General features: G+C 59.5%; 99 protein-coding genes and 4 pseudogenes (1 of these 103 running past the window's edge). 46 read left to right on the forward strand and 57 right to left on the reverse strand.

Annotation, left to right across the window (positions count from 1 at the left end; genetic code table 11):
• Positions 1-515 carry the 3' portion of a DNA-processing protein DprA gene (gene dprA, locus ELQ88_RS02715; RefSeq protein ID WP_138963491.1) on the forward strand. Its footprint begins 592 nt before the window's first position, so the window shows 515 of its 1,107 coding nt (coding positions 593-1,107); the start codon falls outside the window, past its left edge; it ends in the stop codon at positions 513-515.
• A gap of 54 nt (positions 516-569) precedes the next feature.
• Entirely contained in the window at positions 570-1,127 is a 558-nt protein-coding gene (locus ELQ88_RS02720) for an L-threonylcarbamoyladenylate synthase (protein ID WP_128874620.1), read from the forward strand.
• Between the two features lie 111 nt (positions 1,128-1,238).
• On the opposite strand, the gene ELQ88_RS02725 is transcribed toward ELQ88_RS02720, so the two are convergent.
• Positions 1,239-2,216 (reverse strand): NADPH:quinone reductase, encoded by a 978-nt coding sequence (locus ELQ88_RS02725; protein ID WP_128874621.1) that lies wholly within the window; start codon positions 2,214-2,216, stop codon positions 1,239-1,241.
• A gap of 179 nt (positions 2,217-2,395) precedes the next feature.
• On the opposite strand from ELQ88_RS02725, the gene hemF reads away from it, so the two are divergent.
• Together hemF and aroE are read left to right on the forward strand one after the other, a co-directional pair.
• On the forward strand, positions 2,396-3,310 hold the full coding sequence (hemF, locus tag ELQ88_RS02730) for an oxygen-dependent coproporphyrinogen oxidase (RefSeq protein WP_128874622.1): 915 nt from the start codon (positions 2,396-2,398) through the stop codon (positions 3,308-3,310).
• A gap of 67 nt (positions 3,311-3,377) precedes the next feature.
• Positions 3,378-4,199, forward strand: a complete 822-nt coding sequence (gene aroE / locus ELQ88_RS02735; protein ID WP_128874623.1) for a shikimate dehydrogenase — start codon at positions 3,378-3,380, stop codon at positions 4,197-4,199.
• A gap of 170 nt (positions 4,200-4,369) precedes the next feature.
• Here the strand turns inward: aroE and ELQ88_RS02740 are convergent, their stop codons facing one another.
• The 3 genes from ELQ88_RS02740 to betC form a co-directional block, all read right to left on the reverse strand.
• Positions 4,370-5,938, reverse strand: coding sequence for a SulP family inorganic anion transporter (locus ELQ88_RS02740; protein ID WP_138963493.1), 1,569 nt, complete (start codon positions 5,936-5,938; stop codon positions 4,370-4,372).
• 170 nt (positions 5,939-6,108) lie between these two features.
• A complete protein-coding gene (gene choX, locus ELQ88_RS02750; protein ID WP_128874626.1) occupies positions 6,109-7,029 on the reverse strand; it encodes a choline ABC transporter substrate-binding protein in 921 nt (306 codons plus the stop codon).
• A 16-nt stretch (positions 7,030-7,045) separates the two neighbouring features.
• On the reverse strand, positions 7,046-8,560 hold the full coding sequence (gene betC, locus ELQ88_RS02755) for a choline-sulfatase (RefSeq protein WP_138963497.1): 1,515 nt from the start codon (positions 8,558-8,560) through the stop codon (positions 7,046-7,048).
• Positions 8,561-8,674: 114 nt separating this feature from the next.
• Between betC and ELQ88_RS02760 the strand changes: the two genes are divergently transcribed.
• Entirely contained in the window at positions 8,675-9,625 is a 951-nt protein-coding gene (locus ELQ88_RS02760; RefSeq protein WP_138963499.1) for a LysR family transcriptional regulator, read from the forward strand.
• A gap of 174 nt (positions 9,626-9,799) precedes the next feature.
• Here ELQ88_RS02760 and ELQ88_RS02765 read toward each other — a convergent pair whose 3' ends face one another.
• On the reverse strand, positions 9,800-10,465 hold the full coding sequence (locus ELQ88_RS02765; protein WP_138963501.1) for an NAD(P)H-binding protein: 666 nt from the start codon (positions 10,463-10,465) through the stop codon (positions 9,800-9,802).
• An 84-nt stretch (positions 10,466-10,549) separates the two neighbouring features.
• On the opposite strand from ELQ88_RS02765, the gene ELQ88_RS02770 reads away from it, so the two are divergent.
• Complete coding sequence (locus tag ELQ88_RS02770) at positions 10,550-10,876, forward strand: DOPA 4,5-dioxygenase family protein (RefSeq protein ID WP_138963503.1); 327 nt, start codon at positions 10,550-10,552, stop codon at positions 10,874-10,876.
• Between the two features lie 26 nt (positions 10,877-10,902).
• Here the strand turns inward: ELQ88_RS02770 and ELQ88_RS02775 are convergent.
• Positions 10,903-11,097 (reverse strand): annotated as a pseudogene (locus ELQ88_RS02775) (GFA family protein); the annotation flags it as partial.
• Here ELQ88_RS02775 and ELQ88_RS02780 point away from each other — a divergent pair.
• From ELQ88_RS02780 to ELQ88_RS02835, 12 genes and pseudogenes are all read left to right on the forward strand, one after another.
• The gene (locus tag ELQ88_RS02780) at positions 11,017-11,418 is read left to right on the forward strand and encodes a hypothetical protein (RefSeq protein WP_138963505.1); all 402 of its coding nucleotides are present in this window, start codon (positions 11,017-11,019) and stop codon (positions 11,416-11,418) included. The pseudogene ELQ88_RS02775 and the gene ELQ88_RS02780 sit on opposite strands and share 81 nt — an antisense overlap.
• 24 nt (positions 11,419-11,442) lie before the next feature.
• Complete coding sequence (locus ELQ88_RS02785) at positions 11,443-12,750, forward strand: CitMHS family transporter (RefSeq protein WP_138963507.1); 1,308 nt, start codon at positions 11,443-11,445, stop codon at positions 12,748-12,750.
• A gap of 85 nt (positions 12,751-12,835) precedes the next feature.
• Positions 12,836-13,603, forward strand: coding sequence for a TerC family protein (locus ELQ88_RS02790; RefSeq protein ID WP_128874632.1), 768 nt, complete (start codon positions 12,836-12,838; stop codon positions 13,601-13,603).
• A 309-nt stretch (positions 13,604-13,912) separates the two neighbouring features.
• Positions 13,913-15,571: a Na/Pi cotransporter family protein gene (locus tag ELQ88_RS02795; protein ID WP_138963509.1), complete on the forward strand. Its 1,659-nt coding sequence runs from the start codon at positions 13,913-13,915 to the stop codon at positions 15,569-15,571.
• Between the two features lie 191 nt (positions 15,572-15,762).
• On the forward strand, positions 15,763-17,139 hold the full coding sequence (locus tag ELQ88_RS02800) for an insulinase family protein (protein ID WP_128874633.1): 1,377 nt from the start codon (positions 15,763-15,765) through the stop codon (positions 17,137-17,139).
• Between the two features lie 117 nt (positions 17,140-17,256).
• Positions 17,257-18,285, forward strand: a complete 1,029-nt coding sequence (locus ELQ88_RS02805) for a DUF5924 family protein (RefSeq protein ID WP_138963511.1) — start codon at positions 17,257-17,259, stop codon at positions 18,283-18,285.
• Between the two features lie 55 nt (positions 18,286-18,340).
• Complete coding sequence (locus tag ELQ88_RS02810; RefSeq protein ID WP_128874635.1) at positions 18,341-19,489, forward strand: ABC transporter permease; 1,149 nt, start codon at positions 18,341-18,343, stop codon at positions 19,487-19,489.
• The gene (locus ELQ88_RS02815; RefSeq protein ID WP_138963513.1) at positions 19,486-20,289 is read left to right on the forward strand and encodes an ATP-binding cassette domain-containing protein; all 804 of its coding nucleotides are present in this window, start codon (positions 19,486-19,488) and stop codon (positions 20,287-20,289) included. The genes ELQ88_RS02810 and ELQ88_RS02815 overlap by 4 nt, the downstream gene beginning before the upstream one ends.
• Before the next feature lies 1 nt (position 20,290).
• A complete protein-coding gene (locus ELQ88_RS02820) occupies positions 20,291-21,229 on the forward strand; it encodes an MlaD family protein (RefSeq protein WP_138963515.1) in 939 nt (312 codons plus the stop codon).
• On the forward strand, positions 21,226-21,852 hold the full coding sequence (locus ELQ88_RS02825) for an ABC-type transport auxiliary lipoprotein family protein (protein ID WP_138963517.1): 627 nt from the start codon (positions 21,226-21,228) through the stop codon (positions 21,850-21,852). Before ELQ88_RS02820 ends, ELQ88_RS02825 begins: the two co-directional genes overlap by 4 nt.
• Positions 21,849-21,953: pseudogene (locus ELQ88_RS34490) on the forward strand (metal ABC transporter ATP-binding protein); the annotation flags it as partial. The gene ELQ88_RS02825 and the pseudogene ELQ88_RS34490, both read left to right, overlap by 4 nt.
• Before the next feature lie 197 nt (positions 21,954-22,150).
• Positions 22,151-23,113, forward strand: coding sequence for an IS110 family transposase (locus ELQ88_RS02835; RefSeq protein WP_138963519.1), 963 nt, complete (start codon positions 22,151-22,153; stop codon positions 23,111-23,113).
• A 23-nt stretch (positions 23,114-23,136) separates the two neighbouring features.
• Here ELQ88_RS02835 and ELQ88_RS02840 read toward each other — a convergent pair whose 3' ends face one another.
• The 6 genes from ELQ88_RS02840 to ELQ88_RS02860 form a co-directional block, all read right to left on the reverse strand.
• Complete coding sequence (locus ELQ88_RS02840; protein ID WP_138963521.1) at positions 23,137-24,366, reverse strand: spore maturation protein; 1,230 nt, start codon at positions 24,364-24,366, stop codon at positions 23,137-23,139.
• 221 nt (positions 24,367-24,587) lie between these two features.
• Positions 24,588-25,919 (reverse strand): glutamate/aspartate:proton symporter GltP, encoded by a 1,332-nt coding sequence (gene gltP, locus ELQ88_RS02845; RefSeq protein ID WP_128874639.1) that lies wholly within the window; start codon positions 25,917-25,919, stop codon positions 24,588-24,590.
• A gap of 309 nt (positions 25,920-26,228) precedes the next feature.
• Positions 26,229-26,624 (reverse strand): hypothetical protein, encoded by a 396-nt coding sequence (locus ELQ88_RS34275; RefSeq protein WP_178084666.1) that lies wholly within the window; start codon positions 26,622-26,624, stop codon positions 26,229-26,231.
• A gap of 9 nt (positions 26,625-26,633) precedes the next feature.
• Complete coding sequence (locus ELQ88_RS02850) at positions 26,634-27,098, reverse strand: inhibitor of vertebrate lysozyme family protein (RefSeq protein WP_138963523.1); 465 nt, start codon at positions 27,096-27,098, stop codon at positions 26,634-26,636.
• A 2-nt stretch (positions 27,099-27,100) separates the two neighbouring features.
• On the reverse strand, positions 27,101-27,265 hold the full coding sequence (locus ELQ88_RS02855) for a DUF1328 domain-containing protein (RefSeq protein WP_003177151.1): 165 nt from the start codon (positions 27,263-27,265) through the stop codon (positions 27,101-27,103).
• 98 nt (positions 27,266-27,363) lie between these two features.
• Entirely contained in the window at positions 27,364-27,651 is a 288-nt protein-coding gene (locus ELQ88_RS02860; RefSeq protein ID WP_138963525.1) for a hypothetical protein, read from the reverse strand.
• Positions 27,652-28,086: 435 nt separating this feature from the next.
• Here ELQ88_RS02860 and algB point away from each other — a divergent pair, with 435 nt between their 5' ends.
• Together algB and ELQ88_RS02870 are read left to right on the forward strand one after the other, a co-directional pair.
• Positions 28,087-29,433, forward strand: coding sequence for a sigma-54-dependent response regulator transcription factor AlgB (algB, locus tag ELQ88_RS02865; protein ID WP_128874642.1), 1,347 nt, complete (start codon positions 28,087-28,089; stop codon positions 29,431-29,433).
• Between the two features lie 10 nt (positions 29,434-29,443).
• Positions 29,444-31,234 (forward strand): ATP-binding protein, encoded by a 1,791-nt coding sequence (locus ELQ88_RS02870; RefSeq protein ID WP_138963527.1) that lies wholly within the window; start codon positions 29,444-29,446, stop codon positions 31,232-31,234.
• Positions 31,235-31,241: 7 nt separating this feature from the next.
• Here ELQ88_RS02870 and ELQ88_RS02875 read toward each other — a convergent pair whose 3' ends face one another.
• The 7 genes from ELQ88_RS02875 to ELQ88_RS02905 form a co-directional block, all read right to left on the reverse strand.
• Positions 31,242-32,855 carry an EAL domain-containing protein gene (locus tag ELQ88_RS02875; protein ID WP_128874644.1) on the reverse strand — a complete coding sequence of 538 codons (1,614 nt, stop codon included), beginning with the start codon at positions 32,853-32,855 and terminating at the stop codon, positions 31,242-31,244.
• Positions 32,856-32,930: 75 nt separating this feature from the next.
• Entirely contained in the window at positions 32,931-33,713 is a 783-nt protein-coding gene (locus tag ELQ88_RS02880) for an N-acetylmuramoyl-L-alanine amidase (RefSeq protein WP_138963529.1), read from the reverse strand.
• A 102-nt stretch (positions 33,714-33,815) separates the two neighbouring features.
• Entirely contained in the window at positions 33,816-35,864 is a 2,049-nt protein-coding gene (locus ELQ88_RS02885; protein WP_138963531.1) for a GGDEF domain-containing protein, read from the reverse strand.
• Positions 35,861-36,739, reverse strand: coding sequence for an endonuclease/exonuclease/phosphatase family protein (locus ELQ88_RS02890; RefSeq protein ID WP_128874647.1), 879 nt, complete (start codon positions 36,737-36,739; stop codon positions 35,861-35,863). Before ELQ88_RS02890 ends, ELQ88_RS02885 begins: the two co-directional genes overlap by 4 nt.
• A gap of 14 nt (positions 36,740-36,753) precedes the next feature.
• Positions 36,754-37,395 (reverse strand): thiol:disulfide interchange protein DsbA/DsbL, encoded by a 642-nt coding sequence (locus tag ELQ88_RS02895; protein ID WP_128874648.1) that lies wholly within the window; start codon positions 37,393-37,395, stop codon positions 36,754-36,756.
• A gap of 199 nt (positions 37,396-37,594) precedes the next feature.
• Positions 37,595-38,206: a cytochrome c4 gene (locus ELQ88_RS02900; protein ID WP_128874649.1), complete on the reverse strand. Its 612-nt coding sequence runs from the start codon at positions 38,204-38,206 to the stop codon at positions 37,595-37,597.
• A gap of 46 nt (positions 38,207-38,252) precedes the next feature.
• A complete protein-coding gene (locus ELQ88_RS02905) occupies positions 38,253-38,543 on the reverse strand; it encodes a c-type cytochrome (RefSeq protein WP_128874650.1) in 291 nt (96 codons plus the stop codon).
• Positions 38,544-38,734: 191 nt separating this feature from the next.
• On the opposite strand from ELQ88_RS02905, the gene yihA reads away from it, so the two are divergent.
• Complete coding sequence (yihA, locus tag ELQ88_RS02910) at positions 38,735-39,376, forward strand: ribosome biogenesis GTP-binding protein YihA/YsxC (RefSeq protein ID WP_138963533.1); 642 nt, start codon at positions 38,735-38,737, stop codon at positions 39,374-39,376.
• Between the two features lie 391 nt (positions 39,377-39,767).
• Here yihA and polA read toward each other — a convergent pair whose 3' ends face one another.
• Positions 39,768-42,536, reverse strand: coding sequence for a DNA polymerase I (gene polA, locus ELQ88_RS02920; protein ID WP_128874652.1), 2,769 nt, complete (start codon positions 42,534-42,536; stop codon positions 39,768-39,770).
• A 74-nt stretch (positions 42,537-42,610) separates the two neighbouring features.
• On the opposite strand from polA, the gene ELQ88_RS02925 reads away from it, so the two are divergent.
• Both ELQ88_RS02925 and ELQ88_RS02930 read left to right on the forward strand, forming a co-directional pair.
• Positions 42,611-42,901, forward strand: coding sequence for a DUF2782 domain-containing protein (locus ELQ88_RS02925; RefSeq protein ID WP_138963535.1), 291 nt, complete (start codon positions 42,611-42,613; stop codon positions 42,899-42,901).
• Positions 42,902-42,960: 59 nt separating this feature from the next.
• Positions 42,961-43,911, forward strand: a complete 951-nt coding sequence (locus ELQ88_RS02930; protein WP_138963537.1) for a homoserine kinase — start codon at positions 42,961-42,963, stop codon at positions 43,909-43,911.
• Between the two features lie 120 nt (positions 43,912-44,031).
• Here the strand turns inward: ELQ88_RS02930 and znuA are convergent, their stop codons facing one another.
• Positions 44,032-44,952, reverse strand: coding sequence for a zinc ABC transporter substrate-binding protein ZnuA (gene znuA, locus ELQ88_RS02935; RefSeq protein WP_138963539.1), 921 nt, complete (start codon positions 44,950-44,952; stop codon positions 44,032-44,034).
• A 66-nt stretch (positions 44,953-45,018) separates the two neighbouring features.
• Here znuA and ELQ88_RS02940 point away from each other — a divergent pair, with 66 nt between their 5' ends.
• Genes ELQ88_RS02940 through ELQ88_RS02955 form a run of 4 tightly spaced genes read left to right on the forward strand, consistent with a single transcriptional unit; the run spans position 45,019 to position 47,821 of the window.
• Positions 45,019-45,501: a Fur family transcriptional regulator gene (locus ELQ88_RS02940; RefSeq protein WP_138963541.1), complete on the forward strand. Its 483-nt coding sequence runs from the start codon at positions 45,019-45,021 to the stop codon at positions 45,499-45,501.
• Positions 45,501-46,286, forward strand: coding sequence for a zinc ABC transporter ATP-binding protein ZnuC (znuC, locus tag ELQ88_RS02945; protein ID WP_138963543.1), 786 nt, complete (start codon positions 45,501-45,503; stop codon positions 46,284-46,286). The genes ELQ88_RS02940 and znuC overlap by 1 nt, the downstream gene beginning before the upstream one ends.
• Positions 46,279-47,067: a zinc ABC transporter permease subunit ZnuB gene (gene znuB, locus ELQ88_RS02950; protein WP_128874658.1), complete on the forward strand. Its 789-nt coding sequence runs from the start codon at positions 46,279-46,281 to the stop codon at positions 47,065-47,067. The genes znuC and znuB overlap by 8 nt, the downstream gene beginning before the upstream one ends.
• A 37-nt stretch (positions 47,068-47,104) precedes the next feature.
• Positions 47,105-47,821 (forward strand): PA5502 family lipoprotein, encoded by a 717-nt coding sequence (locus ELQ88_RS02955; RefSeq protein ID WP_128874659.1) that lies wholly within the window; start codon positions 47,105-47,107, stop codon positions 47,819-47,821.
• Positions 47,822-47,941: 120 nt separating this feature from the next.
• Here the strand turns inward: ELQ88_RS02955 and katE are convergent, their stop codons facing one another.
• Positions 47,942-50,107 carry a catalase HPII gene (gene katE, locus ELQ88_RS02960; protein WP_224790916.1) on the reverse strand — a complete coding sequence of 722 codons (2,166 nt, stop codon included), beginning with the start codon at positions 50,105-50,107 and terminating at the stop codon, positions 47,942-47,944.
• Between the two features lie 243 nt (positions 50,108-50,350).
• Between katE and ELQ88_RS02965 the strand changes: the two genes are divergently transcribed.
• The 3 genes from ELQ88_RS02965 to ELQ88_RS02975 all read left to right on the forward strand — a co-directional run bounded on the left by ELQ88_RS02965 (position 50,351) and on the right by ELQ88_RS02975 (position 52,877).
• The gene (locus tag ELQ88_RS02965; protein WP_128874661.1) at positions 50,351-51,358 is read left to right on the forward strand and encodes a methionine ABC transporter ATP-binding protein; all 1,008 of its coding nucleotides are present in this window, start codon (positions 50,351-50,353) and stop codon (positions 51,356-51,358) included.
• Positions 51,358-52,032, forward strand: coding sequence for a methionine ABC transporter permease (locus tag ELQ88_RS02970; RefSeq protein ID WP_128874662.1), 675 nt, complete (start codon positions 51,358-51,360; stop codon positions 52,030-52,032). The genes ELQ88_RS02965 and ELQ88_RS02970 overlap by 1 nt, the downstream gene beginning before the upstream one ends.
• Before the next feature lie 71 nt (positions 52,033-52,103).
• Positions 52,104-52,877 (forward strand): MetQ/NlpA family ABC transporter substrate-binding protein, encoded by a 774-nt coding sequence (locus ELQ88_RS02975; RefSeq protein ID WP_128874663.1) that lies wholly within the window; start codon positions 52,104-52,106, stop codon positions 52,875-52,877.
• A 152-nt stretch (positions 52,878-53,029) separates the two neighbouring features.
• On the opposite strand, the gene ELQ88_RS02980 is transcribed toward ELQ88_RS02975, so the two are convergent.
• The 5 genes from ELQ88_RS02980 to ELQ88_RS03000 are packed head-to-tail and all read right to left on the reverse strand — an operon-like array spanning position 53,030 to position 56,938.
• Positions 53,030-53,665: an SCO family protein gene (locus ELQ88_RS02980; RefSeq protein WP_064675256.1), complete on the reverse strand. Its 636-nt coding sequence runs from the start codon at positions 53,663-53,665 to the stop codon at positions 53,030-53,032.
• Positions 53,662-54,561 (reverse strand): heme o synthase, encoded by a 900-nt coding sequence (cyoE, locus tag ELQ88_RS02985; RefSeq protein WP_138963545.1) that lies wholly within the window; start codon positions 54,559-54,561, stop codon positions 53,662-53,664. Before cyoE ends, ELQ88_RS02980 begins: the two co-directional genes overlap by 4 nt.
• On the reverse strand, positions 54,549-55,628 hold the full coding sequence (locus ELQ88_RS02990) for a COX15/CtaA family protein (protein WP_128874665.1): 1,080 nt from the start codon (positions 55,626-55,628) through the stop codon (positions 54,549-54,551). Before ELQ88_RS02990 ends, cyoE begins: the two co-directional genes overlap by 13 nt.
• Positions 55,629-55,638: 10 nt before the next feature.
• Positions 55,639-56,232: a hypothetical protein gene (locus tag ELQ88_RS02995; protein WP_138963547.1), complete on the reverse strand. Its 594-nt coding sequence runs from the start codon at positions 56,230-56,232 to the stop codon at positions 55,639-55,641.
• Positions 56,198-56,938: an SURF1 family protein gene (locus tag ELQ88_RS03000; RefSeq protein WP_138963549.1), complete on the reverse strand. Its 741-nt coding sequence runs from the start codon at positions 56,936-56,938 to the stop codon at positions 56,198-56,200. The genes ELQ88_RS02995 and ELQ88_RS03000 overlap by 35 nt, the downstream gene beginning before the upstream one ends.
• A gap of 70 nt (positions 56,939-57,008) precedes the next feature.
• Between ELQ88_RS03000 and ELQ88_RS03005 the strand changes: the two genes are divergently transcribed.
• A complete protein-coding gene (locus tag ELQ88_RS03005) occupies positions 57,009-57,212 on the forward strand; it encodes a twin transmembrane helix small protein (RefSeq protein WP_008152470.1) in 204 nt (67 codons plus the stop codon).
• A 20-nt stretch (positions 57,213-57,232) separates the two neighbouring features.
• Here ELQ88_RS03005 and ELQ88_RS03010 read toward each other — a convergent pair whose 3' ends face one another.
• The 4 genes from ELQ88_RS03010 to coxB all read right to left on the reverse strand — a co-directional run bounded on the left by ELQ88_RS03010 (position 57,233) and on the right by coxB (position 61,614).
• Positions 57,233-58,120, reverse strand: coding sequence for a cytochrome c oxidase subunit 3 (locus ELQ88_RS03010; protein WP_138963551.1), 888 nt, complete (start codon positions 58,118-58,120; stop codon positions 57,233-57,235).
• A gap of 25 nt (positions 58,121-58,145) precedes the next feature.
• Complete coding sequence (locus tag ELQ88_RS03015) at positions 58,146-58,697, reverse strand: cytochrome c oxidase assembly protein (RefSeq protein ID WP_128874669.1); 552 nt, start codon at positions 58,695-58,697, stop codon at positions 58,146-58,148.
• 117 nt (positions 58,698-58,814) lie between these two features.
• On the reverse strand, positions 58,815-60,404 hold the full coding sequence (ctaD, locus tag ELQ88_RS03020; protein WP_138963553.1) for a cytochrome c oxidase subunit I: 1,590 nt from the start codon (positions 60,402-60,404) through the stop codon (positions 58,815-58,817).
• 82 nt (positions 60,405-60,486) lie between these two features.
• Positions 60,487-61,614 (reverse strand): cytochrome c oxidase subunit II, encoded by a 1,128-nt coding sequence (coxB, locus tag ELQ88_RS03025; RefSeq protein WP_138963555.1) that lies wholly within the window; start codon positions 61,612-61,614, stop codon positions 60,487-60,489.
• A gap of 371 nt (positions 61,615-61,985) precedes the next feature.
• Between coxB and ELQ88_RS03030 the strand changes: the two genes are divergently transcribed.
• On the forward strand, positions 61,986-62,636 hold the full coding sequence (locus ELQ88_RS03030) for a hypothetical protein (RefSeq protein ID WP_128874672.1): 651 nt from the start codon (positions 61,986-61,988) through the stop codon (positions 62,634-62,636).
• A 129-nt stretch (positions 62,637-62,765) separates the two neighbouring features.
• On the opposite strand, the gene ELQ88_RS03035 is transcribed toward ELQ88_RS03030, so the two are convergent.
• The 3 genes and pseudogenes from ELQ88_RS03035 to ELQ88_RS03045 all read right to left on the reverse strand — a co-directional run.
• Positions 62,766-64,292 carry a SulP family inorganic anion transporter gene (locus tag ELQ88_RS03035; protein WP_128874673.1) on the reverse strand — a complete coding sequence of 509 codons (1,527 nt, stop codon included), beginning with the start codon at positions 64,290-64,292 and terminating at the stop codon, positions 62,766-62,768.
• Positions 64,293-64,376: 84 nt separating this feature from the next.
• Complete coding sequence (locus tag ELQ88_RS03040; RefSeq protein WP_138963557.1) at positions 64,377-65,108, reverse strand: carbonic anhydrase; 732 nt, start codon at positions 65,106-65,108, stop codon at positions 64,377-64,379.
• 247 nt (positions 65,109-65,355) lie between these two features.
• Positions 65,356-66,195, reverse strand: a pseudogene (locus ELQ88_RS03045) (PA0069 family radical SAM protein); the annotation flags it as partial.
• A 33-nt stretch (positions 66,196-66,228) separates the two neighbouring features.
• Here ELQ88_RS03045 and ELQ88_RS03050 point away from each other — a divergent pair.
• The 4 genes from ELQ88_RS03050 (at position 66,229) to ELQ88_RS03065 (ending at position 70,169) form a co-directional block, all read left to right on the forward strand.
• Complete coding sequence (locus ELQ88_RS03050; protein WP_161599947.1) at positions 66,229-67,938, forward strand: recombinase family protein; 1,710 nt, start codon at positions 66,229-66,231, stop codon at positions 67,936-67,938.
• A gap of 332 nt (positions 67,939-68,270) precedes the next feature.
• On the forward strand, positions 68,271-68,738 hold the full coding sequence (locus ELQ88_RS03055; protein WP_138963561.1) for a hypothetical protein: 468 nt from the start codon (positions 68,271-68,273) through the stop codon (positions 68,736-68,738).
• A gap of 17 nt (positions 68,739-68,755) precedes the next feature.
• Entirely contained in the window at positions 68,756-69,433 is a 678-nt protein-coding gene (locus tag ELQ88_RS03060; protein ID WP_138963563.1) for a hypothetical protein, read from the forward strand.
• Positions 69,434-69,629: 196 nt separating this feature from the next.
• A complete protein-coding gene (locus ELQ88_RS03065) occupies positions 69,630-70,169 on the forward strand; it encodes a recombinase family protein (RefSeq protein ID WP_138963565.1) in 540 nt (179 codons plus the stop codon).
• 435 nt (positions 70,170-70,604) lie between these two features.
• On the opposite strand, the gene ELQ88_RS03070 is transcribed toward ELQ88_RS03065, so the two are convergent.
• The 7 genes and pseudogenes from ELQ88_RS03070 to prlC all read right to left on the reverse strand — a co-directional run bounded on the left by ELQ88_RS03070 (position 70,605) and on the right by prlC (position 78,182).
• A complete protein-coding gene (locus ELQ88_RS03070) occupies positions 70,605-70,979 on the reverse strand; it encodes a Rap1a/Tai family immunity protein (RefSeq protein WP_138963567.1) in 375 nt (124 codons plus the stop codon).
• A 485-nt stretch (positions 70,980-71,464) separates the two neighbouring features.
• Positions 71,465-71,692 (reverse strand): annotated as a pseudogene (locus tag ELQ88_RS03075) (radical SAM protein); the annotation flags it as partial.
• 70 nt (positions 71,693-71,762) lie between these two features.
• Positions 71,763-73,067, reverse strand: coding sequence for a cytochrome c (locus ELQ88_RS03080; RefSeq protein ID WP_138963569.1), 1,305 nt, complete (start codon positions 73,065-73,067; stop codon positions 71,763-71,765).
• A 12-nt stretch (positions 73,068-73,079) separates the two neighbouring features.
• The gene (locus tag ELQ88_RS03085) at positions 73,080-74,864 is read right to left on the reverse strand and encodes a GMC family oxidoreductase (protein ID WP_128874687.1); all 1,785 of its coding nucleotides are present in this window, start codon (positions 74,862-74,864) and stop codon (positions 73,080-73,082) included.
• A gap of 2 nt (positions 74,865-74,866) precedes the next feature.
• A complete protein-coding gene (locus ELQ88_RS03090; protein ID WP_138963571.1) occupies positions 74,867-75,607 on the reverse strand; it encodes a gluconate 2-dehydrogenase subunit 3 family protein in 741 nt (246 codons plus the stop codon).
• A gap of 239 nt (positions 75,608-75,846) precedes the next feature.
• A complete protein-coding gene (locus tag ELQ88_RS03095; protein ID WP_128874689.1) occupies positions 75,847-76,134 on the reverse strand; it encodes a YheV family putative zinc ribbon protein in 288 nt (95 codons plus the stop codon).
• Complete coding sequence (prlC, locus tag ELQ88_RS03100) at positions 76,131-78,182, reverse strand: oligopeptidase A (protein WP_138963573.1); 2,052 nt, start codon at positions 78,180-78,182, stop codon at positions 76,131-76,133. Before prlC ends, ELQ88_RS03095 begins: the two co-directional genes overlap by 4 nt.
• Positions 78,183-78,283: 101 nt before the next feature.
• Between prlC and ELQ88_RS03105 the strand changes: the two genes are divergently transcribed.
• The gene (locus tag ELQ88_RS03105) at positions 78,284-78,829 is read left to right on the forward strand and encodes a gamma carbonic anhydrase family protein (protein ID WP_128874691.1); all 546 of its coding nucleotides are present in this window, start codon (positions 78,284-78,286) and stop codon (positions 78,827-78,829) included.
• Between the two features lie 44 nt (positions 78,830-78,873).
• Entirely contained in the window at positions 78,874-79,524 is a 651-nt protein-coding gene (locus tag ELQ88_RS03110) for an HAD family hydrolase (protein WP_138963575.1), read from the forward strand.
• A gap of 72 nt (positions 79,525-79,596) precedes the next feature.
• On the opposite strand, the gene ELQ88_RS03115 is transcribed toward ELQ88_RS03110, so the two are convergent.
• Positions 79,597-80,688, reverse strand: coding sequence for an aminopeptidase (locus ELQ88_RS03115; protein WP_138963577.1), 1,092 nt, complete (start codon positions 80,686-80,688; stop codon positions 79,597-79,599).
• 59 nt (positions 80,689-80,747) lie between these two features.
• Here ELQ88_RS03115 and ELQ88_RS03120 point away from each other — a divergent pair, with 59 nt between their 5' ends.
• Together ELQ88_RS03120 and ELQ88_RS03125 are read left to right on the forward strand one after the other, a co-directional pair.
• Positions 80,748-81,170 (forward strand): hypothetical protein, encoded by a 423-nt coding sequence (locus ELQ88_RS03120; RefSeq protein ID WP_138963579.1) that lies wholly within the window; start codon positions 80,748-80,750, stop codon positions 81,168-81,170.
• Between the two features lie 41 nt (positions 81,171-81,211).
• Positions 81,212-81,637: a hypothetical protein gene (locus ELQ88_RS03125; protein ID WP_128874695.1), complete on the forward strand. Its 426-nt coding sequence runs from the start codon at positions 81,212-81,214 to the stop codon at positions 81,635-81,637.
• A 6-nt stretch (positions 81,638-81,643) separates the two neighbouring features.
• On the opposite strand, the gene ELQ88_RS03130 is transcribed toward ELQ88_RS03125, so the two are convergent.
• Positions 81,644-81,877 carry a DUF1161 domain-containing protein gene (locus ELQ88_RS03130; protein ID WP_138963581.1) on the reverse strand — a complete coding sequence of 78 codons (234 nt, stop codon included), beginning with the start codon at positions 81,875-81,877 and terminating at the stop codon, positions 81,644-81,646.
• A gap of 190 nt (positions 81,878-82,067) precedes the next feature.
• Positions 82,068-82,499, reverse strand: coding sequence for an OsmC family protein (locus tag ELQ88_RS03135; protein WP_128874696.1), 432 nt, complete (start codon positions 82,497-82,499; stop codon positions 82,068-82,070).
• A 241-nt stretch (positions 82,500-82,740) separates the two neighbouring features.
• Between ELQ88_RS03135 and ELQ88_RS03140 the strand changes: the two genes are divergently transcribed.
• Positions 82,741-83,742, forward strand: coding sequence for an LLM class flavin-dependent oxidoreductase (locus ELQ88_RS03140; RefSeq protein WP_128874697.1), 1,002 nt, complete (start codon positions 82,741-82,743; stop codon positions 83,740-83,742).
• A gap of 68 nt (positions 83,743-83,810) precedes the next feature.
• Here the strand turns inward: ELQ88_RS03140 and ELQ88_RS03145 are convergent, their stop codons facing one another.
• Both ELQ88_RS03145 and ELQ88_RS03150 read right to left on the reverse strand, forming a co-directional pair.
• On the reverse strand, positions 83,811-84,032 hold the full coding sequence (locus ELQ88_RS03145; protein ID WP_138963583.1) for a DUF1161 domain-containing protein: 222 nt from the start codon (positions 84,030-84,032) through the stop codon (positions 83,811-83,813).
• Positions 84,033-84,154: 122 nt separating this feature from the next.
• Positions 84,155-84,370: a dodecin gene (locus ELQ88_RS03150; protein ID WP_064675281.1), complete on the reverse strand. Its 216-nt coding sequence runs from the start codon at positions 84,368-84,370 to the stop codon at positions 84,155-84,157.
• A 153-nt stretch (positions 84,371-84,523) separates the two neighbouring features.
• Here ELQ88_RS03150 and ELQ88_RS03155 point away from each other — a divergent pair, with 153 nt between their 5' ends.
• Positions 84,524-84,850, forward strand: coding sequence for a DUF883 family protein (locus ELQ88_RS03155; RefSeq protein WP_064675282.1), 327 nt, complete (start codon positions 84,524-84,526; stop codon positions 84,848-84,850).
• On the opposite strand, the gene ELQ88_RS03160 is transcribed toward ELQ88_RS03155, so the two are convergent.
• Positions 84,823-85,740, reverse strand: coding sequence for a LysR family transcriptional regulator (locus tag ELQ88_RS03160; protein ID WP_138963585.1), 918 nt, complete (start codon positions 85,738-85,740; stop codon positions 84,823-84,825). The genes ELQ88_RS03155 and ELQ88_RS03160 overlap by 28 nt on opposite strands.
• A 112-nt stretch (positions 85,741-85,852) precedes the next feature.
• Between ELQ88_RS03160 and trpB the strand changes: the two genes are divergently transcribed.
• Both trpB and trpA read left to right on the forward strand, forming a co-directional pair.
• Positions 85,853-87,088 carry a tryptophan synthase subunit beta gene (trpB, locus tag ELQ88_RS03165; RefSeq protein ID WP_138963587.1) on the forward strand — a complete coding sequence of 412 codons (1,236 nt, stop codon included), beginning with the start codon at positions 85,853-85,855 and terminating at the stop codon, positions 87,086-87,088.
• Positions 87,088-87,900: a tryptophan synthase subunit alpha gene (gene trpA, locus ELQ88_RS03170; RefSeq protein ID WP_128874701.1), complete on the forward strand. Its 813-nt coding sequence runs from the start codon at positions 87,088-87,090 to the stop codon at positions 87,898-87,900. Before trpB ends, trpA begins: the two co-directional genes overlap by 1 nt.
• A 21-nt stretch (positions 87,901-87,921) precedes the next feature.
• Here trpA and ELQ88_RS03175 read toward each other — a convergent pair whose 3' ends face one another.
• From ELQ88_RS03175 to ELQ88_RS03220, 10 genes are all read right to left on the reverse strand, one after another.
• The gene (locus ELQ88_RS03175) at positions 87,922-89,880 is read right to left on the reverse strand and encodes a DUF4105 domain-containing protein (protein ID WP_138963589.1); all 1,959 of its coding nucleotides are present in this window, start codon (positions 89,878-89,880) and stop codon (positions 87,922-87,924) included.
• Positions 89,880-90,200, reverse strand: a complete 321-nt coding sequence (locus ELQ88_RS03180; protein WP_138963591.1) for a DUF2388 domain-containing protein — start codon at positions 90,198-90,200, stop codon at positions 89,880-89,882. The genes ELQ88_RS03175 and ELQ88_RS03180 overlap by 1 nt, the downstream gene beginning before the upstream one ends.
• Positions 90,201-90,225: 25 nt before the next feature.
• Positions 90,226-90,543 carry a DUF2388 domain-containing protein gene (locus ELQ88_RS03185; RefSeq protein WP_138963594.1) on the reverse strand — a complete coding sequence of 106 codons (318 nt, stop codon included), beginning with the start codon at positions 90,541-90,543 and terminating at the stop codon, positions 90,226-90,228.
• Between the two features lie 107 nt (positions 90,544-90,650).
• The gene (locus ELQ88_RS03190) at positions 90,651-90,968 is read right to left on the reverse strand and encodes a DUF2388 domain-containing protein (protein ID WP_064675289.1); all 318 of its coding nucleotides are present in this window, start codon (positions 90,966-90,968) and stop codon (positions 90,651-90,653) included.
• 309 nt (positions 90,969-91,277) lie between these two features.
• Positions 91,278-91,493, reverse strand: coding sequence for a DUF1127 domain-containing protein (locus ELQ88_RS03195; RefSeq protein WP_128874705.1), 216 nt, complete (start codon positions 91,491-91,493; stop codon positions 91,278-91,280).
• A 320-nt stretch (positions 91,494-91,813) separates the two neighbouring features.
• Positions 91,814-93,307, reverse strand: a complete 1,494-nt coding sequence (locus tag ELQ88_RS03200) for an acetyl-CoA hydrolase/transferase family protein (protein ID WP_128874706.1) — start codon at positions 93,305-93,307, stop codon at positions 91,814-91,816.
• A 190-nt stretch (positions 93,308-93,497) separates the two neighbouring features.
• Positions 93,498-94,934, reverse strand: coding sequence for an NAD(P)(+) transhydrogenase (Re/Si-specific) subunit beta (locus ELQ88_RS03205; RefSeq protein ID WP_128874707.1), 1,437 nt, complete (start codon positions 94,932-94,934; stop codon positions 93,498-93,500).
• Positions 94,934-95,257: an NAD(P) transhydrogenase subunit alpha gene (locus ELQ88_RS03210; protein ID WP_017335806.1), complete on the reverse strand. Its 324-nt coding sequence runs from the start codon at positions 95,255-95,257 to the stop codon at positions 94,934-94,936. The genes ELQ88_RS03205 and ELQ88_RS03210 overlap by 1 nt, the downstream gene beginning before the upstream one ends.
• Positions 95,258-95,272: 15 nt before the next feature.
• Positions 95,273-96,394 carry a Re/Si-specific NAD(P)(+) transhydrogenase subunit alpha gene (locus tag ELQ88_RS03215; RefSeq protein WP_128874708.1) on the reverse strand — a complete coding sequence of 374 codons (1,122 nt, stop codon included), beginning with the start codon at positions 96,392-96,394 and terminating at the stop codon, positions 95,273-95,275.
• 434 nt (positions 96,395-96,828) lie between these two features.
• The gene (locus ELQ88_RS03220) at positions 96,829-97,728 is read right to left on the reverse strand and encodes a LysR family transcriptional regulator (RefSeq protein WP_138963596.1); all 900 of its coding nucleotides are present in this window, start codon (positions 97,726-97,728) and stop codon (positions 96,829-96,831) included.
• Positions 97,729-97,885: 157 nt separating this feature from the next.
• Here ELQ88_RS03220 and ELQ88_RS03225 point away from each other — a divergent pair, with 157 nt between their 5' ends.
• Positions 97,886-99,067 (forward strand): acyl-CoA dehydrogenase, encoded by a 1,182-nt coding sequence (locus tag ELQ88_RS03225; RefSeq protein ID WP_128874710.1) that lies wholly within the window; start codon positions 97,886-97,888, stop codon positions 99,065-99,067.
• Positions 99,068-99,080: 13 nt separating this feature from the next.
• The gene (locus ELQ88_RS03230) at positions 99,081-100,301 is read left to right on the forward strand and encodes a CaiB/BaiF CoA-transferase family protein (protein WP_138963598.1); all 1,221 of its coding nucleotides are present in this window, start codon (positions 99,081-99,083) and stop codon (positions 100,299-100,301) included.
• Positions 100,302-100,536: the final 235 nt, after the last annotated feature.

Here is a 100,536-nt window from a genome sequence, read left to right on the forward strand (position 1 = left end):
AGGCCATGATTGCGTCGGGCAGCGCGGTGGTTTCCGAGTTCCCGCTGGACGCCGGCCCCAGCGCCAGCAACTTCCCGCGGCGCAACCGGATCATCAGCGGTTTGTCTCTCGGCGTACTGGTAGTGGAGGCGAGTGTCGCCAGCGGTTCGTTGATCACCGCGAGGCTGGCGGCGGAACAAGGTCGTGAGGTTTATGCGATTCCCGGGTCGATTCATCATCCCGGCGCCCGCGGTTGCCACCAATTGATCCGCGACGGCGCGGTGTTGGTGGAAACCATCGAGCATATCCTCGAAGCCTTGCGCGGCTGGCAACGGTTGCCGTTATCCACCGAGTCGCCGTCGACTGCGGCCATCCATCCACTGCTTGTGCTGCTCCATGCGGCGTCCCATACCAGCGAGGCGCTGGCAGAGTCCAGCGGCTGGGTTTTGCCAAAAGTGCTGGCCGCGCTGACGGAACTGGAAATGGATGGCCGTGCGGTGTGCGAAAGCGGGCGCTGGTTTGCGCGGGGGAGCTAGGTTTTATAATGAAGAAAGGTAAACTGCGCAGAGCCTTATTCCGGAGAGTTTTTCATGGTCAACAGTTGGCGTGTGCAACAAGCCGCGCGAGCCATTCGCGCAGGCGCGGTGATTGCCTATCCAACCGAAGCGGTCTGGGGCCTGGGTTGCGACCCTTGGGACGAAGAAGCGGTGGAACGTCTGCTGCTGATCAAGGGACGGTCGGTGGAAAAGGGCCTGATTCTGGTCGCCGATAATATCCGCCAGTTCGATTTCCTCTTCGAAGACTTTCCCGAGTTGTGGATGGACCGCATGGCCAGCACCTGGCCGGGGCCGAATACCTGGCTGGTGCCACACCAGAATCAGTTGCCGCAGTGGATTACTGGCGTGCACGAGACTGTGGCGCTGCGGGTCAGCGATCACCCGCAGGTGCGGGATTTGTGCGCGTTGGTGGGGCCCCTGGTGTCGACTTCGGCCAACCCTCAGGGCCGGCCGGCGGCGCGGACACGGATCCGTGTCGAGCAGTATTTCCGCGGGCAGCTTGATCTGGTGCTGGGTGGGAACCTTGGGGGGCGCAAGAATCCGAGCGTTATTCGAGACGTGGCGACTGGAAACGTAATTCGCCCGGATTAAAACCGCGTCATCGTTCTTCGCTGGCAAGCCAGCTCCCACAGGTTCGAGTCGTATACAAATTATGTGATCGACCGCAATCCTGTGGGAGCTGGCTTGCCAGCGAAGAGGCCCTCAAGGCAACAATACTGTCGAGCCAGTCGTACGCCGCGCCGACAACTCGGTCTGCGCCTTCGCCGCCTCAGCCAACGGATACTTCTGGCTGATGTCCACCTTCAGCTTCCCGCTGATGATCATCTCAAACAGCTCATCGGCCATCCGCTGCAGGTTTTCCGCCGTGTTGGCATAGGTCGCCAGGGTCGGTCGGGTCACGTACAGCGAGCCCTTCGCCGACAAAATCCCCAGGTTCACCCCGTCCACCGCGCCTGAAGCATTACCAAAGCTCACGACCAGACCCCGAGGCTCCACGCTGTCGAGCGAAGTCAGCCAGGTGTCCTTGCCGACGCCGTCGTACACCACCGGGACTTTTTTACCGTCAGTCAATTCCAGCACGCGTTGTGCGACGTTTTCATGGCTGTAGTCGATGGTGGCCCAGGCGCCGTTGGCCTTGGCCAGCGCAGCTTTCTCTGGTGAACTCACCGTGCCGATCAACTTCACGCCCAAGGCCTTGGCCCATTGGCACGCCAGGGAACCGACACCGCCAGCCGCCGCGTGGAACAAAATGGTTTCGCCGCCCTTGAGTTCGTAGGTCTGGCGCAGCAGGTACTGCACGGTCAGCCCCTTGAGCATCACGCCGGCGGCCTGTTCAAAGCTGATCGCGTCTGGCAAGTGCACCAGATTGGCTTGTGGCAATACATGGACGTCGCTGTAGGCACCTAGCGGGCCGCTGCCGTAGGCCACGCGATCACCGACCTTGAACCGGGTGACTTCATTGCCCACCGCCTCGACCACCCCCGCGCCTTCGGAGCCCAGGCCCGATGGCAAGGACGGCGGCGGATAAAGACCGCTGCGATAATAAGTGTCGATGAAGTTCAGACCGATGGCCTTGTTGCTCACGCGAACCTGCTGCGGGCCGGGCTCGGCGGGTTGGTAATCGACATACTCGAGCACTTCGGGGCCGCCATGGGTGCGGAACTGGATACGCTTTGCCATCAGAACTCTCCTTGGGTCTTGGCTTCTGGAATTGTTGCGTCAAGCGCCCTATGCAACGCCCAAGCTTGATCTTCGTCAACTGCGGAGGGTGCTCCTGCGATGTTATGCTACGCGCCCATTTGCGCCGGCCCCCGCTCCGATGGAGCGCCGCGTAGCTTTGCCCGATTCAAGGTGATGACATGACGACCCGCACCGAGGCCGTAAAAGCCTACCTGCTCGACCTGCAAGACCGCATTTGCGCTGCTCTGGAAGCTGAAGACGGCGGTGCACATTTCGTCGAAGATGCCTGGGCCCGGCCTGCCGGCGGCGGCGGTCGCACCCGGGTGATCGAAAACGGCACGGTCATCGAAAAAGGCGGCGTCAACTTTTCCCACGTCTTCGGAAGCGGTCTGCCGCCGTCCGCCAGCGCCCATCGACCAGAACTGGCAGGCCGCGGCTTCGAAGCCCTGGGCGTGTCGCTGGTGATTCACCCGCACAACCCGCATGTGCCGACTTCCCACGCCAACGTACGCTTTTTCATCGCTGAAAAAGAAGGTGAAGAACCGGTCTGGTGGTTCGGTGGCGGTTTCGACCTGACGCCTTATTACGGCAATGAAGACGACTGCGTGCACTGGCACCGCGTCGCCGAGCAGGCGTGCGCGCCGTTCGGTCCCGACGTCTACTCGCGCTACAAGGCCTGGTGTGACAGCTACTTCCATATCAAGCATCGCCACGAGCCACGGGGCATCGGTGGGCTGTTCTTCGATGACCTGAACGAGTGGGACTTCGACACCAGCTTCGCCTTCATGCGCGCCATTGGTGATGCGTTCATCGACGCGTACCTGCCGATCGTGCAGCGCCGAAAACACGCAGCGTTCACCGCGAAACAGCGCGAATTCCAGGAGTTCCGGCGTGGCCGTTACGTCGAGTTCAACCTGGTCTACGACCGCGGTACGCTCTTCGGCCTGCAATCGGGCGGGCGTACCGAGTCGATCCTGATGTCCCTGCCGCCGCAGGTTCGCTGGGCTTATGACTGGAAAGCCGAGCCGGGCAGCGAAGAAGCGCGCCTGACCGAATACTTCCTGCAAGACCGCGATTGGTTGGCCAAGGGTTGAGTACTGTTTCGCCGGGGATGGCGCCAAGATCGCAGCCTGCGGCAGCTCCTACAGGTGAGGTGTGTTGATGGATCGTTATGTCGTATTTGGTAACCCGATCGGCCACAGCAAGTCGCCGCTGATCCACCGTCTGTTTGCCGGGCAAACGGCGCAAATACTCGACTACAGCACCTTGTTGGCGCCACTCGACGACTTTTGCGGCTGCGCCCGGGCGTTTTTCCGTGAAGGTCGCGGGGCGAACGTGACGGTGCCGTTCAAGGAAGACGCCTATCGCCTGGCGGACAGTCTGACGGAGCGGGCGCAACGGGCCGGCGCGGTGAACACCTTGAGCAAACTGGCCGATGGCAGTCTGTTGGGTGACAACACCGATGGCGCCGGGCTGGTGCGGGACCTGACGGTCAATGCCGGGTTCAGCCTCAAGGGCAAACGCATCTTGCTGCTGGGTGCGGGTGGCGCGGTGCGCGGTGCGCTGGAGCCGTTGCTGGCCGAACAGCCCGCGTCGGTGGTCATCGCCAACCGCACGGTGGAAAAAGCCGAGTTGCTGGCGAAGTTGTTCGCTGACCTGGGACCGGTGTCGGCCAGTGGTTTCGATTGGTTGCAAGAGCCGGTGGACCTGATTATCAACGCGACGTCCGCGAGCCTGTCAGGCGATGTACCACCGATTGCCAGCAGTTTGATCGAGCCGGGCAAGACGGTTTGCTATGACATGATGTATGGCAAGGACCCGACTTCGTTTTGTCGCTGGGCCAGTGAACATGGCGCGGCGGTGGCGATGGATGGCTTGGGGATGCTCGCCGAGCAGGCGGCGGAAGCGTTCTTCCTGTGGCGCGGTGTGCGGCCGGATACGGCGCCAGTACTGGCCGAACTCCGCCGCCAACTCGCCGCATAACCCTGTAGGAGCTGGCTTGCCAGCGAAGGCGATATGCCGGTCGACATCTGTATTGACTGATAGACCGCTTTCGCTGCGGTGCGGCGATCCAACAAGCCAGCTCCTACAGTTTGATCATCGTCGAGCACGCGATGTATGTCCGCCCCAATCCCGCAGGAGCGGACAGTGCTTCAGTCTTCAAACCGGATCGGGCATTTCTCCGCGCCTTCCAGCTTCCTCAACTCCTCCACCACCGGTGGTCGCGCCCCGCGCAGGGTCAGGCTGCGATTCTGTTGCAACAGCCGCCGCGCTTCCTGGTGCAGCATTTCCACGCCTGAATAGTCGATGAAGTTGATCTGCTGCGCCTCGATTACCACACGTGCGCCGTGCATCCGTTGCAGACGCACTTGCAGATAATGGCTGGCGCCGAAAAAGATCGACCCGCCGACTCGCAGAATGTCTTCATCCCCGTCGCGCCAATGCTGCACCCGCGGTTGCGAAGTGCGTTTGAGGTAGAAGAACAGTGAAGCCAACACGCCGGCGTAGATCGCCGTCTGCAGCTCCAGCAGCAGCGTGGCGATACAGGTCAGCGTCATGACCAGAAACTCGGCGCGGCTGACTCGCAACAGCGCACGGATCCCGCGATGGTCCACCAGGCCCCAGGCGATCAACAGAATGCTGCCGGCCATGGCCGGGATGGGGATGTGCGCAATCAGGCTCGCGCCGAAGAGGGCAAACAGCGCCACCCACAACGCTGAAAAAACCCCGGCCAGCGGCGAGCAGGCGCCGGCCTCGTAGCTCAGGCCTGAGCGGGTGAAGGAACCGGCTGACAGCGAGCCGGAAAAAAACGCACCTACCATGTTCGATAAACCCTGGGCGCGGACTTCCTGATTGGCGTCGAGCAGTTGCTGCGAACGGGCCGACAAGGAACGGGCAATCGACAGGCTTGTCACCAGCCCGAGCATCCCGACCGCTACGGCGCTGGGCAGCAGGCGCAGGATCAGGTCCAGGTCCAGCGGCAACGGACTGAAGGGCGGCAGTCGCCCGACGAATGCGCTGACCAGCTTCACATGAACGAACATCGAGGGCCAAAGCCATACCAGCAGTCCACTCAGGACCAGAGTGATCAACAGCGTGGGCCAGCGGGGCAACAGCCATTTCAGGATTACCCCCACGGCGACGGTGGCCAAGCCCAGTACGAGCGAAGGGCGATCTACTTCGCCGAGGTGTTTGAACACCATTAAAAAGCTGTCCAGCGCCGTCGCCTGGTTGGGCATGTCCAGCCCCAGCAGGTTCGGCAGTTGGCCGATGGCGATTACCACCGCCGCGCCGAGGGTGAAACCCAGCACCACCGAGTGCGAGACGAAATTCACCAAGGCGCCAAAACGCAGCAATCCCAGCAGCCACTGGAAAATGCCGGCGAGCAGCGTCAGCAACAGGATCAGGGTGACGTAGTCCTCTGACGCGGGAACGGCCAGAGGACTGACGCTGGCGTACAGGACGATGGAGATGGCCGCCGTAGGGCCGCAGATCAAGTGCCAGGACGAACCCCACAGGCAGGCAATCAGCACCGGGATGATCGCGGCGTACAAGCCGTACTCCGGCGGAAGGCCGGCAATCAGGGCGTAGGCGATGGATTGCGGCAAGGCGAGAATGGCACCGCTGAGGCCGACGATCAGGTCGCGGCCGACGCTGGCGCGGGTCTGCCGCGGCAGCCAGGTAAGGAAGGGGAAGAGTGAATGGCGGCTGGGGAAGGCCATGGGTCCTCTCGGGTGGGGGTTTACGCAAGGGTATCAGTACAAGCTGAACATTGTGGCGAGGGAGCTTGCTCCCGCTGGGCTGCGAAGCAGCCCTGAAAATCTGCGGGCGCTGCGCACTGGTGCGCCAGCCCGGCCGAGCGGGAGCAAGCTCCCTCGCCACAGGTCATTTTTTACAACTTGGCTTTTACTGCCGGCAACGCATCCTTCCCATCCACGGTCTTCACCCCGTCCAGCCATTTATCCAGCACCGCCGGGTTGGCCTTGATCCAGGCCTTGGCCGCCTGGGCATTGCTGATTTTCTTGTTCACCACCTCCGCCATGATGCTGTTCTCCATCTCCTGGGTGAAACTCAGGTTGGTGAGCAATTTGCCAACGTTCGGGCAAGCCTGTGCATAACCTTTGCGGGTCAGGGTATAAACGCTGCCCGTATCACCGAAGTATTTCTCGCCACCTTTGAGGTAATGCATTTTCAGCTGCACGTTCATCGGGTGCGGGGTCCAGCCGAGGAAGGTCACGAACTTCTGCTTTTTCACCGCCCTGGACACTTCGGCCAGCATCGCCTGCTCGCTGGACTCGACCAGCTTCCACTGGCCCATGTCGAAGTCGTTCTTCTTGATCATTTCCTGCAAGGAGATGTTGGCCGGAGCGCCCGAGCCGATGCCATAGATCTTCTTGTCGAACTTGTCAGCGTGTTTGTTCAAGTCGGCAAAGTCATGCACACCCGCATCCCAGACGTAATCCGGGACGGCGAGGGTGAATTCGGTGCCTTCGAGGTTCTTTGCCAGTTGAGTGACATCGCCGGTGGCCACGAACTTATCGTAGAAGCCTTGCTGTGCAGGCATCCAGTTACCCAAAAACACGTCCACCTGACCATCCTTGAGCCCGCCAAAGGTGATCGGCACCGCGAGGGTGTCGACCTTGGCCTTGTAGCCCATGCCGTCCAGCAGAAAACCGGTGATGGCGTTGGTCGCGGCAATGTCGCTCCAGCCGGGGTCCGCCATCTTCACGGTGTCGCAGCTTTGCTCGGCGAACGCCGATGCGCTGCCCAGAGCCAGGAGCCCTGCCGTCAGTACTGTGGATAACCTTTGCATGGACTTCCCCTTAACATTATTGGTTTTGGCAGGGTTGTGGATAACGTGCTTTGCGCTCCAGATCATCAAGGTCGATGTGGTTGCGCATGTATTGCTGACTGGCGTCCACCAGCGGCTGATGATCCCAGCTCTTCAGCTTGCCGATGGACAGCGCCTGGGCGACAAAACGCCGACGACGCTGGCTGGCGAGTACTTGTTGGTGAATCGCCGGGATGTTCCATTTGGCCCGCGCTTCGGCGAGAAATTCCTCGAACAGTTGCAAATGCTGGGGCGACCCGCTGAGTTCTTCCTGTTCGCGCGGGTCGTTGTGTACGTCGAAGAGTAGGCAAGGGTCGTCTTCGCTGTAGATGAATTTATAGGCGCCGCGGCGAATCATCATCAGCGGGCTGATGGTGCCCTCCGCCATGTATTCGCCAAAAACCTCATCGTGACCGCCCTGCCCTTGCAGGTGCGAAACCAGCGAGCGACCGTCCAGAGGCAACCCTGGCTCCAGTGAGCCGCCAGCCAATTCCACGAAGGTCGGCAGCAGGTCGGCGGTGGACACCGCTGCGCTGACCCGCCCGGCACCGAACTGCCCCGGCGCACTGATCAACAGGGGGACCCGCGCAGCCATCTCGAACCAGTGCATTTTGTACCAGAGCCCACGCTCGCCGAGCATGTCACCGTGGTCGCCGGAAAATACGATGATGGTGTCGTCGATCAGGCCGGTATCTTCCAGGGTTTGCAGGAGTTTGCCGACGTTACTGTCGATATAGCTGCAAGCACCGAAGTAGGCACGGCGCGCATCGCGGATTTTATCCACAGGCAGCGGTTTGTCCCACAGGTCGTAAACCTTGAGCAAGCGTTGGGAATGCGGATCGAGTTCGGTCTGGGCCGGGGTGTGCGGCAAAGGGATGTCGGCATCGTCGTACATATCCCAAAACGCCTTGGGGATGGTGTACGGATCGTGCGGATGGGTCATGGAAACGGTGAGGCAGAACGGCTGATCGCCCGCCTCTCGAATGTGGTCAAACAGGTATTGCTGGGCCTTGAACACGACCTCTTCATCAAAATCCAGCTGATTGGTGCGCACGCACGGCCCGGCTTGCAGTACCGAGGACATGTTGTGGAACCAGGTCGGACGCACGTCCGGTTCATCCCAGTTAACCGACCAGCCATAGTCCGCGGGATAAATATCGCTGGTCAGGCGTTCTTCATAACCGTGCAACTGATCGGGGCCGCAGAAGTGCATCTTGCCGGACAATGCGGTGCGGTAACCGAGGCGACGCAAGTAGTGGGCATAAGTCGGTACATCGGCGGGAAAATCGGCCGCGTTGTCGTAGGCGCCAATCTTGCTCGGCAACTGACCGCTGACCAGGGTAAACCGCGACGGCGCACACAGCGGGCTGTTGCAATATGCGGCGTCGAACACCACGCCTTCGGCGGCGAGGCGGCTCAGGTTGGGCAATTTGATGGGCGAAGGGCCGTAGAACGGCAACATTGGCGCGGCCATCTGATCGGCCATGATGAAAAGAATATTCTTGCGCTTCATGTGATCGCGGCATTCCATAGTGAATATTTATGCGAGAGTGCTGCGATCGAGCATGGAGTCCGCCTACTTTGTGGTAAAGCCCATGCTCGGCAATGACTAGGATAAGCACAGCTTATGTATGACGCCCTTGGTGATTTGTCTCTGGATCTGCTGCGTGCCTTTGAAGCCGCCGCCCGTCAGCATAGCTTCACCGCCGCGGCGGTTGAGCTCGGGACGACGCAACCGGCCATCAGCCAACAGATCAAACGGTTGGAAGAACAGCTCGGGACGCGGCTGTTCGATCGGATCTATCGCGGCATCGCGTTGACCGAGGCCGGGGCGATCCTTTTTCAGCAAGTTCAAGCAGGATTGCAGAACATAGACGCTGGATTGAGCGCGATCAGCGCACAGCATCAGCACGAAGTGTTGCAGGTCGCCACCGATTTTGCCTTTGCCGCCTATTGGCTGATGCCGCGGCTGCATCGATTTCACGCCGCCAACCCTCAGGTCGATGTCAGCCTGGTCACCAGCGAACGCAGCCTCAACATGCTGCGCACCGATATCGATGTGGCGGTGTTGTTCGGTGATGGCCGATTCAAACAAGGTGAAAGCCATTGGCTGTTCAGCGAGGAAGTGTTTCCCGTGTGCAGTCCACTGCTGTTGAAAGATCGCCCCCTGCCCTTGCCGGTCCAGACATTGCTGGAATTTCCACTGCTGCATTTGCGCGGCGAAAACAGCAGCAACTGGTTTGACTGGAGCGGCGTGTTTCGCGAACTGGGAATCTCGTCGGCGCCAGCACCGGGGCAATTGCGTTTCGACAATTACACCTTGTTGATTCAAGCGGCGATTGGCGGACAGGGCGTGGCGATCGGGTGGCGGCACCTTGTGGATAACTTGCTGGCGCAAGACTTGTTGTGTCGGCCGATTGCTGAAACGGTGATTTCCAGGTTGGGTTATTACGTGGTCCTGCCTCAGCGCAAACGGCGTGGGCCGTTGATTCAACAGTTCGTCGACTGGTTGATGGCCGAGCAGGCCAGCAGTGCGCAATCGCTTAATGGCCTGCCACTACCGTCGATTGCGGTGTGAAGCGAAACGATCACCGCCTGCTGAATTGTGGAAAACGCCGACCCCTGTAGGAGCCGGCTTGCTGGCGAAGGCGTCTTGATGGGCACTGCAGGACTCGAGGCCGCCTTCGCTGGCAAGCCAGCTCCTACAGGGGGAACGTATTTCAAGGTTGGAGCTGCCGCAGGCTGCGATTTTTCAGGGTTCTGAAGCTGCGATGAAGTTCACATGCTCGCCCAGGTGCAAATTCAGCTGCAACTCATCGGCGATCCCGACCGCTACACGGTTCAACCGGGCCAGCGGTTCGGCCAGACCCGGCTCCAGGCTGCTGCTGACGTGGCTGAAATGTTCAATGGTCAACCCCGGCACCCCGCGTGGCGCATTGACCAGGGTCCAGCGCAAGGAACTGCTTTGCACAGCCTCGCGGATTTCTTCGGCGGCGTGGTGTTCCAGTTGGTCCTCCAACTCTGGATCATCCAGCACTTCGAAATCGCCAACCAGAAACAGCCGGGCAATGCCCGCAGCCTGCATGCCCTCGATCAATGCATCCACGGCCAGCACCTGTTCGACCGGTCCCGGTACGATGGTTTTTTCCACATGCTCGCTGTTGAACGGCAGACCCGGTGCATCCAACAGGCAAATGACCGCGGAGCTCCCGGCCACGCTTTGCTTGACGCGTTCGGCATCGAACAAATCGCCGGTCTTGGCGCGCAAACCCGGACGCGGCGCGAGCGCTGTCAGGTCATCGAGAATGGCGATCACTTCATGCTGGCGCCGCAGCATTTCAGCCATCAGCGCACTGCCCAGGCTACTCATGGCACCATAGAGCACCACTTTCACTACGGGGGTTTCGGCATTTTTCATGACTGAGATTCCTTGTTTGCGACTTATATGGCGTGTGACCTGTAGGAAACGGTGAGGGTTCGACCGGGTTTAGAGGGATTCCAGATGCAACAGATCAAGGGCTATCACGCCCATGTGTATTTCGACGCCAGCAGCATCGATCAGGCCCGGGCCTTGTGTGAGCAAGCGGCCCGGTTATTTGCGGTGAAGATGGGGCGGGTGCATGAACGACCGGTGGGGCCGCACCCGGACTGGAGTTGCCAGTTGGCTTTCGAGCCGCAGTACCTTGGCGACGTGCTGCCGTGGTTGGCGCTCAACCGCAAAGGTCTGGTGGTGTTCCTGCACCCGGACACCGGTAACGATCTGCTCGACCATACGGAGCATGCGATCTGGATGGGCGCGATCCGTCCGCTGGACCTGTCTATTTTTTGATCAGAGCGTTTCTTCTGGCTCAGACGGCAAGTGCTCGTCCGCGCAGGCGCCCCGGTCAGCCATTGAAAGGCCGACGCGGGCACGGTGATCCAGGTGGTCACTATTGCACCGCTGACCCGCCGGCAGATCGAACAATGGCAATGGGCGATGTCGTGCAACGCCCCGCTGAATTGATAGCGCAGTTGCCCGCAGTGGCAGCCGCCCGTGTGAAGTTCGCTCATGACCTTCTCTCCTCATGCGTATTTACCGACGCCTTCGCCGGCAAGCCGGTCTCCCTCCCTTCCCCGGTCCGACGACCGGTTGCACATCCGGTCAATGCTTTCATCCGCGAAAGCTGGGTGAAAGCTTGCGCGATTAGGATCGCCTCACTGCCGGCAACAGACCGGTTGGCCAATGCCAGTGTTTTATCGCTCGCACAGCCCTTTAACAACAACAATGGTGATCCTGATGTCTTCTGCTACTCGCCGCTTCGCCGCCACTCCACCCGTACGTCTCGTGCTTCCCGTTCTGCGCTGACCCCAACCGGTTCGCCCATTCCCTAGCCGCGCTATGCCTGGAGTATCCCCATGCTGACTTTCCTTGGCTTCGCCATGGTCATCACGTTCATGTTCCTGATCATGACCAAGCGCCTGTCTGCGCTGATTGCGTTGATCATCATCCCGATCCTGTTTGCCCTGTTCGGCGGGTTCGCGCCGAAGATCGGCCCGATGATGCTCGACGGCATTACCAAGCTGGCGCCGACCGGCGTGATGCTGATGTTCGCCATTCTCTACTTTGCCCTGATGATCGACTCCGGCCTGTTCGACCCGGCCGTGCGCAAGATCCTCAAGCTGGTCAAGGGTGACCCGCTGAAAGTCTCGGTCGGCACCGCCGTGCTGGCGCTGGTGGTTTCCCTCGATGGTGACGGCGCGACCACTTACATGATCTGCGTGGCCGCCATGCTGCCGCTCTACAGCCGCATCGGCATGAGCCCGCGGATCATGGCCGGTCTGATCATCCTCGCCGGTGGCGTGATGAACATGACCCCTTGGGGCGGCCCGACCGCGCGTGCGGCCAGTGCGCTGCACGTCGATCCGTCCGACATCTTTGTGCCGATGGTGCCCGCGATGCTGGCCGGTGTCGTAGCGATCCTGGCGATTGCCTACTTCTACGGTAAACGTGAACGTGCCCGTCTGGGTGAATTGCACTTGGTGGGCGATGAAATCGACCACAGCGAAATCAGCGTTTCCCAGTTCCCGGATGCCCGGCGTCCAAAGCTGATCTGGTTCAACGGCGCCCTGACGCTGGGCCTGATGTGCACCCTGGTCGCCGGCCTGTTGCCGCTGCCTGTATTGTTCATGGTGGCCTTCAGTATCGCGATGATCGTCAATTACCCGTGCCTGCAACAGCAGAAGGACCGCATCTCGGCCCACGCCGGTAGCGTGCTGGCCGTGGTCGGGCTGATCTTTGCCGCGGGCATCTTCACCGGTATCCTCTCGGGCACCGGCATGGTCGACGCGATGTCGAAAAGCCTGTTATCGGTAATTCCGGACTTCCTCGGCCCGTACCTGGCCGTAATCACCGCGTTGGTGAGCATGCCGTTCACGTTCTTCATGTCCAACGACGCGTTTTATTATGGCGTGTTACCGGTGCTTGCCGAGGCCGCGAGTCACTACGGAATTACCGCAGTGGAAATGGCACGTGCCTCGATCGTCGGTCAGCCCGTCCACTTGTTGAGCCCGCTGGTACCGTCGACTTACCTGTTGGTGGCCCTGGCCGGTATCGATTTCGGTGATCACCAGCGGTTCACCTTGAAGTGGGCAGTGCTGGTTTGCCTGTGCATACTGGTCGCTGCATTGCTGATGGGGATTTTTCCGCTGTTCAGCACTCTATAAGCCCAAGACTCACCATGACGGGTCCGGCTTCGTGGTTTTGAAGTCCGGGCCCGGCCTGGTTTAACAATCGCTCAAAGGAATACACATGGAATGGCTGACCAACCCTGAAATCTGGGTTGCCTTCTTTACCCTGACCGCCCTGGAAATCGTCCTGGGTATCGATAACATCATCATGATTTCGATCCTGGTCAGCCGCATGCCCAAACACATGCAGCAGCGCACCCGGATTTTCGGCCTGGCCCTGGCCATGGTCACGCGGATTCTGTTGTTGCTGTCGATCACCTGGGTCATGCGCCTCACCGCCGACCTGTTCGAAGTGTTCGGCCAGGCTATCTCCGGGCGTGACCTGATCCTGTTCTTCGGTGGCCTGTTCCTGTTGTGGAAGAGCTCCCAAGAGATGTACCACGCGCTGGAAGGCGAGGACGAAAGCGGCGACGAGCCTTCGGGCAAGGGCGGCAACTTCCTCTACACCATCATCCAGATCGCGATCATCGACATCGTGTTCTCGCTGGACTCCGTGATCACCGCGGTGGGCATGGTTTCCCACGTACCGGTCATGGTTGCAGCGATCATCGTTGCGGTGCTGGTGATGATGGTTGCCTCGCGCACCATCAGCGAGTTCATCGACAAGCACCCTTCGCTGAAAATGCTGGCGCTGTCGTTCCTGTTGCTGGTCGGTACCGTGTTGATTGCCGAGTCTCTGGATGTGCATCTGCCAAAAGGCTATGTCTACTTCGCCATGGCGTTCTCGCTGGCGGTGGAGACGATCAACATCAAGCTGCGCACCGCGATGGCGAAAAAGCGCAAACAGCAGGATCCAGTGAAACTGCGCAAGGATGTTCCGGGTCAGTAACCGAGGGACTTGTAGGAGCGAGCTTGCTCGCGAAGGCCTCAAGGGCGACGCGTTCATTCAGACGATACGCGTAATCGTTGACGTCCATCGCGAGCAAGCTCGCTCCTACATGAACAGGGGGGCCTTCGGGCCCCTTTTTCTTGTCCGCATCAAACTGTTTTTGTGACAGTTTTGTTTCAATCGCTTCTTTAGCTATGCGATGCTGGCGCCCAGACCGTTAGCCAACTACAGCTTAAATACAGAACGTAGAAAAAAGCGCGGCACCGTCAACTTTGCCCCATTGGGGCGCTACCACCACAGGGGGCCTGCATGCTCACCCTGCTCAATTTGTTATCTGCCGTGGCCTTGTTGATCTGGGGCACGCACATCGTCCGAACCGGCATCCTGCGGGTCTACGGTTCCAACTTGCGCCACGTCATCGGGCAGAACATGTCCAGGCGCTGGCTGGCATTCATCTCGGGAATCGTGGTGACGGCCATGGTCCAGAGCAGCAACGCCACCGCCATGCTCGTCACCTCCTTTGTCGGTCAGGGCTTGATGGCGTTGACCCCTGCCCTGGCGACCATGCTCGGGGCCGACGTGGGTACCGCGTTGATGGCGCGAGTGCTGACCCTGGACCTGTCGTGGCTGTCGCCGCTGCTGATTTTCCTCGGGGTGATTTTCTTCCTGTCCCGCAAACAGACACGACTGGGGCAAATGGGCCGCGTCAGTATCGGCCTGGGGCTGATCATTCTGGCACTGCAACTGATCGTCGAATCCGCCGCGCCGATCACCCAGGCCCAAGGTGTGAAAGTGATCTTTGCCTCGCTGACCGGCGACATCCTGCTCGATGCCCTGGTCGGCGCGCTGTTCGCAATGATTTCCTATTCCAGCCTGGCCGCCGTCCTGCTGACGGCGACCCTGGCCGGTGCCGCGGTGATCAGTCTGCCAGTGGCCATCGGCCTGGTGATCGGCGCCAACATTGGCAGCGGCATCCTCGCCTTTCTCAGCACCAGCATGCAGAACGCGGCTGGCCGCCAGGTTGCGTTGGGTAGCCTGCTGTACAAGCTGATCGGCCTGCTGCTGATCATTCCGGTACTCGATCCCCTGGCGCATTGGATGGATGGCCTGGATTTCAGTCCCCAGGAAATGGTCATCGGCTTTCACCTGCTCTACAACACCGCCCGCTGCCTGATCCTGCTGCCCAGTGTCGGACCGATGGCCAGGTTCTGTGCGTGGGTGTTGCCGGAGCGTCCGCAAGTCAACGGTACCGCCAAACCGCGACATCTTGACCCGACGGCGTTGGTCACCCCCAGCCTGGCGCTGGCCAACGCCGCCCGCGAAACCCTGCGTATCGGCGATCTGATCGACAACATGCTTGAAGCCATGCTCGACGTGCTGCGCGGCAAGCAAACCGCCGTCACCCAGGAAATGCGCCGCCTGACCGATGATGTGGAAGCGCTCTACGGCGCCATCAAGCTCTACCTGGCGCAAATGCCCCGGGAAGACCTCAGCGACCAGGACAGTCGGCGCTGGGCGGAAATCATCGAGCTGGCGATCAATCTCAAACTCGCCAGCGACTTGATCGAGCGCATGTTGCGCAAGGTCCAGCAGCAGAAAACCTCGCAACGCCGGTCTTTTTCCGAGATCGGGCTGGAAGAATTGGCGGGGCTGCACCACCAGCTGATAGCCAACCTGCGCCTCGGGTTGTCGGTATTCCTCAGTGCCGATAAGGAAAGTGCCCGCCAGTTGCTGCGGGAAAAACGTCGCTTTCGCGCACAGGAGCGCCGTTTGGCCCATGCTCACGTCAGTCGATTGCAGCGTAAGATCGTGCAGAGTATCGAAACCAGTTCGCTGCACCTGGAGCTGATCGCGGACATGAAGCGTCTGAACTCGCTGTTCTGCAGCAGCGCATATGTGGTGCTGGAAACGACAGACACCGGCGCACTGGCTGTCGATGATTTGGCCGACACCACGCATTCGCCTTGAACGTCTGGCACAGTGGTCAGTCAGTAACATTGATTCAGCCTCAAGGCCGTCTTCGCGAGCAAGCCCGCTCCCACAGGTGATCTGAGTCGGACACAGTTCCGACACCGAAGATCCACTGTGGGAGCGGGCTTGCCCGCGATAGCGGCCTGAAGGACGACACGGATCTCCGATTGATTGCCTGGAAGCTCGCTATGCGTTACCTGTTGTTCGCCTGCCTGTTGCTTGGTTCATTTCCTTCGTTTGCCCTGGATCGCTTCCAGGTTGAAGGCTATCCCCTGCCCAACGGCCTGCAGTTGTTGCTCAAGCCCGGTACCGAGCGCGGGCATGTGGCGATTCGGCTGGTGGTCGGCGTCGGTATCGATGATTTCAGCTGTGCCGACAAAGAGCTGCCGCACCTGCTCGAGCATTTGCTGTTCACCGGCATCGATGCCACTGGCGAAGGCGGCCTGGAGGAACGCATGCAGGCCCTGGGCGGTGAATGGAACGCGTTCACCAGCAATGCCGACACGACATTCGTCATCGAGGCCCCGGCGAAAAACCAGCGTAAGGTCCTCGATCTGCTGTTGGCGCTACTGACCCAGACCCGAATCGACGACAACTCGATCAATGCCGCCAAACAAGTGGTCGAGCGCGAAGACGGTGGCCACTACACCCACTTGCAACGCTGGCTGGATCGCCAGGACCTGGGCCATACGGCAAGTAATCAGCTGGCCGTGGAACTGGGCCTGAAATGTCCCGAGCGAGCCGAGGTCGATTACCTGACCCGCGAACAATTGGAGTCAGTGCGCAAGGCCTGGTACGCGCCCAACAACATGACCCTGATCGTGGTCGGCGACCTCGACCGCTTGCTGCCGGCTTATCTGGAGCGGTCCTGGGGCGCGCTTGAGGCGGTCGACCCGACCGATCACCCGCCCCTGCCGGACATCAAGACCAGCGCCGACCATGAGCGCACGTTGAATCATGGTTTCGTCGGCGGAGCTGCCAAGTTGCACTGGCTGGTACCGGAGCCGGTGCAGGAGGAGCAGCACGATCAGACCTACGACTTACTCAAGGACTACCTGGACTGGGCGCTCTATCGCCAATTGCGCCTGACCCATGGTTTGTCCTACGGCCCCTCGGCCGAGCGTGAGGTGTTTGGCGGGGTGGGCTTCATGAGCCTGAACGCGGACCTCGACCGCGATGACGTGCCCGAGGCCAAACAGGTGCTGGACGAGTTGAAGGCCGGGTTGCTCAAGAACGGCCTGGATGGCGACACCTTCAACCGTCTCAAGCAGGCCGCCATCGCCCGCCAGGCCTGGGCCGTGCAAGGTAACAGCGCACTGGCCGATTATTATTGGAGCGCCCTTGGCAGCTACGGGGACGGCCGTTTCGTCGACCCGGCCAAGGAACTGCGAGGGGTGACGCTGGCAGAGGCGAACAAGGCCATGCGTGAATTGCTGCAGCAGCCGGGCTACCTGCGGATTGAAAAACCGTTGATGAGCGATGACCAGCTGGTGTGGGCGATGGCCGGAGTGATTGGGCTTATCGTCCTGGGGTTGCTGGGCTGGCGCTTCCATCGCAGAAAGTAACAACTCCCTCGCCACAGTGCTGTGTTGGTCGAATGGACGACCACCCTGCCCTCGCCACACCGCCCACCGGGCGGTACTCTGTCGAGGATTTTTCCCACGACTATTGCGAACCGCCGAATGCCTACCCTGACCCTTTTCGTACAGCGCATTTTGGAATTGATGAAGCGCTACCCTGGGGTCATTGCGCTCGGCGGTTTCATTTCCGGGGTCGGCAGCTTCATGCTGGTGGATCGTCAGCAAGGCCTGGCGACGTGGATCACCATCATCATGCTGATCAGCTGGATCTGGCTGATGCTGGAAAACAGCCTGACCAAGCTGTTCGCCAGGATCTTCAACCGCGAAATCCCCCGGCCATTGCTGCGTTACGCCACGCAGATGATTCACCAGGAAAGCCTGTTCTTCGTCCTGCCCTTCTTTTTCATCACCACCACCTGGAACAGCGGCCAGTTATTCTTTACCGGGATGCTGGGCATTGCCGCACTGATCTCCATCATCGACCCGCTCTACTACAAATGGCTGGCACCGCGACGCTGGGCGTTCCTGGCGCTGCATACCCTGACGCTGTTCGCGGCACTGCTGACCGCCCTGCCCGTCATCCTGCACCTGACCACCTCCCAAAGTTTCAAACTGGCCCTGGGCACTGCGGTCGTGCTGTCGTTCCCGAGCCTGGCGTCGATCTTCCCGATCAGAACCGTGCGCAACGCGTTGGCCATCCTGAGTATCACCGTGGGTATCGGTGGCGTGGGTTGGGTACTGCGCTCGTGGGTGCCGCCGGCAACGCTGTGGATGACCGATGTGGCGATCAGCACGCAGATGCAGGACCGCACCCCCGGCGCCAGCCTCGATGAAGTCAGCGCCGAGCAGATTCGCGGCGGCGGTCTGTACGCCTACACCGCGATCAATGCCCCGCGGGGGCTGAACGAGCGGATTTATCATGTCTGGCAGTTCAACGGCAAAGAGGTCGACCGCATCGCCCTGGATATTCGCGGCGGGCGCAAGGAAGGCTATCGGGCCTGGACCCACAAGCAGAACTTCCCCGGTAACCCCGCGGGCAAGTGGCAGGTTCGGGTGTTGACCGAGGACGGCCAACTGATCGGGGTGCTGCGTTTCGAGATCACGGACAGCACACCGGTCAAGGAAAAGTAAGACTGTTCATGCTATTAACGTAGGCCTGTGTAACAGCCGAACAAGCATGGAGCTTATGACCAGCAGCACAATGGCCGGCAATGCCCGACTGGATACCTCTGACACCCCTGCTCAATTGCAGATTACGGGTGACTGGACGCTCGCCCATTACGCCGATCTCAAGCGCCTGAGCGAACAGCTGCGCGGCCGCTACGACGACAGCACCCACATTGACCTTAACGGCCTCGGCGCGCTCGATACCGCCGGTGCATCGTTACTGGTGGAGCTGCTGGGGTCCGAGCGTCTTGGCAAGTCTGCCGAGCATCCCGATTGCACCCTGTCCTCTGCCGACCGCGCCTTGTTGCAAACCGTCTATTGCTCGCTGACCGACTTCTGCGTTCCGGTCAAGGAGCCGCAAACCAGCGTCGGCATTCAACTGCTGACCCGCATCGGTCGCGCGGTGGCAACGGTCTGGCAGGACACCCTGCAACTGCTGGGCTTCGTCGGCCTGATCCTGGAAACCATGGCCCGCGGCCTGTTTCGCCCCAAGCGCTGGCGCCTGACGCCGATGGTGGCGCACATCGAACAGACCGGCCTGGATGCTGCGCCCATCGTCGCCCTGTTGACCTTTCTGGTGGGGGCCGTGGTGGCATTTCTCGGGGCAACAGTGCTGGCGAGTTTTGGCGCGAGTATTTTTACCGTGGACCTGGTGGCATTCTCTTTCCTGCGCGAATTCGGTGTGTTGCTGACCGCGATCCTGATGGCCGGGCGCACCGCCAGTGCATTCACTGCGCAAATCGGCTCGATGAAGGCCAACGAAGAAATCGACGCCATCCGGACCCTGGGTCTGGACCCGATGGAACTGCTGGTGGTGCCGCGCGTCCTGGCGCTGCTGGTGGCGCTGCCGATGTTGACGTTCCTGGCGATGCTTTCGGGGATTATCGGTGGCGGCGTGGTCTGCGCGGTGTCGCTGGATATTTCACCGGCGATGTACCTGTCGCTGTTGCAAACCGATATCGGCGTTCAGCATTTTCTGGTGGGGATCGTCAAAGCGCCGATCTTCGCGTTTCTCATCGCCGCGATTGGTTGCCTTGAGGGCTTCAAGGTCAGCGGCAGCGCCGAATCTGTCGGCGCCCATACCACGTCGAGTGTGGTCCAGTCGATTTTCGTGGTCATCGTGCTCGACGCCGTGGCCGCACTGTTTTTCATGGAGATGGGCTGGTGAGTCGAATACCCCGAGCGCCCACCGAGGCGGTGATCGAAGTCCGTGGGCTGTGCAATCGTTTTGGCAGCCAGAGTGTGCACGAGGGCCTGGACCTGGACTTGTACAAGGGCGAGATCCTCGCCGTGGTGGGCGGCTCCGGTAGCGGTAAATCGGTGCTGCTGCGCAGTATTGTCGGTTTGCGTCAGCCCAGTGAAGGCGAGGTAAAAGTCTTCGGCAAGAACCTGCCGACGCTGGCCGAACATGAGCGCTCGCTGGTCGAACGCCGCTTTGGCGTGCTGTTTCAGAAAGGTGCCCTGTTCTCTTCGCTGACCGTGACCGAGAACGTGGCCTTGCCCCTGATCGAGCATGCTGGCCTGAGCCGCGTCGACGCCGAGCATCTGGCGGCGGTGAAGCTCGCCCTGTCGGGGCTGCCGCTGTCGGCGGCGGACAAATACCCTGCTTCGCTGTCCGGCGGCATGATCAAGCGTGCGGCGCTGGCCCGGGCGTTGGCGCTGGACCCGGACATCCTGTTTCTCGACGAACCCACCGCCGGCCTCGATCCGATCGGTGCGGCGGCGTTCGATCAATTGATCCTGACCCTGCGCGATGCCCTGGGCTTGAGCGTGTTTCTGGTGACCCACGACCTCGACACCCTCTACACCATCACCGACCGGGTCGCCGTGCTGGCGCAGAAGAAAGTGCTGGTGGCCGATGCCATCGATGTCGTTTCGGAAACAGACGATGCGTGGATTCACGAATACTTCCATGGCCCTCGCGGCCGCGCGGCGCTGACCGCCGCTAACCAGCTAAACGAGGCCTGACATGGAAACCCGAGCCCATCATGTATTGATCGGCCTGTTCACCGTGATTGTGGTGGCAGGCGCCCTGCTCTTCGGGCTGTGGCTGGCCAAGTCCAGCGTCGACACCGAGTTCAAGGACTACGAAATCGTCTTCAACGAAACGGTCAGCGGCTTGTCCAAGGGCAGCGCCGTGCAGTACAGCGGGATCAAGGTCGGCGACGTGGTGACGTTGCGCCTGGACCCGAAAGACCCGCGCCGGGTGCTGGCGCGCATCCGCCTGGGCGGTGATACGCCGATCAAGGAAGACACCGAGGCCAAACTGGCGCTGACCGGGATTACCGGGACCTCGATCATCCAACTCAGCGGTGGCACGCCACAGAGCCCGACGCTCAGGGGCAAGGCCGGTGATTTACCGACGATCGTTGCATCGCCCTCGCCTATCGCCCAACTGCTCAACGACAGCACCGACCTGATGGCCGGTGTGAACGTGCTGATGCGCAACGCCAATCAGATGTTTTCTTCGGAGAATGTCGAGCGCATCAGCAAGACCCTTGAGCATCTGGAGCAAACCACCGGCACCCTCGCCGATCAGCGCGGCGACATCCGCCAGGCCATGCAACAATTGGGTGCCATCGGCAAGCAGGCCACGGCCACGCTGGAGCAGACCGCCGCGTTGATGCGCAATGCCAACGGCTTGATCAGCGATCAGGGCAAACAGATGTTCGGCAGTGCCGAACAGGCCATGAAATCGCTGGAACAGAGCAGCGCCACGATCAACAAGCTGCTCACCAACAATCAGGATTCGCTGAACAGCGGGATGCAGGGCCTCAATGGCCTGGGGCCGGCTGTGCGTGAATTGCGCGATACCCTGACGTCGTTGCGGGCCATTTCCCAGCGCCTGGAAGCCAACCCCAGCGGTTATTTGCTGGGCAACGACAAGAACAAGGAATTCACGCCATGAAAGTGAGTCACCTCGCTATCCTCGCCGCTTTTGCGTTGACCGCTTCCTGCTCGATCCTGCCCAAGTCAGAGCCGTCCGATGTCTATCGGCTACCGACGTCCCAGAGCAGCGCCTCAGGCAATCCAGCCATGCCGCAACCCTGGTCGCTTCGCCTGACCAAGCCGCAGGCCAGCCAGGCGTTGAACAGCCCGAACATCGCGGTGATCCCGCAGGGTGACTTGATCAGCAGCTACAAGGCTTCACGCTGGAGCGACCCGGCGCCGGTGCTGCTGCGCAATCGTCTGCTCGATGGTTTCCAGCGTGACGGTCGGGTGTCGCTGCTGAGCACCGATGACAGTAATTTCCAGGCGGACCTGGAGCTGGGCGGCAATCTGCAGGCGTTCCAGACGGAATACCAGGACCGCACGGCGAGCGTGGTCGTGCGACTGGATGCGTTGCTGGTGCGCGGTCATGACCAGCGGATCCTCGCCAGCCGGCGCTTTGAAGTGCGTCAGCCGTTGAGCGATGTGAAGGTGCCGGCGGTAGTGGCCGGGTTTGGCCAGGCGAGTGATCAACTGACGGCACAGGTGGTGGCCTGGACGGTTGAGCAAGGGCGCAAAGCTGCGCCGCCACCAAAACCCTGAGCCCAACACTGAACCCTGTGGGAGCGGGCTTGCTCGCGAAGGCGTTGTTTCAATCGACATCAATACTGAATGACACACCGCTTTCGCGAGCAAGCCCGCTTGTATGTTTAGACTTGTAGGGGTGGTGGGACTAAAAGCCAGCATCTGACTCTAGCCAGTACAGACCGTGGGAGACTTCGCCCCACCCCTTCACCAAAGCGCCGATAAGGAATGCATCGGCCATGACCGACGATAGAAGCAAGCCAGCGCAATGGTGAAGCCCCGACAAGCCTTTAAACCCTAACCCGGAGCTTTCTTTGTGGCAATGAGTGTCTCGCGTTCTGTAGTCGGAGTGGATGTCGCCAAGGCCGAAGTGGTGGTCTATCAGGCCGACACGGATCTGCTGTTGGCCGTGTCAAACGATAAACCGTCTCTTACAAAGTGGCTGAAAACGTTACCTGCAAACAGCGCCATCGCTATTGAAGCCACCAATATCTATCACCTGGATACGGTTGAGCTGGCTCATGCAATGGGACATACCGTCTATGTCATCGACGGCTTCCGTTTGAGTAATTACCGCAAAGGAGTGGGTGGCCGCGCCAAAACAGATGCCAGCGACGCCCGTTTACTGGCGCGTTACTTGAAGAACGAAGAGGAAGAGCTACGTCCTTGGAGCCCGCCGCCGAAGGTCTATACCAAGCTTCAAAGCCTGCTTCGAAGACGAGCGACATTGGTCCAGGCGCGTGTCAGTTTGACTCAAAGCTGGAACGACGAACCGCTGCTGAAAGCGGCATTCAAACAACAGATCGCTGCCATGGGCCGATTGGATTTACTCATCCAGAAGAAGCTGTTGGACGTCGTAAAAGAGGCGGGTCTGCTCGAGCAAGTCAAACGCTGCCAGGCCGTAGAGGGGGTCGGTTTTCTTACCGCCACCGCACTGACGATGGCATTTCAACGCGGCGATTTCGCCAGTGGTGACGCCTATATCGCGTTTCTTGGAATGGATTTGAGAGTCTCTGATTCGGGGCAGATGAACGGACGTCGAAAGCTGACCAAGAAAGGTGACTCAGAGATACGGCGCCTGCTGCATAACGCGGCGATGGCTGCCAGTCGCTCAAAGACCTGGAAGCCGTTTTACGAACGCTATCTGGAGCGGGGATTAAAGACGACTCAAGTGCTGGTCATCCTGGCTCGCAAGCTGGCACGGGTGGCATTCGCCCTGATGAAGAACCAGAGCGAATATCAGCCAAATCCAGTTTTTGGGGCTTCCCCCCAAACATAGAATCTCCCACAAGGGGTTCGCGGTCAGCCGAAGAACCAGTAACAGACCCCGATGGCACCAAGCACCCCGGCCAGTTCCGCCAGCAACGCACACCCCACCGCATGCCGCGCGCGCTGGATGCCCACTGCACCGAAGTACACCGCCAGTACATAGAAAGTCGTTTCAGTACTGCCCTGTAACGTCGCCGCCACCAATGCCGGGAAGCTGTCTACCCCGGACGTCTGCATGGTTTCGATCAGCATCGCCCGGGCCGCACTGCCCGAAAACGGCTTGACCATGGCGGTCGGCAAGGCATCGACGAAGCGCGTGTCCCAACCGGCCCACTCCACCAGATGCCGAATTCCGTCCAGACCAAAATCCAGCGCCCCGGATGCCCGCAGCACGCCGACGGCGCAGAGCATCGCGACCAGATACGGCAGCAGGTTCTTCGCCACATCGAAGCCTTCTTTGGCGCCTTCGACGAACGCCTCGTAGACCTTCACCTTGCGCAACGCACCGATCACCAGGAACAGCATGATCAGCCCGAACAGCGTCAGGTTGCCGAGGATCGATGACAGGCCGGCCAGAGCGGTCGCCGAGAGCGTCGCCAGCAGCGCCATGAAGCCACCCAGTATCAGGGCTCCGGGAATCAGGTACGCGAGCACCACCGGGTCCCACAGGCGCAGGCGTTGCATCACCGCCACTGACAACAGACCAACCAGCGTCGAGCAACTGGTCGCCAGCAGGATCGGCAGGAACACCAGCGTCGGATCGGGCGCACCTTGCTGGGCGCGGTACATGAAGATCGTCACCGGCAACAGGGTCAGGGAAGAGGCGTTAAGCACCAGGAACAGGATCTGGGCATTGCTGGCAATGGTGGCGCTGGGGTTGAGCTCCTGCAGCGCCTTCATGGCCTTGAGGCCGATCGGCGTGGCGGCGTTATCCAGGCCCAGGCCATTGGCGGCGAAGTTGAGCGTGATCAGGCCGATGGCGGGGTGACCGGCCGGCACTTCCGGCATCAGCCGCAGGAACAATGGCCCCAACGCCTTGGCCAGCCACTCGACGATGCCGGCTTTCTCGGCGATCCGCAGAAAGCCCAGCCAGAGGGTGAGGGTGCCGAACAACAAGACCATGACCTCGACCGACAATTTGGCCATGGCGAAAATGCTTTCCACCATCGCCGCGAAGATCCCGGCGTTGCCACCGATCAACCACTGCGCCAGCGCCGATACGGCTGCCACGACGAAGAAGCCGAGCCACAGGCCATTGAGCATCAGTTAAATCCCCCAAAGAATGCGGCGAATGATAGCGGGGTAGCCAGAAACGACAAACCCCGGATTTCTCCGGGGTTTGTCTGCGGGGGTGCGTCCTGCACTTAATGTGCTTGCAACCCCTGACTGTAGGAGCCGGCTTGCTGGCGAACGGGGCGCCGCGGTGTATCAGTCACTGCGCGTTATCGTTCTTCGCCGACAAGCCGGCTCCTACAGGGGAGGCGTCAGTTGTTGGAAATCTCGCCAGCCGGCAATTTTTCCTTGCTGCGCCAGTGCGGCAGGGAGTTCCAGTAGCGCTGGCCCTTGGCGTCGTCGTACATGCCTTCCCAACGGGAGATGACCAATACGGCCAACGCGTTGCCGATCACGTTCAGTGCGGTACGGGCCATGTCCATGATGCGGTCGACACCGGCGATGAACGCCAGGCCTTCCAATGGAATACCCACGCTGCCCAATGTGGCCAGCAGCACCACGAAGGACACACCCGGCACGCCGGCGATGCCTTTGGAGGTGACCATCAACGTCAGCACCAGCAGCAATTGCTGGCTGATGGACAGGTCGATGCCGTACAGCTGGGCAATGAAAATCGCCGCAATGCTCTGGTACAGGGTCGAGCCGTCGAGGTTGAACGAGTAACCGGTCGGTACCACGAAGCTGCAGATGGCTTTCGGTGCGCCGTAGGCTTCCATCTTCTCGATGACACGTGGCAGCACGGTTTCGGAGCTGGCGGTGGAGTAAGCCAGCACCAGCTCATCCTTGAAGATTCGCATCAGCTTGATCACCGAGAAACCGAACAGGCGAGCGATCAAGCCCAGCACCATGAAGGCGAAGAAGGCGATGGCGAAGTAAACCAGGAGCACCAGTTTGGCCAGCGGCAGCAGGGAGGCGAAGCCAAAGTTGGCCACGGTCACCGCGATCAGTGCGAAAACGCCGATCGGGGCGTAGCTCATGATCATGTGGGTGACTTTGAACATGCTTTCCGACACGCCCTGGAACATCTTCACCAGCGGGTCGCGCAAGTCGGGTTTGAGGCTCGACAGGCCGAGGCCGAACAACACCGAGAAGAAGATGATCGGCAGCATCTCGCCACGGGCGATGGCCGCGAAGATGTTCGACGGGATCAGGTTGAGGATGGTTTCGATGAACGCGTGTTCATGCTGCACCTCGGCGGCTGTGGCCTGGTACTTGGAAATATCGACGGTACCCAGCGTACTCATGTCGATGCCGGTACCCGGTTGGAACACATTGGCCAGGACCAGGCCGACGACGATGGCAATCGTGGTCACGATTTCGAAGTAGAGGATGGTCTTCAGGCCGATGCTGCCGAGCTTCTTCGCATCGCCGACACCGGCGATACCGACGATCAACGAGGAGACCACGATCGGGATCACGATCATCTTGATCAGACGGATAAAGATATCGCCTGCCGGTTGCAGAACGTTACTGATCCACCAGGCTTTTTCGGCACTGAAATGGTTGAGCAGCGCACCGATTGCAATCCCCAATACCAGACCGATTAGGATCTGCCAGGCGAGGCTAAGCTTTGCCTTCTTCATATCTTTACCCTTACTTGCGTTTGACTCAGGCCGATGCAGGAACTGGCACGCTTGTGGCGTAAAAGTCTTGTGCATCTGCCCCCGTATAAGGTGCCCGGAGCGCTGGATGGTGGCTCTCTGGCAAGCGAAAAAAGGCGCAACTATTCCGATGCAAGGAAGCGACGTCTAATGCCGTAAACGCCTACCCTATGCCGAATCGGCATGAGCTTTTTATAGTGAAACTCGCGTCCCAACCGGTTCGAATACGACATTTCGGCAGGCATAAGTGCCGTGAACCGGCCATCTCAGGGAAGATCGGATGTTTTTTGATCAGTCGGGCGAGGGGTGTTTTTCAAGAAAATCCGCCATGGCGCAGCGAAAATTAAGCGCAAAAGGGCGGTAATATTTCTCGATGTACGGTCGTGCGCGGACCTCCCGAAAAACAGTTTCCAGGGAGCACGGCAACATTTTGAAGGTGAAACGACGAAATGGGGAGGATCGCTCTAATTCAACGCTTTGCACGTAGAAGCTCTTCGCAAGTCCGTCGAGCATCAGTGATCGGCGAACTTGCGTCGCAGCTTTTTGCCTGACCCGGCCCTTGCGCAGGCACCCCATGTACCCGTAGGTCACTCCGCCCCTGAAACAGGCAGAACATCCCGACCCCTTGGTCATGCGTCTACCTTTATCGGGTAGCGCATATGGAAAGAAGCAGTTGGCTTCTTTCATATCTTGAAATCAGTACCAGTTAGGATCTTTCTTCAGCTGTTCCATCAGCAGATCCTGCATACCCTGGTCTGGTTCTCCCAGAAAACGATAATTGGCGTGGCGCGTCGGCGACTTGTCAGCCGGTAATCCCGCAGGCACTTCAACCAGCATAGCGTAGGCATGCTTTTTGTCGAAGCTGACGGAGACTATCAATCGATTATTCAGGCATGTGGACTGCGACTCGCAAAGCGGCCCCACCAGATACTGGTCGCCGTCTTCTTCAACCGCGTTCATTTGCTCGGCAGCGCCGGACAGGTTCATTACCCATTCCGGCAGGCGTTCTTCTTTCTTCACAACGCCTTGCCAGGTCTCACGGTATTGCGGGTCGGCGCTCAAAAGCTCGTTGACCCGCGTCTGGCCATCATTGGCGGCCATGGTCATGGCACTACCGCCCAAGAGCAGGGCGGCTGCCAGTGTCTTGAAGGAAACGCTCATGTTCAGCCTCGACCGCGGCGGCCAAAGAAGAACGAAGCAATGAACATCACCAAGAACACGACAAAGAGAATCTTGGCGATACCCGTGGCGGTGCCCGCGATACCACCGAAGCCCAGTACTGCGGCGATGATGGCAATGATCAAGAATGTGATTGCCCAGCTCAACATGGTGATTCTCCTTACGCTTCTATTTTAGAGGTGATGCTTGTGGTGCTTTATCCCGGCGCAGCCAGCGCGCCAAGCTCTGTAGGTTCAAGCTCTGTCAGTTAGAACACCCAACGTTCCTGACGGGGCATCTCATCCACAGGCTGTGCCTGGTCGACGTCCATCATTCGCATCGGGGCGAGGTCAGCCTGGTTGCTGCTGGCGGCGCTGAAATGGGTCTGGACCGGATGCTCGATCGTCACGCGCGACGCTTCCTGCTGCGAACTCTGCTCCCAACGCTGAAACTGCTGGCCGCCGATCAACGTGATCAACAGCGCCAGAACAGCAAACAGACCTTGCTGGATATGCAGTGGCGAGATACGCATTTGGGCGGCATGTTGGCGACTCATCCTGAAGCTCCTCCCACAGTGTGGTGATCTTGTTTAGGGCGACGATTTGAATGCCCTGGATAAGAGAGTCATTGCAGCCTGCATGCCAGCTTTTCTTAAGAAAAAAAGCTAACAAAATCAATAAGTTAATACCTACGCCAAAATCGGGTCGGACGCATCCTGCACGATGGTCTTTCAGCGGTCGGGCGTAATGCACGATCGATGCATAAGTATTTTCAAGTTTTTTGAATTGCCTGAAGGGCATGGCTGTCAGAAAAATGATCAGTCGTGCGCGTGTAGACCGGCTATCTGATAAAAAAACAACAAAATCAGTCGATTAGCCGTAGGGTAAGCACAGAGCTACCCTGTTGTAGGCAGAATCGACCAGAATCAACCATGCAACTTGCCCGATTTTTCCGGGACTAACCAAGATCATTCACTAAGGAGCGTAGGAAAATGGAATCAGCCACTGAGCACCAAGGCCGCATTCTGCTGGTGGACGATGAGTCCGCCATCCTGCGTACTTTTCGCTACTGCCTTGAAGATGAAGGCTACAGCGTCGCTACGGCCAACAGCGCTGCACAAGCCGACGCGTTATTGCAACGTCAGGTCTTCGACTTGTGTTTCCTCGATTTGCGCCTGGGGGAAGACAATGGTCTCGATGTGTTGGCGCAAATGCGCATCCAGGCGCCGTGGATGCGTGTGGTCATCGTCACCGCGCACTCCGCGGTAGACACGGCAGTGGACGCGATCCAGGCCGGTGCCGCCGATTACCTGGTCAAACCGTGCAGCCCCGACCAACTGCGCCTGGCCACCGCCAAGCAACTGGAAGTGCGACAGCTGTCGGCCCGTCTGGAAGCCCTGGAAGGTGAAGTGCGCAAACCCAAGGATGGCCTGGACTCCCACAGCCCGGCGATGAAAGTGGTGCTCGAAACCGCCCGCCAGGTTGCCAGCACCGATGCCAACATTTTGATTCTTGGCGAGTCCGGTACCGGTAAAGGCGAGCTGTCCCAGGCCATACATGGCTGGAGCAAGCGCGCAAAGAAATCCTGCGTCACGATCAACTGTCCTTCCCTGACTGCCGAACTCATGGAAAGCGAGCTCTTCGGTCACAGCCGTGGTGCCTTCACCGGGGCCAGCGAAAGCACCTTGGGCCGTGTCAATCAGGCCGATGGCGGAACGCTGTTTCTTGACGAGATCGGCGACTTTCCCCTGACATTGCAGCCAAAGTTGCTGCGTTTTATCCAGGACAAGGAATACGAACGCGTCGGCGACCCGGTCACCCGCCGAGCCGATGTGCGAATTCTCGCGGCCACCAACCTCAATCTGGAGGACATGGTCCGTGACGGCCGTTTCCGTGAAGACCTCCTTTATCGCCTGAACGTGATCACCTTGCACCTGCCGCCCTTGCGGGAGCGCAGGGAAGACATCCTGAACCTGGCCGATCGTTTTCTGGCTCGTTTCGTCAAGGAATACGCGCGTCCGGCGCGGGGTTTCAGCGATGCGGCCCGAGAAGCACTGCTCAGCTACCGCTGGCCGGGCAACATCCGCGAGCTGCGGAACGTGGTGGAGCGGGCGAGCATTATCTGTCCGCAAGAGCGGGTAGAGATCAGCCACCTGGGCATGGCCGAAACCCCGGTCAACAACGCGCCTCGTATCGGTGCCGCGTTGAGTCTGGATGAGTTGGAGAAGGCTCATATCGGCGCCGTCCTGGCCACCGCCGACACGCTGGACCAAGCCGCCAAGACGTTGGGCATCGACGCTTCGACGCTGTACCGCAAACGCAAGCAGTACAACCTGTGAGCCCCGCCCGATGAAACTGGCGATGAAGTTGCGCACTCGGCTGTTTCTGAGCATTTCTGCACTGATCACCGTCGCGCTGCTCGGGCTCTTGCTCGGGCTGGTCAGCGTGATGCAAATGGCGGGCACTCAGGAAGCGCTGATCCGGAACAACTTCGTCACCCTCGACCTGGGGCTGAAATTGCGCCAGACCCTTGGCGACCAGTTGATCATCATGCTCAACGAGCATCCGGATCCTGCTGCATTCGAGCAGTCCAGGCAGCACTATTATCGGTTGCTGGATGAAGGCATTGCCCTTACCGATGCCGGCAATGACGTCCAATACGGTTTTGCACAGGCCAAGGCTGACTACCAGCGCTTCATGCAGGCGTACGACCAGACACCAGAAGCGTCGCGCGTGTTGACCGGTACCAGTGAACTCACCGAAAAATTCAATACGCTGCGCAATGGCTTGATCGTCGAGCACAAGCGCGCGCTGGAATACATCAATGTCATCGAGCGCCAGGCCCGGGAGCGGGCGCTGCTGGTGGCCGGTCTGCTTGGGCTGGTGGGGTTGGCGGTGCTGATCATCGGTTTCGTGACCGCGCACGCCATCGCCCGGCGTTTCGGCGAACCGATAGAGGCCTTGGCCCAGGCGGCGGATAACATCGGGCAAGGCAATTTCGAAGTGACCCTGCCTATTTCTTCGGCAGAGGAAATGAACCAGCTGACCAAACGCTTCGGGATCATGGCCGAGGCCCTGCGCGAGCATCAGGCGACCAATATCGACGAGCTGCTCGCCGGTCAGCAGCGTTTACAGGCGGTACTCGACAGCATCGACGACGGGTTGCTGATGATCGACCGCGAAGGGCAGTTGGAACACCTCAACCCCGTGGCACAGCGTCAATTGGGTTGGGACACCGATCGGCTCGGCCAGGGGCTGGGCACCGCGCTGGAGCGCCCCGAGCTTGATGGACAGCTGCAACTGGTGCTGCGCGGCGGGACCCTGGAGCGGGCCCCGGAAGACTTGAGCGTCGAGGTCGATGGTGAGTCGCGATTGTTGACGTATAGCCTGACCCCCGTCAGCCATACCCAGGGCCATATTCTCGGCGCCGTGATGGTGTTGCATGACGTCACCGAGCAGCGTGCATTTGAACGGGTACGCAGCGAGTTCGTGTTGCGCGCTTCCCATGAGTTGCGCACACCGGTCACCGGGATGCATATGGCGTTCGGCCTGTTCCGCGAGCGCGCGCATTTCGCCCAGGACTCCCGTGAAGCCGATCTGCTGGACACCGTGAATGAAGAGATGCAGCGCTTGATGCAGTTGATCAACGACCTGCTGAACTTCTCCCGCTATCAGAACGGATTGCAGAAACTCACCCTGGCGCCGTGTTCCATCGACGATTTGCTGGAGCAGGCTCGGGAACGTTATGCCGGCGTGGCGGTGGAGAAGGGCATCAGCCTGTTGGTGGAAGTGCAGGGCCCATTGCCCTGGCTGCAGGCCGATCAGCCTCAGCTGGACCGGGTGCTCGATAACCTGATCGACAATGCCTTGCGCCATACCGGCACCGACGGGCAGATACGCTTGCAGGCTCGGCGTCATGGGGAGCGGGTGATCATCAGCGTTGAAGACAACGGCGAAGGCATTGCCTACGGCCAGCAGGGGCGGATCTTCGAACCCTTTGTCCAGGTCGGCCGCAAAAAGGGCGGTGCCGGGCTCGGCCTCGCGCTGTGCAAGGAAATCGTGCAGTTGCATGGCGGTCGGATGGGTGTCTATTCGCGGCCGGGGCAGGGCACTCAGTTCTATATGGCGTTGGCGGTGTAAGCGGCTTTCACGCTTCGTCATCCAGGCGTCTGCCCGCCAGCCGGCGGCCACGGGTGATCAGTTCAATGAACTGCACAGCGCTCAACGCATGGGCGAACAGCCAGCCCTGACCATATTTCACCCCTTCGCTGCTCAGAAACGCCGCTTGCGCTTCATGTTCGATGCCCTCGGCAATCACTTTCAGTTGCAGGGCCTGGGCCATGTGAATGATGTGCGGTGCCACGCCACTGCTGGCGGCGTCATGGCCAAGCGCGTCGATAAACGCCTTGTCGATCTTCAGGCAATCCACCGGCAGGGTTTGCAGGTAGGCGAGGCTGCAATAGCCGGTGCCGAAGTCGTCGATCAGTACCTGATGCCCGACATCGCGCAAGGCCTGCAGGTTTTCCCGGGCCACCACCACATCGATCAAGCCCCGTTCGGTGACCTCGAACGCGATCTGCTTGGCCGCGACCCGATGCAACGTCAGCAAGCGCGCCATCACTTGGCCGATACGCGGCACCATGACGTCGCAGGCTGCGAGGTTGACCGAGATGTACAACTGCGGATTGGCCCGCAATAAATGACCAAGCTGCTCAAGCAGGCGCTGCAGGACGAAGTCGGTCATCTGGCGGATCTGGCCGGTGTTTTCGGCCATGGGGATGAACAGGTCGGGGCTGGTCAGGGTGCCATCCGGTCTGCGCCAGCGGAGCAAGGCTTCTGCCCCGACACAATTGCGGCTGTCGAGGTCGAAAATCGGTTGATACAACACCTGCAACTCGCCTCGCCGAATGGCGCCAGTCAGTTCGGCATCCATCGACTGTCGCTGCTTGACCAGCAGGAACACCAGAAAACCCACGCAGATGCCCAGCGCCAGGCTGGCTGGCAACAGCCACCACCAGACCGCAGGCACGTGCATGCCGGTACGCGGCGTTATAAGTACAAGCTGGTATTCCGGATTGTTGGTGGGCATGCGGTAAATCAAGCGTGTGTGCGTGACTTGCAGCGCATCGGGACTTTTCGGGGGCCAGGGTTCGGTCGGTGGCCAGGCCTGCGACACACCCAGTACCGGAATCGCCCGCGTGCCGTGGTCGAGTACCACCAACAGGCTGCTTCCGGGCGACAGGTCGACCATATCAGTCAAATGCCCGCGGGAGGTCGCGACGCGAAAATTACCGCGCCCGAGCATCAGCGCGGCACGGTTTTCATCAGGCTCGGTGGTGGTGTTCAGCCAATAGCTATAGGTGGGGCCCTTGATATCCGGCGGCCGTAGCAGCGACAGCCCTTCCTGGCGGGGTCGGTTGGAGCAGATCCGCGAGTCGTCCCGATAAGCCGCTTCGTAAACGAAACGGTAATTGAAACTGACTTGCTGCAAGGTCGCGATCATCTCGTCGTCGCAGCCCCGCAGCGGCTGCGCTTCGAGGTCGTCGAGGCTTTCACGCAACTGGCCGAACAGCTGCTCCAGACGGGCCAGGAAGCGTTCGCCCTGGGCGTTCATTTCCTCGCTTTCGCTTTGCTCGACTTGATGCATGGCCACAAACAGACTGCCTGTCATTAGCAGGGTTGCGCTCAAGGCAGCAGCCAACATCGCCAAAAACCAAGGGCGATAGAACCATCGACGTAATGTCTCTTTAGCAGCAGGCATTGGGTACATCCGAAGAATTACCAATGAGTTATAGCTGCTGATTGAGAAAAAGCTCTTACCGTCGGGCGGGCGTCATTATTTTGTCTGATTCAAAACGTGTAAAAGTGCCGCGGTTTGCGCATCCGGGGTGCCGTCGAAGCGGGTCGGTCGGAAGTGCATCTGGAAGGCCGCAATCACATGGCGCGTCGCGACATCCAGTTCGCCGGTTTGCGGCGTGGGGTAACCCAGGCGGGCCAGCTGCGCCTGATACCAACCAATGCTTGGCAACTGGACGCCGAACTGCACTTGCTGGCGCGCCACGGCCTGCTCGTTTGGCCAGACGCCCAAACCTTCGGCTGCCAGGCGTTTCCAGGGGAACAGCGGTCCCGGATCAAGCTTGCGCAACGGTGCGATGTCGCTATGACCGATGATGTTGCGCGGGCTGATGGCGTAGCGCTTGCTGATGTCCTTGAGCAACACAATCAGCGACTGCACCTGGGCTTCGCTGTAGGGATACCAGAGACGCTCCCCGTTTGGCGTGTCCTTGAAGCCGGGATTGACGATTTCGATGCCCAGGGAACTGGAGTTCAACCAGGTCCGACCTTGCCACTCGCTTTCGCCGGCGTGCCAGGCCCGCAGGTTTTCATCCATCAGCTTAAAGATGGTGGCGTTTTTGTCATCACCAATCAGGTAATGGCTGCTGACTTCGCCATGGGTCAGCAACTGCAGCGAGCGCTCCTGCGATGCGGAGGTGTAATGCACCACCACGAACTGGATGCGGCTGTCGTGATTGACCGAGGCATGACTGGTGTCGAGCCGGGGGCCGCTGGCACAACCGGCCAACAGAGCCAGCGAGGCGAGGAAAGCAAAAAATTTCATGGCAGGAGGCAATACACGCAAGACAATAATGCAACAGTGTAACGTACTGCTTTGCGCACAGACGGGCGGCACGCTGATTTAAACAAATTGGAACAATTGGTCCTAACCGATTTGCACCTGGTTCCGTCCAGCGTGTTTCGCCTTGTATAGCGCCTGATCGGCCCTTTTCAGCACCAGATCGCTGTGTTCGCCGGCTTTGAACTCGGTTAGCCCGATGGAAAGGGTGATAGTCACCGGCTCGCCCTTGAAGTGGAAAGGACAGGCTTCGATGGCGGTTCGCAGATTTTCCAGCAGTTTCACGCCGGTCCCCACACCCGTTGCGGGCATCAGCAAAACAAATTCTTCACCGCCGAAGCGCGCAATGAAATCTGTCCCGCGAAGGCGCTTGCGCAGCACGCCGGCGATGATTTTCAGCACTTTGTCGCCCGCCAGATGGCCATAGTTGTCGTTGATGCGTTTGAAATGGTCGAGGTCAAGCATGGCCAGCGACAAGGTATTGCCCTGTTGTTGCCACAGGCTGATTTCATGGTCGAGCCGTTCGCTCCAGGCCGCCCGATTGGGCAGACCGGTCAGCGGGTCGATCAAGGCTTTCTGGCGCTGCTCCTCGAGGTGTTCGCGAAAGCCCAGAGCTTCCTGTTCCATGTGGGCAACCCGTTCGGCCAGGCTGTGCAGGCGGCCGGCCATCTCTTGCTCACGCTCGTCGCGCTGCTTGCGGTGCTGTTCCATGGTATCGAGCAGGCCTTCGAGATGGTTTTCCAGGACGTGCTTGAGATCGCCCAGGTCGGCCGCTTCGTGCATGCTGCTCTGTAAGCCGTCGACCTGTTCGCGGATCTGCGTATCCATTACCTGCGCGGCAAAACGGCTGTCGGCATGCCCGGCGCTGGCGGCTTGCAGATTGCTCTGGAACGACTCCAGGCGCTCGTTCAAGCGCTGCAAGTACGTTTCGAATTCGTGTTGGCCGCTGTCGGAAATCGCCAACATCAAGGTTGCCAGATCGTCGAGGATCGGCAGCAGTTCGTACCAGTTCAGCCCGTTTTGCAGACGCTCACGCATCGATTCGGCTTGCGGGCGGTGACGCTCGGGCAACGTCAGGTCGTCGAGCAACCCCAGCAGCGTGTCTTCGATATGCCTGGCCACCGAGCTGTAGGACGGCTCCGGGGAGTCCGGCAGCGCATAAAGCATGTCGTGCTCGCTGAGGTGCGGATCGGCGACGGCCAGGGCAGAAGGGGGTGGCGGGGTATCGGGAGGTTCCGCGATAGTCGGCTCGTGGGGGTCGCAGGTCGCTTCAGCCTCAATTGCCGGGGCGACCAGGGGTGTTGCCGGCACTTCGGGTTGTTCGATATCCCCTTGAGTACGCACCTCGGCTTCCTGCTGCGGCTCAATGATAGGCAGGGCATGGGTCTGCGGGGTGGAGGGCTCCACTGTGTTGGCTGATGCCTGGATCTTTTGCGGTTCGATGACGGCCACGGCAGCGACGGGTCGCGCCACAGGCACCTCGGCGACGGCAGAAGCGAGACTGACAGTTGTAGCTGACCGTGTCGCGGCAATCGGCGCCGAGACGGCTTTGGCAGGCTGCACGGTGGGTGCCTGCGCTGTGAGAGCGACCACGGGCGCTGCGTCATCCGCTTCACGGTGACCGAACAGCCGCTGCAACAGGCCGGGGCGACCGGGCTCTGCCGGGCTTTCAAGCTGACTCAGGGCTTTGGCTTGCAGGCTGCTCAGTTCGCTGAGCAGTAACGGAATCTCACGCACCTGACTGACGCGTGCGTCCAAGCGTTTGGCGAACTCCTTGAGGGGGCGGCTGACTTCCCGGGGCAGCGGCAATGTTTGCAGTTGCGCGACTAATGCGGTCAGTGCGGCACTGGTCTGATTGACCCGGGTTTCGCGGCGTTGTTCAGAGTCGAGCACGGCTTTCTCCAGCCGTGGCAGCAGGGCCGCCAGGCCGGCGTCCATGTCATTGGTGCGTATGACTTCGCGCATTTGCTTCATGCACTCGTCAACCGAGCGGTCGGTGCCCTCGGCCGCCAACGTGCTGCGCACCAGGCCACGACACAACAAGTCGAGCCGGGCATCCCATCGACGCTCGAGCTTTTCCTGTTGTTCGATGCTTTTGAGGTACTTTTCTTTCCAGCGCTGTGTTTCGTCGCTCATTCATGGGGTCCGCGATGGGCAGAACTCAACGCGGGCAATGCATCGGCCGTGAGCGAACCCGGCAGACGAATCTCTACCGCGACCGGCAGGTGATCGGAAATGGGTTGTGCCAGCACCTCGACCTTTTCCAGGGTCAGGGTCGGGCTGAGCAGAATATGGTCCAGGCAGCGTTGCGGGCGCCAACTGGGGAAGGTCGCTTCCAGCTGTGGTGCGAGCAGGCCGAGGTCGCGCAACGGCGAATTTTGCAGCAAGTCACTGGCATGGGTATTCATGTCGCCCATCAGCACCTGGTGTTTATAACCCCCGATCAACTCGCGAATGTAAGCCAGTTGCATGCTGCGGGCGCGGGCACCCAGTGCCAGGTGCATCATGACCACCACCAGCGCTTCCGGACCTTCGCCGAAACGGACCAGGATCGCGCCGCGACCCTTGGGGCCCGGCAACGGATGGTCTTCAATCGCCCACGGGCGCAGGCGGCTGAGCACGCCATTGCTGTGCTGGCCGAGGCGACCGAGGTTGCGATTGAGTTGTTGATACCAGTAAGGGAACGCACCGAGCTGAGCCAGGTGCTCGACCTGATTGACGTAGCCGGATCGCAGGCTGCCGCCGTCGACTTCCTGCAGGGCGACCAGATCGAAGTCGCCCAGCAGATTGCCGATTTTTTGCAGATTGTTGGCACGCCCGGTGTGCGGCAACAGATGTTGCCAGCCGCGGGTCAGGTAATGCCGGTACCGCTCGGTACTGATGCCGACCTGGATATTGAAACTGAGCAAGCGCAGGCGACTGTCAGCGGGCAGCCCCGTCGATTCCAGGTGATGTTCGTTGACCCGCGGATCATGCAGGCCAACGACGCGTTCAGTACCCCAGCGGCGCATGGCAGGCCCCGCGCTTAGTTGGCGGCAGCCTTGTTAGCCGCTCGCTCTTTGTCGATCAGTTTGTCGGCCAGTTGCAATGCCTGCTCGGCGCCGCCGGCAGAGCCTACGTCGAAGCGATACTTGCCGTTGACGATCATGGTTGGAACGCCGGTGATTTCATATTTTTTGGCCAGGTCAGTGGCTTTGACGATCTGGCCCTTGATCGCGAAGGAGTCGAAGGTGGCCAGGAACTTGTCCTTGTCTACGCCCTGGGTGGCCAGGAAGTCTGCCATTTCATTCTTGTCGACCAGCTTCTTGTGTTCTTTCTGGATGGCGTTGAATACCGCAGCGTGCACCTTGTCTTCGACGCCCATGGCTTCAAGGGTCAGGAACAGCTGGCCGTGTGCGTTCCACGGGCCACCGAACATGGCTGGAATGCGCACGAAGTTCACGTCGGAAGGCAATTTCTCAACCCAAGGGTTGATCACCGGTTCGAAAGCATAGCAATGCGGGCAGCCGTACCAGAACAGCTCCACCACTTCGATCTTGCCCGGCACGGCAACCGGAACTGGATTGCTCAGTTCAACATAGGGTGCTGCGGGTGCTTCGGCGGCTTGGGCGGTCATGCCGAACAGGCTGGCAGCGACGAATGCGGCGCTGATGATCAGATTACGCATGCTTTACTCCTGGACAAATGGGGTCGCCTCGCGCGACCTGTCTTCAGACAGGTCATGGCGGGCTTGAGTTCTGTAGTGTAACGGCAGCGGCCACAAAAAAGGGCGGCCAAGGCCACCCTTTTTATGCTCGCATCGACAGATTAATCGAGCGTTAACGTTGCAAGAGATGTGCATCCCGCGCAACGTTCGCTCGGCGGTCTCAGTGCAAGCCTTGAATGTAGCTGGAGACTGCAGCGATATCTTCGTCGCTCAGCTTTTTGGCGATGCTTTGCATCGGTTTGGTATCGCCATCGTTGGCCCGACCGCCTTCTTCCTTGCGGAAATCGGTCAGTTGCTTGGCAATATACTGAGCATGCTGCCCGCCGAGGTGGGGGAAGCCGGCCGCTGCGTTGCCCTTGCCGTCTGGCGAGTGGCAGCCGGTGCAGGATGGCAGGCCCTTGGCCAGGTCACCGCCGCGGAACAAGGCTTCACCGCGAGACACGACTTTCGGGTCGGCGGCGCCAACGCTGCCTTTCTGGCTGGCGAAGTAGGCGGAGATATCGGCCAGGTCCTGATCGCTCAGGTTGGTCAGCAGGCCGGTCATTTCCAGTACCGTGCGTTTGCCGGACTTGATGTCGTGCAACTGCTTGTTCAGATAACGTTCGCCCTGGCCCGCCAGTTTCGGAAAGTTAGGCGCCATGCTGTTGCCATCCGGGCCATGACAGGCGCCACATACTGCGGCTTTCGCCTGACCAGCAGTTGCATCACCTGCAGCATGGGCTACGCCGGAGATCCCCACGGTCAACAGCAGACTCACGATCAATTTGTTCATCAGCTAATCCAACTACGGCTAAGGGTTAAAGAGTTATGGACCGGAATCACTCGCTCATCCACTGGATGATGGCTCGATAATCCTCGGCACTGCAGTCCATGCACAAACCACGCGGCGGCATCGCCTTGAAACCCTGGGTCACGTGTTGCACCAGCGTCTCCATACCTTTCGCCAACCTCGGCGTCCAAGCTTCCTGATCGCCCTTCTTGGGCGCCATGGGTAGTTGGCCGGAATGACAGGCACCACAAACACGGTTGTACACAGCTTCCGGATCCTGTGTAGCCTGAGCGCTGTAAAGCGGCATCAAGACACCGGCAGCTAGCAGCCATTTCGTCATAAAACGACCTTTTCAGGGTTGAGAGCGTTTTGCGTTCTAATGCGCAATCAAGGTCAATCGCCCTCGTGAACTTCATCCTACGCTGGGACAAAGCGCACACAAAATCTGCGGCATTATATACTGGCGTCACTGAAACGGAAACGACACCGCTTGCCGCGTCCATTCCCGGCGCCGCCCACATCGGAAATCCCATGCAATTCAAGAACCCCATCCTCGGCCTGTGCCAACAGTCCACCTTCATGCTCAGCGCTGCCAAAGTCGATCAATGTCCCGACGACGAAGGCTTTGAAGTGGCCTTCGCCGGGCGTTCCAACGCCGGCAAGTCCAGCGCGCTGAACACCCTGACGCACGCCAGCCTGGCGCGAACCTCGAAAACCCCGGGGCGCACACAGCTGTTGAACTTCTTCAAGCTAGACGATGAACGCCGTCTGGTCGACCTTCCGGGTTACGGTTACGCAAAAGTACCGATCCCGTTGAAGCTGCACTGGCAGCGTCACCTGGAAGCCTATCTGGGTGGCCGCGAAAGTTTGAAGGGTCTGATTCTGATGATGGATATCCGTCATCCAATGACCGATTTCGACCTGCTGATGCTCGACTGGGCCGTCGCCGCCGGCATGCCGATGCACATTCTGCTGACCAAAGCGGACAAGCTGACCTACGGCGCAGCAAAAAACACGCTGCTCAAGGTTCAGGCGGACATTCGTAAAGGTTGGGGCGATGCCGTGTCGATTCAGCTGTTTTCCGCGCCGAAACGCCTCGGCCTGGAAGACGCCTACACTGTGTTGGCAGGCTGGATGGAACTGGCGGACAAGGGCGCCGAGACTGCCGAGTAAGGTTGCCAGGTTAAATCGCGGGCAAAAAAAACCCCGGACTTCTATGGGGAGGGGGAAGTTCCGGGGTTCAAGTTCCGGACCGTTAGGGCGGGGTCCAGATATCTGCCAACACTTAACACAACATAGGAGCATCGAAAGGCTTCACCAGCCATTCAGTAAATCTGAGTGGCATTTCACGGGTTTAGTTCCTGAAGCGGTAAAAAACCATTGGAAATAAGCCCGCGCATTTTCCGATCTATGGTCCCCTGAAGGAGCCGGCTTGCTGGCGAAGGCGTTTTCATTGGCGCTGCAAGACTCGAGGCCGCCTTCGCTGGCAAGCCAGCTCCTACAGAACGCAGCGATCTTAAGACCATCGCAAGCAAGCTTGCTCCTACAGACAGAATGGGGCGACCTAGTGCGCCTCATCCCAGTTATTGCCGACACCCACCTCGACCAGCAGCGGCACATCCAGTTGCGCGGCCCCGCTCATGTGCACGCGAATTTCCTCACACACCTGGTCGACCAGGTCTTCACGCACCTCAAGCACCAATTCATCGTGCACCTGCAGGATGACTTTGGCGTCGAGGCCTGACGAGGTCAGCCAGTTGTCCACGGCGACCATGGCTTTCTTGATGATGTCCGCCGCGGTGCCCTGCATCGGCGCGTTGATCGCCGTGCGCTCGGCGCCTTTGCGCAGGGCCGGGTTTTTCGCGTTGATTTCCGGCAGGTACAGACGACGACCGAAGATGGTTTCGACAAAACCCTGCTCGGCGGCCTGGGCGCGGGTGCGCTCCATGTACGCCAGCACGCCGGGATATCGGGTGAAGTAGCGGTCGATATAAGCCTGGGACTGCTTGCGATCGACGCCAATCTGCTTGGCCAGGCCAAAGGCGCTCATGCCGTAGATCAAACCGAAGTTGATGGCCTTGGCGCTACGCCGTTGGTCGGTGGTGACCGCGTCCAGCTCAACGCCGAAGACTTCTGCCGCGGTGGCCTTATGCACGTCCAGGTCGTTGCGGAAGGCGTACAGCAAGCCTTCGTCCTTGGCCAGGTGAGCCATGATCCGCAGTTCGATCTGCGAATAGTCCGCGGCCAGCAGTTTGTAGCCTTTTGGCGCGACGAACGCCTGGCGAATCCGCCGGCCTTCAGCGGTACGGATCGGAATGTTCTGCAGGTTTGGATCGATCGACGACAAGCGTCCGGTGGCGGCGACGGCTTGCTGATAAGACGTATGGATGCGGCCGGTGCGAGCATTGATCTGCTCTGGCAAACGGTCGGTGTAGGTGCTTTTGAGTTTGCTCAGCGAGCGGTACTGCATCAGCACCTTGGGCAACGGGTAATCCTGTTCGGCCAGTTCGGCCAACACCGCTTCGGCCGTCGAGGCCTGGCCCTTGGCGGTTTTGCTGAGCACCGGCAAACCGAGCTTTTCGTAAAGGATCACCCCCAGTTGTTTCGGCGAGCCGAGGTTGAACTCTTCACCTGCGATGGCGAAGGCCTCGCGCTCCAGGGCGACCAGTTTCTCGCCCAACTCGACGCTCTGGATGCCCAGCAGGTTGGCGTCCACGAGCGCGCCCTGGCGTTCGATACGGGCCAGTACCGGCATCAGCGGCATTTCAATCTCGTTCAGCACTTTGCCCAGGCTTGGGGTGGCGGCCAGCTTTTCCTGCAACGCCAGGTGCAGGCGGAAGGTGACATCGGCATCTTCGGCGGCATAGGGACCCGCCAGCTCAAGCGAAATCTGGTCAAAGGTCAGCTGCTTGACGCCTTTGCCCGCGATCTCGTGAATGTCGGTCTTGCTTTGGCCCAGATACTTGAGCGCCAGGCTGTCCATGTCGTGACGGGTGGCCGTCGAGTCGAGTACGTAAGACTCGAGCATGGTGTCGTAGGCGATACCCCGGACAATGATCCCGTTGCTCTGATCGCCACCGATGGCGCAATTGGCCAGGATGTTGGTTTCGAACTTGGCGTGCTGGCCGACTTTCAGTTTATTCGGGTTTTCCAGCAGCGGCTTCAGCGCCAGCAGCACCGTGTCGCGATCCAGTTGTTCCGGCACGCCCATGTAGGAATGGGTCAGCGGAATGTAGGCTGCTTCGTTGGCTGCGACGGAAAACGACAGGCCTACCAGTTGCGAGTGCTGGGCATCGGTGCCATTGGTCTCGGTGACGAAGGCGATCAGCGGTGCCTTGGCGAGTTTGTCCAGCCAGGCTTCGAAGCGTTTCTGGTCGAGGATGGTTTCGTATTTCGCCGCGACGGCGCCCGGCTGCTCTTCAACGACCTCGACAAGGTCCTGGCCCGAACGCTTGGCGTCGCGCTGGTTCTCGTCGAACCAGCTCTTGAATTCCAGCAGGGTGTAAAGCTCGGCGAGTTTGTCGTGGTCCGGCTTGCCCATTTGCAAGTCGTCCAGGCCGACATCCAGCGGTACGTCGATCTTGATCGTCGCCAGCCGGTAGGAAAGAAACGCCATCTCCTTGTGTTCTTCAAGCTTGGCCGGCAGGGTCTTGGCCCCGCGAATCGGCAGGGTCGGCACGATATCGAGCTGCGCGTAAAGCTCGGTCAGGCCGCCGTTCACACCGACCAGCAGCCCGGAAGCGGTCTTCGGGCCGATGCCCGGAACGCCCGGAATGTTGTCGGACGAATCGCCCATCAATGCCAGATAATCGATGATCTGCTCGGGAGCGACGCCGAATTTCTCCTTCACGCCCTCCACGTCCAGCGCGCTACCGGTCATGGTATTGACCAAGGTAATGTGCCCGTCGACCAGTTGCGCCATGTCCTTGTCGCCGGTGGAGATCACCACCGGGCGGTCGGCGGCCGCACTGCTGCGGGCCAGGGTGCCGATCACGTCGTCCGCTTCGACGTTGTCCACGCACAGCAATGGAAAGCCCAGGGCCTTGACGCTGGCGTGCAGTGGCTCGATCTGGACGCGCATGTCGTCGGGCATGCTCGGACGGTTGGCCTTGTATTCGGCGAACATTTCGTCGCGGAATGTCCCGCCCTTGGCGTCGAACACCACGGCGAACGGGCTGTCCGGGTACTGCTTGCGCAGACTCTTGAGCATGTTCAACACGCCTTTGACCGCACCGGTCGGCAGGCCTTTGGACGTGGTGAGCGGTGGCAGGGCGTGAAACGCGCGGTACAGGTAAGAAGAACCGTCCACCAGGACGAGGGGGGCTTGGCTCATGAGCAGGATCAACCTTTTCGGCGGGTCCGGCGCTAGAATAGCGGGACCGTTGACGACAAAGGGACAAGGTTATCATGCGCACACTAAATCGCTTGCTGTTGGCTGGCTTGTTTGCAACCGTTCCGTTCGCCGTCATGGCGGCGGATGATGCGCCGACTCCGGAGCCAGAAGTCACGATCCGCACGGAAGGGGACAAGCTCATTCAGGAATACCGCCAAAACGGTTTCCTGTACGCGATCAAGGTCACGCCGAAGGGCGCACCACCGTATTTTCTGGTGCGCGCGGACGGTACAGATGCAAACTTCATCCGCTCGGATCAGCCCGATATGCTGATTCCGTCGTGGAAGATCTTCGAGTGGAAATAGTTTCCTAATTTCAATCGGCGCTGGCTCAAGTGGCAGCGCCCGTACTGGCAGTTTTAACCATGTCTGTGTTTACCCCGCTGGCTCGGCCCGAGCTGGAAACCTTTCTCGCCCCATACGGGCTCGGCCGCCTGCTCGACTTTCAGGGGATTGCCGCCGGTAGCGAAAACACCAATTTCTTTATCAGCCTGGAGCAGGGCGAATTTGTCCTGACCCTGGTTGAGCGCGGTCCCGTTCAGGAAATGCCGTTCTTCATCGAACTGCTCGATGTGCTGCACGACGCCGACTTGCCGGTGCCCTACGCGCTGCGCACTACTGATGGCGTGGCCTTGCGCGAGCTGGCGGGCAAACCGGCGCTGTTGCAACCGCGCCTCGCCGGCAAGCACATCAAGCAGGCCAACGCCCAGCATTGCGCTCAGGTCGGCGAGCTGCTGGCGCATCTGCACCTGGCGACCCGGGCCAACATGATCAAGCGCAAGACCGATCGCGGCCTGGACTGGATGCAGGAGGAGGGCACGCAGCTGCTTTCTCACCTGAATGCCGGGCAGAGCGAGCTGTTGCAGCGGGCGCTCGACGAAATCACCCAGCAGAAAACCAAAATTCTGGCCCTGCCGCGCGCCAACATCCACGCCGACCTGTTTCGCGACAACGCGATGTTTGAAGGCACGCACCTGACCGGTTTGATCGACTTCTACAACGCCTGCTCGGGGCCGATGCTCTACGACGTGGCGATTGCCTTGAATGACTGGTGTTCGGACGAGGACGGGAAGATCGACGGGCCGCGGGCGCGGGCGTTGCTGGGCGCTTATGCTGCGTTGCGGCCGTTCACCGCTGCAGAAGCCGAACTGTGGCCGACCCTGTTGCGGGTGGCGTGTGTGCGGTTCTGGTTGTCGCGGTTGATCGCGGCCGAGTCGTTTGCCGGGCAGGATGTGTTGATTCACGATCCGATGGAGTTTGAGCAGCGGCTGGCGCAGCGGCAGAAGATCAATACACCGTTGCCTTTCGCGCTCTAAAAGCTAAAAGCTTCGCGAGCAAGCCCGCTCCCACAGGTGTTGTGTCGTTCACAAATTTGGCGAACGACACAACACCTGTGGGAGCGGCTTGCTCGCGAATGGGGGCGACACAGTTTTGAGTTACAACGACTCCAGGCACCCCGCCAAATCATTCCCCAGCTTCTCCAGCATCTGCTCATACCCCTGAGCGGTCGCCGGGGTGTATCCGCCCAGCGCATCCAGCTCCGCCAGTTTCACCGGCAAGCCGGCCACCAGGGTTTCCGCCAGCCGCGGACGCAGCGGTGGTTCGCTGAACACGCAGGTCTTGCCGACTTCCTGCAATCGCGTGCGCATCGCCGCGACGTGCTGGGCGCCAGGCTGCACTTCGGCAGCGACGCTGAACACGCCGGCATGCTTGAGGCCATAGGCGTCTTCGAAGTAGTCGAAGGCTTCGTGGAACACGAAGTAAGGCTTGCCTTCAATGGCGGCCAGACGTTTCTTCAAGCGCAGATCCAGTGCGTCCAGGCGTTCATCGAAGGCCTTGAGATTGCTCTGGTAGCGGGCCGCATTGGCCGGGTCGGCAACACTCAGGTCGGCGGCCATTTTCGCCGCGATCACGCGTGCGTTGACTGGCGATAACCACAGATGCGCATCCAGACTGCCGGGGCGGTGATCGTGGTCATGCTCGTCGGCTTCTTCGGCGTGGGAGTGGTTATCTTCGGCGAAACGGCGCAGTTTCAGGCCAGGCATATCTTGTACGGCGACGCTGGGCAGCGTGCGACCGTTCAGCACGCGAGGCAGGAAACCTTCCATGTCCGGACCGATCCAGTACAGCAGATCCACCGATTGCACCTTCCGTACGTCGGATGGGCGCAAGGCATAGTTATGCGGCGAGGCACCGGGGGGCAGCAGCACTTCGGGAATGGCCACGCCATCCTGCACTGCCGCGGCGATCAGCTGCAGGGGCTTGATGCTGGTAAGGACTTTGACGTCGGCTTGCGCCGAACCGATCAGCAGTAAAGTTGCGATAAATGCGACAAAGATAGAAAAAAGTCGGGACACGATGACCACTCGAAGAGGCGAGAACGGGTAACATAATAACGTCTCTCACAAAACTCGTCGCCGCTCATGCCTATAACACCGATCGCCAGCCGTCCCCACGACCACTCTCACTGCGTTCATAGCGCACTGTCTGAGGCCGATGCCCTGTGCACACGTCAGGGGCTGCGCCTGACCGCCTTGCGTCGGCGGGTGCTGGAACTGGTGTGGCAAAGCCACAAGCCATTGGGCGCCTACGACATACTCGCGGTGCTCAGCGAGCAGGATGGCCGCCGCGCCGCGCCACCGACGGTGTACCGCGCGCTGGATTTCCTGCTGGAAAACGGCCTCGTCCACCGCATTTCCTCATTGAACTCTTTCGTCGGCTGCAACCACCCGGGACATGCTCACCAAGGTCAGTTCCTGATCTGCCGCGAATGCCATGCCGCCATCGAGCTTGAACAAGCCTCCATCAGCGACGCGATCATCGGCAGCGCCAAAGAGGTCGGGTTCGTCGTCGAAGGCCAGACTGTGGAAGTGGTCGGTCTCTGTTCGGGTTGCCAGGGGGCTTGATGAGCAACGCGCTGATCCGCCTCGAACAGGTTTGCGTCACCTTCGCCGGGCAAAACGTGCTGGATAACATCGAGCTGAGCGTCGTGCCGGGGCAGATCGTGACCCTGATCGGCCCCAATGGCGCTGGCAAGACCACCTTGGTGCGCGCCGTGCTGGGCCTGCTGAAGCCGGACAGCGGCAGCGTCTGGCGCAAGCCGAAACTGCGGGTCGGCTACATGCCGCAAAAACTGCATGTCGATCCGACGCTGCCGCTGTCCGTGCTGCGCTTCTTGCGCCTGGTGCCGGGAGTGGATCGTGCCCGAGCCCTGGCCGCGCTCAAGGAGGTCGGGGCCGAGCAGGTCATCGATAGCCCGGTGCAAAGTGTTTCCGGCGGTGAAATGCAGCGCGTGCTGCTGGCCCGGGCATTGCTGCGCGAGCCGGAACTGCTGGTACTCGATGAGCCGGTACAAGGCGTGGACGTGGCCGGTCAGGCCGAGCTTTACAGCCTGATTACCCGATTGCGCGACCGTCACGGTTGCGGGGTGTTGATGGTGTCCCATGACTTGCATCTGGTGATGAGCACCACCGACCAGGTGGTCTGCCTCAATCGTCACGTCTGCTGTTCCGGGCATCCCGAGCAGGTCAGCGGCGACCCGGCGTTCGTCGAGCTGTTCGGCAAGAACGCGCAGAGCCTGGCGATTTATCACCACCATCACGATCACGCCCATGACCTGCATGGTTCGGTGGTCAGCGCGGGCCCGGCGGCCTCTACCCACGTTCACGGAGATAGCTGCAAGCATGGCTGATTTTCTGCTTTACGCCCTGCTTGCAGGTCTGGCCCTGGCCCTGGTCGCAGGCCCGCTGGGTTCGTTCGTGGTCTGGCGGCGCATGGCCTATTTTGGCGACACCCTGTCCCATGCCGCATTGCTCGGCGTGGCGCTGGGCTTTTTGCTGGATGTTAGCCCGACTGTTGCGGTCACCGTGGGCTGTCTGTTGTTGGCCGTGTTGCTGGTGACCTTGCAACAGCGCCAACCGCTGGCGTCCGACACGCTGTTGGGAATTCTCGCCCCCAGCACCCTCTCTCTGGGCCTGGTGGTACTAAGCTTCATGCATGAAGTGCGGATCGACCTGATGGCCTATCTATTCGGCGACCTGCTGGCGATCAGTCCCACCGACCTGGCCTGGATACTCGGCGGCAGTGCGGGGGTGCTGGCCTTGCTGGTGACGTTGTGGCGGCCAATGCTGGCGATCACGGTCCATGAAGAGCTGGCCAAGGTGGAAGGTTTGCCGGTCGCAGCGTTGCGCCTGGCCCTGATGCTGTTGATCGCGGTAGTGATTGCGGTGGCGATGAAGATCGTCGGTGTATTGTTGATTACTTCGCTGCTGATCATCCCGGCGGCTGCGGCACAGCGTCACGCCCGGTCACCGGAGCAGATGGCGCTGGGCGCGAGCCTGCTGGGCATGCTCGCGGTCTGCGGCGGGCTGGCACTTTCATGGTTCAAGGACACGCCGGCGGGCCCGTCGATTGTGGTGGCTGCCGCCGCACTGTTTCTGCTGAGTTTTGTCCTGCCCCGTCGAGGGGTGTAGACTTGCTCGTTTTTTGCGCAAATAGAGAGTCGCAGGAATGAAGCCGTTCGCCTCCCGTTATCTGCTCCTTGTCGCATTTTCTCTGCTGCTGGGCGCTTGCCAAAGCACGCCACCGGCGGCCACCGAGCCTGCCGATGCACGGGCAACGGCCATTGCACAGCTGGAACAAAGCCTCGCCAGCAGCGAATTGGCGACCGCGGAAGGTCAACTGGCCACCTTGCAGGCCGAGTCGCCCAACGATCAATCCCTTGAGCAATATCAGCGGCAACTGGCCGAAGCTTATCTGCGCCGTAGCCAGATCGTGCTGCAAAAAGGTGATGTGAACGCGGCCGCCACTGCCCTGAGCCGCGCCCGGGCGTTGATGCCCAAGGCTCCGGCGCTGACCGGCGGGGTCAACAACGCGATCGTCAATGCGCGCAAAGCCGAGCTGGACAGGGCTGAAGCGGCGCTTATGGCGGCCGAAGCCAAGCCGCAGGCCAAAGTCATCGACCCGACGGCCGAAAGCACCACGGTGGCGTTGAACCTGACGGATATGGCCAAGCTTCGCCGGCAACTGGACGCTATCGCCGCCGATGTGGTGAATTATCAGTGTGACGTGAGCATTCAGGCGCCGCGCACCCAGGATTATCCCTGGTTGGCGACCTTGCTGACCAAGCGGGTGAAGAAGCTGGATTCGGAGTTTGATCTGAATCTGGAAAAGCAGATTTTGCGTAACATTCCGGCGCAGATCGTTCTAAGTCCGCGTAAGCCCTAAAAAGCATCGCGGGCAAGCCCGCTCCCACAGGTTCAGTGTCGTTCACAACGTTGGTTAACGACACAAATCCTGTGGAAACGAGGCTTGCCCGCGAAGGCGCCCCCCTATTGACACAAAACCTTAAGCCGGAATCCCCTTGGCCTTAGGTTCCCGATCCCACACGCGATGCTGCCCGATCGCAGCAAAAAACGGCTTGGTCAACTTCGCGGCGTCCGTCCCCACGATCAACCCCGCATCAACCTCCAGCTTCAACAGATCCAGCAACTGTTTCGCCTCCCCGTGCAACGCGATGGCCTTCAAGTGTTTGTAAGCCTCAAGCAGGTAATGCAGCGCCACGCCATCGGTGCTCAACGCCTTGATCGACGCCGCGCCACCGGGCACGAATACCGCGTCGAACGCGATGGATGGCAGGCCTTCCATCGACGCATCCACGGGCAGCGCCTTGCCATCGGCCGTTGTCACGGGCGCCGAGGTAGGGCCGAGCAGTTTGGCGTGGGCACCTTCGGCTTTCAGCGCTTTCTTCATCGCATCGATCGCGGCACCGTCGACACCGTTGGCCGCCAGAATCGCCACTTTACGCGTCTTGATATCGCCCGGCAGCAAGTTGGCCTGGCTCAAGGCCGGCGAGCGATCCAGAGATATTTTCGGCACATCGACCGTGCCGGCTTTCGGCGCTGGCAGGCCGAGGTTCTGTGCGACGCGCCCGGCCAGTTCCAGGTCGATGTTGGCGAGGATCTCATTCACCTCGCGTGCGCGGATGTGCTCACGCTCGACCTTGCCCAGCTCAAAGCTGTAAGCGGCAATGATGTGCTCCTGCTCGTGCTTGCTCATGCTGTGAAAGAACAGCCGCGCCTGGGAGAAGTGGTCGCCGAAGGACTCGCTGCGTTGGCGAATCTTGTTCGCATCGATGCGCTCCGGATGGGTCTCGAAGCCACCATTTTGTGCGGCGGGCGGGGTTTCTTTCGGCCAGCCGCCGTCAATGGAGTTCGGCTCGTAGGAGGCACGGCCCTTGTCGATGGTGGTGCGGTGTAGCGCATCCCGCTGACCGTTGTGGAACGGCGCAACCGGACGGTTGATTGGAATCTCGTGAAAATTCGGTCCGCCGAGTCGGCTGATCTGCGTATCGGTGTAGGAAAACAGTCGCCCTTGCAGCAGCGGATCGTTGGAGAAGTCGATCCCCGGCACGATATGTCCGGGGCAGAACGCGACCTGCTCGGTCTCGGCAAAGAAGTTGTCCGGGTTGCGGTTGAGCACCATCTTGCCCAGCGGAGTAATCGGCACGGTTTCTTCGGGAATGATTTTGGTCGGGTCGAGCAAGTCGAAATCGAAGGTGTGCTCGTTTTCCTCTTCGACCACCTGGACGCCCAGCTCCCATTCCGGGTAATCGCCCATCTCGATCGACTCCCACAGATCGCGACGGTGGTAGTCGGTGTCTTTACCGGCGAGTTTCTGCGCTTCATCCCAGACCAGCGAGCAAGTCCCGGCAGAAGGGCGCCAGTGGAATTTGACGAAGCGCGATTTACCTTCGGCGTTGATCAGGCGGAAAGTGTGCACGCCGAAGCCCTGCATGCTACGCAGGCTTTTCGGGATCGCCCGGTCGGACATGGCCCAGATCACCATGTGCGCCGATTCCGGCACCAGCGATACGAAGTCCCAGAAGGTGTCGTGAGCCGAACCGCCGGTAGGAATCTCGTTGTGGGGTTCGGGTTTCACCGCGTGCACGAAATCCGGAAACTTGATCGCATCCTGAATGAAGAACACCGGCATGTTGTTGCCCACCAGGTCGAAGTTGCCTTCGTCAGTGAAGAACTTCACCGCGAAACCTCGTACGTCGCGCACGGTATCGCCCGACCCGCGAGGGCCCTGCACCGTGGAAAAGCGCACGAACACCGGGGTTTGTTTGGCCGGGTCTTGCAGGAAGCCGGCCTTGGTCAGCACGGAATGGTTTTCGTACGACTGAAAGTAGCCATGGGCACCGGTCCCGCGGGCGTGCACGATGCGTTCGGGAATACGCTCATGGTCAAAATGCGTGATCTTTTCACGCATGATGAAGTCTTCCAGCAACGATGGCCCGCGGTCGCCGACCTTCAACGTGTTCTGGTTGTCTGAAACCTTCACGCCCTGATTGGTGCGCAGGGCCTGTTCAGTGGCGTCGGAGCGAAATTTTTCCAGGCTGTCGAGCTTGGCGTTGGTGTTGCCGCGGTCCAGGGTATCGGTCCCGGCCAGTGCGCTTTTGGGGGCGGCAGGCTTTTTAGTGCTCATCAGTCGTAAACTCCTCGGTGCGATTCCTGCCGTAGCCAGGACGCTTGGGCAATATCCCCAGGCACGGCACCCGGGGGCGTTTTCGAGTTGCCTAATTAATGACTGATGACATTTTTAGCCGTTCCTTTTTTCTGACCTTTGATCGCGTTATTGCCAAATGACAGGATGAATGCGAAATAAATGCTAAGAACCTCTATACGGACAGGCTAAAATGCGCGCCCGGCTATCCGCTGATCCTTTTCTAACGCGCCCCACAAGGTTCGCTACGTGATCGAGTTTCAAAACGTCCACAAAACCTACCGCGTCGCCGGTAAGGATATCCCCGCCCTGCACCCGACCAGTCTGTCGATTGAGAACGGTCAGGTATTCGGCCTGATCGGCCACTCCGGCGCGGGAAAAAGTACCCTGCTGCGTCTGATCAATCGCCTGGAAAACGCCAGTGGCGGCAAGATCTTCGTCGATGGAGAAGAAGTCACCGCGCTGGATGCCAACAGCCTGCGCCGCTTCCGCCAGCAGGTCGGGATGATTTTCCAGCACTTCAACCTGCTGGCGTCCAAGACCGTGGCCGATAACGTCGCGCTGCCGCTGACCCTGGCCGGTGAACTGTCGCGCAGCGACATCGACCGGCGTGTGGCCGAGTTGCTGGCGCGGGTGGGCTTGTCCGACCACGCGAAGAAGTACCCGGCGCAATTGTCTGGCGGCCAGAAGCAGCGCGTCGGCATCGCCCGCGCCCTGGCAACCAAGCCTAAAATCCTGCTGTGCGATGAAGCCACCAGCGCGCTGGACCCGCAGACCACTGCGTCGGTCCTGCAATTGCTGGCCGAGATCAATCGCGAGCTGAAGCTGACCATTGTCCTGATCACCCACGAGATGGACGTGATCCGTCGGGTCTGTGACCAGGTGGCAGTGATGGACGCTGGCGTGATCGTCGAGCAAGGTTCGGTGGCCGAGGTGTTCCTGCATCCCAAGCACCCGACGACCAAACGCTTTGTGCAAGAAGACGAGCAGATCGATGAAAGCGAGCAACGCGATGACTTCGCTCACGTACCGGGTCGCATTGTGCGCCTGACCTTCCAGGGCGAAGCGACCTACGCGCCGTTGCTGGGGACCGTCGCTCGGGAAACGGGCGTGGACTACAGCATCCTGGCCGGTCGTATCGACCGCATCAAAGACGTCCCCTACGGGCAGTTGACCCTGGCCGTGACCGGCGGCGACATGGAGGCGGCGTTCGCCCAATTCACCGCAGCCGACGTCCACATGGAGGTCCTGCGCTAATGGAAGTCCTGACAAGTTTCTTCGCCAACATCGACTGGTTCGAAATCTGGCTGGCCACCGGCGATACCTTGCTGATGCTCTTCGGTTCGCTGTTGTTCACCGTGCTGCTGGGCCTGCCGCTGGGCGTATTGCTGTTCCTCTGCAGCCCGCGCCAATTGCTGGAAGCCAAGGGCGTCTATGCGATGTTGTCGCTGGTGGTGAACATCCTGCGTTCGCTGCCGTTCATCATTCTGTTGATCGTGATGATTCCGTTCACGGTGTTGATCACCGGTACTTCGCTGGGGGTCGCCGGTGCGATTCCACCCTTGGTGATAGGCGCCACGCCATTCTTCGCGCGACTGGTGGAAACCGCTTTGCGTGAAGTGGATCGCGGCATCATCGAGGCGACCCAGGCCATGGGCGCGACGACGCGACAGATCATCACCAATGCCTTGCTGCCGGAAGCTCGCCCAGGCATCTTCGCCGCGATTACCGTGACCGCCATTACCCTGGTGTCCTACACGGCGATGGCCGGCGTGGTCGGCGCCGGCGGCCTGGGTGACCTGGCGATCCGTTTCGGTTACCAGCGTTTCCAGACCGATGTGATGGTGGTCACCGTGGTGTTACTGCTGGTGCTGGTGCAAGTGCTGCAAACCGTTGGTGACAAATTGGTTGTCCACTTTTCTCGTAAATGAGCTTTTTAATGCATGAGCCGGCCATTCGCTGGCAGGCGCCGAAGACAGGCGTCTCACATGGAGTTAGCTGAATGAAAAAACTACTCGTCGCATTCGCTGCCGTTGCAGCCTTTTCCGCCCACGCTGCCGACACCCTGACCGTCGCTGCCACCCCGGTCCCGCACGCGGAAATCCTCGAATTCGTCAAGCCGGCCCTGGCCAAGGAAGGCGTGGACCTGAGGGTCAAAGTGTTCACCGACTACATCCAGCCGAACGTGCAGGTGGCCGAGAAGCGTCTGGACGCCAACTTCTTCCAGCACCAGCCGTACCTCGATGAATTCAACAAGGCCAAGACCACCAATCTGGTGGCCGTGACCGGCGTACACCTCGAGCCGCTGGGTGCTTACTCCAGCAAGTACAAGGCGCTGACCGAACTGCCAGGCGGTGCCAACGTCGTGATCCCGAACGATGCCACCAACGGCGGCCGTGCGCTGTTGCTGCTGGCGAAGGCCGGCCTGATCAAGTTGAAGGATTCGAACAACATCCTGTCGACCGTGAAGGACATCACCGAAAACACCAAGGACCTGAAATTCCGCGAACTGGAAGCCGCGACCATCCCCCGCGTGCTGACCCAGGTCGACCTGGCGCTGATCAACACCAACTATGCGCTGGAAGCCAAGCTTGATCCGGCCAAGGATGCGCTGGTCATCGAAGGCAGCGACTCGCCTTACGTGAACATCCTGGTAGCCCGTCCGGACGACAAGGACAGTGTTGCCATGCAGAAACTGGTGACCGCACTGCACAGCCCGGAAGTGAAGGCGTTCATTCTCGAGAAGTACAAAGGCGCGGTGGTGCCGGCGTTCTGATCTGAGGCTGTAACGAAAAATGGGGCGCATTCAATGCGCCCCATTTTTTTATGCCTGAAACACCAACCCTGTAGGAGCCGGCTTGCCGGCGAAGGCGATCTCACGGGCGCCTTCGCCGGCAAGCCTGGCTCCTACAGGGGGCCGTGTCGTGTTTATTTGCGGTTAAGCATCACCGGCAACTGCGCCACCAACTTCACATTATTCAACGGCGCCCGAATAAACCCGCGCTGCGTCCCGTCCGGCCCGATCACCGCCAGGTTGCCACTATGATCGACCGTGTAATTCGGCTTGCTGGTGTCCGCCGGAATGAACGGAATACTCACCGCATTGGCCAGTTTCTGAATGTCTTCGACCGAAGACGCGGTCAGCCCTATGAACTGCGGATCGAAGTAGCCCAGGTACTGCTTGAGCTGCTTGGGCGTGTCGCGGTTCGGGTCGACGCTGACCAGCACGATCTGCAGCTTGTCCACCGCCTCGGGTGGCAGCTCGCTTTTGATCTGGCGCAGCTGGGCGAGGGTGGTCGGGCAGATGTCCGGGCAGAAGGTGTAGCCGAAGAACAGCAGCGACCATTTGCCTTTCAACTCGTTGACCGTGACCGGCTTGCCGTCCTGATCGGTCATCGTCACATCCGGCAGGTTGCGGCTCTGCGGCAGCAGGATGATGCCGGCGTCGATCAACGCGGTCGGATCGCCCTGGCCTTTTCCGGACAGGACTTTGTTGATGGTCAGGCCCAGGACCAGCGCGATCAGGGCGACGAGGATGAAGACGGTTTTCTGGGTTCGAGTCATAGGTTCAACAGTAAGTAGTGGTCTACGAGCAGCGCGATAAACAGCAGGAACAAGTAGTAGATAGAGTACTTGAAGGTGTTGATCGCCGCGTGCGGCCGAGTGCCACGGTACAGCACCACGGCCCATTGCAGAAACCTCGCGCCCAGGCCCAGTGCGCAAATCAGGTAGAGGATGCCGCTCATGTGGATCACATACGGCATCAGGCTCACGGCCAGCAGCGCAAAGGTGTAAAGCAGGATGTGAACCTTGGTGTAGTGCTCGCCATGGGTCACCGGCAGCATCGGAATGTCGGCCTTGGCGTATTCCTCTTTGCGGTGAATGGCCAGGGCCCAGAAGTGCGGCGGAGTCCAGGCGAAGATGATCAGCACCAGCAACAGGGGTTCGGCGCTGACGTGACCGGTGGCGGCGGTCCAGCCGAGCAGTGGCGGGGCGGCGCCGGCCAGTCCGCCGATGACGATGTTCTGCGGCGTCGCGCGTTTCAGGAAACCTGTGTAGACCACCGCGTAGCCGAGCAGCGAGGCAAGAGTCAGCCACGCGGTCAATGGGTTAGTGAAGGCCAGCAACAAGGCTTGGCCGAGCAGTGCCAGCACGAGGGCGAAGGTCAGCGCGGCGGCAGGTGTTACCCGGCCCTCGGCCAGCGGTCGTTTATGCGTGCGCGCCATGACCGCGTCTATCCGCCGGTCCACCACATGATTGACCGCCGCCGCGCCGCTGGCGCACAAGGCGATTCCCAGGTTGCCGAACACCAGCACCGTCCATGGCACCCCGGCGCGTGTCGCGAGGAACATGCCGACCAGCGAGGTGATCAGCATCAGCACCACCACTTTCGGCTTGGTCAGCTCCAGATAGTCGCGCCAGATGGCCTGGCTGTGACGTTCGCCGATCAGAGTCGCCATGGCATCTCTCCTTTTATTGTTATGGGCCCGGCCGAATGTTTACGCGGGCTGAAGCGCCAGCGTGCAGGGGTTTGCTGCTTGACCCGAACCAGACTGGTTCGCGCGTGATAATTGACCAGCACCATCGTCAGCAAGAGTGCTGCGCCGCCGGCGTTGTGGGCGACAGCCACGGGCAGTGGCAAATGAAACAGCACGTTGCTGATGCCGAGGGTGATTTGTGCGGCGAGGGCGATCAGCACCAGCCCGGCCAGGCGCGTCATGCCGACCACCTTCAGTTGCCAGGCCAGGCCGAGCAACGCCAGGGTCACCAGCAGGGCACCGATACGGTGAGTCAGGTGAATCGCGGTGCGGGCATCGCTGTCCAGTTGCCCGCCGAGGTAATTCGGGCCGATGTGCTGGGTCAGGTGAAAGCCGTTGGCGAAGTCGGCAGGCGGCAGCCATTGCCCGTGGCAAGTGGGAAAGTCGATGCAGGCCACCGCCGCGTAGTTGGAACTGACCCAACCGCCAAGAGCGATCTGCCCGATGACCAGCAGCAACCCGGCGGTCGCCCAGTGCTGTAATCGACGCGGTACCGTCAGTGCTGGCAATACGCCGGACAGGCGCAAGGTCAGGAGAAACAACAGGCTCAAGGTCGCGAAGCCGCCGAGCAAATGCCCGGTCACCACTTGCGGCCAGAGCTTGAGCGTCACCGTCCACATACCGAATGCCGCCTGGGCGATTACCACGGCCAACAGAAACAGCGGCAACTTCACCGGTTGTCCCGGCTGGCGCCGATGCACCCAGGCACGGCCGGCCAAGACCGAGATCAACAGCCCGAGAGTGCCGGCGAAGTAGCGATGGACCATCTCGTTCCAGCCCTTGTGGGCTTCGACGGGCGCATCGGGAAAGTGCAGCTCGGCATGGGCCAGTTGGGCTTCGCTGTTCGGCACGCTGATAAATCCGTAGCACCCCGGCCAGTCCGGGCAGCCGAGGCCGGCGTGGGTCAGGCGGGTGTAGGCGCCGAGCAACACCACAATCAGTGCCAGCAAGGTGGCAAACAGCGCGAGGCGAAATCCAGGTTTGGCCATGACGATGCCCTTATCCGATGTTCGACAGTTTCAGCAAATGGCGCAGGTCGTTGAGCAGGTCCTTGCCTTTGACCGACGGGTCGTAGCGCAGCACCAGATTGCCGTGAGGGTCGATGATCCACAGCTGCGGCACGGTTGCGTCCCCGGTCGTCTTGCTGAAGGTCGTCAGCTCCATGGGGTAACGTTGCAGTTGGGGGTACTCGCGCGTCAGCCTGGCGTCGTAATCGCTGTTCAGCGGTTGCGCCGCGGCCAGGGCGTGACTGGCGCGCCCGGCATCACGGCCGAGGCCGATCTGGACTTGCCGCGCCAGGTACACCAGCTGCTGGCAATCGACCGAACACTCCTTGGGGGCGGTGACCAGCAACTGCCAACGGTCCTCCTGCGCTTGCACACCAATGTCCGCGCGGGTCTGGCCGTTGCCGATCAATTCGCCGTGATAACTGCGGCCTTCCGGCACCCAGAACTGAAATTTGTACATGCCGGTGGCAAGGATCATCGGGCCGATCACCCCCAGCAGGATCAGCAATAACTGTACGCGACCCTTGCGCCGACTCGCCGGGGTTTTCGCCTCAGACATGTTGGGTGGATTCATGGCCGCTCCCATGGTGTTTCTCCTTTGCGTTGTGCCAGCCGAGATAAAGGTAAAGGCCGAACAGGGCGATCGACATCGCGAACCACTGCACGGCATAAGCCAGGTGTTTTTCCGGGCCCATGGCCACCACCGGCCAATCGGCCTGGTAAGTCGCGGGGCCGCTTTCTGCGCGTAGTTCGTAGGCGAAGCCGTCACGGTCCAGCGTGGTCCAGAGCCTGGCCGGTTCGACGGCGGTCACCAGCTGTGGCCAGGTCGTGGTGTTCGGGTCGGCGTGCAGTTGAAAAGTGGCGCCGGGGGAGACGTAGACCCAGGCGTCGAGACTCAATGCCTCTTTGGGTGTGGTGAATTGCGGCGGGGTGCGTCGGTCCGGCCATGGCAGCCAGCCGCGATTGACCAGCAACCACAGTCCGCTCGCCTGATCCTGAAAGGGTTGCAGCAGCTCGACGCCGACCTTGCCGTCGCGCTGGCGGTTATCCAGCAGCAGGCTGTGCGCGGCATCGAACTGGCCGTGCAAGCGAACGCGGCGGAACGCCGGATCCTCAGTGCGTTGCAATTCAGTACTGGCCATCGGTTCGGCGACCCGGCGTTCGGCATAGTTTTGCAGCAGCGCGCTTTTCTCCGCGCCCCGGCTCAACTGCCAGAACCCGAGTGAAACCAGCAGGGGCAGCAACAGCGCGACCACCAGGGTCGGCACGATGCCCGGCCGGAAGCGCTTCATGGCATCGCCAGAAAGTCATGCGTCGCGATAGCTATACTCAAGTGCATCGCCTTACCCCCGGAGTTCCACCATGCTCAAAGCAGCCATCGTCCTGATGCTGATTGCCACGGTTGTCAGCCTGTTCAGCGGCCTGTTTTTTCTGGTCAAGGACGACAGCAGCTCGAACCGCCTCGTCATTGCCTTGAGTGTCCGTGTCGCTCTGGCCGCCATCACCGTCGGCTTGATTGCCTGGGGTTTCTTCAGCGGCCAGCTGGTGTCCCACGTTCCGTGGTAGCTGTAGGAGCAAGCTCGCTCCTACAACACATAGACGAAAACGAACAGCCCGATCCACACCACGTCCACGAAGTGCCAGTACCAACTCGCGGCTTCAAACCCGAACTGGTGCTCGTTATCGAAGTGCCCACGCATGATGCGCATCAGCATCACAAACAGGATGATGGTGCCGATGGTCACGTGGGCGCCGTGGAAGCCAGTGAGCATGAAGAACGTCGCGCCATAGATGCCCGAACCCAGGGTCAGGCCCAGTTCGTGGTAGGCATGCATGTACTCTTCGGCCTGAAAGCCGAGGAACGCGCAGCCCAGCAGCACGGTGATCGCCAGCCAGATTTTCAACGCGCCGCGATGACCCTTTTTCAAGGCGTGGTGGGCGATGGTCACGGTGACGCTGGAACTCACCAGCAACACGGTGTTGAGCAGTGGCAGGCCCCAGGGGCTGATGACTTCCTTGGGTGGCGGAAAGAGTTTCGAATCCGGGTTATTCAGTAATGGCCAGATGAACTCGAAGTTCGGCCAAAGCATATGAGCGATGCCTTTGGGGCCTTCACCGCCCAGTGCCGGACCGGAGACATGACGCACATAAAACAGCGCACCGAAGAAAGCGATGAAGAACATCACCTCCGAGAAGATGAACCAGCTCATGCCCCAGCGAAACGAGCGATCCATCTGCGCGCTGTACAGCCCTTGGCGACTTTCCTTGATCACTGTCCCGAACCAGCCGAACAACATGTAGGCCAGCAACAGGCCGCCGACGAAAAAGATCAGTGGACCGTGGGAATCCGGCCGCGCCGCTTTCAGATCGTTGAACCAGGTGGCCAGGCCGAACACAGTGGTGAGCATGCCGAAGGTGGCAATGATCGGCCACTTGCTCTGGGCCGGTACGTAATAATGTTCATGAGTTGCCATTTATTGTTCTCCTTATCGGGCACGCTCAGCCGCCAGTATTTACAGCCACCGGTGGATGTCGGGCGGTGATATCGAACAGCGTGTAGGACAGCGTCAGGTGCTTCACATCCTTGGGCATGTCACGGTCAACGATGAAACGTACCGGCATCTCGATCCGTTGACCGGGCTGCAGCACTTGCTGGGTAAAGCAGAAACATTCGGTCTTGTGAAAGTACGCCGCAGCTGCACTGGGCGCGATGCTCGGCACCGCCTGGGCACTCATCGGGCGATCGGTCGGGTTGTGGGCAATGAAAATCATCTCGTTCACCGCCCCCGGGTTGGCCGTCAATTCATCGCTCTTCGGATAGAAATCCCACGACATGTCGGCGGAGTTGGTCGACAGAAACTGCACGCGCACTTGCCGCGAGGTGTCGACCGTTTGTTCACCCTCATACTGCCCGGCAGTCTTGCCGTTGATGCCGAACGCCTGGCACATCACGTCGTAGATCGGCACCAGGGCAAAGCCGAAGACAAACATCGTCACCACCACCAACAGCAGGCGCGTGACCAACTTCTTCGTCGAAATCGAGTCAGCCATGATTTTTAACCCTTACGCATAACCCTGTAGGAGCTGGCTTGCCAGCGAAAGCGGTATGTCTGACACACTGGGTTGAATCCTTCGCTGGCAAGCCAGCTCCTACAGGATCGAGGCATTTCATTTCACTTCCGGCGGCGTGGTGAAGGTGTGATACGGCGCCGGTGACGGAATGCTCCATTCCAGGCCTTCGGCCCCATCCCACGGTTTGGCCGGTGCCGGCGGGCCGCCGCGAATGGTCTTGATCACGATAAACAGGAAGAAGATCTGCGTAGTGCCGAACATGAACGCGCCGATCGACGACACCATGTTGAAGTCGGCGAACTGCAGGTTGTAGTCGGGAATCCGCCGCGGCATTCCCGCCAGCCCCACGAAGTGCATCGGGAAGAAAGCCATGTTCATGCCGATGAACGACAGCCAGAAATGCAGTTTGCCGAGGGTTTCGTCGTACATGTGGCCGGTCCATTTCGGCAGCCAGTAGTAGGCTGAGGCGAAGATCCCGAAGATCGCCCCCGGCACCAGCACGTAGTGGAAGTGCGCGACCACGAAGTAGGTGTCCTGGTACTGGAAGTCTGCCGGGGCGATGGCCAGCATCAGGCCGGAGAAGCCACCGATGGAAAACAGGATCACAAACGCCACCGCGAACAGCATCGGCGTCTCGAAGGTCAGCGAGCCTTGCCACATGGTGCTGGCCCAGTTGAACACCTTGACCCCGGTGGGCACTGCGATCAGCAGCGTGGCGTACATGAAGAACAGCTCGCCTACCAGCGGAATGCCGACCACGAACATGTGGTGCGCCCAGACGATGAACGACAGGAACGCAATACTGGCGGTGGCGTAGACCATCGAGGTGTAGCCGAACAGCGGCTTGCGCGAAAAGGTCGGGATGATCGAGCTGACGGCACCGAAGGCCGGCAGGATCATGATGTATACCTCGGGGTGGCCGAAGAACCAGAACACGTGCTGGAACAGCACCGGATCACCGCCACCGGCGGCACTGAAGAAGCTGGTACCGAAGTGGATGTCCATCAGCATCATGGTCACGCACCCGGCCAGCACCGGCATCACTGCAATCAGCAGGAAGGCGGTGATCAGCCAGGTCCAGACGAACAGCGGCATTTTCATCAATGTCATGCCGGGGGCGCGCAGGTTGAGGATGGTGGCGATCACGTTGATCGCACCCATGATCGAACTAATCCCCATCAAGTGGATGGCAAAGATGAAGAAGGTCACGCTTTCCGGCGCGTAGGTCGTCGATAGGGGGGCATAGAAGGTCCAGCCGAAGTTGGGTCCGCCGCCGGGGGTGAACAGGGTCGATACCAGCAGGATGAACGCCGCCGGCAGCAGCCAGAAGCTGAAGTTGTTCATCCGCGGCAGCGCCATGTCCGGCGCGCCGATCATCAACGGGATCATCCAGTTGGCGAGGCCGACGAACGCCGGCATCACCGCACCGAACACCATCACCAGTCCATGCATGGTGGTCATCTGGTTGAAGAATTCCGGTTGGACGATTTGCAGCCCCGGCTGAAACAGTTCGGCGCGGATTACCATCGCGAACGAACCGCCGAGCAAGAACATGGAGAACGCAAACCACAGGTACAGCGTGCCGATATCCTTGTGGTTGGTGGTCAGCACCCAGCGCATCAGGCCTTTGGCGGGGCCGTGGGCATGGTCGGTGGCATGACCGTGGTCATCGATAACGGCGCTCATGGCCTGTCTCCTGCAAACAGATGGGCTGGGCAGGCCGGGGCGCGATGCCCCGACCGGTTCCTGGGATGCGCAATAGACCGGGTCATTTGCTTTCCGCCTGTTTCAGCTCCAGTACTTCTTTTGGCGTGACCATGTCGCCCTTGTTGTTGCCCCAGGCGTTACGTTCATAGGTCACGACCGCCGCGATATCGACTTCCGAGAGCTGCTTGCCGAACGCCGCCATGGCGGTGCCGGGCTTGCCGTGGAAGACAATGCTCAGGTGATCCTTGATCGGGCCGGTGGCGATTTTCGAGCCTTTGAGTGCCGGGAACATGGGTGGCAGGCCCTGGCCTTCGGCCTGGTGACAGGCCACGCACGTGGTGTGATAGACCTTGTCGCCGCGCTCCTTGAGCTCGTCGAGGGTCCAATCCTTGCTGGTCAGCTCTTTGAGCTGCGCGGCCTCAGCCTTGCGTTCGCCCAGCCATTTTTCGTAGTCGGCCTTTTCCTTGACCTCGACCACGATTGGCATGAAGCCATGGTCCTTGCCGCACAGCTCCGCGCACTGGCCGCGGTAGAGGCCGGGCTTCTCGACCCGGGTCCAGGCTTCGTTGACGAACCCCGGAATCGCATCGCGCTTGACCGCGAAGGCCGGCACCCACCAGGAGTGAATGACGTCGGCAGACGTCACCAGGAAGCGCACCTTGGCGCCGATCGGCAGCACCAGTGGCTTGTCGACCTCAAGCAGGTAGTGCTCGCCCTTGGCTTCCTTGTTGTGGATCTGATCGGCGGGCGTGGCCAGGTTGCTGAAGAACTCGACGTCTTGGCCCAGGTACTTGTAATGCCACTTCCACTGATAGCCCGTGACCTGGATATCGATATCCGGCTCGGTGGCGTCGTACATCTTGATCAGGGTTGCGGTCGCCGGGATCGCCATCGCCACCAATATCAGGAAGGGCACGATGGTCCAGAGGATTTCGACGGTGGTGCTTTCATGAAATTTTGCGGCCACCTGCCCGGTCGAGCGGCGGTGGAGAATCATCGACCAGAACATGGCGCCGAAGACGATGATGCCGATCACTACACAAATCCAGAAAATGGTCATGTGCAGGTCAAATACTGCGTGACTGATTTCAGTCGCTCCAGGCGCCATATTTACAGTCCATGCGGCGTGTGCCGGACTGAAAATCGACCACAACAGGAGGCCCATCCAGACATGTGGATGTCGCATCATTGCGGGTTCCCCTTATCGTTCTTTTTATCCCGCCGGCTTTCACCTGCGGCAAGGGAGCGGCTTTTTCAGACTACGAACTTGAATCGCCAAGCCTTGCTGCGCGTGCAGTCGGGCGTCATCAGCTAACTCCATTCCCACCCGAGTATAGACAGCGACTGGCACCTCGCAACGTGGCGGCGTAAATCGTGTGAAACAGCTGGGACTTGCGTTCCAGGGTACGAATGGAGAAGGATGCAGACCAGTGGTCACCATTCGATATAACGGAGATGTCTCAAGGATGGAACACTTATGAAGAATGCGTCTTAGCATTGTTCATAAGGCAGCTAAGTTATGTCTTCCCTATTTCATTGCCTTTGTTTCCTGGAGTTTTCATGAACACCGCCGCATTGCGCGAGCAGATCCAAAAAGCCCAACAACATGAAGCCGAAACCGGCCTGCTGACGCGTCAGCTGGAAACCCAACTGCCACACCTTCACTCCGCCATCCAATTGCCGGAGGTCGACGCCAACGGCGTGATGACGCGTTTTGTGGCCGCGTATATCGAACAAGTACCGGACCTGCTGGATGCAGCCAATGAAGTCGCCAGGGAAGCGGGCATCGAATCACAGATCAAGCCGGTGCTGAAAATCGCCGAGCAGTTCTTCCTCCAGCCCCCGGCGATCATGGCCGGTCACGTCGGTCTGGATAGCCTGCTGGACGAAGCCTATCTGGCACACCGTCTGGTCGAAGAGGTCAATGACCTGTACATCAAGCATTTTGGCCAGCCACTGATCCCATTGGACATGACTGTGGCCAACCTGATTGCGCATCATCTGATCGGTGAGGCATTCGCTAATCAACTGGATGAGGCGGTACATCACGCCGTCGACGAGATGCTCAACGAAGAGAGTTTCGCGCTGGAATCGGTGGAAGCCTACCGCGAGAAACTCAACAGCCCGGACACCGGTGCTGCGTGGAAACGCTGGCCATGCCTGTCGCGCCAACTGGGCGTGGGCCTGGAGCTGGATCAACCGGCAGCCTGACGCAATATCTTCATGCCCCTGTAGGAGCGAGCTTGCTCGCGATGGTCGTTAACGATAACGCGTTTTTTACTGGATAAACGCGGCGCTCTTGAATCCATCGCGAGCAAGCTCGCTCCTACAAAGGGCGATTTATGTAGCTGAGCCTACACCGGACGTAGTGCGCAACCGTCCCTCCAGCCTGCGCTTCAACCCCCGCGCCTCAATCAGCAGTTTCGAGCCCTTGGCCGCATTGGCCCGTCCCCATTCCTCAAGCAACTCCAGACACGAGTGATCGATGTAGCTCAGGTTATTGAGCGGCACATGCACCGTTGCACCCGCGGGAATGGTCCCCAGCACTTGTGTCAGCGCCGGCACCTTGAGAAAGGTGGCTGCACCGGTCAATCGCAATTCCATTTCGCCGTCCCTTGGCAGGTCGACCAGGCTGATTTTCAGGCGTGATGCCTTCCAGGCAAGCTTGGCCAGGGTCAGGCCGAAGCCGATCAGCACGCCGGTCAGCAAGTCAGTGAAGATGATTGCCAAGGCAGTCGCCGCATAAGTGAACATCGGCATCCGGCCATAACGGCCCAGACCGCGGAAAGCCTTGAGGTCGACCAGTTTGAAGCCGGTATAAACCAGAACCCCCGCCAGACTCGCCACCGGAATGCTTTGCAGCACGCTCGACAGCAGCAGCACGAAGGCCAGCAACCACAGGCCATGGAATATCGCTGAAAAACGCGTGGTGGCGCCGGCCTGAACGTTGGCCGAACTGCGCACGATCACACCGGTCATTGGCAGCGCCCCGAGCAGACCGCAGAGCATGTTGCCGACACCCTGTGCTGATAATTCCCGGTCGAAGTCCGAACGTTGTCCACTGTGCATGCGGTCCACAGCAGCGGCCGACAGCAGGGTTTCGGCGCTGGCGATGAAGGCCACCGCAAATGCCGCGACCAGCAGCGTGGGATCCGCCAGGTTGAGCAGGTCCGCGGGTTTCAACCAGTCGATGGCTTCTGCAAGGTTGGCCGGGACTTCAACGCGTTTGACCTGCAGTGCCAGTACCAGGCTGGCTACTGTCGCAAGGCCGACACCGAGCAAGGCACCGGGAACGAAGCGCAGGGAGTGCGGGCGGAATTTTTCCCACAGGTACATCACGGCAATAGTCGCCAGGCCGAGTACCCCCGCCTGCCATCCAAACGATGGCAACGCCTGGGCCACAGCGGCCGGAAAGGCTGCCAGGTTATCCAGCCCGGAAGGCTTGGGCACGGCGTCGAGCATCACATGCACCTGTGAGAGCACGATCAACACGCCAATCCCGGCGAGCATGCCGTAGACCACCGCCGGCGCCGTCACCCGAAACCAGCAACCCAGTTTCAACCGCCCGGCCACCAATTGCAGAAAGCCTGCCAGCAGTAGAATCGGCCCGAGCATGGCGATTCCATGCTGGCGCACCAGTTCGAACACCAGAACGGCCAAACCTGCCGCCGGACCGCTGACTTGCAATGGCGAACCGGCGAGCCAGCCCACCACCAGCCCACCGATGATGCCGGTGATCAAGCCTTTGGCGGGCGGTAGCCCCGAAGCAATGGCGATACCCATGCACAAAGGTAAAGCGACAAGAAACACGACCACCGAAGCCAACAGCTCCCGTGGCAGAACAGTTTTTAGTTGCGCTGCACGCATGGTGATTCTCCTGAAGTTTTTTTCAGGCATGGCAAAGCCAGGCTGCTCGGTCGGCAACCTCGGCTAAACCATACTTAGGAGGATTTAGAAGCGCGCTTTGGGCGTCGCCACGGGAATTGGATGGCTGCCATCTAGCGGCAGGAAACAACCCTGATCGGCGTCGTAAGCCTTGATTTCACTGGTTTCGATGCTGTAGACCCAGCCATGGATAAACAGCTGGCCGTTGGCCATGCGCGAGGCCACCGACGGATGAGTGCGCAGATGCTGCAACTGAGCGATCACATTCTCCTCGGTGAGGATCTGCATGCTTTCGTTTTCGTCAGCGCAATGACAGTTTTCCTGGACCATGGTTTTCGCCACTTCGGCGTGGAGCAACCAGGCTTTGACCGTCGGCATTTTTTCCAGGCTTTGCGGGTTGAGTACCGCACGCATGGCGCCGCAGTCGGAGTGTCCGCAAATGATGATGTGCTGCACGCCGAGGGCCAGTACCGCGTATTCGATCGCAGTGGAAACACCGCCGTTCATTTGCCCGTACGGTGGAACCACATTGCCGACGTTGCGGGTCACGAACAGATCGCCAGGGGCGCTTTGGGTGATCAGCTCGGGAACGATGCGCGAATCGGCGCAGGCAATGAACATCGCCCTGGGGCTCTGGGCCGTGGCGAGTTTCTTGAACAGTTCTTCCTGCTGTGGAAAAATTTCGTGATGAAAATGCAAAAAGCCGTCAACGATATGCTGCAGCGCTGCATCGGCGGTTTCCGCCTCCAGTGGGGCTGAAGCCGACGCAGCCAACGGCTGTTTATCCTTGTCACTCATGATTCATCCTCTTTGGCGGAGTCAGTCAGGGAATTTTCCCGTTTTATCCGATGTGAAGCCAGTGGCTGTTTAAAAAACATCCAGGTCGAAGCGCCCGACCCGTCAGTCACTCGATGAACAAGGTAGCTGCCGAAACTTAATTGAAACTGAATGAAACGCTCTAGTACCTGTGTTCCAGGTCACACAAAACGTGACCAGACTCAATATGATGCCTGTTTCGTTCTACTCAACCATAGATCAATTACCCTCAAATCAATGACATCTGACGCCCCGGCGGACAGAAGGCTGTGCAGTCCAGATTAAAACCTTCCCGACGATTGAGCCCCAGGCGTTTGATGGTTTTGGCAAAGCGTTGCGCCAGCAGGTCGGCAAATGGACCTTCGCCGCGCATCCGGCTGCCAAACCGGCTGTCGTAGAGCTCACCGCCACGACTCTGGCGGATCAGGCTCAATACATGGGCCGCACGCTGAGGATAATGGGCCGCCAGCCATTCTTCGAACAGCGGCGCCACTTCCAGGGGCAGGCGCAGCATCATGTAGGCCGCACTTTGTGCGCCAGCGCCATGGGCTTCGGTGAGCAGGCTTTCGAGTTCGCTGTCGTTGATCATTGGAATCATCGGCGAGCACAGCACCCCCACCGGGATTCCCGCTTCACGCATCACCCTGATCGCTCGCAATCGGGCCTTGGGCGCAGCCGCGCGGGGTTCGAGGATGCGCTTGAGCTCGTCGTCCAGGGTGGTCAGGCTGATCATGACGGCCACCAGCCTTTGCTCAGCGAGTTCGGCCAGCAGGTCCAGATCGCGCAGGATCAGCGAGCCTTTGGTAATGATGGTCACCGGATGGCGGTAACGCAGCAGTACCTCAAGGGTTTTGCGAGTGATCTTGTGTTCACGCTCGATGGGCTGGTAAGGATCGGTGTTGGAGCCCAGGTTGATCGGCGCGCATTGATAGCCGCGCCTGGAGAGTTGCTCCTCCAACACCTGCGCGGCGTTGGTCTTGGCGATCAGCTTGGTTTCGAAATCCAGCCCAGGCGACAGGTCCCAATAGGCATGGCTGGGCCGTGCGTAACAATAAATGCAGCTATAATCTGTGACTCGTACCGATACCGAAGGAGAGCCCTGATGACTGGCGTTTACAGCTACATGAGATGGTCTACAGATCGTCAGGGCGAGAAATCCACAGAGGAGCGCCAGCGTGCAGCTCAGGAGGCGTTCTGCCGACATTACGGCTTGGTTTTGGTGGAAGAGGTCACGGACGCGGGCATGACCAGCTTTCGCGGTAAAAACGTTCATGAGGGCGAGTTGGGCAAGGTGATCCTCCGTGCCGAGTCTGGTGATATTCCCAAGGGGTCCATCCTCCTGTTCGAGAACATCGACCGGATGAGCCGGATGGGATTGTCCGATGCACTGACCTTGTTCCTTCGAATTCGTGAGGTCGGCTTGCAAGTTGGTATCGCCGACAAGCTTCAGCTCATCTCCCCCGGACCCCTCGACCTTGGCAATCTCCTAGGTGTGATCGTAGAGATGCAGAGGGCAAACGCTGAATCCGTTCGCAAGAGTGATTTCAGCCGGGACGGATGGAAGGCAAACCACACACGGATGGAAGCGGGAGAGGTTGTTACGGACAAGGTGGCGAACTGGCTCAAGGTTGAACGTGAGGGCGATGAACGCAAGATCGTAGTAATCGAGACTATCGCCAAACAGATTCGAGCGCTGTTCACCCTAGCACTGCAATACGGACTGTCTGAGACGTGCAGGAGAGTGAACGAGCAATTCGGCTCCAGCTGGAAGATTCACCAGTTGCAATACCTCCTGAAGAATCGTCGCTTGATCGGTGAACACACAATCACCAACTTCAGCGAAGCAGCTGGCAAGAATATGCCCACCGATAGGGTGCTCACCGACTATTACCCGCTTGTCGTAGACAAGAATCTATTCGCCGAGGTGCAGGCAGTCATTAGCCAGCGGAAACCATTCGCCGGGAGGCAGGATGCTTCCAACTTGAACATCTATCGCGGCCTGGTGAAGTGCAAGGCTTGCGGCGGGAGTGTCCGTTTCCAGTTCAAGAGTGGGAAGGAATACTTCATGTGTACCAACAGCATGACCAACAGTTGCACAGTGCCAGGAATCCGAAGTATCCGGGGCGAGCATCTTCGCCGCCTACTGTTCAAGTTCGAGCACTGGACCAATCTAAAGAGCTACTTCATGGCAGGATCAGAAGACCTGAAGACACTTCGCCGGGAACGTGACGCTCTCCAGGCATTGATAACTAAGATCACTACGCGGACAGAACAGACGCAACAGCGCCTCATGGACGAAGACGACGAAGACAAACAGGAGGTGTTCATTGCCATGCTCACGAAGGCCAAGAAGGATGACCGGGAGGCTAGAACGAAGCTAGCAGCAGCTGACACGCAACTGGCAGAGCTGGAGGATGCCTTCTCTATAGCAGGGCTGGACGTTGGTGGGCGTGTGGATTGGATGCTCAACGATAGGAGCGAGCCCGCCGCGCTCGAGCGAGCCAGGATCAACCGCTACCTGACCAGCATCTTTGCAAAGCTGGTGATCGACTTCGACGCCAGGACCCTCACGACAGTGGTCAAGGACGCGCTCAAGGGCAAGGTGACGGAGTTACAAGCCAGCATCACCAGTCCGCCAGACAGACGCTTCACGGCACGTACCGGCCCCGTGAGGATTGCAGGAAAGAGTCGGCGTGTGCCGGGTGCGGCGGGCGAAGTGTTCACGCCGGACGAACTCGACTCATTCAAGTGCGTGCAGTGGAAAGCACCTATACCGCTGTTGTCGCCCGTGGTGAAGAAGCCCTTGCCTTGATTTGCCAATAACCTCTCCGAAACGTCTATGAAACCTATGCACAACCTATGGTTTTTGAACTGTTGCGGAGAGTGATGAATCGTGAGATGCCCGGTTTCTGGGGCCATAGCTTGACCGGGGCTTGATTGCGATACTGTTTTGAGTTTGCCGCACTACTAATGCATAATTTCGCCAAATTGAGTACAAGATAGGCGGCCCTCGGTCTCGACATAAGCCAATGCTGGCGCCGCTTCAAGTGTCCATTGGTCTGCTACTTGCGTTGTTCGATCAACCAGCAAGTATAGGAGGAGGACTCCGAGTGAGTGTGTTCATCTGTAGAGGGAGATCAGTGTGTGAGTGAAACCAGTGAAGAGAAGACCAAGAGAAAGTATCTGGCAGTATTCCGTTCCTACCAATGGTCATATCAGCATTCAATCTTCTACGATGATCCTGAACAAAGTCATGCCTTGCTTGATGACATGGTGAAATTCAAACAGGTACTCCGTAGACGGTGCCCTGACCAGCCATTCCTTGTCCGTATCCAAGCTCTCAAGTCGGGTTCAAGATCACACCAAGCCTACCTGACCATCTTCACGACCAAGAAAGTCGAAGGTCTGCGAGAGTTGGCGAACAAAGTCTTCCCCGCGACCATGAACGTCTTGGGCAAGACGCTCTCCGTCGAGAAGCACGATTCGATCGCAAGGGCCATCGAGAAACAGAAGCCGCAAGACTTGTCCAAAGTTCTCGACAAGGCTGGGATCAATCGGTGGTCTGTCCTCAATAGGTCACAACTCCACCCGCTGCCACCTGCTGGCGCCTAGATAGGACAATTGCACAAATGGGCTTTTTCTCGTTTTTCAAGCCAAGCCGTCCTCCTTCAGCTGACCTACCAAATTCTGAGGCAGTTCAAGCGTCTTCGACTACCGATGAGCTAACAGCGCGACAGGTTTTCACTGATCCGACTCTTCTTGCATCGTGGATCAATGAGCACTACCTCGAGAGCATGCCGCTATCACAGGACTATGACCTTCTGCCGAACGCAGAAGCGCGTGCAGACCTGGAGATCAGCGTCGCTCAACGTGATAAATGCCTGCGAGAGTATTCAGTTTTGCGGATATCAGGCGCTTCCTTGTTCGTGAAGCAACACTACGAGGACGCATTCTGGCTACAGTTCACAGATCAAATTTCTGTGTACTTGTTGAAGCATATCCAAACGGCAAATTTTGAAACCAGTACGGCTGCTGTTCGAGAGGCTATTGAGCAGTATGTTCTGGCTGGAGACGCGCAAGACCCGGAACTCATTTCTACGAGCTACCTGCAGCGCGTGTACGACGACAACCCAAACTATATACGGATGAAGGTTGGTGGTTTAGGGATGCTTGCCAACGACGCAATTCTCTCGTCATACGATGTTTTGCGAGATGCCTATTGCAACGTCATGCACGGCATGTCCTACGAAGCACTCAAATCAATAGATGATGCAAACCAGCAAGCCGAAGGGAGGAGTGAGCAGTAGCTCAGTCAGCTTGTATGAGCTGAACACGCTCATCGTAGGTGAGTCAGGTGCCTTCAACTCTTTATGTATTCAATTGGGTATAGCCTGCTGACCACTGGTCAGATGAATACAGTTACGTGGCTTCCACGGTTGTTTTTAGTGCGTTTGAAGCACAGAATGACAATCTCTAGACCCAGATGAATACAGTAGGCCCCAAATGGATATCGGCTATGTGCGAGTCAGCTCAGTTGACCAGAACGAAGTAAGGCAGCTCGACGGCGTAACGCTCGACAAGGTTTACACGGACAAGTGCTCAGGCAAGGACACAGACCGTCCCCAGCTCCGGGCGCTGCTAGATGTAGTCCGTACCGGTGACACCGTTGTTGTGCACAGCATCGATAGGCTGGCCCGTAGTCTGTCAGACCTCTTGAACCTGGTGCAGTCGTTGAACGAGCAGGGTGTCTCGGTGAGGTTCTGCAAAGAGAACTTGCACTTCACTGGTGCAGACGACAAATACCAGAACCTGATGCTTCAGATGATGGGTGCTGTGGCAGAGTTCGAACGCTCGATGATCCGTGAACGCCAGAAGGAAGGCATCGCCCAAGCGAAGCTTGACGGGAAGTATAAGGGTGGTGTGAAGACCACAGACGCCGATGCAATCCGCGCTCATGTTGCCAATGGTTCATCCTACCGGGACACCGCAAAGAGTCTTGGTGTGAGCCTGTCCACTGTTCAACGGGCCATGAAAACCGCCTGACCAATATCGCAAGACCCATATGCCCGCCTTGAGCGGGCTTTGTCGTTCTTTAGAGCCAGATCGCATAGGATGATAAGTGTAATGCTCCGTCAGAGCTTCTGTATGGCCTAAGGGGCGACGCTCTCTGCTATAGGTATACACTGGTAGCAGGTAGAGGCTTGTGCGGCCTTAGAAAGCCTCTGAGAGAGTTCTGGGTGGTGGCGCAGGTTATTCGAGAATCATTCACGTTTTGGTGAAGGCCACTTCTTTGCTCGCTTGATTGATCCGGTGTCGGGCTGGAAATCTCGCCGATTCACAAGGTGCAGAAAAAAATACGGGGAAATGGTGGTCTGCCAGATACTCGCCTCAGGTTATTTTCCTGGGTCAGCTACTGGAATCACCCAACGGTGCAAAGCTCCTGGCGGCGGGGATTTGAAATCCTGGAAAACTCGCCCTTCATTTGTTGCAAGGGAAAGCTGACCTGAACGCTTCAATTGAGAGCAGGGCCCCACTTTTATGCAGTGAGGCAGGATGCTCAGACATGTATCGGGTAACAATCCTTACTGCCTGCGTGTACTGGATGCCATTCACCGGGAAGCATGCCCTTGCCTCTTTAGGGAGGTCGTAATAGAGGTTAGTCATGGTATTCATAACGGCTGCAACCGTGCCGAAACAGAATCCAGCGTTAAAATCGGGGGCGGAGTTAGGTGCAATCTCCATCGACCTAAGACTGGCTTGGCATTGAGTCAAAAGCTCGTTCCCATCAGCCATGGCGGCACTACCACTTACCATCAACCCAATCAGTGCAGCCGCTCCAATCCATGCCTTCATGCTGAAATCCTTTTGAATGAGCGGGCATGTTACCGGGTGCAGTGGCTGGCTGCCATCACCGGGTTCAAGCTAGCGAGACAAGCAAGCTCATATGCACGGATCGCACAGGGGCATGTGATTTTTATACTCCAGTGGAATAGCGTCGTATGATATAGAAGAGAGCAGCCCCACCGATGGGAGTCTAGCTTTTACGTGGCAAGCGGAGCTTGCGGGTAGTTCCCGTTGAAGAAGATCAGCGTTGAGGTTCCCTCATACATACCGCCCCAATAGAAAAGCCCTTTGCCTTGAACGTGTGACAGTCGTCAGCTCACGCTGACAAGTGATCCCCTGAATGCGAGCGCATTCGTCTGTGCACTCTCCCAGCTCAAGAGCCAGGAGCGGATTTGTGAAATCTAGGTATTGGTTCGAGGTACACCCTGGACGGTGAGGGTGATGCTCCTGGGAAGCTTGTTTTCAGTATCTGTACTAATTACATAACATGCTCAACCGTGCTCGCACCCGCGATAGGGATTGATCGAGCGATCGAAGGGCAAATCCGGCGAGTTGTTACGGGTGATGATGGTTTTCGCCGTCTCGATCCGCACCTCCGTGCCTTGGGTCATCGGCGCTTCCTGATACCAGCCGTCATCTTCGGCCACCGAACGGCTCGGGGCGAAGCGGTTGTGCGGGTTGGTGGCGGTGCCGCGACCGCGCGGGGGAAGAGGGATGGACATGAAAACGCCTCTATACTGTTTTTATATACAGTATAGAGGCGCTGTTGATCTGGCTAGTGCCGCTGGGCAGTCAGTTCTTTTGGGTCGCTTGCCCCAGGTCGTCGCCCGACGTGGTCTTCATATCATTCGAGCGCAGGTCCGCCACTTCGCTCGCCTTGACCGGTGAGCCACCGTTGCCCCAGCTGCTGCGGATGAAACTGACCACGTCCGCCACTTCCTGATCCGACAAGCGCCAGGCGAACCCGGGCATCGTAAAGGTCGAGGGTGCGCCATGGGTTGCAGGCACCGTGTCGCCCTTGAGCACGATGTGAATCAGCGACGTGGCATCGTCCGACTGCAATACCGGGTTGCCCGCCAACGCCGGGAATACGCGGGTGTAGCCATGGCCATCGGTACGATGGCAGGCCGCGCAGTTGTCGATGTACACCGCCGCGCCAGGCTTGCTGTCGTCACCGTTCCACAGCGCCTGGGCGACCTGCTTGTCGTACTGATGCGGCTGATCGTCAGGGTCTTTTGCCGGCAAGGACTTGAGATAGCGGGCTATCGCGGTCAGATCGTTATCGGTCATGTACTGCATGCTGTGCGTCACCACATCACTCATGCCGCCAAACACCGCGCTGCGATCGCTGCGACCGGTCTTGAGGAACTGCACCAGTTGCTCTTCGCTCCAACTGCCGAGACCGTCTTTGTGATCGCCCCGCAGACTTTTCGCGATCCAGCCTTCAAGGGGCGCGCTGCCTGCAAGAAACGCGCTGCCTTGCCCGGCATCCAGGGCTTTTTCCTGCATGGTCAGGGCACGCGGCGTATGGCACGCGCCGCAATGTCCGAGGCCTTCCACCAGATACGCCCCGCGACTGACCACGGCATCTGCGCCAGGGGTGGCGTTATGCTCCTCGACGGCCGGGGCAAACATCCAGCGCCAGCCGGCAAGCGGCCAGCGCATGCTCAAGGGCCAGGGGATGTCGCTGTCCTTGTTTTCCTGGGCCACGGGCACCACGCCTTTCATGAAATAGGCGTACAACGCCTGCATGTCGGTTTCGCTGACGCGTGCGTAGGACGGATACGGCATGGCCGGGTACAGCGTACTGCCGTTTTTGACGACGCCATGGCGGACTGCTTTATCGAAGTCCTCGAAGCTATAGTCACCGAGTCCGGTTTTATCCGGGGTGATATTGGTGGAATAGATCGTCCCGATCGGTGTTTCCATCGGCAGGCCGCCGGCGAAGGGTTTGCCGTCCTTGGCGGTGTGGCAGGCCACGCAGTCGCCGGCACGGGCAAGGTACTCGCCCTGCTTGATCAGGTTTTGATCAGCGTCTGCAGCGTTGATCGAGCCGCAAACGAGCAGCGCCAGCGTAGCGATAACTACTGATTTCATGGTCATCGCTCCTTAAGCCTGAACCAACGGGCCGGGGTTTTTCAGGTACTGCTCGCGGATCGCCCGGGCCGACCAGTAGGTCAATGCAGCCACCAGGCCAGTTGGGTTGTAGCCCAGACCTTGGGGGAAAGCCGAGGCGCCAGGCACGAACACGTTGTGCACGTCCCAACTCTGCAAGTAACGGTTCAGGGCGCTGGTTTTCGGGTCGGTGCCCATGATCGCGCCACCGTTGAGGTGGGTGGTCTGGTAAGACGCGGTGTTGAAATGGTCGCCGACTTTTTTACCGATCACGGCAATGGCCTTGGGCCCCATCGCTTCGGCGATCTTGCCCATTTTCTCGACCATGAAGCGGTTCATCTTGATGTCGTTTTCCTGCCAGTCGAAGGTCATCCGTAGCAGCGGCAAGCCGTAGGCATCGCGGTACACCGGGTCCAGATCGAGGTAATTGCCGCGGTAGGACTGGTGCGCTCCGTGGGCGTCCATCGACACTTGATGGGTGTAGTAATCGGCGGTGGCGCGTTTCCAGGCACTGCCCCAGGCCGGGGTGCCCGGCGGATTGGAGGTCCCGGCGATCGGTCGGCTGCCGGCCTGGTTGACCCACATCGGCGAGCCGCCGACGAAGCCGTGAGGCCCGTGATCGAAGTTGTCGGCGTTGAAGTCGTCCACCGCCACGCCATTACCACCGGCGCCGATAAAATTGTTGGTGTGGGTGTCCTTGTCGAAGAACGCCTTGATCGTGGCCATGTTCTGGTAGGCGAAGTTCTTGCCAATGACCCCTTCGCCGCTGATGGGGTCGTAGGGCTTGCCGATGCCGGAAAGCAGCATCAGCCGCACGTTATGGAACTGGAAGGCGCCGAGGATCACCAGGTCCGCCGGCTGTTCGATCTCCCGGCCCTGACCGTCGACATAGGTCACGCCGGTGGCTTTGGTCTTGGTGCTGTCGAGGTTGACCCGCAGCACGTGGGAATTGGGCCGCAACTCGAAATTCGGCAACGGCTTGAGGGCCGGCAAAATATTCACGTTCGGCGATGCCTTGGAGTACATGTAGCAAACGTAACCGCTGCAAAAACCGCAGAAGTTGCACGGCCCCATTTGCGCGCCGTAAGGGTTGGTGTAGGGGCCCGAAGTATTCGCTGACGGCAGGTTGTAGGGTTTGTAGCCCACTGCGGTGGCCGCTTTCTGGAACAGCTGTGCGGAAACAGTGTTCTTCTGCGATTCCAGCGGGAAATGATTGGAGCGATCCGGGGCATACGGGTTACCGCCCTTGCCTTCACCGACCCGTTGACCGTTCACCGTCCAGGCCTGACCCGAGGTGCCGAAGACTTTCTCGGCATAATCGAAAAATGGTTCCAGCTCTTCATAGCTGACGCCGAAGTCCTGGATGGTCATGTCCTTGGGAATGAAGTTTTTGCCGTAGCGTTCTTCATAGTGGCTGCGCATACGCAACTCGATCGGGTCGACCCGAAAGTGCACGCCGGACCAGTGCAGACCGGCACCGCCCACACCGTTACCGGGCAGGAAGGCGCCCAGTTGGCGGTTCGGCAGCGCAATGTCGTTCACGCTATGGCGAATGGTGACGGTTTCCTTGGAAATGTCCTGGAAGAGTTTTTTACGAACGCTGTAGGTAAGTTCGTCGATCACCTGAGGATAATTACCGTCGGGATAGGTGTCCTGCATGGGGCCGCGCTCCAGTGCCAGCACATTGAGGCCGGCTTCCGTCAGCTCCTTGGCCATGATCGCGCCTGTCCAGCCAAAACCGACGATCACTGCGTCGACCTTCTTCATTACCGTTGCCATGCTCACGCCCTCTCGCCGCGAATTGAAACTGCCGGAAAGGGGTATTGCTCGTTGCGTTCCACCCAATCCATGAAATCGGCGCGGGCGCCTGGAAAACCAATCATGGTCCAGCCGACCATGCCTTTATTGCCGCCATGGATCGGGTCGCAGAAGAACCCTTCCTTGGTGTTTTGCAGCAGCAGGTTGAAAAATATCTTGGCCGGGACACTGTCGAACTGAGGTTTGCCTGCCTCCAATTGCTTGAGCAAATCCTCTCGGGTAGCGCTGTCTTGCTCGGCAAATACTTTACCGTTGAGCGCTTTCGCCCAGGCATCCGTCGCGGCGATGCCCAAGCGATAGATGTCTTTGGGCACCAGTTTGCTCTGCCAGCCCATTTCCGGCGCGGCGTCTGCATTAAACGGCCCTTGCATGAACCACAACGCGCCTGCGGCGTAGGGAGTGTTCATCTGGCGGTCGATGTATTCAGGCACTCCGGCTTCCAGCGCACCGGGGCCTTGGGCATCGTTCGGGATCAAGTGAGCAACGGCAGACTTGATGAATGCCCACTCTTCAACGGTGAAATACCCGGGTTCATACGCCGTGGTGCTGGCGGTCGGCTTGGCGGGGCTGGCGGGCGCCGCTTCAGGCGCAGCCATCAGGACCGTGCTGCCCAAACCGGTGCTGGCGACGGTGACCACCGGGATCAAGGTCAGGGATTTGCGTAAAAATTCACGCCGCGGGTTGTCTCGATCTTGATCAGACATGGGGGCACCTCATCAGGCAATAATGGTTGTCAGCCGTTTCGTGGAACGACTTTGGTTTTGGCAGCAATGCGGGTCGTGGAAGACCGGGGACAGGCGACTGCAAAATCTGGAAACAAATGATAGCAGGCTAAGTATCAAGTTGAATCGATTCAGCAAAAAACTTGGGCGTGCAGCGCGGGGAGAGGGTGGTTGCTGGAGGCCCCCTTCCACCCCGTAAAAGGCTGGAAGGGGGCTTTTTCTCAGTGTTGCTCGTCAGGCTTTTTCTTCAGCTTGGGGTTCGGAAAAAACTGCACGGCCTGAACCTTGGCGTCCGGCACCTTCAGCGCCGAGGTGTTGACCCTTGTGCCCAATTCCTTGGGCACTGACAGACCCTGTTCATTCAGCGTGTCCGAATAACCGCAGGCCACGCACTCGCGATGCGGGACCTGGTCTTCGGTCCACATCATCAACTTGTCCGGCTCGCTGCAAGCCGGGCAGACCGCCCCGGCGATAAAGCGTCTTTTGGTAATCACAGGTCCCTCACTCATGCGGCCGCGACCTCACTCAGGCCGCTATGGCGCAAGAGTGCGTCAATCGACGGTGGCCGTCCCCGGAAGTCGACGAACAGCACCATCGGTTCCTGGGAACCGCCGCGCGCCAGGATCGCCTCGCGGAACGCGCGACCGGTGGCGGCATTGAGCACGCCGTCTTCTTCGAATTTCGAGAAAGCATCCGCCGACAGCACTTCCGCCCATTTGTAGCTGTAGTAGCCCGCCGCGTAACCGCCGGCGAAGATATGCGCAAAGCTGTTGGGGAACCGGTTGTAGGCCGGCGGCCGCATGACCGAGACCTCGTCGCGCACGCCTTCGAGCACTTGCAGCACGCTGCGGCCGTCGCCGTGGGTGGCATGCAGTTCGAAGTCGAACAGCGAGAATTCCAGCTGGCGAACCATCATCAGGCCGGACTGGAAGTTCTTCGCCGCGAGCATCTTTTCCAGCAGGTCCTGAGGCAGCGGCTCGCCGGTTTCGTAATGACCGGAGATCAGCGCCAGGCCTTCCGGCTCCCAGCACCAGTTCTCCATGAACTGGCTTGGCAACTCGACCGCATCCCAGGCTACGCCGTTGATGCCGGATACGCCGGCATGCTCGACGCGGGTCAGCAGGTGATGCAGGCCGTGACCGAATTCGTGGAACAGCGTCGTCACCTCATCGTGGGTCAGCAGCGCTGGCTTGCCGCTGTCGGCCGGGGTGAAGTTGCACACCAGGTTGGCCACCGGGCTCTGGAGGATGCCTTGGGCGGTGCGGCGACGATCACGGGCGCCGTCCATCCAGGCACCGCCGCGCTTGTTGGCGCGGGCGTAGAGGTCAAAGAAGAAGCGACCGACGTGCTGGCCGTTTTCCTTGATTTCGAACAGGCGAACATCCGGGTGCCAGGTGTCGAAGCCTTTCTGCTCGGCGATTTCGATGCCATACAGACGCTGGACGATGGCGAACAGACCGCCCAGCACCTTGTCGATCGGGAAGTAGGCACGAAGGGCTTCCTGGGCAACGCTGTAGCGCTGCTCGCGAAGTTTTTCACCGTAGAAACCGCTGTCCCAGCTTTGCAGGTCCGGGCAGCCTTGTTCGGCGGCATAAGCTTTGAGCTGTTGCAGATCCTGGGCGGCGAACGGCTTGCTGCGCTTGGCCAGATCGCGCAGGAAACTGATGACCTGGTCGCTGGATTCGGCCATTTTGGTGGCCAGGCTCAACTCCGAAAAGCTGGCGAAACCCAGGAGTCTGGCCAGTTCCTGGCGCAGGTCGAGGATTTCTTCCATGACCGGGCCGTTATCGTTCTGACCGGCATTCGGGCCTTGGTCCGACGCACGGGTGCAGTAGGCGGCGTAGACTTCTTCGCGCAGGGCACGGTCCTTGGCGTAGGTCATCACTGCGTAGTAGCTTGGGAATTCCAGGGTGATCAACCAGCCATTCAGGTCTTTGGCCTGGGCTGCTGCGGCCATTTGTGCCTTGGCCGAATCGGTCAGGCCGTCGAGGGTGGCTTCGTCAGTGACGTGCCTGGTCCAGGCCTGTGTGGCGTCGAGCAACTGGTTGGAGAAGCGGCTGCCCAGCTCCGACAATTTGCTCTGCACTTCGGCATAACGCTTTTGTTCGGCTTCCGGCAGGTCGATACCCGACAGGCGGAAGTCACGCAGGGAGTGTTCCAGAATGGTTTTCTGCGCCACATCGAAACCGGCGGCTGCCGGGCTGTTGGCGAGCGCTTCGAAGGCCTCGAACAACTCGCGATTCTGGCCCAGCTCGGTGGAGTAGGCGCTCAAGGCGGGCAGGCAGGACTCGTAGGCTTCACGCAGTTCGGCGCTGTTGCACACCGCATTCAGGTGGCTGACCGGGCTCCAGGCCGCGCCGAGGCGATCGTTGAGTTCGTCCATGGCCAGCACCAGGCCGGCCCAGGTCGGTTGTTTGCCCTCGGCTTTGAGGATCTCGACAATGGCGGCGCGGTTGTCAGCCAGGATCTGTTCAATGGCCGGTTGCACGTGCTCGGCACGGATCGCCGAGAACGGCGGCAGGTCGTAGGACTGCAAAAGAGGGTTGTTCACGCTCACGGTTGGCACCTTGGCTGGAAGAAACGCTGGAAGAAACATTGACCCATCTTAATTACAATCGACGTCGACCGCAGCTATCAGCAAAAGAGAGAGAGCCTATCGTGACCCTTCGCAAGTATCAGAACCACGCACCGCTGCTCGGCAAAGGCGCTTTTGTCGACTGCTCGGCAGTGGTGATCGGCGACGTTGAAATCGGCGACGACAGCTCGGTCTGGCCGCTGACGGTGATCCGTGGCGACATGCAGCGCATCCGTGTGGGGGCGCGCACCAGCGTCCAGGATGGCTGCGTGCTGCACATCACCCATGCCGGCCCGTTCAATCCCGATGGCTTCCCGTTGCTGATCGGCGATGACGTGACCATCGCGCATAAAGTCATGCTGCACGGTTGCACCGTGGGCAGCCGGGTTCTGATCGGCATGGGCAGCATCGTGATGGATGGCGCGGTGGTGGAGGATGACGTGATCATCGGCGCCGGCAGCCTGGTACCGCCCGGCAAGCGCCTGGAAAGCGGTTTCCTCTACGTGGGCAGCCCGGTCAAACAGATCCGTACGCTGACCGACAAGGAAAAAGCCTTTTTCACCTACAGCGCGGCGAATTACGTAAAGCTCAAGGATTTGCATCTGGCCGAAGGCTACGACCAGATCTAGGCGCCTGTTAACGGAAAGCGTCCCGCTATTGCTCAGGAATTTTCATGCATTATCAAACCGTTTTATTCGACCTCGATGGCACCCTGACCGATCCGCGCGAGGGCATTACCCGTTCGATCCAGTTTGCCCTGAGCAAATTGGGGGTCGATGAACCCGATCTGACCAAGCTCGAACACTTTATCGGCCCGCCGTTGTTGCAGGCGTTCATGCAGTTCTACGACTTCGACGAGCCCAGAGCCTGGGAAGCGGTCAACTTCTACCGCGAGCGCTTCAAGGTCACCGGCCTTTACGAGAACCGGGTCTTCGACGGCGTCACGCCGTTGTTGGAAACCCTCGGCGGGCAAGGGCGACAGCTGTACATCGCGACTTCCAAACCCTGGATCTTCGCCCGGGAAATCGCCAGGCACTTCGACTTTGCAAAACACTTCAAGGCGATCTACGGCAGCGAACTGGACGGGACCCGTACCAATAAAGTCGAGCTGATCGCCCATCTGATGGCCGAAGAAGGCCTGGACCCGAGCACCACCTTGATGATCGGCGATCGTAAACACGACCTGATCGGCGCTCGGAGCAATGGGCTGGATGCCGCGGCGGTGGGCTACGGTTTTGGTAGCCGTGAAGAGCTGAGCGCAGAAGCGCCGACCTATCACTTTGAGACGCTGGCTGAGTTGCATCAGGCGTTTTTGCAGCGGTAGTTAAATTGCCTTCGCCGGCAAGCCGGCTCCCACAGGGTTTGGTCCGGGCGGCGTTCCGACGAAGAGGCCCTATCAGTCACCAGGATTCCTGGGGCCCGCCAAACCTTCCAACGCCGCCTTACGCTGTTCAACCGGCAGAGCCCCCAACTTCTCGGCTGCCGCATAAAACTTCACCCAGTCCCCGCCTTCCTGCCGGAACAATCCGGCAAACGCCGCCACCCATTGGTCATACAACCCAAACGGTAACAGCCGGGCATTGTTCATCGGCGCATTGATCCAGGCATCGTAGCGATGGTCCCCAGCCCATTGGGTGTCACGCAACAGTCGATAATCACCGCGCAAGCGCTCGAACGTTGCCGCCTTGCGATGACGCATCTGGTCGGCGGGTAGTGGCAGGTTGTACAGCCATTCGAGCTGCCTGCGTGTGTCCAGAATCAATTGAAGGAATTGCTCGCGTCGCTGCGCCTGCGCATCATCGTCCGGCGCCAGGCCACGGAATGCGCGCCACTGGCGAGTGCCTTCCTTTTCGACGAAAGAGGCGAAAGACTCGTTGAACTCAGTGTCGTCCTTCACATACAGGCGCTGGTGCGCCAGTTCGTGAAAGATCAATGTCGCCAGCCGCTCGTCGCCCCAACCCATCATCGAACTGATGATCGGATCGTTGAACCAGCCGAGCGTCGAATAGGCCTCGACACCGCCGATCGACACGTCCATACCTTGCAGTCGTTGCAAGGCCGCTTCACCGCGGGCTGCGCTCTGGCTGTAGTAACCGCGATAGGCGACGCAGCCGGCAATGGGGAAACAATGGTTCTGCGGCGTCAGGGAAAACTCCGGCGTGGCAAACACATTCCAGACGACGAATGGCCGGCCAATGTCGGCGTAAAGGCGATAGCTCTGATTGTCCGGCAGATGCAGATGCTGGCTGGCGAACGTCCGGGCCTTTTGTGATTGAGCCAGGCGCGCACGCAATTGCTGATCGCGACCGGGATCGGCAATCACGCTGGCAACCGGCTCCCGTGCCCGCAGCAGTTGCAGCTGACCACTGGCCAATTGGCCGTAATAGCTGACGCTCGTGCAACCATTGAGCAACAAAAACAACATGCCTGGAAACAAAATGCGTAAAACGCGATCAAGTAACCCAAGGCTTGGAAGCGGCCTGATCAAAATGAATCATCCCTGGAAAGTCTGCCCGCAAGACTATCCCGCCTGACTGGAGCTCCGCTATGCGCACGTTGATGCTGACAGGAAGCCTGTTGTTGCTGACAGGTTGTGCCGGTTTCGGATTACCTCGCCATGATCCGTCCCAAGCGTGGATCGACCTGGATTCGCAGCAAGAAGATACAGCGCTGCAAGCGCTGGAAGTCGATGACAAGGTCGCCACCGACAAGCGCTACTTCGAGGTTCAACCCGGTAGCCATGAGCTGACGGTGCGTTACCAGTTCGCTGTCGCGCCTACCAATATCGGTCCCGATGCCGAGCCGCTATGGCGTGATTGTCAATTGAACGTGAAATTCAAGGATTTCAACGCTGGCCAGCGGTATCAGCTGCAAGCCGGGAATATCGGTTTCCGGCCGTGGGCAAAGCTCTATGATCAACAGCGAAAAGTGATTGGCCAAGGGACACCGGCTGGCTGCCAACGCACCTGATCGGCGTTATCCTGAAGGCCCCTCACCCTTGGGAATTCATCATGCGCAGGTCAATGCTATTACTGGCTGCAAGTGTCGTTGCCGGCTGCCAGAGCCCATTGCCGGCGGTTAATCCGCAGATGGCCTGGGTGGAGTTTTCTACACCCTTCCCCAACGACAAATTGTTGATGGCCGAACGATTGGATAAGCAGCGATTGCGCGACGGGCGTTTTTTCCAGGTCACCCCCGGTAGCCATGAGCTGATCGTCAGATTCGACTTCGAAGTGCCCGGAGGGGGCGGTGGCATGAGCATGATGAACGGTCCCACGGAACGATTGTGTTACCTGACCATCCACTATGATCATTTCGAAGCCGGCCAGCGTTATGTGCTGGAAGGCCGTTCGATCGCTTTCACTCCTGGCGCTCGCCTGTACAACGCCAAGCGTGAAATCGTCGCAGAAGACCGAGAGTCCTATTGCCTCATGTGAGGTGAATCAGCGGTCGTTTTTCTGGTAGATGATTTTCTTGGTGCCGCCTGCGCACGAGCCAACGACCATGTTCTGATCGTGCACTTCATCGTTGGTGACAATTTCCAGGGTGTAGGAAGAGACGTTGTTGGCCTGGATCTTGGCTTCGATTTCGGCCTTGAGTTCTTCACAGGATTTCGGTGCCGCCAGGGCCGATGTGGCCAGCGCGCTACAGATAAGCGCCAAGGCAAAACGTTTCATGGTTGAAGCTCCTTTGAGGGCAGCGCGCACGTGGATGCGTTTTTGCTGCTGTCATTTATTCGACCACAGTTTAATCAGTCAAGTTTGGTGCAGCCCAAAAAAGATCGCAGCCTTCGGCAGCTCCTGCAGGGTCACTCAACCCATGTAGGAGCTGCCGAAGGCTGCGATCTTTTAACGTGCAACAGAAGATCTAGCTGACCAGCGTCGCATCCAGGCTGATCTTCGCATTCAGCACCTTGGACACCGGACAGCCTTCTTTGGCCTTGTTGCTCAATTCCTCGAACTGCGCCTGACTCGCCCCGGGGATTTTAGCCTTGAGGATCAATTTCACCGCCGTGATCGCAAAGCCACCCTCCACTTGGTCCAGAGTGACCTCGGCTTGGGTATCGATGCTGTCAGCCTTGAGACCGGCATCGCCGAGAATCATTGAAAACGCCATGGAAAAGCAGCCCGCATGTGCCGCACCGATCAGCTCTTCCGGATTGGTGCCTTTGCCGCCTTCGAAACGCGCCTTGAAGCCGTAGGGTGCTTCTTTGAGTACACCGGTTTCCGTGGAGATCGAGCCGATGCCGGTTTTCAGGTCACCTTCCCAATGAGCCGATGCTTTCTTCGTGATAGCCATGTCTGCCTCCTCAAGATCCGGCGCGAATCGTCGCGCCTTCGTGGTTTTCGGTTGCTAGGGTTCTGAGGATAGATGGTGCTGCAAAGTTCACCGCATTCTAATTGATGCCTCATTTTGCCGGAATTTCGCCTGAGCTATTGAAACTCGGGTATATGCCCTCATTGCATGAAGCACGCTTATGGATTCGGCAGGTTTTCGTTTGTAAGAAAAAACCTGCGCCCTCAATTGGAGAAGCAGGCTTATGAAACGACTGTCCGATATCAAATTCTCGACCCTCGATCTGGTGCCCGTGCGGGAGAACGGCAGCGCGGCCCAGTCGCTGCGCAATTCCCTGGACCTGGCGCAGCACGTCGAGCAGTTCGGCTACAACCGCTTCTGGGTCGCCGAGCACCACAATATGGATGGCATTGCCAGTTCGGCGACCTCGGTGCTGCTGGGTTATCTGGCCGGCGGCACGTCGACCATTCGCGTCGGCTCGGGCGGTGTGATGTTGCCCAACCACGCCCCGCTGGTCATCGCGGAGCAGTTCGGCACGCTTGAAAGTCTGTACCCGGGCCGAATCGATCTGGGCCTGGGTCGCGCTCCCGGTTCCGATCAAATGACTGCTCGCGCGTTGCGTCGTGAGCGCTCCGGGAGTGCCGACGAGTTTCCCGAAGACGTGACCGAGCTGATGCGCTACCTCGGCCCGCGCACCCCCGACCAGCGGATTATTGCGATGCCGGGCACCGGCACCAACGTCCCTGTCTGGTTGCTGGGTTCGAGCCTGTTCAGTGCCCAACTGGCCGGTGAGCGCGGTTTGCCCTATGCCTTCGCTTCCCATTTCGCACCGCGCTTCATGCATGAGGCGATTCGCGTCTACCGCAACCACTTCAAGCCTTCTGCAGTATTGGATAAGCCCTACGTGATGCTCGGCGTACCTTTGGTAGCCGCCGACACCGACGAGCAGGCCGACTATCTGGCGACCTCGGTCTATCAGCGGATTCTCGCATTGATGCGTGGCCAGAGCCTGGTGCAACGGCCGCCAGTGAAAACCATGGACGGCCTGTGGCTGCCTCATGAGAAGGAAGCGGTTGCAGATTTCCTCGGCCTGGCCATGGTCGGCAGCCCGCAGAAGATCCGCGCCAAACTGGAAGTGCTGATTGAGCAGACCCAGGCCGATGAGCTGATTTTTACCTGTGACCTGTACGAACATGCCGATCGGGTGCATTCCTATGAACTGTTGGCGCAGGTCATGAAGGGCTGACGCTCGAGCCTTGCCCACAAAAAGCCGACGTCATTGCGTCGGCTTTTCTATTTTTTGCGGGCATCAGATTACCTCTTGTAGACGATTTCCTTGGTGCCCTTTTCACAAGTGCCGACGACTTTCCCATCAGTAACAGTGCCTTTATCGACGATCTCCAGCGAATAACCTGCTACGCCCTTGGCATCAAGTCTCGCTGCGATCTCGGCTTTCAGCTCTTCGCACGATTTGCCCTCGGCAAAGGCGGTACCCGCAAGGCTCAACAAACCCACCGCTAAAATAAACTTCTTCATCTATCGCATTCTCTGGTCGGATCAATAGGGGGCATCCGGCATCAGCCGGATGTTCTTGTATCGCGTATTGCCAATCCCTATGGCACTCGGCCAGCAAGCCAGTTCGGAACACTAGCTCAAACTCAGCTGCTCGCAATTCGGAATCCGACCTTGAGCGTCACCTGGAAATGGGCAGCCTTACCGTCCTTGATATGCCCACGTGTTTCGGTCACCTCGAACCATTCCATGTACTTGAGGCTTTTATTGGCTTCGGCCAAGGCGTTGTTGATGGCGTCTTCGATGCTGCTGGCGGATGAGCCGACCAGCTCGACTTTCTTGTAGGTGTGATGATCTGTCATGGCGTTCTCCTCAGGGTTTGATTACAGCCTAGCAGTGATTTTCTTATTACTTCTGTCGGCTAATCTGACGTTGAAGTTCAGATTTACTGCACTTTCTCGAACCTCTGAAGTCCCAATCAACACACGCAACTCAACCAATGCAGGAGAGCCACCATGGCCACCACTTCTTTACGTAAAGCCTCATTGCAAAGCATGGAAGCCGAGATCGAGAGTTTGCTCAAGTCTCTGGAAAGCCTTAAGGACGACGCCTCGGACGAGTCGCGTAAAACCCTTAAAGTATTGAAAACAAACGCCGAAAACGCACTGAAGCATTCGCGCCATCTGCTCAGCGACGCGTACGAAGAAGTCAAAGTCAAAACCCGCGAAACCGGGATCGCCACACGGGACTACGCCCAGGAACACCCTTGGACTACAGCGGGTGTCGCTGTGGGTGCGCTGGGTTTGCTCGCTGCTTATCTGTTGTTCAAGCGCGGCGAATGATCGGTTTGGCGCAGTTCGTTCTTGAGCCACTGCGCCAACTGCCGGGCGCGCCCGTCCGCGGCGCGCTTGGGTAGCCACAACGCCAGTTGCGCCGAGGTTTCACTGAAGCCCCAGGGCGCGACCAGGCGGCCGGCCTTCAAGTCCTCGGCCACCAGCGGTTCAGGGGCAATTGCCACGCCCAGCCCCGCCACTGCCGCTTCCAGCAAGTAATACAAATGCTCGAACCCCTGACCCAATTTCAACGCCTTGGCGTCGATTCCACTTTGTTGCGCCCAACTGGGCCAGGCTTGTGGGCGAGAGGTGGTGTGCAGCAATGGCTCCTCCAGCAGCGCGGTGGCCGGTGCTTCCAGCAATCGTTGATAGCCGGCAAATCGCGGGCTCATGACGGGGCCAATCCGTTCGCTGGCCAATTCGTAGACCTGCATGTCCGCCGGCCAAGGTGGCTCGGCAAACACCAGCAGGGCATCCAGCCCCGGCCGACGAGGATCGAGATCGCCTTCACCGGCCGATAGATGCAGGCGCAAGTCCGGCAGGTCCGAATTCAGCCTTCCCAAGCGCGGAATGAACCAGCGTGCCAGCAAGCTGCCTGAGCAGCCGAGTACAAACGGCGCGTCGGCGGCGCTTTGGGTCAGCTCTGCGCACACCGTACGCAAGCGCTCGAACGCTTCGGCGCTGGCATCGCGCAATCGAACCCCGGCATCTGTGAGTTTAAGGCCGCGTCCATCCTTGATGAAAAGACTCACCCCAAGGTGTTCTTCAAGCACCTTGAGTTGCCGGCTGACTGCGCCATGGGTAACGTGCAATTGTTCGGCGGCCTGACTGACGCTGTTCAGGCGGGCGGTTGCTTCAAAGGCACGCAATGCGTTCAGCGGGGGAAGGTCATGGCTCATGGGATCTGTGAGTTTTCCTGACAGGTTATGGCAATCTTATCGGTTTTCAGCTTGCGGCGTGAGGGGTAGAGTTGAGCCCATTGTCATCTCACGCATTCAACTGGAGCGACCCATGACCCAGACTAATCTGCGCAACGGCCCCGACGCCAACGGCCTGTTTGGCGCGTTCGGTGGCCGTTACGTCGCTGAAACCCTGATGCCTTTGATTCTCGAGCTGGCCCGCGAATACGAAGCGGCCAAGGAAGATCCTGCATTCAAAGAGGAATTGGCCTACTTTCAGCGCGACTATGTCGGTCGTCCAAGCCCGCTTTATTTCGCCGAGCGGCTGACCGAGTTCTGCGGCGGCGCGAAGATTTACCTGAAGCGTGAAGAGCTGAACCACACCGGCGCGCACAAGATCAACAATTGCATCGGCCAGATCCTGCTGGCGCGGCGCATGGGCAAAAAACGCATCATCGCCGAAACCGGCGCTGGCATGCACGGCGTGGCGACGGCCACCGTGGCCGCGCGTTTCGGCCTCGATTGCGTGATCTACATGGGCACTACCGACATCGAACGCCAGCAAGCCAACGTGTTCCGCATGAAGCTGTTGGGCGCCGAAGTGATCCCGGTGGTGGCCGGGACTGGCACCCTGAAGGATGCGATGAACGAAGCGTTGCGTGACTGGGTCACCAACGTCGACAGCACCTTCTACCTGATCGGTACCGTGGCCGGTCCGCATCCATACCCGGCCATGGTTCGCGACTTCCAGGCCGTCATCGGCAAGGAAACCCGTGACCAGCTGCAAGCCCAGGAAGGCCGCCTGCCGGACAGCCTGGTGGCGTGCATCGGCGGCGGGTCCAATGCCATGGGCCTGTTCCACCCGTTCCTCGACGACACAAGCGTCGAAATCATCGGCGTTGAAGCGGCCGGTCACGGCATCGACACCGGCAAGCACGCCGCCAGCCTGAACGGCGGCGTACCGGGCGTGCTGCACGGTAACCGGACGTTCCTGTTGCAGGACGACGATGGCCAGATCATCGACGCCCACTCGATTTCCGCCGGCCTCGACTATCCGGGCATCGGCCCGGAACACGCCTGGTTGCACGACATCGGCCGTGTCCAGTACACCTCGGTAACCGACGACGAAGCCCTCGACGCGTTCCACAAATGCTGCCGCCTGGAGGGGATTATTCCTGCGCTGGAAAGTGCCCATGCCCTGGCTGAAGTGTTCAAACGCGCACCGACCCTGCCGAAAGATCACCTGATGGTGGTCAACCTGTCCGGTCGTGGCGACAAAGACATGCAAACCGTGATGCACCACATGGAACTCTCCCAACAAGAGCAATCAAAGCAGGAGAAACACTGATGAGCCGCCTGCAAACGCGTTTTGCCGAACTCAAGGAACAGAACCGTGCCGCGCTGGTGACTTTTGTTACCGCTGGCGACCCGAGCTACGACACGTCCCTGGCGATCCTCAAAGGCTTGCCCGGTGCTGGCGCCGACGTGATCGAGCTGGGCATGCCCTTCACCGATCCGATGGCCGATGGCCCGGCGATCCAGCTGGCCAACATCCGGGCCCTGGGTGCCAAGCAAAACCTGGCGAAAACCCTGCAAATGGTGCGCGAGTTCCGCGAAGGCAATACCGACACGCCGCTGGTGTTGATGGGCTATTTCAACCCGATTCATATGTATGGCGTGCCACGTTTCATTGCCGACGCCAAAGAGGCCGGCGTGGACGGCCTGATCGTGGTCGACCTGCCACCCGAGCATAACGGCGAGTTGTGCGATCCGGCCCAGGCCGCGGGTATCGACTTCATTCGCCTGACCACGCCGACGACCGACGACGTGCGCTTGCCAACCGTACTGAACGGCAGTTCCGGTTTCGTTTACTACGTGTCTGTTGCCGGTGTGACCGGTGCGGGCGCGGCAACGCTGGACCACGTTGAAGAAGCGGTTGCCCGTCTGCGTCGCCACACCGATCTGCCGATCAGCATCGGTTTCGGCATCCGTACACCGGAGCAAGCGGCTGCCATCGCTCGCCTGGCGGATGGTGTGGTGGTGGGGTCGGCGTTGATCGATCACATCGCCAATGCTTCGACGCCGGCCCAGGCGGTCGACGGTGTGTTGAGCCTGTGCGCGGCGCTGGCCGACGGTGTACGAAAAGCCCGCGTCAGCTGAAGCCTGCGAGATCTTTCGCTTTCAGGGCAACTCCAGCCCGCCCGCGGCTCTGTGCAACTTTCTCAAATGCTCGCCAACCTGCTTCAGGTTGGCTTCATTGGCGGCCATCTCGGCCGCCCGGCTCGGTTCGAGCAGCGCCCTCACTTCCTTGTCCAGATCCCCGGTCAGCGCTTGAAGCTGTTTCTGCCGCAGGCTGCTTTCCGATTCCAGGCGTTGCCATTCATTCGGCTGCGGCAAGCCATAACCACCGGTACCGAGCAACTCCGCCGGACGGCTGAGGAAGCCACTGTTGGCGAGAATCTGCTGCAAGGTCGCGTTGGCCTTGTCCATGCCGCCGTTCTTCAATTCACGAGCGCCCAGATAGCGCTGTTTCACTTCGTCCTGGGCCAGTACCAACTGTTGGCGAAAGGCGGCCTGCTCCAATAACAGCAATGCCGCACTGGTGCGCAAGTCGGCCCGGTCAATCCATTGCCGGCGTTCGTCGGCTTTCAATGCCAGCCAGTCTTCGACCTTTTCCTGCTTGATCGGCAGGTGCTTCTTCAGCACGTCGAACATCGCTTGATAACGATCGCGGAAGGAGTCGAAGCGATAGCCCAGGCGCAGCGCTTCGCGAGGATCGTCCAGCACGCTGGTATCCGCCAGCCCGCGACCCTTGAGCACTTCCAGCAAACCATTGGGCATGATGCTGTCCAGCCCGACCAGCTGCGAATTGTTGGTGCCGCTGCGCAACAGTTTCAATCCTTCTACCGCGCAGTTATTGGACAGGAAGAAATAATTGCCGTCGTAGCTCCAGTGCATCTCGGCGGCATGCTCCACCACGTCTTCGATTTCGTTGCGCGACAGGTTCAGCGGCACCGAGGCCAGGCTGCGCAGTTCGGTCTTGGTGTATTCGTCGATCACCTGAGCCAGCGGCAGGACAAACAGGCGCGACGGGTATTTACCCACCAGGCCGTCCCAGCTCGACAGCTGTACATCACCGACGAAGGCGCGGTAGGACAGCACCAGATGCTGATCCAGATCCAGCCGGCAATCCGGCCCGCGTGGCCGACCGGGTGCACAGATCACCAGGCGCAACATACTGTGGCCCCAGCGGCTGACCCAATTCTGGTTGGCTTCGGCCAGCAGATAGTCGACGGCGTATACCCTTTCCGGGTCGACCTGGCCCAGGGGTTGTTTGGCGAAGTCGTTGCCGGCATTGAGAAACGCAAAGGATTTGCCGCAGGTGTCTTTGGCGGCGGGCGCCCAGCCGAAATGGTCCTGGTAGTAGCGGTACAGCGCAGGACGGCGACAGGCGTAGCTCGGGTCGAGCAGGAAATACTCCATGTTGACCGCGACGAACTCCTTGGGGCTGCTCGTCTCGTAGATGTCCGGGCTGCGGGCAATTTGTCGATTGTACTGTTCGCGCTCGCCACGGCGGCCGACGTACTGCGGCCAGCCGGCAAGGTCGAGCAGGCGCGGGTCGTCGCTGAGGGTAAAGCGTCGATCGGCCTGACCACGACATTCGTCGGGCATGCCGATCAGCCCTGAGCTGCTGTTACGCCGGGTGCAGCGCTGAATCAGCGTGCGCTCCGCGTCTGGCCACAGCCGCGAGCGGTCATAGATGTGAGTGAGTTCGTGCAGCACCGTCGCCAGCATTTCCCTGCGCACAGTGCCGTGGGGGCGATACGTTTTCTTGGTCGCAGCGCTGCCGTCGGTGAGGCTGGCGAGCAGGTTGCGGTTCAAGTCGAGTTCGGACACCAGCGACGCCTGCCCGTAGGCATCGGCGGGCATCTTATCGGTCCAGCCGACGTCGATCCTGCGGTCGAGTTGCTCGATGAAGCGCGGCGGCAATGCCTGCATGGCCTCATCGAGCAGCGCCTGACTGGCCTGCTGTTGTGCGGGGCTCAGCCCTTGGGTCTTGAGCTGTAATTGCAGGCCAGCCTGGGCCGTGTTGCCAAGCAGCAACAGGACCCCGGCCAACAGCCAGGCGACAGGCGACATCACAGTGCGAGGATGGCTTCGGCGAGAACCTGATCACTGGCATCCCGGGCTTCGGGGACGCGGGTGCGCAATGTGTCGAAGGCAGCTTCCAGTTGTGCACCGCGAATTTCACCTTCGCTGGCAACGAAGCTGGCCGCATCGTCGTGGGCTTCGCGGATGATTTTCGAATCGCGAATGGACGTGGTGGTGTCGGATGTGAAATCAATGGTGCGCCGGGAGGCATCGATGATGATGTTACTGGTGGCGACCAAGGTGTGCGCCTGGGTCGCATCGGCCAACAACAACAGGCCAAGGGCAGCAGCAATCAGGGGGCTACGCATGGAACGACTCCGCAGATAAGGATAACTATTGGACGAGAATTGCCTGCGCCAGTTCAAGGTCGCTTGCATGAAGTTTTGGTCGGGTGTCGCGCAGATAGGCCAGGGCAGCCTCCAGTTGCGCGCCCCGCAGTTCGCCGTCACTGGCGATGAACGCCGCAGCGTCATCCTGTGCGGCGAGTAGCAGCTTACGGTCAAAGGGGGCGGCGGACACCATGGTGGTGGCGTAGCCGGTGGCGACGATGCCTTGTGTCGACAGGTTGAAGGCGTCGTAGGCCTGGGCCGAACCCACCCAGCAGGCTGTCGCGAAAAACGGAGTGATCAACAGATTTGAAAGAAAACGCATGAGACTCGATAGCTGGAAGCGAGTCTCAAGGCTAGCGCAACGCCCGGTCTAGAGCCAGCCTTGAAACATTGGGACACTACGCGCGTGCCCCAAGTGAACGGTGTCGCTTAGATCGTCAGGATGGCCTGGGCCAGTTGCGCATCCGTGGCGCTCAGCTGAGGAGCCTGCTGACGGATGTGGTCAAGGGCGCTTTCCAGTTTCACGCCACGGATGGCGCCTTCGCTGGCGACGAAGCTGGCAGCGTCGTCTCGGGCAGCGCGCACGATCTTGTCATCGCGAAAGGACGACGTGACATCGGAGGTCGCATCGGAGGTGGCCTTGAGTGCGCCCACGACGGCATCGGTGGTCACGATGAAGCTGGTGGCGTGGGCATTGGCTGCCACGGCAAGCAGGGCTGCAGCGCTGAGCAGGCGAAGACGGGACATGATGTAACTCCTTTGGTGAACCGATTGGGGGTGGCGCAGTGTCTGGAGATCAGACGCCTGTGATACCGCGTTCGCCACGTTCTGGTTAGATTTTAGGTCGGCAGTGATGGATTCGAACAGTCATTTGGAGAAACGATATATGTAGCTGTCAAAGTGTACCGGTTAAAACTAATGTGCGAGAAACTGTACTGGTATGGCTTTTCCAAGCCCTGAAACGACAAAACCCGTCGTGGTTTCCCACGACGGGTTTTGTTTATTCAATTCGGGTTGCTGGCGGTGGACCCTGCAGGTCAGAGCCAGCGACGCTACTTAGCGCCAGAACGGCTTGCTCAGCTCTTCGTAGCGTTGTGCTTCGCTAATCCCGGCATCAGCCAGCAGACGCGAATCCAGACGAGCCAGTTGATGGCGGCTGGAGATGCGGCGCTGCCACAACATCAGGTTGGCGAGAACGCGCAGAGGCATGGAAGCCTGGGTTTTTGCAGTGGTGTCTTCGAAGAACAGTTCGGAACTGAGTGTACGTTCCATGGTTAGCATCCTTCCGCTTGTGGCGGGATTAGGTAGTGGTTTAACTGATGCCAATGATCCTCTTGTTTGGCCAGTCCCTGTAGATACAGTTCACCTGTATTGTGAGGGACCAGTTAACTGTTAATAGGCGGTGTACTGGTCAAAATTGAGGCAACTGTACCTATCTGCACCTATATGGTGCGAAATTGATCCTTTGGCTCGGAAAGGTAGGGAAATTCTGTAGGAAAAGACCGGTACAGCAGTACAGTTTTAAACTCATTTCTGCTTGGCAATAGCAGGCTGACGAAACTGTGTTTGCGTCAGCCGCTATCTGTATTCCCTCACACGGCAAGCATGCGCCCGGTTTCTTCGAGGTTCATGTGCCAGCTCAGTGCGTCGCGCAAGATATGCGGGGTATGACCACCGATTGCGCAGGCCGCTGTGAAGTAGTCATCCAGCGCCTGGCGATAGTCCGGGTGCACACAATTGTCGATGACGACGCGAGCCCGCTCCCGCGGTGCCAGGCCGCGCAGGTCGGCCAGGCCGATCTCGGTGACGAGGATGTCCACATCATGCTCGGTGTGGTCGACGTGGCTGACCATGGGCACGACGCTGGAGATCGCGCCGCCTTTGGCGATCGACTTGGTCACAAAGATCGCCAGGTGCGCGTTGCGCGCGAAGTCGCCCGAACCGCCGATCCCGTTCATCATCCGCGTGCCGCAGACATGGGTGGAGTTGACGTTGCCGTACAGGTCGAATTCCAGTGCGGTGTTAATGCCGATGATGCCCAGTCGGCGCACCACTTCCGGGTGGTTGGATATTTCCTGTGGACGCAGGACCAGTTTGTCCTTGTAGCGCTCCAGGTTGCCGAACACGTCGGTATTGCGACGAGCCGACAAAGTGATCGAACTGCCCGATGCAAAAGTCAGCTTGCCGGCATCGATCAGGTCGAAGGTCGAGTCCTGCAGCACTTCGGAGTACATGGTGAGGTCTTCGAAGGGGGAATCGATCAGGCCGCACATCACCGAGTTGGCGATGGTGCCGATCCCGGCTTGCAGCGGGCCCAGCTTGTTGGTCATGCGTCCGGCCGCCACTTCCTGCTTGAAGAAGTCGATCAGATGGTCGGCGATGGCCTGGGTGTCCATGTCCGGTGGCAGTACTGTAGAAGGCGAGTCGGGCTGATTGGTGATCACGATGGCGACGATCTTTTCCGCCGGGATCGGGATGGCGGTACTGCCAATCCGGTCGTCAACCTTCACCAGCGGGATCGGCGTGCGAGTCGGGCGATAAGTCGGGATATAGATGTCGTGCAGACCTTCCAGGTTCGGATTGTGCGCCAGGTTGATCTCAACGATCACCTGTTTGGCGAAAATCGCAAAGCTGGCCGAGTTGCCGACCGAAGTGGTCGGTACGATGTGGCCCTGTTCGGTGATCGCCACGGCCTCGATCACCGCGATGTCCGGCAGCTTGAGCTGCTGGTTGCGCAGCTGTTCCACGGTTTCTGAAAGGTGCTGGTCAATGAACATCACTTCGCCGGCGTTAATCGCCTTGCGCAGCGTGCTATCGACCTGGAATGGCATGCGTCGTGATAATACGCCGGCTTCGGTGAGCTGTTTGTCGAGGTCGTTGCCCAGGCTCGCGCCGGTCATCAGGGTGATTTTCAGCGGAGTCAGTTTGGCGCGTTCGGCCAATGCGTGCGGCACAGCCTTGGCTTCGCCGGCGCGAGTGAAACCACTCATGCCGACGGTCATGCCGTCCTCAATCAGAGCGGCAGCGTCAGCGGCGCTCATCACTTTATCCAACAACGAAGGCAAGCGAATACGATCACGGTACATGGAGGTTTATCTCGGGTAACGAAAGCAAGGTGTGCAGTCTAGTGATTTGAAAAAAATCCGTCCCGCTACCATGGTCGAATGCCGAGCCCTGATTTAGAGCCTTTGGTCGGGTTAACGGGGCATTTCACGGGCAATAAAAAACCCCAGCCTGCTAAAGGCCGGGGTTTGGGGTATTGCGTTGGAGCAGGTTTTACTCGACGGCTTTAACCATGTCTTCGATGACTTTCTTGGCGTCGCCGAAGACCATCATGGTTTTATCGAGGTAGAACAGTTCGTTGTCCAGGCCGGCATAGCCGCTGGCCATCGAGCGCTTGTTGACGATGATGGTCTTGGCCTTGAACGCCTCGAGAATCGGCATGCCGGCGATCGGCGATTTCGGATCGTTCTTCGCCGCCGGGTTGACCACGTCGTTGGCACCCAACACCAGCACCACGTCGGCCTGACCGAACTCGGAGTTGATGTCTTCCATCTCGAACACCTGGTCGTAAGGCACTTCAGCCTCGGCCAACAACACGTTCATGTGGCCGGGCATGCGCCCGGCAACCGGGTGGATCGCGTACTTCACGGTCACGCCGCGATGAGTCAGCTTCTCGGTCAGCTCTTTCAGCGCGTGCTGCGCCCGTGCTACGGCCAGGCCGTAGCCCGGAACGATGATCACGGTATCGGCGTTGGTCAGCAGGAAGGTCGCGTCGTCGGCCGAACCGGATTTCACCGGGCGGGCTTCTTTCGAGCCGGCCGGGCCAGCCGCATCTGCGGTGTTGCCGAAGCCGCCGAGCAGTACGTTGAAGAACGAACGGTTCATCGCCTTGCACATGATGTACGACAGGATTGCACCGGACGAACCCACGAGCGAGCCGGCAATGATCAGCATCGAGTTGTTCAGCGAGAAACCGATACCTGCCGCTGCCCAGCCGGAGTAGCTGTTGAGCATGGACACCACCACCGGCATGTCCGCGCCGCCGATCGGGATGATGATCAGCACGCCGAGCACGAAGGCCAGGGCCAGCATCAGGGCGAAAGCGCTGAGACTGCCAGTGAGCATGAAGGTGATACCCAGCGCCAGCGTCGCCAGGCCCAGCACCAGGTTGAGCTTGTGCTGGCCGCTGAATTGCACCGGCGCGCCCTGGAACAGGCGGAACTTGTATTTGCCCGAGAGCTTGCCGAAGGCGATCACCGAACCGGAGAAGGTGATTGCACCGATGGCGGCGCCGAGGAACAGCTCCAGACGGTTGCCCGCCGGGATCGAATCACCCAGTTGTTTAACGATACCCAGCGATTGCGGCTCAACGACAGCGGCGATGGCAATGAACACGGCGGCCATACCGATCATGCTGTGCATGAAAGCGACCAGTTCCGGCATCTTGGTCATTTCAACGCGCTTGGCCATGATCGAACCGGCGGTGCCGCCGACCAACAGGCCGACGATGACGTAACCGATCCCGGCAGTCGCGAGCTCAGCGCCCAGCTTATAGATGAGGCCCACGGTGGTGAGGATCGCCAGCGCCATGCCGAGCATGCCGTAAAAATTGCCGCGTCGGGACGTGGTCGGGTGCGACAGACCTTTGAGGGCCTGGATGAAGCAGATCGACGCGATCAAGTAGAGCGTCGTGACGAGGTTCATGCTCATTACTTGGACGCCTCTTCTTTAACCGCTTTCGGGGCTTTTTTCTTGAACATTTCAAGCATCCTGCGGGTGACCAGGAAGCCACCAAACACGTTCACTGCCGCCAGCGCCACCGCCAGGGTGCCCATGGTCTTGCCCAGTGGCGTCACGGTCAGCGCCGCCGCCAGCATGGCGCCGACGATCACGATGGCCGAAATGGCGTTGGTCACCGCCATCAACGGCGTGTGCAGAGCAGGTGTAACGTTCCAGACCACGTGATAACCGACATAAATCGCCAGCACGAAGATGATCAGGTTGTAGATACCGGGGGAGATAAGCTCTTCCATCGTCTGAATCCCTGCTTAGGCGTTTTTGCGGATGACTTGGCCGTCGCGGCACATCAGGCACGCGGCGACGATATCGTCTTCGAGGTTGATCTCGAACTGGCCTTCTTTGTTGAAGACCAGCTTCAGGAAGTCCAGCAGGTTGCGCGCGTACAACGCCGAAGCATCGGCCGCGACGGCGCCGGCCAGGTTGGTCGGGCCGCAAATGGTCACGCCATTTTCGACCACTACCTGGTCGGCTACGGTCAGCGGGCAGTTGCCGCCCTGGGCTGCCGCGAGGTCGATGACCACCGAGCCCGGCTTCATCTGTGCCACGGTTTCCGCGCTGAGCAGCGTCGGCGCCTTGCGGCCCGGGATCAGTGCGGTGGTGATGACAATGTCAGCCTGCTTGGCGCGCTCGTGCACGGCCAAGGCTTGGCGCTGCATCCAGCTGGCGGGCATGGGACGCGCGTAACCGCCGACACCGACGGCGCATTCGCGCTCTTCATCGGTCTCATAAGGCACGTCGACGAACTTGGCGCCGAGGGATTCGATCTGCTCTTTTACTGCAGGACGCACGTCAGACGCTTCGATGACTGCACCCAGGCGTTTTGCCGTGGCAATGGCCTGCAAACCGGCGACGCCGGCACCCAGAATCAATACGCGCGCCGCTTTCACGGTGCCCGCAGCGGTCATCAGCATCGGCATGAAGCGCGGATAATGGTGAGCCGCCAGCAGCACGGCTTTATAGCCGGCGATGTTGGCCTGGGACGACAGCACATCCAGGCTCTGCGCGCGGGAGGTGCGTGGCGCGGCTTCCAGCGCGAACGCGGTAATGCCGCACTCGGCCAGCTTGGCAATGGTTTCATTGCTGAACGGGTTGAGCATGCCCACCACAACGGTGCCGCTCTTGATCAGCGCGAGTTCGCTGTCGCTGGGAGCGACCACCTTGAGAATCAGCTCGGCGCCAAACGCATCGTTGGCGCTGCCAATGGTTGCGCCTGCCGCTTCATAAGCACTGTCGACAACACTGGCACTAATGCCGGCGCCGCTTTGGACCGTGACCTTATGACCCTGGCCGATCAGCTTCTTGATGGTTTCCGGGGTTGCAGCAACCCGCGTTTCACCCGTCTGGGTTTCGAGAGGAACACCAATGTGCACGTCAAATCTCCTGCGTGATCTTATTGAGTAAACCCATGCACTACGGATGGTGCGGCTGGGGCGGCCGATCAGCACGATCCCGCCAAACAAGGGCGGGGCGCGGCATTTTGCAGGCGAACTTTGTGCCCATCAAGGGATTATGACGGGTGACGGAAAATTAACTACAAGTCACCCCGTGACCGAATGTCGCAACCAGATGGATCAATCCCTTGCAGGCCGTGCCTTGCAAGGACTTCGCTAAAAAATGATCTATTTGCACATCGGTGAGGTGAATAAGGGGTAATTGTTGCGTAATGGATGCTCAAGGCCAGGTTTCAAGCGCTTATGGGACGTTTGTACAGCCTCACGGTACAGTTTGCGAATTTGCGACAAATATTTATATCTGTAGGGTTTTGAGTTTGTTGACTACGAGGTCAACTAATTGCGCCGAGCCTTCAAGCGCCAAGGTTGTAGCTGTGTGCCTGATTAACCAGCCAATCGCGAAAAGCCCTTAAAGAGGCCGATTCGACCTTTCGCTCTGGAATCATCAGGTAATAAGCCTTGATGCTCGACAGTGTCTGGGGGTTGGCGATCACCAGGCGCTTCTCCGCCAACTCCCGCTGAATCAGGAACGGCGGGATCAGCGCAATCCCCATATCGTGCATGGCCGCTTGGGCCAGCATGGAGAATAGCTCGTACCGCGGTCCTGTCATGTCTCGCGGGATATTTAGGTTCTGCGAGTTGAACCACTGGCGCCAGGCATAGGGGCGAGTGGTCTGTTGCAGCAGGGGCAGGTCGGCGATTGCACCGGGTGTCAGATGGGTCTTTTTCCCCAGCAGGTCAGGGCTGCATACGGGCATCGGGCTTTCGCCCATCAGCCTGTGGGATTCGGTGCCCGACCAGTCAGCGTCGCCAAAATAGATCGCCGCGTCGAAGTCGGTGTCGGCAAACAGGAAGGGTCGCGTTCGGTTGGTGAGGTTGACCGTCACTTCCGGGTGTTGTTGCTGGAAGTCCTTGAGCCTTGGCAGCAGCCATTGAGTACCAAAGGTCGGTACTACGGCCAGCTCGATCACATTGGTGCCCTGCTGGCCCATCACCGACAAGGTGTCCCGTTCAACCGCATCGAGCTGGGTGGCTACCCGTCGGCTATAGGACAGTCCGGCTTCTGTCAGCTTGACCCCGCGGCGCGAGCGGCGGAACAGTTCGACGCCCAGAAACTCTTCCAGGCTGGCGATCTGCCGGCAAATCGCGCCCTGGGTCAGCGAAAGCTCCTGGGCGGCCTTGGTAAAGCTTTCGTGGCGCGCTGCCGCCTCGAAGCTGATCAGGGCAGTCGTGCTGGGTATTTTCCTTCGCATGTACGGCAACCTCACTAATACAGCGCATAAAAGCCATTTCGCGACCTTTCGGAGTGAGAAATTAGCACAACAGTATGCAAAATCCTCGTTTGCCCTGACGCCGAACCCGGCCTAGGATCAATCCACGATATTTGACCCGATTCGAGAGGACACACTCATGGGCGGTAAAGCTAGCTTCAACTGGATCGATCCCCTGCTGCTGGATCAACAGCTCACCGAAGAAGAGCGCATGATCCGCGATACTGCCGAGCAATTCGCTCAGCAGAAACTCGCGCCGCGCGTTCTCGAAGCTTTCCGCCATGAAAAGACCGACCCGGCGATCTTTCGCGAGATGGGCGAAGTGGGCCTTTTGGGGGCGACCATCCCTGAACAGTACGGTGGCAGCGGCTTGAACTATGTCAGCTACGGCTTGATCGCCCGTGAAGTCGAGCGTGTCGACTCCGGTTATCGCTCGATGATGAGCGTGCAGTCTTCGCTGGTGATGGTGCCGATCAACGAGTTTGGTACTGAAGCCCAGAAGCAGAAGTACCTGCCGAAACTGGCTTCCGGCGAATGGATCGGCTGCTTCGGTCTGACCGAGCCGAACCATGGTTCCGACCCGGGTGCGATGCTTACCCGTGCGCGCAAAGTGGAAGGCGGTTACAGCCTGACCGGCAGCAAGATGTGGATCACCAACAGCCCGATCGCCGATGTATTCGTGGTCTGGGGCAAGGATGACGCCGGCGATATCCGTGGCTTCGTGCTGGAGAAAGGCTGGAAAGGCTTGAGCGCCCCGGTGATTCACGGCAAGGTCGGCCTGCGCGCATCCATCACCGGCGAGATCGTCATGGATAACGTGTTTGTCCCTGAAGAGAACATCTTCCCGGATGTCCGTGGTTTGAAAGGTCCTTTTACCTGCCTCAACTCGGCGCGTTACGGTATTTCCTGGGGCGCACTCGGTGCCGCCGAATTCTGCTGGCACACCGCTCGCCAATACACCCTGGATCGCCAGCAGTTCGGTCGTCCATTGGCCGCCACTCAGCTGATCCAGAAGAAGCTGGCCGACATGCAGACGGAAATCACCCTGGCGCTGCAAGGTTGCTTGCGTCTGGGCCGCATGAAGGATGAAGGCACGGCTGCGGTCGAGATCACCTCGATGATGAAGCGCAACTCCTGCGGCAAGTCGTTGGATATTGCGCGCATGGCGCGCGACATGTTGGGCGGCAATGGCATCTCCGATGAATTCGGCGTTGCTCGCCATCTGGTCAACCTGGAAGTGGTGAATACCTATGAAGGTACGCATGACGTCCACGCGCTGATCCTCGGACGTGCGCAGACCGGCCTCCAGGCGTTCTATTAACAGGAGAACGTCCATGGGCGCGCTATCGCATCTACGGGTACTGGATTTATCGCGGGTGCTGGCCGGGCCGTGGGCCGGGCAGATCCTTGCCGACCTTGGTGCTGATGTAATCAAGGTCGAGCGGCCGGGCAATGGTGATGATACGCGCGCCTGGGGGCCTCCTTTCCTGAAAGACGCCAATGGCGAGAACACCAGCGAAGCGGCCTATTACTTGTCGGCCAATCGCAACAAGCAATCCGTCACCATCGACTTCACGCGCCCGGAGGGGCAGAAGCTGGTGCGTGAGCTGGCAGCCAGGTCGGACATCCTGATCGAGAACTTCAAAGTGGGAGGTCTGGCGGCTTATGGGTTGGACTATGAATCGCTCAAGGCCCTCAATCCGAACCTGATCTATTGCTCGATTACCGGGTTTGGCCAGACGGGGCCTTACGCCAAGCGCGCGGGTTATGACTTCATGATCCAGGGGCTGGGCGGGCTGATGAGTCTGACCGGGCGACCGGAAGGCGAGGAAGGGGCCGGGCCGGTGAAAGTCGGCGTGGCGCTGACTGACATCCTCACCGGACTCTACTCGACAGTGGCGATCCTGGCGGCATTGGCTCACCGCAATCAGGACGGCGGCGGTCAGCATATCGATATGGCGCTGCTGGATGTTCAGGTGGCTTGTCTGGCGAACCAGGCGATGAATTACCTGACGACAGGCCATGCTCCGAAGCGCCTGGGTAATGCTCATCCGAACATCGTGCCTTATCAGGATTTTCCTACGGCGGATGGCGACTTCATCCTCACCGTGGGTAATGACGGGCAGTTCCGCAAGTTTGCCGAAGTCGCGGGTCAGCCGCAGTGGGCGGATGACCCACGCTTTGCGACCAACAAGTTGCGGGTGGCGAACCGTGCGCTGTTGATTCCGCTTATCCGCCAGGCAACGGTGTTCAAGACGACTGCCGAGTGGGTACTGCAGCTGGAGCAGGCAGGCGTGCCTTGTGGGCCGATCAATGATCTGGCTCAGATGTTTGCCGACCCTCAGGTCAAGGCGCGGGGTTTGGCGATTGAGTTGCCTCATGCGCTGGCCGGGATGGTGCCGCAGGTGGCGAGTCCGATTCGACTGTCCGAGACGCCTGTGGAATACCGCAATGCGCCTCCTTTATTGGGCGAGCACACGCTGGAGGTTCTGCAGCGGGTGTTGGGCCTGGATGCAGACGCGGTGGCTGCCTTTAAAGAGGCCGGAGTGCTTTGAGGGCTCCTTCTATATAGAAGGGGCGATTTTCCTTTCTCCAGCCGGGGGTGGACGGCTGTTTTGCGGCCATTGGTAAGTTATTGATAGGAAAGCTGAAATCAGGGCTTGACGGCAGATTCTGGAAGTCTATAATTCGCCCCACTTCCGGCGCAGTCGAAACGGAAAACTCCTTGGTAAACAAAGAGTTACGCAGTTTTCGACAGTGAGTTGCTTCAGTTCATCGAAGCCCAGAAGG

The organism is Pseudomonas sp. MPC6, from assembly GCF_006094435.1.
In the GTDB taxonomy this organism is placed as follows: domain Bacteria; phylum Pseudomonadota; class Gammaproteobacteria; order Pseudomonadales; family Pseudomonadaceae; genus Aquipseudomonas.

Coding starts and splice junctions, on each gene's coding strand:
- znuC (WP_138963543.1), top strand. CDS start 45,501: ATGAGCAACGCGCTGATCCGCCTCGAACAGGTTTGCGTCACCTTCGCC.
- polA (WP_128874652.1), bottom strand. CDS start 42,536: ATGAGCCAAGCCCCCCTCGTCCTGGTGGACGGTTCTTCTTACCTGTAC.
- ELQ88_RS03185 (WP_138963594.1), bottom strand. CDS start 90,543: ATGCGTTTTCTTTCAAATCTGTTGATCACTCCGTTTTTCGCGACAGCC.
- yihA (WP_138963533.1), top strand. CDS start 38,735: ATGCAATTCAAGAACCCCATCCTCGGCCTGTGCCAACAGTCCACCTTC.
- ELQ88_RS03110 (WP_138963575.1), top strand. CDS start 78,874: ATGCATTATCAAACCGTTTTATTCGACCTCGATGGCACCCTGACCGAT.
- ELQ88_RS02740 (WP_138963493.1), bottom strand. CDS start 5,938: ATGGCCTTCCCCAGCCGCCATTCACTCTTCCCCTTCCTTACCTGGCTG.
- ELQ88_RS03210 (WP_017335806.1), bottom strand. CDS start 95,257: ATGGAAGAGCTTATCTCCCCCGGTATCTACAACCTGATCATCTTCGTG.
- znuB (WP_128874658.1), top strand. CDS start 46,279: ATGGCTGATTTTCTGCTTTACGCCCTGCTTGCAGGTCTGGCCCTGGCC.
- coxB (WP_138963555.1), bottom strand. CDS start 61,614: ATGATGCGACATCCACATGTCTGGATGGGCCTCCTGTTGTGGTCGATT.
- ELQ88_RS03180 (WP_138963591.1), bottom strand. CDS start 90,200: ATGCGTAGCCCCCTGATTGCTGCTGCCCTTGGCCTGTTGTTGTTGGCC.
- algB (WP_128874642.1), top strand. CDS start 28,087: ATGGAATCAGCCACTGAGCACCAAGGCCGCATTCTGCTGGTGGACGAT.
- ELQ88_RS03155 (WP_064675282.1), top strand. CDS start 84,524: ATGGCCACCACTTCTTTACGTAAAGCCTCATTGCAAAGCATGGAAGCC.
- ELQ88_RS02890 (WP_128874647.1), bottom strand. CDS start 36,739: ATGCGCCGCTGGGGTACTGAACGCGTCGTTGGCCTGCATGATCCGCGG.
- ELQ88_RS02900 (WP_128874649.1), bottom strand. CDS start 38,206: ATGAACAAATTGATCGTGAGTCTGCTGTTGACCGTGGGGATCTCCGGC.
- ELQ88_RS03085 (WP_128874687.1), bottom strand. CDS start 74,864: ATGGCAACGGTAATGAAGAAGGTCGACGCAGTGATCGTCGGTTTTGGC.
- choX (WP_128874626.1), bottom strand. CDS start 7,029: ATGCAAAGGTTATCCACAGTACTGACGGCAGGGCTCCTGGCTCTGGGC.
- ELQ88_RS03145 (WP_138963583.1), bottom strand. CDS start 84,032: ATGAAGAAGTTTATTTTAGCGGTGGGTTTGTTGAGCCTTGCGGGTACC.
- ELQ88_RS03175 (WP_138963589.1), bottom strand. CDS start 89,880: ATGTCGCCTGTCGCCTGGCTGTTGGCCGGGGTCCTGTTGCTGCTTGGC.
- ELQ88_RS02855 (WP_003177151.1), bottom strand. CDS start 27,265: ATGTTGAGCTGGGCAATCACATTCTTGATCATTGCCATCATCGCCGCA.
- ELQ88_RS02840 (WP_138963521.1), bottom strand. CDS start 24,366: ATGCTCAATGGCCTGTGGCTCGGCTTCTTCGTCGTGGCAGCCGTATCG.
- ELQ88_RS02955 (WP_128874659.1), top strand. CDS start 47,105: ATGAAGCCGTTCGCCTCCCGTTATCTGCTCCTTGTCGCATTTTCTCTG.
- ELQ88_RS02805 (WP_138963511.1), top strand. CDS start 17,257: ATGCCTACCCTGACCCTTTTCGTACAGCGCATTTTGGAATTGATGAAG.
- ELQ88_RS03130 (WP_138963581.1), bottom strand. CDS start 81,877: ATGAAACGTTTTGCCTTGGCGCTTATCTGTAGCGCGCTGGCCACATCG.
- ELQ88_RS03035 (WP_128874673.1), bottom strand. CDS start 64,292: ATGCGTGCAGCGCAACTAAAAACTGTTCTGCCACGGGAGCTGTTGGCT.
- trpA (WP_128874701.1), top strand. CDS start 87,088: ATGAGCCGCCTGCAAACGCGTTTTGCCGAACTCAAGGAACAGAACCGT.
- betC (WP_138963497.1), bottom strand. CDS start 8,560: ATGAAGCGCAAGAATATTCTTTTCATCATGGCCGATCAGATGGCCGCG.
- ELQ88_RS02885 (WP_138963531.1), bottom strand. CDS start 35,864: ATGAGCGACGAAACACAGCGCTGGAAAGAAAAGTACCTCAAAAGCATC.
- hemF (WP_128874622.1), top strand. CDS start 2,396: ATGACGACCCGCACCGAGGCCGTAAAAGCCTACCTGCTCGACCTGCAA.
- ELQ88_RS03160 (WP_138963585.1), bottom strand. CDS start 85,740: ATGAGCCATGACCTTCCCCCGCTGAACGCATTGCGTGCCTTTGAAGCA.
- ELQ88_RS03060 (WP_138963563.1), top strand. CDS start 68,756: ATGGGCTTTTTCTCGTTTTTCAAGCCAAGCCGTCCTCCTTCAGCTGAC.
- ELQ88_RS03030 (WP_128874672.1), top strand. CDS start 61,986: ATGAACACCGCCGCATTGCGCGAGCAGATCCAAAAAGCCCAACAACAT.
- ELQ88_RS03220 (WP_138963596.1), bottom strand. CDS start 97,728: ATGCGAAGGAAAATACCCAGCACGACTGCCCTGATCAGCTTCGAGGCG.
- ELQ88_RS02850 (WP_138963523.1), bottom strand. CDS start 27,098: ATGAGCGTTTCCTTCAAGACACTGGCAGCCGCCCTGCTCTTGGGCGGT.
- ELQ88_RS03230 (WP_138963598.1), top strand. CDS start 99,081: ATGGGCGCGCTATCGCATCTACGGGTACTGGATTTATCGCGGGTGCTG.
- ELQ88_RS03080 (WP_138963569.1), bottom strand. CDS start 73,067: ATGAAATCAGTAGTTATCGCTACGCTGGCGCTGCTCGTTTGCGGCTCG.
- ELQ88_RS02995 (WP_138963547.1), bottom strand. CDS start 56,232: ATGGGAGCGGCCATGAATCCACCCAACATGTCTGAGGCGAAAACCCCG.
- cyoE (WP_138963545.1), bottom strand. CDS start 54,561: ATGGCGACTCTGATCGGCGAACGTCACAGCCAGGCCATCTGGCGCGAC.
- ELQ88_RS02875 (WP_128874644.1), bottom strand. CDS start 32,855: ATGCCTGCTGCTAAAGAGACATTACGTCGATGGTTCTATCGCCCTTGG.
- ELQ88_RS02790 (WP_128874632.1), top strand. CDS start 12,836: ATGGAATGGCTGACCAACCCTGAAATCTGGGTTGCCTTCTTTACCCTG.
- ELQ88_RS02895 (WP_128874648.1), bottom strand. CDS start 37,395: ATGCGTAATCTGATCATCAGCGCCGCATTCGTCGCTGCCAGCCTGTTC.
- ELQ88_RS02870 (WP_138963527.1), top strand. CDS start 29,444: ATGAAACTGGCGATGAAGTTGCGCACTCGGCTGTTTCTGAGCATTTCT.
- ELQ88_RS03205 (WP_128874707.1), bottom strand. CDS start 94,934: ATGAGCATGAACCTCGTCACGACGCTCTACTTGATCGCGTCGATCTGC.
- ELQ88_RS02905 (WP_128874650.1), bottom strand. CDS start 38,543: ATGACGAAATGGCTGCTAGCTGCCGGTGTCTTGATGCCGCTTTACAGC.
- ELQ88_RS03195 (WP_128874705.1), bottom strand. CDS start 91,493: ATGGAACGTACACTCAGTTCCGAACTGTTCTTCGAAGACACCACTGCA.
- ELQ88_RS02780 (WP_138963505.1), top strand. CDS start 11,017: ATGGGCGATGTCGTGCAACGCCCCGCTGAATTGATAGCGCAGTTGCCC.
- ELQ88_RS03005 (WP_008152470.1), top strand. CDS start 57,009: ATGCTCAAAGCAGCCATCGTCCTGATGCTGATTGCCACGGTTGTCAGC.
- ELQ88_RS02990 (WP_128874665.1), bottom strand. CDS start 55,628: ATGGCCAAACCTGGATTTCGCCTCGCGCTGTTTGCCACCTTGCTGGCA.
- ELQ88_RS02930 (WP_138963537.1), top strand. CDS start 42,961: ATGTCTGTGTTTACCCCGCTGGCTCGGCCCGAGCTGGAAACCTTTCTC.
- ELQ88_RS02770 (WP_138963503.1), top strand. CDS start 10,550: ATGCAACAGATCAAGGGCTATCACGCCCATGTGTATTTCGACGCCAGC.
- ELQ88_RS03010 (WP_138963551.1), bottom strand. CDS start 58,120: ATGGCAACTCATGAACATTATTACGTACCGGCCCAGAGCAAGTGGCCG.
- ELQ88_RS03120 (WP_138963579.1), top strand. CDS start 80,748: ATGCGCACGTTGATGCTGACAGGAAGCCTGTTGTTGCTGACAGGTTGT.
- ELQ88_RS02760 (WP_138963499.1), top strand. CDS start 8,675: ATGTATGACGCCCTTGGTGATTTGTCTCTGGATCTGCTGCGTGCCTTT.
- ELQ88_RS03225 (WP_128874710.1), top strand. CDS start 97,886: ATGGGCGGTAAAGCTAGCTTCAACTGGATCGATCCCCTGCTGCTGGAT.
- ELQ88_RS03140 (WP_128874697.1), top strand. CDS start 82,741: ATGAAACGACTGTCCGATATCAAATTCTCGACCCTCGATCTGGTGCCC.
- ELQ88_RS02810 (WP_128874635.1), top strand. CDS start 18,341: ATGACCAGCAGCACAATGGCCGGCAATGCCCGACTGGATACCTCTGAC.
- ELQ88_RS02970 (WP_128874662.1), top strand. CDS start 51,358: ATGGAAGTCCTGACAAGTTTCTTCGCCAACATCGACTGGTTCGAAATC.
- ELQ88_RS02940 (WP_138963541.1), top strand. CDS start 45,019: ATGCCTATAACACCGATCGCCAGCCGTCCCCACGACCACTCTCACTGC.
- ELQ88_RS03050 (WP_161599947.1), top strand. CDS start 66,229: ATGACTGGCGTTTACAGCTACATGAGATGGTCTACAGATCGTCAGGGC.
- trpB (WP_138963587.1), top strand. CDS start 85,853: ATGACCCAGACTAATCTGCGCAACGGCCCCGACGCCAACGGCCTGTTT.
- ELQ88_RS02720 (WP_128874620.1), top strand. CDS start 570: ATGGTCAACAGTTGGCGTGTGCAACAAGCCGCGCGAGCCATTCGCGCA.
- ELQ88_RS03090 (WP_138963571.1), bottom strand. CDS start 75,607: ATGTCTGATCAAGATCGAGACAACCCGCGGCGTGAATTTTTACGCAAA.
- ELQ88_RS03095 (WP_128874689.1), bottom strand. CDS start 76,134: ATGAGTGAGGGACCTGTGATTACCAAAAGACGCTTTATCGCCGGGGCG.
- ELQ88_RS03125 (WP_128874695.1), top strand. CDS start 81,212: ATGCGCAGGTCAATGCTATTACTGGCTGCAAGTGTCGTTGCCGGCTGC.
- ELQ88_RS03190 (WP_064675289.1), bottom strand. CDS start 90,968: ATGTCCCGTCTTCGCCTGCTCAGCGCTGCAGCCCTGCTTGCCGTGGCA.
- aroE (WP_128874623.1), top strand. CDS start 3,378: ATGGATCGTTATGTCGTATTTGGTAACCCGATCGGCCACAGCAAGTCG.
- ELQ88_RS02800 (WP_128874633.1), top strand. CDS start 15,763: ATGCGTTACCTGTTGTTCGCCTGCCTGTTGCTTGGTTCATTTCCTTCG.
- ELQ88_RS02975 (WP_128874663.1), top strand. CDS start 52,104: ATGAAAAAACTACTCGTCGCATTCGCTGCCGTTGCAGCCTTTTCCGCC.
- ELQ88_RS03040 (WP_138963557.1), bottom strand. CDS start 65,108: ATGAGTGACAAGGATAAACAGCCGTTGGCTGCGTCGGCTTCAGCCCCA.
- ELQ88_RS03015 (WP_128874669.1), bottom strand. CDS start 58,697: ATGGCTGACTCGATTTCGACGAAGAAGTTGGTCACGCGCCTGCTGTTG.
- ELQ88_RS03070 (WP_138963567.1), bottom strand. CDS start 70,979: ATGAAGGCATGGATTGGAGCGGCTGCACTGATTGGGTTGATGGTAAGT.
- ELQ88_RS02765 (WP_138963501.1), bottom strand. CDS start 10,465: ATGAAAAATGCCGAAACCCCCGTAGTGAAAGTGGTGCTCTATGGTGCC.
- ctaD (WP_138963553.1), bottom strand. CDS start 60,404: ATGAGCGCCGTTATCGATGACCACGGTCATGCCACCGACCATGCCCAC.
- ELQ88_RS02785 (WP_138963507.1), top strand. CDS start 11,443: ATGCTGACTTTCCTTGGCTTCGCCATGGTCATCACGTTCATGTTCCTG.
- ELQ88_RS02820 (WP_138963515.1), top strand. CDS start 20,291: ATGGAAACCCGAGCCCATCATGTATTGATCGGCCTGTTCACCGTGATT.
- ELQ88_RS02925 (WP_138963535.1), top strand. CDS start 42,611: ATGCGCACACTAAATCGCTTGCTGTTGGCTGGCTTGTTTGCAACCGTT.
- ELQ88_RS03065 (WP_138963565.1), top strand. CDS start 69,630: ATGGATATCGGCTATGTGCGAGTCAGCTCAGTTGACCAGAACGAAGTA.
- ELQ88_RS02880 (WP_138963529.1), bottom strand. CDS start 33,713: ATGAAATTTTTTGCTTTCCTCGCCTCGCTGGCTCTGTTGGCCGGTTGT.
- ELQ88_RS03150 (WP_064675281.1), bottom strand. CDS start 84,370: ATGACAGATCATCACACCTACAAGAAAGTCGAGCTGGTCGGCTCATCC.
- ELQ88_RS03000 (WP_138963549.1), bottom strand. CDS start 56,938: ATGAAGCGCTTCCGGCCGGGCATCGTGCCGACCCTGGTGGTCGCGCTG.
- ELQ88_RS02980 (WP_064675256.1), bottom strand. CDS start 53,665: ATGACTCGAACCCAGAAAACCGTCTTCATCCTCGTCGCCCTGATCGCG.
- gltP (WP_128874639.1), bottom strand. CDS start 25,919: ATGAAGAAGGCAAAGCTTAGCCTCGCCTGGCAGATCCTAATCGGTCTG.
- ELQ88_RS02860 (WP_138963525.1), bottom strand. CDS start 27,651: ATGAGTCGCCAACATGCCGCCCAAATGCGTATCTCGCCACTGCATATC.
- ELQ88_RS02825 (WP_138963517.1), top strand. CDS start 21,226: ATGAAAGTGAGTCACCTCGCTATCCTCGCCGCTTTTGCGTTGACCGCT.
- ELQ88_RS34275 (WP_178084666.1), bottom strand. CDS start 26,624: ATGAAAGAAGCCAACTGCTTCTTTCCATATGCGCTACCCGATAAAGGT.
- ELQ88_RS03200 (WP_128874706.1), bottom strand. CDS start 93,307: ATGTACCGTGATCGTATTCGCTTGCCTTCGTTGTTGGATAAAGTGATG.
- ELQ88_RS03135 (WP_128874696.1), bottom strand. CDS start 82,499: ATGGCTATCACGAAGAAAGCATCGGCTCATTGGGAAGGTGACCTGAAA.
- ELQ88_RS02725 (WP_128874621.1), bottom strand. CDS start 2,216: ATGGCAAAGCGTATCCAGTTCCGCACCCATGGCGGCCCCGAAGTGCTC.
- ELQ88_RS02795 (WP_138963509.1), top strand. CDS start 13,913: ATGCTCACCCTGCTCAATTTGTTATCTGCCGTGGCCTTGTTGATCTGG.